Source organism: Vibrio hangzhouensis, assembly GCF_900107935.1.
GTDB classification, from domain to species: domain Bacteria; phylum Pseudomonadota; class Gammaproteobacteria; order Enterobacterales; family Vibrionaceae; genus Vibrio; species Vibrio hangzhouensis.
The window spans coordinates 1-115,343 of sequence record NZ_FNVG01000013.1 but is presented as its reverse complement, the minus strand read 5'-3'; the positions used below and the strand labels follow the sequence as shown (position 1 = coordinate 115,343).

Here is a 115,343-nt window from a genome sequence, read left to right as displayed (position 1 = left end):
CTTCGCTGGTCATGTCAGGTTTTGCGACCTGAGAAATCACTTTGGAAGCCTGAGTCGGCTTATAGCCCAGAGCAAGTAGTGCACTTACCGCTTCTTCTTCCGCATTGTCTGCCGCCATCGCCGACACACTGTCCATAGGCGCAGCATCGGTTGCAGGTGTAAACAGATCGCCAGCGCCCCACCCCTTAAGGCGGTCTTTCATTTCGACCACAAGACGTTCCGCCGTCTTCTTACCAACACCAGGAAGCTTAACCAGAGTAGAAATATCTTCGCGTTCTACACAAGAGACAAACTGACTTGCAGACATACCGGAAAGAATACCCAGGCCCAGTTTTGGACCTACGCCGTTTGCTTTAATCACTTCTCTGAACAGAGCACGTTCGCGGACTGTGTTAAAACCATAAAGCAACTGAGCATCTTCACGCACCACAAAGTGGGTATAGATAATGGCTTCCTGCCCAATTTCTGGTAGTTCGTAGAAACAGCTCATTGGCATCTGAACTTCATAGCCAACGCCACCCACCTCAATCAATAGTTCTGGCGGTTGTTTCTCGATAAGAGTGCCACGTAATCGTCCTATCACAGTTTAATGTCTCATGTTAATTGCAATAGGGGTTAGGATATAGAATAACTGGATGGGTATCCAGTTATTCTCATGAAATTTTAGGCCATCACTGCACGAAGACGTTCGGATAATTCTGTGCCTTCTTTGATCTGCTGGTTAAGTTGGTCACTGATGGTTTGGATGTCTTCTGCTATTGCCTTGCTGCCTACGACCGATTGCGCGACATCACTGCTTGCCTGATCCAACTCTCCAATCGCTTGGTTTTGCTGAGTCACTAACTGGCTGAGATCAGTGATTTCCGACGAGATGGTCTGCACCTGCTCTATCATCTCGCTCAGTTCAGTTACTGTGGTCTGTATTGTCTTCTGGCCAGAATCAATTTCCTGCTGGCTGTGGTTGATCAAGGCGCGGATTTCTTCCACTGAGTTACTGGTTTTCGAAGACAATTCGCGAACCTGATCCGCAACCACGGCAAAACCACGACCATGTTCACCTGCCCTCGCCGCTTCAATTGCCGCATTGAGTGCCAACAGATTGGTCTGTTCCGCCACAGAGGTGATCAATTCGATCACCGACACTACTTTCTGGTTGCTGTTGTCGATGTTGGCGATCGCGTCCGTCGAGGCGTTTAACATATCTGAGCTGCTTTCTGCCTGTTGTTTAATCGCCTCGGTCTGAACAATAACTTGTTCCATAAAGTTCACCGACTCCTGGGTAAACGATGACAACTGTTCGAGCTGCTGACTCATCTCTTCCGCAGCACTGGCCTGAGAAGCACTATTAATTCCCAAAGATTGCACGTTGCTGTCTAACTGAGAGGCCTGCGTATTCACCTGATGGATCACCTCATCCAACTCCCGGACACTGTGATTTACCGCCACCAGCATATTGTCCATTTTCTTTTCGCCCGCTGACGCTTTATCCGCTTGCAGTGCACTCTCCTGCTGAGCTTTTTCTGCGCGGGAGATGGCGCTCTCCTTTTGCTTAGAAGTAAAGTTCTGGGCAAAACAAATTACAAACAGGGGCAGCAACATCCCCGACCAGATTTCAATATTTTGCTTGGACTCGGAAAGTAAAATGGTCGGGAAGTGATATCCCGTGGTGTGCAAATACGTCATTGAAGCCGCGATGACCAATATGACAACGCTCCACGCTAAAGCCATAGCCCGTGAAGCGGAAAGGTAGAAAGCCACAATCAAGAGCGGTGCCCAGAATGACTGGGTAGAATCGACAATACCGCCACTTTGGTAAATGATGTTGATAGCGTGAACCACCATGCCCAAAAAGCCAATATTGAGAGCCAGCGTAATCATTTTGCTGAACCGAAGCGTGGCCAGCGCTAACACTTCAATGACAACAAGAGTTAAAGATGTGAGAAATAACGAAGCGTGCCCGTTTGTCTGCCACTTAATCGCACTGTAGAGTCCGACAATCAGAGCAACGACAGAGAACACTGCAGTGATCTCTGCTTTTCTGAGGGTATTGCGAGAGAGCTGTTGAGAGTTATAAATAAAATGGTGCCACATACCGTTGTTTTCCTTAATTATTCGAGTATTCAGAAAATTGGTCCTTTGACTTCACTCATCGGACCAATTTTAAGAAGTTAACAAATAATTAACAAGAGATATTAGAGGAAAGGCTCTAAAACTGTGGGCTAGCTATCGTTAAAACTATCGCTAACGATAACGGCCTTTTTTAGCGCCAGTTGCTTTACCTGCCAAAGCAACGAGAGTTTTATTGGTGTTGGCATGACAAATCGCCACACCCAGTGCATCGGCCGCATCCGCTTGCGGTTTTGCCGGCAACTTTAACATCGTCATGACCATATGCTGCACTTGTGCTTTGTCTGCGCCACCGGTGCCTACCACAGCTTGTTTGATCAATCGGGCAGCATATTCATAAACCGGAAGATCGGCATTCACTGCGGCGACAATGGCACTTCCGCGAGCCTGACCCAGCTTAAGGGCAGAATCGGCATTTTTAGCCATGAATACCTGTTCAATCGCGAATACATCTGGCTGAAATTGGGTAATGATCTCGCTAACCCCTGCATAGATCTGCTTTAATCGGCCAGGTAACTCCGACTCTGAGGTACGAATACAGCCACTTCCCAAATAATGTAAGTGTCTACCTTGCTGGCGAATAACACCGTACCCCGTAATACGTGAACCGGGATCGATTCCTAATATAATTGACATCTTGTCTCGCCAGTTATTCTAAGGTTGCAGCTACGTCATCAGAAATGTCACCGTTATGGTACACCTCCTGAACGTCATCCAAATCTTCCAGAGCATCGACAAGACGAAGCAGTTTTGGTGCCGTAGTTTTGTCGAGTTCCGCTTTCGTTGATGGTACTAACGTCACTTCAGCGTTATCTGCCTGATAACCAGCAGCATCCAACGCGTCTTTGACCGCGCCAAAATCCGCTGGTGTCGTGTAAACGTCAATCGCACCATCGTCAGCAGTTTCGATATCATCGGCACCCCCTTCTAATGCGGCTTCCATCACTTCGTCTTCATCCAGGCCAGGCGCATAAGAAATGACTCCTTTCTTGTCAAAAAGGTAATTCACGCTGCCGTCTGTGCCCAGATTACCACCCGCTTTAGAAAACGCGTGACGAACACCTGATACCGTTCGGTTGCGGTTGTCAGTCATACACTCAACCATTACTGCCGTGCCCCCCGGACCGTAACCTTCGTAGATGACCGTTTCCATATTGTCATCGCCCTCGCCACCAGCGCCTCGGCTAACAGCTCGATTTACAGTGTCACGGGTCATATTATTGGAAAGCGCTTTATCAATTGCGGCACGCAGTCTCGGGTTATTATCAACTTCTCCACCCCCTTCTTTCGCTGCGACGACGATTTCTCGAATCAACTTGGTGAAGATCTTGCCTCGCTTGGCATCTTGCGCTGCTTTTCGGTGGCGAATGTTCGCCCATTTACTGTGGCCTGCCATGATAAATCCTTTGAGTTCTATGAAATCGGATTACTTTTATGTTGGTATAACTATACAGAATTTAAAAACAAAAACTCCCGCAAATGCGGGAGTTTTCATCAATTGGTTTCGCTCAAGAGGCTAAACGCTGGGTAATTAACCAACCGGTAATTAAGCGTCTTTCTCTTTCGCTGCCGTTACAGCAATCGCTAGCTCTTCAAGTGCAGCTGGATTTGCTACGCTTGGTGCGTCTGTTAGCAGACACGCTGCTGCGGTTGTTTTCGGGAATGCGATAACGTCACGGATGTTCTCTGTCCCACATAACAACATCACTAGACGGTCAAGACCGAATGCCAGACCGGCGTGCGGTGGAGTACCGAACTTAAGCGCGTCTAACAGGAAGCCAAACTTCTCGCGTTGCTCCTGCGCATCGATGCCAAGAATTTCGAATACTGCTGACTGCATTTCAGCATTGTGGATACGAACGCTGCCACCGCCCACTTCATAGCCGTTTAGAACCATGTCGTATGCGTTTGAGTTAGCGGCTGCCGGATTCGCTTTTAGCTCTTCCGCATTTACGCCAAGAGGAGACGTGAATGGGTGGTGCATTGCGTGCAGGTTACCTTCATCATCTTCTTCGAACATTGGGAAGTCAACAACCCAAAGTGGTGCCCACTTAGACTCGTCAGTAAGCTCAAGATCTTTACCCAGCTTAAGACGTAGTGCGCCCATTGCTTCTGCAACCGTATTTGCTTTGTCTGCGCCAAATAGAATGATGTCACCAGACTCTGCATTAGTACGCTCAAGAATGCCGTTGATCACATCTTCGTTCAGGAATTTAGCCACTGGAGATTGGATACCTTCCATGCCCGCTGCACGGTCGTTAACCTTCATCCATGCCAGACCTTTCGCGCCGTAGATACCTACGTACTCAGCATAGCCATCGATTTGCTTACGAGTTAGTGAAGCGCCGCCTGGGACTCGGATAACCGCTACACGACCTTTTTCGTCGTTAGCAGGACCTGAGAATACTTTGAACTCAACGTCTTTTAGAAGATCAGCAACGTCAACAAGCTCTAGTGGGTTACGTAGATCTGGCTTGTCGCTACCGAAACGACGAATCGCTTCAGCAAATGGCATTACCGGGAACTGACCCAGGTCTACGTTCAGTAGCTCTTGCCACATGTCGCGAACCATTTTTTCTGTCACTTCACGTACTTGGTCAGCCGACATGAATGAAGTTTCGATATCGATCTGAGTGAATTCTGGCTGACGGTCAGCACGCAAGTCTTCATCACGGAAGCACTTAACGATTTGATAGTAGCGGTCGAAACCAGACATCATCAGTAGCTGTTTGAATAGCTGTGGAGACTGAGGAAGTGCGTAGAACGAACCTTTGTGAACACGGCTTGGTACCAGATAGTCACGAGCACCTTCTGGCGTTGCTTTTGTCAGTACTGGCGTTTCGATGTCCAGGAAGCCGTTGTCATCCAGGAAGCGACGCACAAAGCTAGATGCTTTTGCACGCAGCTTGATTCGATCACTCATCTCTGGGCGACGCAGGTCGATGTAGCGGTACTTCAGACGCTGTTCTTCAGTGTTAGTTTGGTTGAAGTCTAAAGGCAGTACGTCGCTGCGGTTAATGATTTCAAGACCTTTTGCAATAATCTCAACTTCACCGGTCGCCATGTCTTTGTTGACCTGACTCTCTGGACGCACACGAACTTCACCAGTTAGCTTGATGCAGAATTCGTTACGAAGTTGGTTCGCTACTTCATAAGCATCAGCCATATCTGGATCAACAACAACCTGAACGATACCTTCACGATCTCGCATATCAATAAAGATAAGACCGCCTAAATCACGGCGACGGTTTACCCAGCCGCACAGTTCTACAGTTTGTCCTGCAAGGGACTTGTTCAGGTGACCACAGTAATGGCTACGCATAATGAATTTCCCAATTTCCGATTGTTTATATGAAAACGTTTATATGAAATCTATATTGCGGGTGACGGCGTCAATGTCGCCTACTCAAACACCACCCACAAAATCAAAGGTTCATTTATACTCGGAAAATCGTCTAAAATCGACCTAATTTGACAGAATTGTTGTGTTTAATTGCCTGTTGCCACGCCAGAACACCTGAAACGAATAAAATATCAACAAATCCTGTTGCTATCGCCCTGCGGTAAATGACGGAATGAGACAAAGGAATCAATATGAGCGATCTTAAAATGAGATTGGGTTTGACCATGTGGTCTCACAGCGACTGGCAACATTCTTTCTACGGCAAAGGCACCAAACCAGCAGAGCGTCTCGAGCGCTATGCCTCGGTATTTCATACTGTCGAAGGTAATACCACGTTTTACGCTACCCCTAACGTAAAAACCGTTGCGAGTTGGAATCAGGCAACTTCAGATAAGTTTCGCTTTACCTTCAAACTCCCTAAAGTCATTACCCACGAGCGTATGTTGAACCAGTGCCAGGATGAACTGTTGGCCTTTTTACAGGTGATGGCACCATTGCATCATAAAATTGGCATGTGGACGATTCAATTGCCCAGTAAGTTCTCTCCCGCTGACCTTCCTGCTCTTCAAAACTTCTGTTCCAAGTTTCCTTCAGATATGAAACTTGGAGTCGAAGTTCGTCATTTGGGCTTCTTCAATAAATCTGATGAAGAGCGCGCATTTAACCATTGGCTAATGGAAGAACACATCGACCGAATTATTATGGACTCTCGGCCAGTATTCGCCGCGAAGCCAGATACTGCGGCGGTCATCGACGCACACGAGAAAAAACCTAAAGTCCCAGTGCATGCCATTGCTACTGCTGACCATCCAATGATCCGCTTTATCGGGCACCCAGATATGGAGGCCAACCTGGCTTTCTTTAAGCCATGGCAGAAAAAACTCGCTCAATGGATAGTAGAGGGCAAACAGCCTTATTTAATGATTCACACACCCGATAATGTGGAAGCGCCAGAACTGGCAATGAAGCTCTATAATCAATTCAAAGTGTCTCAGCCTGGAAACCTCGACCTGACTGATCTGCCAACGTTTCCAAGCCTTCGAGATGATCATCAAATTTCAATGTTTTAACGCGAACTGAGCCATAAAAGCCACTTGCTACAGCAGTAATGACATCTCGCCTCAAATGACGTAAAATGCGCGCCTTTTTTATCGCGCCTAATTTTTAGCGAGTTCGTCTACTCTTGATGACAATCATCAAAAGAGTACACGTAAACGGCAATGGGGAACCTTAACATGCAGAATAAAGACAACATTTTCTCTGCTCCTATCGACAAGATTGGTGATTTCACCTTTGATGAGCGAGTAGCGGAAGTCTTTCCGGATATGATCCAGCGTAGTGTACCTGGCTACAGCAACATTATTTCTGCAATTGGTATGCTCGCTGAGCGTTTTGCCAAACCGCATTCCACCATTTACGACTTGGGTTGCTCACTTGGTGCGGCCACATTGTCGATGCGCCGTAATATCAGTCAAGAAGGCTGTCAGATCATCGCGGTAGATAACTCATCTGCGATGGTTGAACGCTGTAAACTGCACGTTAACGCTTATCGCTCAGACACTCCGGTTAGCGTCGTAGAGGCCGATATCCGCAACATCGACATCAAAGACGCCTCTGTCGTTGTGTTGAACTTCACTCTGCAATTCTTATCGCCAGCCGATCGTCAGGCGCTGTTGGAAAAGATCTATGCAGGTCTGCGCCCGGGCGGTATTTTGATTCTTTCTGAGAAGTATGTATTTGAAGATCAGAGTGCGAATGAACTTCTCATCGATTTACATCATGACTTCAAACGAGCCAATGGTTACAGCGAACTGGAAATCAGTCAGAAACGCAGTGCGATTGAGAATGTCATGCGTCCAGATTCCGTCGCTGTTCATAAACAGAGATTTAAAGACATTGGTTTTAGCAGCTATGAAGTGTGGTTCCAGTGTTTCAACTTTGGTTCGATGTTCGCCATCAAGTAACCCCCTGACTTATGACTCCTTGCCAACTAACAACAAGTAGAGAACGCCATGTTTAACTTTGCAAATTTTTACCAGCTTATCGCGCAAGATACACGACTGCAGCCTTGGCTGAATATTCTGCCGCAGCAGTTGACTGACTGGCAAAATGCACAACACGGTGACTTTGACCGCTGGTTGCGCGCGTTGGCAAAAATCGATCTAGGTCAGCCTGACACAATCGATATCAAAGACAGCGTAACCATCAGCCATTCAACGCCAATTTCTGTCGGTGAAAAGAAAAAACTGGAGAGCCTACTGCGTACATTTCACCCATGGCGCAAAGGTCCGTATACCGTCCACGATATTCACATCGATACGGAGTGGCGCTCAGACTGGAAATGGGACCGCGTACTGCCGCACATCTCACCACTGAAAAACCGTTCTGTGTTGGATGTAGGCTGTGGTAACGGCTATCACATGTGGCGCATGCTGGGTGAAGGTGCACGTCTGTGTGTGGGCATCGACCCGTCCCACCTTTTTCTGGTTCAGTTTGAAGCAATTCGCAAACTGATGGGGGGGGACCAACGTGCTCACCTACTCCCACTGGGTATCGAGCAACTGCCTGAATTACAAGCCTTTGACACCGTATTCAGCATGGGTGTTCTGTATCATCGCCGCTCACCGCTAGACCATTTGATTCAGTTGAAAAATCAGTTGCTACCGGGCGGGGAATTGGTGCTGGAAACTCTGGTCATTGAAGGGGATGAGAACGCCGTCTTAGTGCCCGTCGATCGCTATGCGCAGATGCGAAACGTTTACTTCTTCCCATCCGCTCTGGCTTTGAAAGTTTGGCTTGAGAAAGTCGGCTTTGAGAACGTCCGTATTGTTGATGAAAATGTAACAACGACGGACGAGCAACGTACGACTGACTGGATGACTCACAATTCACTTCCTGAATACCTGGACCAGAACGATCCTTCCAAAACAGTCGAGGGCTACCCAGCACCACGCCGTGCAATATTAATTGCTGAAAATCCAAGCAATTAGCGACAAAATAATGCTGATTGTGTCACATCTTTTCAGCATTTGACCTGCCACTTATAACTCTGACGTAGCTCTGACAATAGGGAGTATCCTACTCCCTGTTTGATAAGCTAAAATCCCCGCTAAATTATTCCAGTTCCATAACTTGTTTTAGGGTTTAAGATGTACAAACGCTTGGCACCACTTGTCGCCATCGGTTTACTTTCCGGATGCTCCACAGTCAATCACCAAGAACTGCACCAGAATACGTTAACTGCAATAGAACAATCAGAACAACGCATTGAAAATCGCCTGACCAACCTTGATCTTCAGCTAAGTAACCAGACTGACTATATCGACAGTCTAGAGTCAGAAATTATTGTCCTTACAGAGAAGCTCGAAGCACTGGAAAATCAGCAGATGGATGGCTCTGATAGTGCCGACCAGTCAAAACCTCTTCCTGCCATTATCGCCGTGCCGTCCATTTCCAGCCCGGTTGTCCTGGGCTCTGTTGAAAAAGTGGAAATTGACATGCTAAACCGCTCTTTCGATGCCCGAGTCGACACTGGTGCCGTGACCTCGTCACTGAACGCCGTTGACGTTCAGGCATTTGAGCGTGATGGCAAGCAGTGGGTTAAATTTCATTTAGTCGACGACAAGGCAAAACAGCAAGAAAAACGCTGGATCGAAGCTCCTGTGGTCAGACACGTCAAAATCCGCCAATCCACCAGTGACAAAATGGAGCGCAGAGCTGTCATCGAATTGTGGATCCGTGTAGGAAAAATCCATGAAAAAGCGCAGTTTACACTGGCGGATCGCTCGCAAATGACCCACCCTATACTACTAGGAAGAGAATTTATTAAAGATATTGCTTTAGTGGATGTAAGTCAGCAATATATACTTTCATCTAACAAATAATCCTCTTTTGAATAACACTTTCAGGGAAAGCAATTAGAATAATAAGGTTGTTTATGACGTCACGAATTCCGTTTTATTTGTCAGTCGCGTTACTGATCGCCGCAGGTATTGCGCTCAGTGTCCTCAGACACGAGACATATGGTGTTCCTTGGACCCCTGGCGAGACTCGCCAGGTTTGGGATATCGAAGCCAGAGTGGAGTTTAATGCCATTGGAAAACCAGCAAAAGTCTCTCTAGCCGCCCCTTACACTCAGGAAGGGTTCACGCTGATTGGCGAATCCGCGTCTTCTCCAGGTTACGGCGTCTCTTACGTTGATTCAGACATCGGTCGCCGCGCAGAATGGTCTATCCGACAAGCCCAAGGTCCTCAGACCATTTACTACAAAACCCAGTTCCTTGTAGACGATCAGGCACTGGCAAACTCAACACCCCCTAGCGAAGAAATCATTAAACCTACATTTGATGGCCCAGAAGAAGCCGCCGCTATCGCTCTGGTTGAGCGCGCTAAGTCCCGCTCTTCTGACAACATCACCTTTACTCGTGAACTCATCAAAGCGCTTAACGATGGGGACAGCCAGAACTCTGCACTTATCCTCAACAATATGACTAAGTTGCAAGCGGCTTCTAAGCTTATCTCTTTTGCAGAAGTACCAAGCAAAATCGTAGGGGTTATTGAGCTTGAAGATGGACGTCGTCGCCAATCGAGTCAGCAAATGCTACAGGTGTGGGATGGCCAGAAATGGCAAATATTCTCGCCTCAAGCCTCAGAAGGTAAGAAAAAGCAGAATCTGTTAGTTTGGGATGAATCCAACGTATCTCTGCTTGACGTTGTTGGCGGTAAAGACAGTAAAGTGCACTTTACGATGCTAGCTCAAGAAGTGTCAGCTATTGAGGCCACCAACAATAAGGTGGATGCCGATGGCCTACTCAACTTCTCTATCCACAGTCTGCCACTGGAAGAACAAGCGATGTTTAAAACCATCATGTTGATTCCAATTGGTGCCTTGATTGTGGTGTTCTTACGTATTCTTATAGGTCTGAAAACTTCGGGAACCTTTATGCCGGTGCTGATTGCAGTGGCATTCGTTCAGACTCAGTTAGTCACCGGTATCGTCGGCTTCTTATTGATTGTTGGAACAGGTCTGGTCATTCGAAGCTACCTGTCGAAACTGAACTTATTGTTGGTAGCACGGATTTCCGCGGTCATCATCACGGTAATCCTCATCATCTCTGTGTTTACCGTTGTCGCCTTTAAGATTGGCCTGACCGAAGGTCTGTCCATTACCTTCTTCCCGATGATCATCTTGTCATGGACTATCGAACGTATGTCGATTCTGTGGGAAGAAGAGGGAGCGAAAGAAGTGGTACTACAGGGCGGTGGCTCACTGCTAACTGCAGTGCTGGTCTATCTGGCGATGACCAACCCGTATATTCAGCACCTGACGTTTAACTTTATCGGTCTGCAACTGGTGATCCTTGGCGGTATTCTGATGCTGGGTACGTACACGGGTTACCGATTGACTGAGCTACGCCGCTTTAAACCTCTTACGGAGGACTGATTTATGCTAAGAAAGCTAACAAGTCCTTTTAAGTTGAGAGACCGCGGTATCATGGGAATGAACCAGCGTAACCACAGCTATATTGGACGCTATAATGATCGCTCCAAGTATCCATTGGTGGATGACAAGCTAAAAACCAAGATCATCGCGGAAAAAGCCGGCGCAACCACACCTGCACTGATTGGTGTTATTCGCAGTCAGGTAGAAGTGAAGACAATCCACAATATGGTTAAAGATTGGCCGGGCTTTGTTATCAAACCTGCTCAAGGCAGTGGCGGTAAAGGCATTCTGGTGGTTACTGAGCACAAAGATGGGGTTTACACCAAACCATCGGGTGCAACAATCAATAAAGAAGATGTTGAGCGTCATATCAGTAATGCGCTTGCAGGTCTGTTTTCTCTGGGTGGCAAGAACGATGTGGCTGTAGTCGAAAACTTGATTAAGTTCGATGACTGCTTCGACGGTTTCAGCTACGAAGGGGTTCCGGATGTACGTATTATTGTATTTCAGGGCTATCCTGTGATGGCGATGATGCGACTCTCTACCTCGGCCTCTGATGGTAAAGCCAATCTTCACCAAGGAGCGGTTGGGGTTGGTATTGATATTGCGACAGGCAAAGCTGTGCGCGCAGTACAGTTTGATCAACCAGTTACGCATCACCCTGATACGGGCAAAGAGCTGGCCACGTTGGCCGTCCCTCACTGGGACCGCCTGCTCACGCTAGCGTCAAGTGCCTACGAAATGACGGGGCTGGGCTACATGGGTACCGACATGGTACTGGATAAAGAAGAAGGCCCGATGGTACTAGAGCTTAACGCCCGACCTGGTCTGGCAATCCAGATCGCTAATGGTTGCGGCATTTTGCCTCGTCTACGGCACATTGAATCTCTGGGAGAGCCGAACCCGTTTGATTACCCGTCTCCGGCTGAGCGAGTCGCTTACGCGGCTAAGATGTTCGGTCATGCAAACGGCGACTAATCGCTAAAAGTGCCCTAAAATGACTGGTAAAAGCCAGCTCAAAGCAAACAAAGCCTAAAAAAAAGGGTCATCACAAATGTGATGACCCTTTTTTATCTGGCTGGATCAGGTTTTAAACTGATTCATCAATGACTGCTGCTGCGCAGAAAGCTGATTGATCTCTTTGCCCACCTGTTCAGAGTCCCCTGCCTTATCCAGGATCTGGGCACTCAAGTCACGAATGTTACTCACATTCTGATTCACTTCCGCGGACACGGACTGTTGTTCCTCAGCGGCTCTGACAATTTGCGAGTTCATATCATTAATTGCAGAAATGGACTCAAAGATGCTGCTTAACGCCGCTACCGCTTGCTGAACATGGGTTGCGGTAGAGTCTGCCAATTGAGAGCCTTCCTGAATCGCACCGACCACATCTTTAGTGCCTTTTTGCACTCGCTCAATGACCTGTTGGATCTCCCCAACCGAGTCTTGAGTGCGGCTAGCCAGGCTGCGCACTTCATCTGCAACAACAGCGAAGCCTCTGCCCTGCTCTCCCGCCCTTGCCGCTTCGATCGCCGCGTTCAGCGCCAGTAGATTGGTTTGCTCTGAAATGCCCTCAATGACCGCGAGAATCTCGGTAATGTGAGCATTATTAAGCGCCAACTCTTCCACCACAGGAACCGTGGCTTTCATCTGTTCTACTAAACGAACCATTTCATTTGCTGAAAGCTCAACCACTTCCTGTCCCTGACTCGCAGATTCGTTAGCGGACGCTGCTGCCTGAACCGCGACTTCTGCGTTCTGAACCACCAGCGATGCAGTCTGGGTCATTTCTTCCGATGCTGTCGCGACCAGATCGACTTCCCTGAACTGGGCTTCACTACTTTCACGAGTAGCAACCGCCGTAGCGTTTGCTCGTTCAGCGGTTCCGGCAATGCGTTCTGTGGTTGATGCGACTTGTTGAATGGTCGTTTGCAACTTGGCCAGGAAAGCGTTGAACTGCTCTGCCAACTGGCCTATTTCATCACCAGATTTCACTTCCAAACGCTGCGTCAAGTCGCCTTCGCCGCTGGCGATATCTTCCAGTCTGGTCACAACATCTTTAATAGGTTTAACTAATCGAAGAGACATAAGGGCAATAATGATCAACCCCACAACAACAAAGCTTGCCCCCACCAACACCTCAAATACGATGCCTTCTTCTAACTGAGTTGAGATAATGCTATCCAGTTCAATGGCGTCACGCAAAACACTTTCTCGCGGCATATCAAAGAACACACCCCATGTCTGGTTGGCGATGGTGACAGGGTTAAACACGGTCAGCCACTGTCCATCGGAACTCCACTGCGCACTCACTTCCTCGCCAAACATCAGGTCGGTAACTTGTTCTACTGTCAATACCGGGCTCTGATATGCGGTTCCTGGCTTGATACTGGGATCGTCACTGGCAATCACGCTTTCATCCAGACTGATGATGTTGACATGGCCACTGCCAGAAAACAGACTGGCATCAGACTCAATGACCGTGGTCGCCAGTTCCGTCAATTGCAAGTCGATCCCCAAGAAACCGATCAGTGTGTTATCGACGACAATCGGGATCGACAGCGAGGAGATCAGGTGTTGCTGTTCTCCAACCTGAATGAGCCTTGGCGTACTCACGCACGAGGACTCCGTCGCCAAAGGACAGTAGAAGCGCTCACCATCTTGTAAAGCATCTAACTGGCGCTTACTCAAGACACTACGAGCGGCATTTTCACCAGTTGCGGCTATCTGCCAATAGGTAGCAAACTGCCCCTGTTCATTGGAACCGACATAGTCCGCCCCTTCATAGTTTGCGTCTTCGCCATCCAGAAGGTTGGGTTTAAACACCAGGTATGCACCCTGAATCGAAGGAAACTCAATAACCGCCTGGCGAATCATTTCATCAAGGGCGGTACGCAGATCCTCGCTGGGGACGAAGTTTTCTTCCGCATTATATTTTTGGAATTTGGCGTTCGAGATAAGCATTTCCGCGCGATACACTGCCTCGTTGAAGTAGTCTTTGACTTCCCGGGCATTGATTTCAGCACGCGCTTCCAGAAGTGCCTGTGACTTTTCGACCACAGATTGAGAACTTAAGGTTTGGATCGCCTTCTGGCTGTTTATCGCGTTGTATAGTGAAAAGCCGATTAAAGCCATTGAAGTGAACAGCAGGCAACAACCCGCCAAAACCGTGATTTTCCACTGCACGGAGAGAGTTCGCATAGTACATCCTTTTAGCAAACAGAGAGCACATATTGTTTTTATATCGACCAGAAGTCGTAATTATTGAGCGTTTTATTACATCATTTTTGCATCTTAAGCTCAATACAAGCGTTGTATGTCATTCTCTGTGGATGCTAGTATTTTGCCTCTGAGAAAAATCACAGGATTAGTGAGAAAATGAAAGTCATTAGCTTCAATATCAACGGCCTCCGAGCTCGTCTTCACCAACTGCAAGCATTAATTGATAAACACCAACCTGACGTGATAGGCCTGCAGGAAATCAAAGTCCACGATGAAGCTTTCCCGGTCGAAGCTGTCGAAGCCATGGGTTACAAAGTCTATTTTCATGGCCAGAAAGCACACTATGGCGTCGCTATGCTATGCAAACAGGAACCCGCTTCTGTTCAGAAAGGGTTTCCAACCGATAACGAAGACCACCAAAAGCGCATGATAATGGCAACGTTTGAAGACGCGAAAGGCGATAAGGTAACGGTGTTGAATGGCTATTTCCCACAAGGCGATAACATCAGTCATGAAACTAAATTCCCTTATAAAGAAGCCTTTTATAAGGATCTTATGACATATTTGAATGACCACCATAACAACGATGAAAAACTGATTGTTATGGGGGATATCAACATCAGTCCTATCGATTTGGACATCGGCATTGGCGAGCCTAACCGCAAGCGCTGGCTAAAGACCGGTAAGTGCTCATTCCAGCCGATTGAACGTGAGTGGTTACAAACCCTGCTTGACTGGGGTTTTGTTGACACTTTCCGTCAACTACACCCTGACGTTGACGACCAGTTCTCGTGGTTTGACTACCGCTCAAGAGGATTTGATGACAATCGTGGCCTAAGGATTGATGTCGTACTGGCTACGCCTGGTCTGGCAGAGACGTGTACGGAAGCGGGCATCGATTATGAGTTGCGAGGTATTGAAAAACCTTCAGACCACGCACCTATCTGGTCGGTATTTAACTGACAGATTTTGTAAACAATCCGTCGTGATTCCCGCACCTATTCGGGAATGCTGCCAATACAGGCACACACATCCAACGATACCAGAAATACAAAAATCCCCGAGGCTGGCTTTAACAAACTCGGGGATTTCAAATCTGAACTTGGTTGACTCAGACTGGCGTTATTGAGATTCCAATGGTCTCATGTAAGCCAGGAATCGCTTTTCAGCCTTCTTGAATACCCAGAGGATCATAAAGGTTAGCGCCATATAGAACAGGCCTGCCGTCAAAAACGACTCAAACGGAGCGTAATAACGGGAATTCACCAGACGTGCAGCGCCAGTGAGGTCCATAATGGTCACGATACCGGCTACCGCCGAGCCATGCAGCATGAATATAACTTCATTACTGTAAGCGGGAAGCGCCCTTCTTAAAGCGCTCGGCAATATGATCCGTCGATAGGTTTTCCAGGTACTCATACCGTACGCTTTTGCTGCTTCCACCTCGCCTTTTGGCAAACCATTAATGGCACCGCGAATGATCTCGGCGGTATAAGCGGAAGTGTTGAGGACAAAGGCAACTAATGCACAGAACCAGGCATGTTCCCAAAGTGTGTCTTTGACTGGGAAGAACTGGTCCATACCGTAGTAAATCAGGTAAAGCTGTACCAGGAGAGGTGTACCACGGAAAAAGTATATAAAGCCCCAAGATGGCAAGTTGATCAAGTAATTGGTGCTGTTTCTCGCGACCGCCAGAGGGATCGCAATACAGAGGCCGATAACCAAGGCTAAACCCACTAGCCACATCGTAGTCCAGAGGCCATCAAGGTAAATTGGGAAACTTTCAACAACTAACGAAAAATCCATATCTACCTCACATGAATACTAAACTTGCGCTCGACAAGCTTCAGGAAGCCGGTAGAAACACTGGTGAACAACAAGAATATGATGGATACCGCCATGTAAAAGGTGAACGGCATTTTGGTAGAACCCGCAGCCAGTGAGCTGACACGTACCATATCCTCTAACCCGATGATGGACACCAGGGCCGTCGTTTTCAGCAAAACAAGCCAGTTGTTGCCAAAACCAGGCAATGCATGTCGGATCATTTGTGGTAGCAGAATACGTCGGAATGCCAGCGCTGAACTCATGCCATATGCTTTAGCGGCCTCCATTTCACCTTTATCCACCGCCATAATCGCACCTCGGAAAGTTTCCGCCATATACGCGCCGAAGATAAAGCCAATAGTCAGAATCCCTGCGATAAACGGAGACACGTCAATATAGTCAGGCAGGTACGATGTCCATTCATGATTGGGATCGCTGGAGGCAAACCAATTGTTTAGCCACTCATTAACAGCGTACAAGCTGTTGTTCAGCAGTATTTGTCCGCCGAAGAAAATCAGCATCATTAAGACGAGGTCAGGAATACCCCGAATGATAGTCGTGTAAAGTGTCGCGATCGCTCGCGCCCATTTATAAGGTGCTAATTTTGCAAGCGCACCTAACATACCGAGTACCATAGCAAGAATCAGCGATAGTATCGCGACTTCTATGGTGAGTACGGCCCCTTTGAGTATAGAGGCTTCATATCCTTGTAAATCGAGCATAATTCCTTCCAACAGCACAGCTTATTGTTGGTAAGTTTTACTAAATAACACCTGTGACATGTTTTTTAGTAAAAGGGCCTGAGACCAGCTCAAGCCCTTGTCGTTGTGTTTAATTCAGCGATTAGTCGCCGTAAACATCGTAGTTGAAGTATTTCGCAGCAATCTCTTGGTACTTGCCTTTCTCACGTAGAGATTTGATCGCAGCATCAAGTTGCTCAGTCAGATCTTTGTCCTGCTTACGAACTGCGATGCCCATACCTTCACCGAACCACTTAGGATCTGTCAGAGATGGACCTACGAACTCATAAGCATCGCCGCCATCTTTGTTGATCACGCCTTCTTCCAGAGCAGATGCATCACCTAGTACTGCAACGATACGACCATTGGCTAGATCCAGATAAGCTTCATCAAAAGAGCCATAACGAACGATCTCTACCTGACCACCGTAGTTATCTGTCAGGTACTTGTCGTGCGTTGTTGCACGCTGAACACCGATTTTAGCGCCGCTCAGATTGTCGAAGTCCAGACCTGCGCCCTTCTTGGCAATGAATTTGTTCGGGATTTGAGCGTATTTGCCAGTGAAGTCCACTTTCTTCTTACGCTCTTCAGTGATAGACATCGCTGCGATGATAGCATCGTACTTACGAGCAAGAAGTGAAGGAATGATGCCATCCCAATCTTGCGGTACGATCACACACTTGGCTTTTAGCTCTTCACAAAGTGCATTCGCCATGTCTACGTCAAAACCTTTCAGAGAACCATCTGCTTCAGTCCAGCTAAACGGAGGGTAAGCACCTTCGATACCGAAGCGGACTGTTTTCCATTCCTTAGCTTGAGCCACTCCAGTTGCTGCTGTTGCAGCAAGTGCTGCCACCAATAACCACTTTTTCATTTCCATACTCCTGTGATTGAGATTTTCGTTTTTTGATGTTGTGTTTGTTTTTTTAGGTTTCTAGGTCCTAAGCCCTAGAAAGTCATCCTCTGTATTAGTAGATGGATGAGATAAATTGTTGTAAGCGTTCAGAATCTGGGTTCGTAAACAGTTTAGCTGGATCTCCCTGTTCTTCCACCAGACCTTGGTGAAGGAACATCACGTGGTTTGAAACATCGCGTGCGAACGCCATTTCATGCGTCACAACCAACATAGTTCGGCCTTCCTCCGCAAGATCCTGCATCACGCCAAGCACTTCCCCAACCAATTCTGGGTCAAGCGCCGAGGTGGGTTCATCGAACAACATCACTTCCGGCTCCACCGCAAGGGCGCGAGCAATGGCTGCACGTTGTTGCTGGCCACCTGATAGATGCCCTGGGTAGTAATCACGGCGCTCATAAAGACCAACTTTCTTCAACAGTAACTCCGCGTTTTCGATCGCCTGAGCTTTAGGTACCCCGAGAACATGCACCGGAGCCTCGATGATGTTTTCAAGTACGGTCATGTGAGACCACAAATTGAAGCCCTGAAAAACCATTGCCAGACGTGAACGAATTCTCTGAACTTGTTTTTCATTGGCAGGAAGTGATTCACCTGCGCGGTTTTGCTTCATCTCAATCAATTCGCCATTGACCCAGATTTCACCCGCTGTTGGTGTTTCAAGAAGGTTGATACAACGAAGAAATGTGCTTTTTCCAGAACCAGATGAGCCAATGATCGAGATGACATCACCTTTATGTGCAGAAAGGGAAATCCCCTTTAAAACTTCATTTTGACCAAAGGTCTTGTGCAGTTCTTTTATGTCCAGCGCTGGTACTTCATTCATGCGCTTGTGCTCCCTGTATATTATTGACTGCTATGCCTATTCTAGAGGCTTAAGGTACTCCGACCTTTTATATATTCGGTACAAGCTAGCACCACACCGCATGGTTTGCAACAAACCATTAACCTGAATAAGTCGGTCATACAGGCATTGTATCTGACGAATTATGCAATTTAAAGTATTTAAACCGTCAAAATGTGAATAATCTTTTCTAAATGCTGCACATTCAGTCATTGGTGATTTTTTATCCTACCATGATAAGAATTACATTTTTGTTACGTAGAATGTGACTTTGCTAGCATTTAGTGCTGCTTGGGATTCAATAAGCAGTGCATAAGCCCCGCTAATGACCCATTAGCAAACATTATGAACTAGTTGAGTGTTTTGATAGTTAGATCAATATCTCGCCTCTGAACGTACGGTTCAAATAGCAAATTGAGCGTAAAGCAACGTGAATCGATTCTTCCAACATAGGAACTTGGATAGAACCGGTAAGGTGAGGATTATTGATGAAGTGAATATTGTTCATAAAATTTTCATACTGAAAGTTGTTTACGCTGATTGTTAATAAAGTGCGCTGTTTCAAACAACTGTTGTAGTTTTCTTTCACATTTTTTCTTAAAGTGATCAAGATCAATCAAGGTCTTACTGTTGCTTGTTAGACTCGGCTCCATTGATATAGCACGAATTATTCACCCCATTATTAGGAATCTCGTCTATTCTTAGCACGTCAATGACGTGCAGCTACCTAGCCATTCGGTGTGAAACAGTTCGTTTATCAAGCCAAACGACTAACTTTTATATATATGAGGAATCTATGTCAGACGCAGTTAACAAAGCGCATTCTGATTCGGATATCGAGACCAAGAGCTATCAAGAGCTTCACCGTCCTTCATCTGAGTTTGCCAGCCGCTCTGAATACCTAGACCACGAACTTCAAATCATGAAACCGCGCCGCTTCGGTCTTAACCTGCCGGGTCGCGATTTCCGTTTTGAACTGGAAGATTTAGTACCTGCACTTGCCGGTACCATCGGCATTATCGCGATGTATTCTGCGGTAATGATGTCATGGGCAGACGGTTTAACCGCTGCTTGGGATCACGTAAACCTTGGTAAAGAATTTGCTATCGAGGTTGCACGTGTAGAAATGCTAATTCCTGCACTTTTGTTCTGTGTTCTCGCATCAGGTTTCATTAACCCAAGAGCCAACCTTGCCGGTAACCACGGCCCGATGATTCCACTTATCGGTTCGATTGCCCTTGCCGGTGCTCACCCTCTTGCTCTTGCAATCCTTCTTGGTGTGTTCGGTCTATTGCTAAGCTACTTCAAAGGCGGCTCTAAGCTCGTTAATCTGACCTCTCAGGGTACAGCAGGTGGCTTATTAATCTTCCTGGGCTTCACCGGTACAATGAGTCAAATCGGTTCGATTCAAGACTGGGCAGTGAGTCTACAATCTGCAGATATCGAAGCAGGAAGCATGGGCTATGTGGGTCTGATCGTACTGGGTATCAACATTGCAGTGTACGCTTACCTGGCTAAGATCAACATGCGTTGGTTGGCTATTCCAGTTTGTGCTATCACTGGTCTTCTGCTTGCACTTGGTCTTGGCGCTGGCTTTGACCTGACGTTTGAAACCGAGATGGGTCTTCCGAACCTGAACCCTGTTTACTGGTGGGGCAGCACGGAAGAAGGCTGGATGCTAGGTCTTCCAAACCTTCAGCACTTCATTGCATCTCTTCCATTCGCAATTCTTGCGGTTGCTATGTGGTCACCTGACTTCCTGGGTCACCGCATCTTCCAGGAACTGAACTATCCGAAGAAAACCGAAAAAGTACTGATGGACGTTGATGACACTATGACCATGTGTTCTATCCGTCAAATGGTAGGTACTGCAGTTGGTGGTGGTAACATCACATCATCTTGGGGTACGTACATGATCCCTGCTGCAATTGCTAAGCGTCCAATCCCTGGCGGTGCAATTCTTCTTGGTTTGATTGTAATGACCGTTGCGGTTCTTGGTTTCCCAATGGACGTTGCGGTATGGCCTCCTGTAATGCGTATTGCACTACTAGTGGGTGTATTCCTACCGCTACTCGAAGCGGGTATGCAAATGGTTAAAGAGAGCAAAGACTCACAAGCTGCGGGGATCTGTATCTTTGCATCAGTAGTTGCCAACCCTGTACTGGCTTGGGCTTTAACCATGTTCCTGGATAATAATGGTCTGATTGGTGACAAAGAGCGTGCTTCTCGTCTATCTTTTGTAGATAAGATCATTATTCCGGTAGGCGTATTTGTTATCTGTCTGGTAGCGATGCTAGCTGTAGGTATGCTAGAAGGCCAGTATGGCATCCCAGCTTTCCTATAATATCTAGTTGATTATTTGGGCAGTGACATTCACTGCCCAAATTTTTATCAATCATTTTTAAGATTTATTGATTTAGTTTAAGTTTTACAATTTATTTTTAGTTTACTATTGATTTTGACGCTGAGAGTGACAATATCTATACCCATACTAACCCTAAGTGGTTATACGATATTTTTATTCAAGTGTACTGGCTCACTCTACAGAGCATGCGTATAAAGCGCACAGTACGTGTTTTTTCTACTAAAAAGGTAGGTATGTCATGGCAGAGCAATTTGCTAAAGCTTGGGAAGGTTTTGCTGCAGGTGACTGGCAAAACGAAGTAAACGTACGTGACTTCATTCAGAAGAACTACGCTCCTTATGAAGGCGACGAGTCTTTCCTAGTTTCTGAAGGTACTGAAGCAACTAACAAGCTTTGGGCTAAGGTAATGGAAGGTATCAAGCAGGAAAACAGCACTCACGCTCCTGTTGATTTTGACACTTCTGTTATCTCTACCATCACTTCACATGATGCGGGCTATATCAACAAAGACCTAGAAACTATCGTTGGTCTACAAACTGAAGCGCCTCTTAAGCGTGCAATCATGCCTAACGGCGGCGTGCGCATGATCGAAGGTTCTTGTAAAGCATACGGTCGTACGCTGGACCCACAAGTTTCTAAAATCTACTCAGAGTACCGTAAAACACACAACCAGGGTGTTTTCGATGTTTACTCTCCAGATATCCTAAAATGTCGTAAGTCTGGTGTTCTGACTGGTCTTCCAGATGCATACGGCCGTGGTCGTATCATCGGTGACTATCGTCGTGTAGCACTATACGGTATTGACTTCCTAATGAAGGACAAAGTTGCTCAGTTCCACTCTACTCAAGAGAAACTAGAAGCTGGCGACGATCTACAAATGACTATGCAGCTGCGTGAAGAGCTTCAAGAGCAACACCGCGCACTAGGTCAAATGAAAGAAATGGCAGCGTCTTACGGCTTCGACATTTCTGGTCCTGCGACAACTGCACAAGAAGCAATCCAGTGGACTTACTTCGGTTACCTTGCTGCTGTTAAATCTCAAAACGGCGCGGCAATGTCTCTAGGTCGTACTTCGACTTTCCTAGACGTTTACGTTGAGCGTGACATCGCTGCAGGTCTTATCACTGAAGAACAAGCTCAGGAAATGATCGACCACTTCGTAATGAAACTACGTATGGTTCGCTTCCTACGTACTCCTGAGTACGATGAGCTATTCTCTGGCGACCCAATCTGGGCAACAGAGTCTATGGGTGGTATGGGTGTTGACGGTCGTACGCTTGTTACGCGTACAAACTTCCGTTTCCTAAACACGCTATACACTATGGGTCCTTCTCCAGAGCCAAACATCACTGTACTTTGGTCTGAGCAGCTACCTGACGGCTTCAAGAAGTTCTGTGCGAAGGTATCTATCGATACTTCTTCTATCCAGTACGAGAACGATGACCTAATGCGTCCAGATTTCGACAACGATGACTACGCTATCGCTTGTTGTGTATCACCAATGGTTATCGGTAAGCACATGCAGTTCTTCGGTGCTCGTGCAAACCTGGCTAAGACTCTTCTATACGTTATCAACGGCGGTGTAGACGAGAAGCTGAAAATCCAAGTTGGTCCTAAGACTGAAGCAATGACTGACGAAGTACTAGACTTCGATAAAGTTTGGGCTGGTCTAGACAACTTCATGGATTGGCTAGCTAAGCAGTACGTGACTGCGCTAAACGCAATCCACTACTCACACGACAAGTACAGCTACGAAGCCGCTCTAATGGCACTTCACGATCGTGACGTTCGTCGTACTATGGCATGTGGTATTGCTGGTCTGTCTGTTGCAGCTGACTCTCTATCTGCAATCAAATACGGTCAAGTTAAGCCTATCCGTGACGAAGACGGTATCGCAATCGACTTCGACATCTCTGGCGACTACCCTAAATTTGGTAACAACGACGCACGTGTTGATGACATGGCTTGTGAACTTGTTTCTATCTTCATGGGTAAAATCCGTAAGCTTAAGACTTACCGCGATGCAGTTCCTACACAGTCTATCCTTACTATCACTTCAAACGTGGTATATGGTAAGAAGACAGGTACTACACCAGACGGTCGTAAAGCAGGTGCTCCATTCGCTCCAGGTGCTAACCCAATGCACGGTCGCGATGAGAAAGGTGCTGTAGCTTCTCTTACTTCTGTAGGTAAACTACCGTTTGCTGATGCTAAAGATGGTATCTCTTATACTTTCTCTATCGTTCCAAACGCTCTAGGTAAAGAAGAAGACAGCCAACGCGCTAACCTTGCGGGTCTAATGGATGGTTACTTCCACCACGAAACTGGCATTGAAGGTGGTCAACACCTAAACGTGAACGTTCTTAACCGCGATACTCTAGAAGACGCTGTTAAGCACCCTGAGAAATACCCTCAGCTAACAATCCGTGTATCTGGTTACGCTGTTCGCTTCAACTCTCTAACTGCAGAGCAACAAGCTGACGTAATCGCACGTACGTTCACTGAATCTCTATAATCCAGCATTATACTGATTGAGATAAAAACCTCGCTTCGGCGAGGTTTTTTTATGCCTACCTCTCAATACCTTTTGTTAATTCTCACCGGTTAAGGGTTGGTTACAATTTCGCAAAGTTATTGATTTGTTTTCACTCTCAGATCACTGACGCCAAATTCCTAAACGTGTCACTATCTCTTCAACCAACGCATCTCTACTAGCCGTATTTGAAGAGAATGACCCAAAAATGAAATACATCTCCCTAATGACCGCGCTCATATTCAGTGCTGGTGCACTCTCATCAGAGCGCTCTACGGTCTCTTTCTCCATCGACAACGATGGTATCTTTGGCACCGACGAAGACTATACCAATGGTATTTTTTTGTCCTACACCACAGGCGCCATTAGCCCATATTCGCTATTTCGCCCTTTGAGCCTTTCCTATTGGGGGGCTAACTCGGTGGACAAATTTGAATTTCAGCTGGGGCACAAAATGTGGACCCCTTCTGATATCGAGTCAACAGAACCCATAGCCAATGACCGTCCTTATGCTGGATACTTCCATGCTGAGCTCAACTATATCAGTCTTCACCCACAGCAGGCCCAGCGCTTTAATCTCACGTTAGGAGCGACCGGTGAAAGCTCGTTTGCCGACAAAGCTCAGCAGCTTGTACATTCTCTTGTTGGTTCCAAAGAGCCTAACGGTTGGGCGTATCAAATCGAGGACCAGTTTGCAGGCAGCATTGGCTACCTGACTCACCTCAACTGGAAACGACAACCTGCTTCTGGCAGTACCAGCTGGGAAATATCCAACGTCACAGAAGCGAATTTGGGCAATTTCAGAAGTGATGTCTCTACGGGTGCGATGTTGCGCTGGGGCACCGATTTGGGAGGTAATTTCGGCTCAGCGAATATCAGCACCGAAAACCCATTCAAAGCCGGAATGATAGGCGCTTCTAATAGAGGTTGGTTTAGCTACTTTGGTCTGAAGGCACGCTATCGATTTAATGATGTCACCATTCAGGGCGATCGGCCCGGCATTCCAGAGCCCAGTGAAGCTTATGATGTAACTTTGCAGCCCCTTCAGGCAGAAGCCGTATTGGGTCTGGCCTGGTACAATCAATATGTCGGTATCAATACCTTTATTGCTTCTAAGACTACCGAATATAAAGAAGCCCCGGGCTTAATCAATGGCAATGGTGGTCTCTCATTCTTTGCATTTTTCTGATCCTCACCCGCTCTGGTTATCAAACCAGAGCGAACTCCTACCGTTAAACGTGACTAAGCCGTTTTAAACTTAGAGCACTCTTCAAACAGCTCGGTGGAACGTTTGTCAACCAGGTCACTGGTCTGTTTTAGACTTTGGTTGCCTTGTTCCAGCTCCGCCATGGATTCATTAATCTGGGCCATACTGCTGGCCATGGATTGTGATGTCGTTGCAAGCTCTTTCACTGACGCGAAGATCACCTCGGTTTGCGCACTGGTTTCCTGAGCTTTGCTGAGTATCAGTTCTAAGGCACTCTTAGCTTGACCACCCTGCTCACGTCCAAGCTGCATCGATGAATCAGACCGCTCAATGAACTGAATCACTTGTGCGCTTTCATTCTTCATGGTGTCAATAGTACCGGAGATTTCTTCGACAGCCTGTACCGTTCTGACGGCCAGACTTCTCACTTCATCAGCAACCACTGCGAACCCGCGCCCCTGCTCCCCTGCTCTTGCGGCTTCAATCGCGGCATTAAGGGCAAGTAGGTTGGTTTGCTCTGCAATACCGTTGATGATTTCCATCACCGAATCCACTTTTTGAGATGCTTGCTCAAGCTGTTCGATATGTGACGTTGCATGCTCCAGGATCACCCCAACCTCTTCAAAAGAGGCAATAGTCTCTACGATAATCTCACCGCCCGCCTGTGCAGATTCTGCCGAAGCACGACTGATTGAAGCGACATGTTCCAGAGAGTTGGAAATCTCCTGTGTGGTGACGCTAACTTCTTCGGTAGCAGAAGCAAGTAATTGGGTTTGGTCCATCACTTCACTTTGATGTCGGCCGAGTTGAGTAATACTGGTATCCAACTCTCCAGAGTTACTCGACAGCTTCTGACTATTGGTTTTCACGCCTTCCACCAGCGTACCAAGGTTGGCACAACTGATATTGATAGCCTGTTTAAGCTGATTAAACTCGTCACGTTGATTTTTCGTTACCGAGATTCTGGCAGAAAGATCGCCCTGTTCGACCAGTTTGAGCGTAGCGAGAGTTTGTTTAACCGAACGCGATAGCGACAAATTGGAGGTCAGAAATATCGCGGTAGTAAACAATGCGAGTAGCGAGCAAGCGACCCCCACAGAAATTTGAGTGACGCTCGACACTTCAGCGGCCTGGCTACCAAGCGTCTGGGCCTGGTTATTTAATACCTTGGCACCTGCGGTGAAAGAACTCAGGGTTTCCGCCTGAGCTTGCTCCAGTTTTTGTTCAAGGTTGACCAACGTGCCTGTTAGCTCCACGACACGTTTAAAGCCCAAGTCAAGCGCTTTCACCTCTGCTTCATAAAGCTCAAGCATCGCGTAACTGTTGGACGCATTGACGAAGCCAGCCAAAGCGCGTTTAAATCCTTTTTCGTTCTGCTCCACCGGTTCAATCAGGTACTCTTGCAATGTCGTCACGACTTTTTGAAAGTCGGACGTGAGCGTCACCATCCCCGTTTCTTTAATCGCGGCGTTGATTCTGGCATTGTTCTGCTGAAGCTGACCAAGGAGACCATCATTCACATGAAAGCCCAGTTCGGATTTTAGTGATAGCCAGGGGCTAATGTTGAATATGAACCGTTCTAACGTCCCCTGAATGGCTTCACTTTCAGTAATAAATCCATTTGTCTCCAAGTGACGCCAATCGAGTTCAGCACTTTGCTCTAACTCTTCCAGGCTCAATTCAAAAGCGTCCATTGTGTCAGAGGTGAGCGCTGAGCGCTGATTCACAGTTTCGAGCAACCTAACTTGTGTTGTCGCTAGATGGGCACTGGCTCTCTCCATTTGGCTACTGCTGATAAACTTTCCACTCAATGACGACAGTGAATTAAAAATAAAAAGCACCAAAATGATGAACCCTGACCAAAGTGTGATCATAGATAAGGATGTTTTCTGTTTCTGCGACAATGCCACTTCCATGCGATACTCCATACAGCAACGGCTACAATTAACTGAGCTCCCTGGCCCAGCCATGTTTATTAATAAGTTATGCGAATAAGCAAACTGCGTTCCATTTTATTAATATTTTAATTAACAACGCTATAACATATTAAACCAATGAGCAACAGCAGAGTTTTTTCATCTATCGATACTATGAATGTACTGCCACTTTTCCTGTTGCCGGGCGCGGATTTGTAATAAAATAACGGGTAAAAATAGTTACTAGAGAAGAGCATATGTCAACAACTGGTCGCATTCACTCATTCGAATCTTGTGGTACGGTAGATGGCCCGGGCATCCGTTTCATTGTCTTTTTACAAGGCTGCCTGATGCGTTGTATGTACTGCCACAATCGCGATACCTGGGATACTCATGATGGCAAAGAAGTCACAGTGGATGAGTTGATCAGCGAAGCGAAATCATACCGCCACTTCATGAACGCTTCTGGTGGTGGTATAACATGCTCCGGTGGCGAGGCAATGCTTCAGCCTGAGTTCGTGCGTGATTTTTTCCGTGCCGCTCAAGCAGAAGGTATTCACACTTGTCTGGATACCAATGGCTATATTCGTAAGCATACCGATGTTGTTGATGAAGTTCTGGAAGCCACTGATCTGGTTATGCTTGACCTCAAACACATGAAAGATGAAATCCACCAGGACTTTATCGGTGTTTCTAACCGTCGTGTTCTTGATTTTGCTCGCTACCTGCACAAAATCGGTCAAAAGACCTGGATTCGCTACGTTGTCGTACCTGGCTACACTGATGATGCCGAAGCGGCACATATGCTGGGTGAGTTCATCAAGGACATGGACAATATTGAGAAAGTTGAACTGCTTCCGTACCATAAACTGGGTGCACATAAATGGGAAGCACTGGGTTTCGACTATCCGCTTGAAGGTATTGACCCACCTAAGAAAGAAGTCATGGATACCATCCAAAATATCCTGCTGCAGTACACCGACAACGTGAAGTATTGATCGTTCGCCATGCACGCTCCTTTAACACGAAAAAAACGCGCTAGAAAGCGCGTTTTTTTGTGGCAAATCCGTGTTGAGATCATGTTATAACTGATACAGATACTGTTACTCTGTCACTAATCCTATTTACTTTGTAAACTTAAATAGCTAAGTAAATCTCGCTGAATCCCGTATCTAGAGGTTACTTGGGTATAACAATAAATTGCTAGTGAGGCTTTAAGAAATGGAAATGACAAATGCTCAACGTCTAATCCTGTCCAACCAATACTACCTGATGTCTCAGATGAACCCTGAGAACGCTGCAAAATACCGCCGTTTACAGACCATTGTAGAACGCGGCTACGAATTGCAAATGCGCGAACTGAATAAAGAATTTGGCTGCCTCGTTGAAGATGAATGTCGTGAAGTCATTGATATCATGGAAATGTATCACGCAATGCAAGAGTCCAATAAAATGCTGTCAGAGGACGAACGCAAAAACGTCGATCAGCGCCGCCTTGAATTCTTGGGGTTTGATATCGCAACTGAAGCACAGTTGGTCAACTATGTACGCTTTCTAGTAGATTCAGAAGGTCTGTACCCTCAGTTTGATAAAGGCGACCACCATTTTAATAGCCATGTACCTATGCTGGACAAGTATCGCCGCATGTTAACAACATGGCGAAACTGCCCAAGACAATACCATCTATCTAGCGCTGAATTTACCCAAATTTTCAACGCGTAAGCTATTCAATAGCATTTAAAACCCCATCAAGATCACACCCGCTTTCCGAAGCGGGTGTCATTTATCTGGTAATTTTTCGTACGTTTTCACGGTCTTCTCCCACATAGGCGACACCCGTACTAAAGTTGAGACTAGCGATAATTCGCCCATCACTATTGCTTAGGAATTGTAAATAAATACATAATTGTTAAGCATTAATCTGAAAACCCTACTAGTCTTAAGATTGACACGGAGTCGCATTGTATATCTGTTATTGGTCAGCTTTGCAGGTTTAAGGGGAATCAGCTATGAGTATTTTCGATCATTATCAAGCGCGCTACGAAGCCGCAAAAGATGAAGAGTTATCAATTAAAGAATTCTTAGCTCTATGTAAAGACGACAAAAGTGCTTACGCCAATGCTGCGGAACGTCTCTTGCTCGCTATCGGTGAACCAGAGGTCATCGATACAGCACAAGATCCACGTTTAAGTCGCATTTTCTCTAACCGTATTATCTCTCGATACAAAACATTCGAAGACTTTTACGGCATGGAAGACGCGATTGAGCAAATCGTCTCTTATCTCAAACACGCCGCTCAGGGGTTAGAAGAAAGAAAACAAATTCTCTATCTTTTAGGCCCGGTGGGGGGTGGTAAGTCTTCTCTCGCAGAAAAACTCAAAGCACTGATGCAACAAATGCCTATCTACATGCTGTCAGCAAATGGAGAGCGCAGCCCAGTCAACGACCATCCATTCTGCTTATTTGATGTCAACGAAGATGGTGACCTACTAAAAAGCGAGTTTGGTATCGAGAAACGTTACCTGCGTTCCATCATGTCACCATGGGCAGCGAAGCGCCTGCATGAGTTTGGTGGCGATATCACGAAATTCAAAGTGGTCAAGGTGAGACCTTCTATCCTAGACCAAATCGCCATCGCCAAGACCGAACCCGGCGACGAGAACAACCAGGATATTTCATCACTGGTTGGTAAAGTTGATATCCGTCAGCTTGAGCATTTTTCTCAGGATGATCCTGACGCATATAGCTATTCAGGTGCGTTGTGCCGGGCTAATCAGGGGCTTATGGAGTTTGTGGAGATGTTCAAGGCTCCAATCAAAGTTCTTCACCCACTGTTAACGGCGACACAAGAAGGTAACTACAACGGTACCGAAGGTCTTTCTGCGTTGCCATTCGACGGTATGATTCTGGCTCACTCGAACGAGTCGGAGTGGCAAACGTTCCGAAATAACAAAAATAACGAAGCATTCCTCGACCGCGTATATATTGTGAAAGTCCCATACTGCTTACGCGTTTCCGAAGAAGTTAAAATTTATCAGAAACTGCTCGACCATAGTGAGTTAAGCAAAGCGCCTTGTTCACCGAGTACGCTTGAGCTATTGGCCCAATTCAGTGTTCTATCTCGATTGAAAGAACCTGAGAATTCCTCTCTTTTCTCGAAGATGAGAGTCTACGATGGTGAAACCCTCAAAGACACCGATCCAAAAGCGAAAAGCTATCAGGAATATCGTGATTACGCAGGTGTTGATGAAGGTATGTCCGGTCTTTCTACACGTTTCGCGTTCAAAATCTTGTCTCGAGTGTTCAACTTCGATCAGACTGAAGTCGCGGCAAACCCAGTGCACCTATTCTATGTAGTAGAACAGCAGATTGAACGCGAGCAATTCCCTCAGGAAATGGGCGAGAAATACCTTGAGTTCCTGAAAGGCTACCTAGTACCACGATACGTTGAGTTTATTGGCAAAGAAATCCAGACCGCGTATTTAGAATCCTACTCAGAATACGGACAGAACATCTTTGACCGTTATGTCACCTATGCGGACTTCTGGATTCAGGATCAGGAATACCGTGACCCTGAAACAGGTCAGCTATTTGACCGAGCCTCACTCAACGAAGAGCTTGAAAAAATTGAGAAAACTGCTGGTATCAGTAACCCGAAAGATTTCCGTAACGAAATCGTCAACTTCGTGTTGCGTGCAAGAGCCAACAACAAAGGCTCGAACCCAGTCTGGACCAGTTATGAAAAACTCCGCACTGTGATCGAGAAGAAAATGTTCTCTAATACAGAAGAGCTATTACCTGTCATTTCATTTAATGCGAAAACATCGTCAGAAGATCAACGTAAACACGATGACTTTGTTAACCGTATGATGGAGAAAGGCTACACCGAAAAACAAGTACGATTGCTGTCTGAGTGGTACTTACGAGTTCGCAAATCCTCATAAGTACACCTGACTGTTTAGTTGCAGCCCCGGGCAACGGCTCGGTGGCTGTATGGTGAGGGGGAATACAGGGAGTAACTCATGGCACAATTTATTGATAGACGCTTGAACGGCAAAAATAAGAGTGCCGTCAACAGGCAGCGCTTTTTGCGCAGACATAAGCAGAAAATCAAAGAATCGGTGACGGATGCTGTCAACCGCCGCTCAATCACGAATACTGAAACAGGTGAAGACGTTTCAATTCCTACCAAGGACATCAGTGAGCCTATTTTCCATCAAGGTCAAGGAGGCCTTAAAGAGCGAGTTCATCCCGGTAACGACCAGTTTATTACCGGTGACAAAATTGAAAGGCCGCCTAAAGGTGGACAGGGCGGAGGCTCCGGTCAGGGAGAAGCCAGCCCCGATGGCGAAGGTGAGGACGAATTTGTTTTCCAGATTTCAAAGGACGAGTACCTTGATATTCTGTTTGAAGATCTCGCTCTACCCAACCTGAAGAAAAACCAAATCAACAAAATAAAGGAGTGGAAAACGCACCGCGCCGGTTATCAAACCGCTGGTATGCCGTCAAATATCGCCATTGTACGTTCTTTGCAACAGTCTCTGGCACGTCGCACTGCAATGACCGCTGGCAAACGACGTATGCTGGATGAGTTGTGCCAGCAACTCGATGACATCCAAATGAGCGAACCCGCTCAACCGATGGAAGAAAATCGCCTCAAACAAGAAATCGCAGAGCTTCGCAAAAAGATAGACAGCGTGCCGTTTATCGATACCTTCGACCTGCGTTTCAAAAATTACGAGAAGCGTCCCGTCCCCTCAAGTCAGGCCGTGATGTTCTGTCTCATGGACGTATCCGGCTCCATGGATCAAGCAACTAAAGACATAGCTAAACGCTTCTACGTACTACTCTATTTGTTCCTGACACGAACCTATGAAAACGTCGAAGTCGTCTTTATCCGCCACCACACTCAGGCAAAAGAAGTGGATGAACACGAGTTTTTCTACTCTCAGGAAACGGGCGGAACCATAGTGTCCAGTGCACTGAAACTCATGCAAGAAATTGTTGAGGACCGCTATCCTCTTGATGAGTGGAATATCTACGCTGCCCAAGCTTCGGATGGCGACAACTGGGCGGATGATTCACCTCGCTGCCGTGAGCTGCTCGTGAATAAGTTGTTACCCGCTTGCCAATATTACTCTTACATTGAAATCACCCGCAGAACGCATCAAACGCTCTGGCATGAGTACGAGAAACTCGAAAACGACTTTGACAACTTTGCAATGAAGAACATTCGTTCTGTAGATGACATATTCCCTGTGTTTAGGGAGTTGTTTCATAAAGAGACAGCATAGGGAGACGTGATATGACTACAAAAGCCAAAGCAACCTCTAAGGTATTGCCTGATGGTCCGGACTGGACCTTTGACATGCTGGAACGTTATCACGTCGAAATAAAACGTGTAGCGGAGCACTACAAACTGGATACCTATCCAAACCAAATAGAAGTCATTACCTCTGAGCAGATGATGGACGCCTACTCCAGTATTGGTATGCCTATCAACTATAACCACTGGTCCTTCGGCAAAAAATTTATCCAGACCGAACAAGGCTATAAACATGGCCAAATGGGGCTGGCCTATGAAATTGTTATTAATTCGGATCCCTGTATCGCCTATCTGATGGAGGAGAATTCCGTGACGATGCAAGCACTGGTTATGGCACACGCTTGTTACGGCCACAATTCCTTCTTTAAAGGCAACTACCTGTTTCAGACCTGGACCGATGCCAGTTCAATCATTGACTACCTATTGTTTGCCAAAAACTACATTGCGGATTGCGAGCAGAAATACGGTGTCGAGGAAGTAGAGCAAATTCTCGACTCGTGCCATGCTCTGATGAACTATGGCGTGGATCGCTACAAACGACCGGAAAAGATCTCCATCGCCGAAGAAAAAATTCGTCAGGAACAGCGCGAAGCCTACTTACAGTCTCAGGTAAACGAACTTTGGCGCACCGTGCCTAAGAACCGGACACCTGCAGAAGATCAGAAGGTTCGTTTCCCAACCGAGCCTCAGGAGAACATACTTTACTTTATTGAGAAAAACGCTCCGCTTCTTGAGCCTTGGCAACGGGAAATCGTGCGCATCGTACGCAAGATCAGCCAGTACTTCTATCCTCAAAAACAAACTCAGGTTATGAATGAAGGGTGGGCAACTTTCTGGCACTACACTATTCTCAATCATCTTTATGATGAAGGACTGGTGACAGACAAATTCATCCTTGAGTTTTTGCACAGCCATACCAGTGTTGTCGCCCAACCCCCCTACAACAGCCCATACTTCAGTGGCATCAACCCTTATGCGCTTGGTTTCGCCATGTTCCGAGATATTAAACGCATTTGTGAAGAGCCCACCGACGAGGATAAAGAGTGGTTCCCAGAATTGGCAGGGAGCGATTGGCTCGAAGCTGTGCACTTTGCCATGCACAACTTTAAAGACGAAAGCTTTATCAGTCAGTATTTATCTCCCCACCTAATGCGCGAATTTAAACTGTTTTCTATTGTGGATGATGATAGAAAAAACTTTATTGAAATATCCGCTATTCACGATGAAATGGGATACAGAAAGATTCGCGAGAAACTCGCTGCTCAATATAACCTGAGTAATCTTGAACCAAATATTCAGGTATTCAATGTGGATGTGCGCGGTGATCGTTCATTGACCCTGCAGCATATTCCTCATAATCGTATTCCTCTTGATAAGAGCCATGAAGAGGTTCTCAAACACTTATACCGTCTGTGGGGCTTTGATGTCATTTTGGAGGAAGTGAAAGAGTCTGGCCGACGTGAAATTTTGGCGACATGCCCAAAACGTGAGCCTTACAATTCCAGTATTTAAAGTTCGGGGTTCCCCTTCCCCTTAGGGGTTTCCTGAAGCCCAAGCGGATTGCCTGTCATGGGTAATCCGCTTAATTTCATTGACATTTCTCAGCCATTCCGCCATAAGCTAACGCTACTGAATAGAATGAAGCAACGACATGAAAAAGTTCCTCTACGCCCTATTGATGGTCTTCCTCATCGCAGTCGCGACACTGGCATGGGTATTCATCCCTACCCATGAAAACATCGGCCCACAAACACTCAAAACGCCACTGGATAGTGAATTTACATTGGTTGCTCACAGGGTGTTATCAACCGACCCGGATGCTGGAAGCAAATTCGCTTACTTTGTCGTGTCTCAAACAGGCGATATCAGCGATCTGGAACCATTTCTTGTAACTTCCGATCAATTTGCCCGTATCGAGAAAACGGGTGACAACAGCTTATCATTGACCGTTAATGGCCGAATTTATCTCTATCATAATGATCTTTGGGTCGATAAAACCAACGGTCAACTTCAGCGTTGGTACGTCAGTATCAATGCGCGCTACCTCCGCTAATCCCAATATGAAGCTTTGCCAGGGGAGCACCACTCCCCTGTTTTCCGACCCTCTCCCACTAAGCGCCTCTATTTGTCACATTCTCAGTTTAAGCAGCCCCACTAGCAAATTGGGTTTCAAAATGATAATGGGCAAAAACACTGTTCAGACAACAATGTAACAAACTGTTTTATAAACATATTATTTTAGGCACACCTGTTGCACTGAGTCTACAAAACACACCAGAACCGAGGCTCAGGGATGGCACACTATATTTTAACCGTTCATAAAAAACCGCAGATAAACCGTCTCCAGGAAAAAGACCTCGAACAGATTTTCGATGCCCCCGTGGACGATCATACGATTATTCGTCAAGACAACTTTTCCATTCTGTGCTGGGGCGACCCTGCATGCAGAGATAAGGATCGCCTTATCATTGGTGATGTGTTGGCAGGACAGCACAAAGCGTACTGGGGGCGTAGCTGGTTGGCACTGGATCACCTCAACTCAACAGTGAAAGCTAACACCGATGTACTCGGACTGTTCCCGGTTTGGTTAAAACGTGGGGGTGACACCATCCAAGTCGCCACCAGCCGTCAGACACTTTATGAGTTGTCGCAGGATGAGAAGCTAGATGACACATCGATGCGCATGCTGGTGGCCTTTGGCCAGCTATTCGGTGAATGTACCCTTTGGCAAAATATCCGCTGCCTGTCAGGTCGTACCCGGTTAACAATCAATGCTTTTGCTGACATTGAACTGGAAAGCACCCACTCTCCCGTTCTGTACAACAGTCAAACTCGTTTCGAAGATGCATTGGAAGCCTTTGTTGAAGCAGTCCGAATTGCGTTCTCACAGGGCACCGCACCCTTGGTCTCCCTAAGTGGCGGACTCGATTCAAGGTTGATTCTTTCCGCTGCAATTGCACTGGGAAAGAAACCAGAAACCTTAACTTACGGCCATCCTGAATCGGGTGATTATCAAATTGCCCACGCACTGGCGCAGCAAGCAGGGCTGAAACTCTTTACCGGCCAATCGTCGATAGACCCAACCCAGTATCAAAATATACAAAGAGTGGCTCAACTGGGAGCAGGAGAAGTGCCTTTGCACCACGCCCACTCTGTACTTGACCGTAAACTGCTTTCACTAACCTCAGGACGCACCCTACTTACCGGTACTGGCGCCGAAACCACGCGAGCCTTTTATTATGATCGCGGTTTTCCTGGATACAGTCTGTTTGGTCAGGGTGTTATTGCCCGAGACCAGTTGATGGGGAAAGCGCGCAGTTACATACAGCAGGAGTTTGCTAAGTCTGCTACTCCCTTCTTTGAATATGCCCCTCAATTCAAGCAAGCCATGATGGCAGAGCTGAATAATCGCATTGATGAGCATATTGACTACTTTTCAACGCCCGCTATGTTCCTCGACAATTTCTACGTGCAAAATCGGGTGGCACGCTTTGTGGCAAATGGCCAGCAAATGCTCGATGCGCACTATCTCCGTTGCCATCCTTTTTTGAATCAGGATGCCCTCTACCATATGGCGCACCTGCCCGTTCGTTTTAAACTGAGCAGTACCTTCCATCGTAAAGCCATTGAAATACTGGCACCGAAACTGGCGTCTATTCGCTGGGATAAAACGGATAAACCTCTGAGCAAAGGCCTTCCCCTCAGTTATCGTTATCCTGCACTGGCTAGTCGACTTGGCGTCAACCGCTGGGGCAAACAGACGGCGCCGCTTTTCAGTTATGCATCCCTGTCAGACAACGTCTCAGCAACTCAACTGGAGTCGAGTCTGGATCAAATGCAGTGCCATCTGAACATCAAAGAAGAGCATGACTTGCAACATATTCGTAATCACTTACCGACGCTTGGCTACAGCGCAGTTTGGGCCCACTTCAGAAAACTGGGAGCCCCATCGTCTTCATCACGTAAACACGCCGGACAGGAGTCTGAACTATGAAAACGCTCGGCTACGTATTAAGTGATTTCCCTGTGCTATCAGAGACGTTTGTCGGAACGGAAATGCGAGCAATGATAGCTCAGGGATATCGAGTGCGCCCTTTGGCTTTTAACGTCAACCCCGGAAGTGGTCAACCCGCCGACAGCGCTCTGGTCGATGAAGCAAGAACCATTACTCATGTTTCATTGATTCAGGCACTCTCAAGTTGGTTACGTTCCCCGATACGCAGTTGTAAAGCGATAAGGTTTGTGTTGCAACAAACCGGGCTTCCCAAAAAGTCTCTGATACGCAGCGCTGGCCAGTTGGCTTACATCGCAAGAAAACAGCACTGTGACCATCTGCACGCCCATTTTGCCCTGCACACCACGGCGACGGCCATTACGGCCGCAAAACTCCTCGACTGTCAGGTATCTTTTGTTGGTCACGGCTTTGATGTCTATGCACAACCAGCAGACCTGCCGCTCAAATTGTCTTCATCTTCCTTTGCCATTGCGGTTTGCAAAGATATGCAGCAACGTTTTCGAAACTTATCCCCCACTTCTTTGGTACACCTTGTTGCTTGCGGCATTGAATTACAGCGTTACCCATTTCGCCCTGTCGCCAAGCACAACGGCCGATTGCTGTTTGTGGGTCGCTTAACCGAGAAAAAGGGCTTGTCCGATCTATTTGAAGGCCTTGCTCTGCTTCCCGAGTCCGACAGGCCTCAACTCGATTTGGTTGGAGACGGAGAGCTAAAATCTGACCTGAACACACTGGCCAAAAAGCTGGGAATAGATGAATACATTCATTTTCTTGGAAGCCGGCACGCGGAGTGGATCATTGCGAACGCAGCTCACTACATTGCTCTTTGTACCCCGTTTTGCGAAGCAAAAAACGGTGACAGGGACACGGGCCCTGTCGTGGTAAAAGAAGCGATGGCATTAGGTCTCCCGGTTATTTGCAGCCAATTTATGGGCTGTGAGGAAATGGTGACTGAGGATACGGGTGTGCTGGTGCCTCCTAAAGCACCACCACAATTGGCTACAGCGATCACTGCAATGCGTTCTCTGTCCGAAGTTGAGCGATTGAAACTGGTGCAAAGGGCGCGCAATCGGGTCAGCCATTTTTATAGCGCCACAGTTAGTGGTATCCAACTAGCCAAGGCTATTGAAGGAGCTTGCTAATGCGTAAAGCACTTCAACAGTCTCTTTACTATGCTGCCGGACTGGTTCTGATGAAGGGGGTCTCTTTCCTGATGCTGCCCATCGTTGCCAGCGCTTTGGACACTCATGATTACGGCGCCTTAGACCTGTGGATTTCTGTATTGAACATAGGCGGGATAATCATTGGCTTTGGATTGATAGAAGCGCTTTATCGTTATGCTGGTGACGCAAAGGGCGAGGACTTTAACACCCTGAATAGTACCGCAACACTGCAACAGCTGATCATCGCGTTATGGGCAGTCATTTTGTCCGTGCCAGTCTGTTGGCTGATCCTGACGACATGGCCGTCGATCAGCACTATTGACCTGGTGCTGACACTGAGCACTCTGATCATCAGCGCTGCAATCAATATGCCGCTAACATGGTTAAGACTCATTGATAACGCAAGATTGTTTTTTGTCGTTACCAGCGGTAAAGCCGTACTGCAGGCGCTAATGACCCTATTGTTTCTGAAGTGGAATATGGGAGTTACAGGGGTCTTATTATCGGGCCTTCTATCGTCTACCGCCCTCGCCACTGTGCTCATCATTCATCAATACCGAACGGTTCCGATTGGTTGGGATCCTCAGGTGGCAAAACAACTGCGCCATTACGGCATCCCATTGATCGCCTCAGGCATACTGCTGTTTGCAGCCTCAGGTGCGGAACGCTGGATACTGGCAGCAACACTGGGGCTGGACACTCTGGCTCAGTATGCATTGGCAATGCAATTCGCGCTGATTGTCGCCTTCTTATGTGAACCCTTAACCCTGTGGTGGTTTCCGAAGCGATTCCAGATCCTCAACGAACCCGGCGGCATGAAAAAAACCGCCCGCATTGCGGAAGGCATGTGTCATGCAACCCTCTGGTTTGCGATGGGTATAGCGTGCGTTGCTCCATGGCTCATAGAGCACTGGTTCCCACCCCGATATCACCAGGCCGCAGAATGGATACCCTGGCTTGCTCTCGGTATGGCACTTAAGCAGATATCCCATACGTTGACGACTGGATGCTATGTAGAAAAGCAACCCAGAGTGGTCCTTAAAATCAATGCTGTCATGGCTGTCATCGCCATGGTGACATTTACCATTTCTAGCCTGATTTATGGACTCAGCGGCGTCGTGTTTTGCTTTATCGGCTTATATACCGTGCGTGCTGTCCTGTTCGACCGCGCCAGCCAACAGCGTTTATCGCTGCCCATGTCATATCTGCCAATAGCCCTTCATGTTGCCTGGATTGCTGGCTGGATTGCCGCCAATCCATCCGTGGTGGCTATGTGGTTAGCCATGGTTTTGCAAAGCATAGGGCTCGCAGTCTGGAGTTACTCCCATTGGACAGAATCCTCAGATAAATCGATAGTTTGCCAACAAGGAGCTCAAAAATGATTTCACTTCAGCAACCTTTCATCAGCATTATCATACCCAACTACAACTGTCTGGATTTCTTGCCTGCCTGCCTGAACAGTATCGACGAGCAAGTCGGGGTCGAGAAGGAAGTTATCATCATTGATGATGGTTCGACCGACGGTTCTCTCGAGTATATTCAGGAACTGATGAACACCAGAACAGACCTCATACTCGTCAGGGGTCATCGCGTTGGTCCGGGCGCCGCCCGCAACTTAGGGGTAGAAGTGGCCACGGGAGATTACCTTGCATTCCTTGACGCCGACGATACCTGGACTGCAGACAAATTGTCGAAACAGGTCCGTTTTATGGCTCAGCATCCAGAGGTGTCTCTGAGCTTTACTAACTATGAACACATCAATAGCGCTCAGGAGCTAATCATTCCCTGCTTTGACTATTGGCCAGAGTTTCAACAGTATGTAAAAAACCGAGAAGACAATGGCGAATATCAACGCCTAATAGACGCCACCAGCATACTGTTTAAAGAGAACATTGTCGGAACCTCGTCTGTGATGTGCCGCCGCGACGCCTATCTTGACGTTGGCGGGTTTGACACCACACTACCCAGCGCCAGTGACTGGGATTTATGGCTGAAGCTGAGTGAAGTTGGTGAGGTTGGTTTTACCTCGGCTATCCAAATGTATTATCTGATGCGTGAGGGCAGTGTATCTTCCAATATTCCCAAACGAATTGAGGCGATGAAAATCATCGCAGAACGTCACATGAGCGAGGCCTCCGCTCAGTGTCCTGATGTAAAGCGCTTTGTTGATGGACGACTAATGGATGCGTATTGCGAGTATGCTAACGAGCACAAGAACTACGCACAACGCACCTTCAAGCATCTGGAAACCTTTATCTGTTACCCAAGCATGAAACGATTCAAAGCGATGGTGAAAACAGCAATGGTTATGTAGAAAAAAGCCCCAAGACAGGTCAACTGATATTGGGGCTCTGGATTGATTTGATGGATGTGGGGTTACTTATGACGCTCTTTAAGTTTATTCACAACGTCATTCATCGATAAACCCTGATCCTGTAATAGCACCATCAAGTGATAGATCAGATCGGCTGACTCACACACTAACTCCGCCTTGTCACCCGACGTTGCCGCAAGCGCGACTTCAACCCCTTCTTCGCCCACTTTCTGCGAAATACGTTTGGTGCCGCGAGCGTAGAGGCTCGCTGTGTAAGAAGATTGCGGATCCGCGTCTTTTCGAGCGGCAAGCAGTTTTTCAAGCTGATGAAGCCACACCATCTGTGACTCTTCCTGAGCATCCGCGTCAAAACACGTGGTTGTGCCTGTGTGGCAAGTAGGGCCAATCGGATCCACTTTGACCAGCAAAGTGTCATTGTCACAATCCAGTGCGATATTGCGAAGCTGCAACACGTTGCCTGACGTTTCACCTTTGGTCCACAATCGAGACTTGGTACGAGAGAAAAACGTTACCTGCTCTGTCTCCATTGTTTTATCCAGTGCGTCCGGGTTCATGTACCCCATCATCAATACCTGCCCAGACTGAAAGTCCTGAACAATAGCCGGCACCATACCGTCTACTTTTTCCCAGTCAATGCGCTCTGTGAGCGCCACGGCTGCTTCACTCATAGTCTGATCTCCACACCTTCTTGTTTCAAATACTGCTTTAGTTCACCAATATTGATGATTTGTTTGTGGAATACCGACGCTGCCAGCGCTCCGTCGACATTGGTCTTTTTATAAGCCTCTGCAAAGTGTTCCATTGCGCCCGCACCGCCTGAGGCAATAAGTGGCACCTTACACACTTCACGCACCATGTTGAGCTGCTCAATATCGTAGCCGTTACGAACGCCATCCTGGTTCATCATATTGAGAACGATTTCCCCAGCACCACGTTTTTGAACTTCCTGCACCCAATCACGGGTTTCCCACTTGGTCGCCTTAGTTCGCGCTTCATCACCAGTGAACTGATACACCTGGTATTTCCCGGTCTCTTTATCAAAGTAAGAGTCAATACCAACGACGATACACTGCACCCCAAACTTGTCGGCCAGTTGAGTGATCAGTTCAGGGTTTGCCAATGCTGGCGAGTTGATCGAGACTTTGTCTGCACCAAATTCAAGGATTCTTGCGGCATCTTCAGCTGACTTAATACCGCCAGCAACACAGAACGGAATATCAATCACTTCTGCCACACGCGCAACCCAACTTTTATCCACGACTCGGCCGTCACTGGATGCGGTGATATCGTAAAATACCAACTCATCGGCCCCTTCTTCAGCGTAACGTGCTGCAAGCGGTACAATATCGCCGATGATTTCGTGGTTGCGGAACTGAACACCCTTTACTACCTGACCGTCACGGACGTCCAGGCAAGGAATTATTCGCTTTGCCAGCATTGGAATGCCTCCTCAGCCGTAAATTTACCATCTAACAGAGCGCGACCTACAATGACCCCGGATACGCCCGACCCTTTCAGTGCTTCGATATCCGCCAAACTGCCAATACCCCCTGAAGACTGAAACTGCACCTGAGGGTATTGCTTACACAGGTCAACGTAAAGCTCTACATTGCTTCCTGCCAGCGTGCCATCACGAGAAATATCCGTGCACAGGACGTGCTGAAGTCCTACCGTCAAATAGTCATCAATCAGCGCCTCAATGGTCACACCGGAATCTTCCTGCCAGCCTGAAATGGCGACTTTACGGGTACCAGTTTCATCAATATTGATGTCCAGAGCCAGAACGATCTTCTCTGCCCCGTATTTTTCCATCCAGCCCTTTACCAGTTCTGGCTGTTTCACTGCCGTCGAACCAACAACCACTCGCTGTGCGCCTGCATCAAGCAGATCGACCACATCCTGCTCCGTACGCACACCACCGCCAATTTGAATGTTGGCAGGCGTGCCCGCCAGAAGCTTAGCGATTAAGTCGAGCTGACGTGCAGATGTGTCTTTTGCGCCGGTCAAATCCACCAGATGCAACCAGTTTGCTCCGGCCTGATGATAGAGATTGAATTGCTCGACAGGGTCGACTTTGTACTCAGTCACTTGACCATAGTCGCCCTGATAGAGGCGAACAACTTGTCCTTCAATTAGATCTAATGCTGGGATAATCACATTCTTTTCCTTTAAGCCTCACCACCATGTGAGGCCGCTAAATTCTGCCAGGTAACCTTCGTTACCGTTTTTCTACACCAGTTCCAGGAAGTTCTGGATCAGCTTTGAGCCTGCCTTTGACGAACGCTCAGGGTGGAACTGCACACCATAATAGTTACCACTTTGAATCGCCGCACTGAATGGGACACCGTAGTCACACTCGGCAATGGTGTAGTCACCAACTGGCATTCCAAAGCTATGCACAAAGTAGAAGTACTCGCCTTCTTCAATCCCATTAAACAGCGGATTACCCGGCAATGCTTTCACCGTATTCCAACCCATATGGGGCAACGGCAAGTCGCCGGTTTGTAACAGTTTCACTTCACCGTCACACAACCCCAGACATTCCACCTGCTCATCAGCTTTCTGACCTTTTTCCTGAGACAGTTTGCCAAGCAATTGCATGCCGAGACAGATGCCCAGTAACGGCTTTTCCACTTTCTTGACCAACTCGATAAGGTTGCGTTGCTCCAGGTTCTTCATCGCTTCACTGGCCGTACCAACCCCGGGAAGAAACAATTTATCCGCTGCAAGCACTACTTCAGGATCTTTGGAGATAACCACGTCATAACCAAGACGCTGAATAGCAAACTTGACTGAAGACACATTGGCGCAGCCGGTGTCAATAATGACCACTTTCTGTTTGCTGTCTGCCATTACAACACTCCCTTACTGCTCGGCAATTCGTTACCTTCAACTTTAATTGCCTGACGCAGGGTGCGGCCGAACGCTTTAAATAAGCTTTCGATGATGTGGTGGTCGTTGTCACCCGCTGAAGACAGGTGCAGTGTACAGGCCAGCGTATCAGTCAGTGAACGGAAGAAGTGAACTACCATCTCGGTGGACAGGTCACCCACTTGCTCACGCGAGAATTCCGCTTCGAATTTCAGGTATGGGCGACCGGACAAATCCAGACCACACTGGGCCAGACACTCGTCCATTGGAAGGCTGAAACCAAATCGGCCAATTCCACGTTTATCCCCTAACGCTTCTTTTAATGCTTGTCCAAGCGCTAGTGCGGTGTCTTCTACCGTGTGGTGATCATCAATGTGTAAGTCTCCTTTCACCAGACACTTCATCTGAAAACCACCATGGGTCGCGATCTGGTCCAGCATGTGGTCAAAGAAGCCCATTCCTGTAGAGATCTCGTTGCCACCCGTTTCATCCAGGTTAACAAACACTTTGATGTCGGTTTCTTTGGTTGTTCTGATCACCTCTGCGGTGCGGGCATTGACTGTCAGATCTTTGAGGATCTGTTTCCAGCCCATGGTGTCTGGGTGGTATTGAATGCCACGAATGGCCATATTCTCAGCCAGTTGCAAGTCAGTGGCACGATCGCCAATCACCACGGAGGTTTTGAAATCAACCTTACCGCTTTGCAAATACTCTTTGACCATGCCCAGTTTAGGCTTGCGGCATGTGCAGTTGTCTTCTTCAAAGTGCGGGCAAATCAGTACGTCATCAAATTTAACGCCCTGCGACTCGAAAATTTCCATCATCATATCGTGAGGAGCATCGAAATCTTCCTGCGGGTAGCTATCGGTGCCCAGTCCGTCCTGGTTCGTCACCATTACCAGACGGTAACCTGCATCCTGAAGCGCTAACAGACTCGGAATCACGTACGGCTCTAGTTTCAGTTTATCGAGACGATCTACCTGAAAATCGATCGGTGGCTCAACAATTAGCGTGCCATCGCGGTCTATAAATAATATTTTTTGTTGGTTGCTCACTTTATAAATCCTTTTCTCTTGATGGCAGTTAAGCAGCGGTTTGCTCTAGTTGATTACGAATAAACGACAGTGTTTTTTCACACTCATCTCGATTACCGATACTGATTCGCACACAGTTTTCAATCGGCGAGTTACGCAGAATAATGCCGGTATCCCATGCTGCTTTGAACAGTTCATCGCCGTCAGGGAACTCGACTAATAAATAATTGCCCCACCCTTCAAAGACGGTCACACCCGGCAAGGTTGAGAGTCCGGCTTGTAAATAGGCACGGTTGGCGTTGAGATCCAGCACCTGAAACTTCGCTCTCGCCAGTCCTTGCTCTGAAAGTGCCTGAACGGCAATTTCAGCAACTGGTACAGGAACCGGATACGGTGCGATAACCTTCAGCAACACATTAATTAACTCTTCGTTGGCTAAAGTAAAGCCACAACGAAGACCTGCCAAAGCAAATGCTTTAGACAAAGTACGCAATATTGCCAGATTTGGGTATTGCGCGAGCAAATCCACGGTTGAGGCTTCAGGACAAAAATCAATGTATGCCTCATCCATGACAACAATGGCCTTATCCTTGGTCATCTCAAGCAATGCAACGATATCTTCGCGGTTCACCAAATTGCCCGTAGGGTTATTCGGACTGCACACAAACACCAACTTGACACCATCAAGATTGGCCTCGATGTCTGCCAGGTTCAACTGCCAGTCTGATGTAAGTGGCACTGTCTTGCGCTCAACACCAATGGTTTCCGCACTGATCGCGTACATTCCATAAGTTGGCGGACAATAAAGAATGCTGTCCTGACCCGGTTCGCAGAATGCGCGGATAAGAAGTTCGATTCCCTCGTCGGCACCACGGGAAGTCAGAGTCTGCTCCGGCTTCACCCCCGCATACGCTGCGTACGCTTCAATAAGGGCTTTAGGCTGACACTCGCTGTAGCGATTAAGTCGGGCAAAATCCGTTTTGTATTCGTTATTGAACGGTGACTCGTTGGCGTTTAACCAGACGTCGCCAGTTCCACCGATGCGGCGCGCAGACAAATACGGTGTTAACTGCTGAACTTGTTTTCGGGCGAGCTTTTCCATTATTTCGCCTCCTGCTGCAACTTTTCAACTCGAATGGTTACCGCACGTTTGTGAGCATCAAGGCCTTCTGCTTCCGCCATGGTCACAACTGTCGGAGCCAGTCCTCGTAAGCCATCAGCACTTAGCTCCTGAACCGTCATTCTCTTAGAGAAGTCTGCCAACCCGAGGCTCGAGTAAGTACGTGTATAACCGTATGTCGGTAGTACGTGGTTAGTACCGGAGGCATAATCACCCGCTGACTCCGGAGACCAGTCTCCCAGGAAGATAGATCCCGCGTTATCCAGAAGAGGCAACAGTTCACGTGGGCTCTTGGTCTGTACGATCAGGTGTTCAGGGCCATAATAGTTTGAGATCGACACACACTGAGTCAGTGATTCAGCAATAATTATCAGGCTCGACCCCAGGGCCTTTTCTGCAATAGCTGCGCGCGACAGCAGTTTAAGTTGTGCCTTTACCGCTTCTGTCACCTGATCGGCTATCAATGGTGATGGTGTAACCAGTACCACCTGAGAATCCGGTCCGTGTTCAGCCTGACTCAACAAATCCGCAGCAACAAAGTCCGCATCGGCGGTTTCATCGGCAATCACCAGAACTTCAGATGGACCAGCGGGCATGTCAATGGCGGCTCCACGGAAATCGTTGCTCACCTGACGTTTTGCTTCTGTCACGTAGGCGTTACCAGGGCCAAAAATCTTGTCGACTTTGGCGACCGTTTCCGTACCGTAAGCCATAGCGGCGACGGCCTGACCACCGCCCACATTGTACACTTCATCAATGTTACACAGCTTTGCCACATATAGAATTTCGTCAGCAATAGGCGGTGGTGAGCACAGTACGACTTTACGACAACCGGCAATCTGTGCCGGTACACCCAGCATTAATACCGTTGAAGGGAGCGGTGCACTGCCACCCGGGATATACAGACCGACATTGTTGATTGGTCGTGTGACCTGCTCACAGACAACACCCGGTTGAGTCTCAACGCGCAGTGGCTCTGGGCGCTGAGCTTTGTGAAATTTTGCAATGTTTGAGTACGCTTGTTCAAGCGCCTGCTTCATCGTCTCTGACAGACGCGCAGAAGCCGCATCGATCTCTGCAGCGGAGACTCTGATTGAATCAGGACGAACACCATCAAACTTCTCTGTCAGTTCAAGGAGCGCTTTATCCCCTTCACTACGAACTTGTTGAATCACGGCAGAAACGGCGGCGGTAATATTTGCCCCTTCCGTGATTGCCGGACGCTCAAGAATCGACTCTTGTTGCGACTGACTCAGTGATTGCCAAACTACTGTTCTCATGGCCTTACCCCATCATCTTCTCAATTGGTAGCACCAGAATTGAACTGGCACCCAGCTCTTTCAACTGCTCCATGGTTTCCCAGAATAAGTTTTCCGTACTTACCAAGTGGACCGCTACGCGCTCTTTGTCGGAAGACAGTGGCAAGACAGTTGGATCCTCAGCACCCGGCAGTAGTGATTTGATCTGTTCCAGTTTGGCGACCGGAGCGTGAAGCATGATGTATTTTGATTCTTTTGCCTGTTGCACACCCTGCATACGGGTGAGCAATTTCTCGATCAGAGCCTGCTTGTCAGCGTCAAACTCCCCCATGCGTTGAATCAGTGTCGCTTTAGAACGGAAGATCACCTCCGCTTCCTTCAGGCCATTGGCTTCCAGCGTTGCACCTGTAGACACTAAGTCAGCAATTGCATCAGCAAGACCAGCACGTGGTGCTACTTCAACCGAACCTGTCAGCATACAAGCGCTGAAGTCCACGCCTTGCTCGTCCATATAGGCTTTCAACAGCTGCGGATAGGTCGTTGCAATGCGCTTACCAGCAAGATCCTGTGGTCCGTTATAGGTTTCGTCTTTATCAATGGCAATAGAAAGGCGGCAACCCCCAAAGTCAAGACGACGTAAGGTCACGAACTCATTCGGCTCGCCCAGTGCTTTACGGTCCAGACGTACTTCTTCCAGTTCGTTTTCACCAATAAAGCCCAGGTCAACAACGCCATCCATGATCAGGCCAGGGATATCATCATCACGAACAAGTAGCAGATCGATTGGCATATTTAGTGAGTGAACAACAAGACGCTCACCCATGACATTGAACTTAACACCACACTTTTTAAGCAGGTCTTGGCTCTCTTTACTCAGGCGACCCTTCTTTTGAATCGCGATTCTTAGGCGTTGTGTTTGCATTGCTGTATCCCTGTGCAAGATATTGATTTTTAAAATATAAAACAAAAAAACCCTCGGGAGCTTTGGTCTCCCGAGGGTTTAATTCTTTAATCTTAAATCGAACCTCCGAGAGTTTTACCTATCTCTCGGGTATGCGTTCATCTCCCGAAAGATTAAGCTGGGTGATGGTGGTGATGATGAATGTTCATATCAAAAACTAGCATACTTATTTGAAGTTCCTTTGTGTCTGTACCTTCACACTAACTAAGCTCACTGCGATTTTCAACCACTATTTTACAAATCGGCGGATTTTTTTTTGTACAGAGAATTTCGCGTCTGTTCGAAGCTCAATTTATCGCTATTTCGCAAGGTGAAAACAATAAAAAAGGAGCCTGACTCAGGCTCCTTAATATCCAGATATGCTCGCTAAGCGCTTGCTTCTTTCGCCATTCGGGATCTCGACATTGCCGATAGCACGAAACAGACGATCACAAAGGTAAAACTCGCTGCTGAGAATGAGATAGCAACAGACGATGTCATACCAAGGGTAATGAAGCCTACACATGATACTAACGCCACCGACAGAGCATAAGGCAGCTGAGTCGATACGTGGTCAATGTGATTACAGCGCGCGCCGGTTGAAGACAAAATCGTGGTATCAGAGATTGGTGAACAGTGATCACCAAAAACCGACCCTGCCAGAACAGCACCTAGCATAGGCAACATCATCGCTATGTCCGTAGCACCCGCCATGTCACCAGCAATCGGTAGCATGATGCCAAACGTGCCCCACGAAGTACCCGTAGAAAATGCCATCAGACCTGAAAGCAGGAACAAGATAACTGGCAACCAGTGCACATCAATGTTTCCCTGAACCGTTGATGACAAGTAAGCACCCGTCTTCATATCACCGATGACAGAGCCGATTGACCAGGCAAAAAACAAAATTAGGATCGCGCCAAACATCGACTTCGCGCCAATCCACATTGTGGTTGCGATATCAGAGATCGACAATTTTTGTCTTACTACGGTATATACGGCCGTCAGCAGACCCGCTGAACCACCGTAAATCAATGAAGTACCTACATCAGTATTTTCAAACGCGCCCAAGAAGTTAAACGCAATACCATCTGCGGCCAGCGCCTGGCCACCGGTATAAATCATTGCGATGACCATAGCGGCGATCAGTACAACAATCGGCAGGATAAGATCAGACACAGAACCGAAGTCGCTTTCTTTAATATCCAGCTCTTCGTTAAGTTCATGTGCTTCTTTAGTGTCGTTTTCTTTGTCTTTATCGAAACCCAGACCCTGCTTCGCATTCAGCTCATGCTTGCGCATCGGGCCAACATCGAGCTGGAACCAGGCCACTGCAAATACCATCAGCAGTGCGAACACAGCATAAAAGTTCATCGGAATAAGACGAACGTAGGCACCAATAGCCGAATACTCAGTAATACCGTGGGTAATCAGGATGCCACTAACAATGGTCATAATATACGCACCCCAGCTCGAAGCCGGCATCAGTACACACATAGGTGCCGCAGTCGAATCGAGGATATAAGCCAGCTTAGCACGTGAGACGTAGAAGCGGTCCGTCACGGGACGAGAGATCGCGCCTACCGCGAGACTATTGAAGTAGTCGTCGACAAAAATGAACACACCCAGGAAAGCGGCAAGAAGTTTGGAGCCTCGCTTACTCTTTACACGAGCCTGTGCCCACTCCGCAAAGGCTTTGGTACCACCAGATAGTGTCAACAGTGCGGTCATCATGCCGAGCAGCAATAGGAAGCCGACAATACTCATGTTCCAGGCATTGAGGCCACCGTCTTCAATTACGACACCAGATACCGTATCGAAGATATAACCTGCGGCGCTGCCAGCAGAGTAGTCGTTGAGTAAGAATGCGCCTAAAACAATACCCACACCCAGGGAAAGCAAAACGCGACGTGTGATAATCGCCAGACTCAATGCTACGATCGGCGGCAGCAGTGACAATGGTGACGAAGCAAAATCGATTAAATTCATGATCTTCAAAAACCAGTTTTTATAATGGTCAGAGATCTACTGCAGACATGCGTATAGTAATAAGTCCATACGCAAACGTTGAACTAAGCGAAAGGGAAGTGAACACTTCACCCAACCCTACAGTAGCGCTCCATAGTTTAACAATATAATAGACTATGGCAGTGTTGTTCCTTTCGAATACAACCCCAGCGAGAGTGCTTGATCATCAGCTCTCACTTCGGCGACAGCGCCTTTTGTTGTCGTTCATTGGCATCACCCCAACGACAAGGACTTTTCGCAGTCGCGCCTCTACATCAAAAGCAAAATCATCTACTACTTAGAACATACAAAGTAAAAGAATGTTCTTGCTTTTGCATTAGGTGGCCGCCATTGTACTTATCAAGCTATCAAATGCAACATGAAAGTTGCTACAAAAATGTTAAGAACCTTTAATCTCTTCCTTGCTATAACAAAGTGTAGTTTGAGATGAGCTGAGTCGCGAGTCACTTTGCCACCAGACTGAATAGCATGCGATAAATTGAACCTGTCAACTTGATGGTCAGGATTGGGATATCCCAAATAACTTTGGCTATATTACGATAAAGTAATTCAGCTGCTATATGTGGTACTTATAAAGTTTATGACCGAAACTTGGATAATATAACGCCGACGTTCATGGCTAGCGTGCTAGAACAATATGCAACAACGTCCAAACATTCACTCTTTTCTGCGTAGTGCGTACCAATTTGGGGCAATTAACTCAAATTATTTTTTAACGATAAAATGTTTTTGGTATTTACCTGTCGCCTATTATCAGAATTTTGTAAGAATTATTATTTTTCTGTTCGCTAATCGGAAGAAAATATTGTCAATTGTTTAATTGAAGTTTATTATTAATCGGAACCTAATAAAAATCTCATGGGAATTGTCATGTCTGAATTAACTAAAACTCTGCTTAATATTCGTAGCCTACGTGCATTTGCTCGTGAACTTACACTTGAGCAACTAGAAGAAGCACTAGAAAAACTGACAACTGTCGTTGCTGAGAGACAAGAAGCCGAAGCAGAAGAAAAAGCAGCCAAAGAAGCCCGCGAAGCGAAACTAACCGAGTACGCACAAATGATCGCTCAAGACGGCATTGACGTTGAAGATCTAATTGCAGCTCTATCTGGCGAAACTAAAGGCAAAACAAAAAGCAAACGCGCTCCTCGTCCAGCAAAATATAAGTACGTTGATGCAAGCGGCGAAGAAAAAACCTGGACTGGTCAAGGCCGTACACCATCAGCAATCCAATCAGCTCTTGATGCAGGTAAATCGCTAGAAGATTTTGAAATCTAATATCGTTTTATTCGATATATCTAATTTATAAAAAAAGCGCCTTATCGGCGCTTTTTTATTATCTTTCCCAATACGCCTCTTCCAGGCTGTCTTCTCGCTCTGGCAATCCTCTCGACAATCGAGGTGAATGTTGAACTAATACTTCGTAACTGGCACGGTTTGAATACTTACAGACTTGCGAGAATGAAGAATAGGTCAAGAACTGGTGCTGGTGCTTACTTGAGTTAGGTACATTCTCTTTGTGATACTTGTTCGCAGCCATGTCATGCAGCAGCGCCGACAATGCCGCATCACCCGCACCATTGGTGTTTTTAATCTTTTCAGGCCCACCCATATAAGGTGCAATATGTGAGTATACTTTAACGGGCTCTTCGCACGCTGCTTTAATTGCAGGACGACTGAATTCAAAACGATTAAATTCAGCAATGCACCCTGGTAATAGTGGCAACGATGTTTCTCTTTTCGCCGAGTCTTCAGTATATCCTGCCATATAAAGGCCAATCGGGCCGGCCGTGCAGAGAACCAAATCCACCCAATCCAACGCCTTATCTGATGCTGCCAACGGATCTTTTTCGCCGGTCAGTGCTTCTGCTTCATCTTCATTCATTGCCACGACAGAGACATGTTGTTGCAAAAAGTCTTGCCAATACTCAGGGTCATCCTGAATAACAAAACGTGTTCCCAACGTTAATACAACAGGCACATCATATTTCTTGGCATATTCAATGGCCTGCATTGTTGCTTCTGGCATAGGGTCACCATCTTTACAACGCACTAAATACGCAGTCAAAACCAATGCTGACGCTTTTTTAAAGATCTTTTCAGGAATACTATCTGCGCGAAGTTGGTTCATCTGACCTTCACTAATAGCGAACGTCCTTTCACCATCTTCCGTAATAAGCGTAAAACAACGACCAATTGCACCTTCAACGCCCTGAAGATAGTTCAAATCCATACGACTTGATGTATTACATAGATAGCGGTAGCCGTAGCTGCCAATTCGAATATCAGCGCTCATAACACCTAATAATACCGATTTGTCATCCGCAAGAACTGAAAAGTTATGCAGCGTATTACCAATCGTGCCCCCTGCAAATTCATTGGTGATCAGATCGTTGGATTTTAATTCGCAGTACAAAGCTTCTGCCGCCTGATCGTCAATAACTAATGAATGACCTTTACTCAGGCCAAACTTTTCTATCACACTGCTATCGACTCTGGCCTCAATATCGACCAAGGTCTGGTCAATACCGATAATATGAGTTCGCGACATTTTTTTGCTGGTCTGAGACTGACTGACCAGGAGGTCACGTTCATGAACGGGAAAGTAGTGCTTAGATTTTCTTTGGCCTGGGAATTTCATAAGGTCATCTTCATAAGGGGAATTATGGAGCGGCAATTCTAACTCTGTATAGTTTACCTCGGCAACATAGGCAAACTTAGCAAACGATTACGTATTAATTTTTTTGTCATGACACTTGTTTTTCTACTCTTTAGGACAAAGATAGCCTTGCTGACACAGTGAACTGATACCTAATTGCAAGTTTCAGATTCACTGAAGTAGAAAGTGTGATTTAGTTCGCGGAACTGTATTGCTTGTTTCGTTTCTGCTAGAATCTGCGTCCAATTAACATAGGTGGTATTTAAACATGTCTGATAACAGCCAAAAGAAAGTGATCGTCGGTATGTCCGGCGGTGTAGATTCCTCTGTTTCTGCCTATCTTCTGAAACAGCAAGGCTACCAGGTAGAAGGCCTGTTCATGAAGAACTGGGAAGAAGATGATAACGAGGAATACTGTACTGCAGCGGAAGATCTAGCCGATGCACAAGCCGTTTGTGACAAGCTAGGTATCCATCTACATACGATTAACTTTGCGGCTGAATACTGGGACAACGTTTTTGAATACTTCCTGGCGGAATATAAAGCAGGCCGTACACCAAACCCTGACATCCTTTGTAACAAAGAAATTAAGTTCAAAGCTTTTCTCGAATTTGCGGACGAAGTGCTCGAGGCCGATTACATCGCTATGGGTCATTACGTAAGTCGTACCTTCCCTGAAAATGGTGAAAAGCCGCAGATGTTGCGTGGTCTGGACAGCAACAAAGATCAGAGCTACTTCCTTTATACACTTAGCCATGAGCAAATTGCACGCAGCTTATTTCCTGTAGGCGAACTGGAAAAACCGGAAGTGCGCCGCATTGCTGAAGAGCAAGGTCTGATTACCGCAAAGAAAAAAGACTCGACAGGTATCTGTTTTATCGGTGAGCGCAAATTTACTGACTTCTTGTCTCGCTATTTACCTGCACAACCGGGTAAAATTGAAACGCCGGAAGGGAAAGTAATCGGTGAGCATCAAGGTCTTATGTATCACACTCTGGGCCAACGTAAAGGTCTGCATATCGGTGGTCAAAAAGGCGGTGGCGGCAACGAAGACCCATGGTATGTTGCTGAAAAAGATCTTAAGCGCAATGTACTTATTGCGGTACAAGGCGCTGATCATCCATTACTAAAATCCAACGGCCTGCGTGCATCTCAATTACATTGGGTTAACCGTGAAACTATTACGGAACCAATGCAATGCACGGTGAAAACTCGTTATCGTCAACAGGATATTCCTTGTACTATCATTCCTATGGACGAAAACAATATTAAAGTAATTTTTGATGAGCCTCAGGTAGCCGTAACACCGGGACAATCTGCTGTATTCTACAGTGGAAATGTCTGTCTGGGTGGCGGAATCATCGAAGAACGCATCTAATTACTTCCAGTTTATTATCTTAGGAGAACTACGTGGCTAATACACTTTATGACCGTACTATAGCATTTGCAGGGATTTGTCAGGCCGTTGCACTTGTTCAACGAGTTGCTAAAGATGGTTACTGTGATTCAGACGCGTTCGAAACTTCTATCAAGGCGATTACCAACATGAACCCATCAAGTACTCTTGATGTATTCGGTTCAGAGTCCGATCTGAAAATCGGGCTCGAATGTTTGGTGAAAGGGATTGATAGCACACCAAGCGGTAGCGAAATTACCCGCTATATCATTAGCCTGATGGCGCTTGAGCGTAAGCTAAACAGCCGCAATGACGCGATGGCTCAACTGGGAGACCGACTGCAAATGGTCAGTCGTCAGCTAGAACACTACGAACTGCTCGACGAACAGATGATCAGCAATCTGGCGAGTGTCTATCTGGATGTTATCAGTCCAATTGGTCCTCGTATTCAGGTCACAGGCACCCCTGCGGTTCTTCAACAAACGGCCACGCAACAAAAAGTACGTGCTCTTCTGCTGTCTGGTATTCGCAGTGCGGTGTTGTGGCGTCAGGTCGGCGGCAAGCGACGTCATTTGGTCTTCGGACGCAAGAAAATGATCGAGCAAGCGCAAATCCTATTAGCTCGAATGTAATCCCGGCTCGCGTCTTATCGCGAGCTCATTTTTTATACCAAAACAACTTTAACGCAAACGTTTGCGCAATATTCGTGACAAATGCGATTGTTATTGGTATAAAGCTCACGAAATTTAGAAACTCAATTCAGGAGAACATCATGGAACTGTCAGCATTGACTGCTGTTTCACCAGTAGACGGCCGTTACGGAAGTAAGACAACTGCACTTCGCAGCATCTTTAGTGAGTTTGGCCTACTAAAGTACCGCTCTATCGTTGAAATTCGTTGGTTGCAAAAGCTTGCAGCGACGGATGCAATCAAAGAAGTTCCAGCATTCAGTGCAGAAGCTAACCAGTTTCTTGATGAACTAGCGGCTAACTTCAGCGAAGAAGACGCTGCTCGTATTAAAGAGATCGAGCGTACGACCAACCACGATGTTAAAGCGGTTGAGTACTTCCTAAAAGAGAAAGTGGCAGACGTACCTGAGCTTCACGCTGTCAACGAGTTCATCCACTTCGCTTGTACCTCTGAAGACATCAACAACACGTCTCACGCACTAATGCTTAAAGAAGCGCGTGACACAGTTGTTCTTCCTGAAATCCGTAACATCATTGACGCTATCAGCAAACTAGCTGAAGAGTACCGTGATATTCCACTACTTTCTCGTACGCACGGCCAGCCAGCTTCTCCTACTACAATGGGTAAAGAGATGGCAAACGTTGCTTACCGTATGGAACGTCAATACAAACAAATCGAGTCTGTAGAAATCCTAGGTAAGATCAACGGCGCAGTAGGTAACTACAACGCTCACCTTTCTGCATACCCTGAGCTAGACTGGCACAAGTTCAGCGAAGAGTTCATCACTGAATCTCTTGGCGTAACTTGGAACCCATACACAACACAGATCGAACCGCACGATTACATCGCCGAATTGTTTGACGCTATCGCGCGTTTCAACACCATTCTAATCGATTTCGACCGTGACGTTTGGGGTTACATCGCTCTTGGCCACTTCAAGCAGAAGACAATCGCTGGCGAAATCGGTTCTTCAACCATGCCTCACAAAGTTAACCCAATCGACTTTGAAAACTCAGAAGGTAACCTAGGTCTGGCAAACGCGGTATTTGCACACCTAGCGCAAAAACTGCCTATCTCTCGCTGGCAGCGTGACCTGACTGACTCAACAGTACTACGTAACCTGGGTGTTGGCTGTGGTTATGCAATCATTGCGTACACGTCTACGCTTAAAGGTATCAGCAAGCTAGAAGTAAACCGTGAAGCGCTTCTTGCTGAGTTAGACAAAAACTGGGAAGTATTGGCAGAGCCTGTACAAACAGTCATGCGTCGTTACGGCATCGAGAAGCCATACGAGAAACTGAAAGAGCTAACTCGTGGCAAGCGTGTTGACGGTGAAGCGATGCGTAACTTCATCGACGGCCTAGAGCTTCCAGAAGAAGAGAAAGCACGTCTAAAACAAATGACGCCAGCTAACTACATCGGTCAGGCAATTGAGCTAACTGACAAGCTGTAATTACGGCACAAATTAGAAGGGCTGCCCGTCATGGCAGCCCTTTTTGTATATCGCGATCTACAACCCTAATTACTGCTTTTGAAAAAAGATTGTGATGGTGGCCACCTCAACCCCCAGCTTCTTGATACTGGTAAGGTTAAACAAGTGCCTGTCATCCTGTCTGTAAAGCCAGTCGTCAAAGGCAACCGTGTAGCGGCTACCATCCACCTCTAGCTCGAAATCGTACTGCCACTGAAGTGCGTTACCAACCACGTTACCGGTTGCGACTCCAATGATGTCGTCAGCCACACCCTGATAGGAGCCATCCTCCAATTTCTGTATGGTCCAAATTCTCTGGTCAATTTCACCATCATCAAACAAAAAATCTTCAACCAGCGTCAGCTGCTCATCCTCGACGCTCCCTTTAATTTTGACTTCAAACCGTCGGGTCTGTTTGTTCGAATAATCTTGTACCATGCCCCACGCGACAACTTCTCCGTCGAAGTATTGGTAAAGGTCAAAATCAGGCGTACTGTTTTTGTAGTCTGCCAGATCTGCACTGCACGCTGTTAACCAAATGGCGATACAGGCTACTAACCAGCGAACTGTTCTCATTTATTCATCCCTATCAATTGTGCTCTAAGTTTTGGGTACTGACTGTTGCGTCCAAGCCAGATCGACAAGAATCCGTCGTTCAAAGCTTCATCATCAACACGGCCAACCTGCTTGAGGACATCGTTTCCGCCCTGAAAGTAAAACTGCCCACTCTCACCATCAGTCACGTAGATAAGTTGCTCACCGGGAGCCACACTCGGAAAAATATCATAGAGCTGAGCGATCCAACTGGAACGGGTGGGTCTATCTACCCCCATTTTCTGCCACTGATCTAAGGTAGCTTCTAACAGTTGCTCCCGACTGATGTCTCTCTGGTAGCGAATACGCAAAGCTACCGGGTGCGGTGTAACATCGTCTGACTGGCTGTAGGTACCACTCGGAGCCAAAAGCTCAGATCGGTATATGTCGAAAAACAACCAGGAAAGCTGGGCTTCACCCACCACCTGCCAATGGCCCCAGTTCTCGAGGTTAGCGGGCCGGTCTGAGGTTGCCGCCACACCGGTAGAGAGCAAAGACGCAATAAACGCTGCCAACAATTTTTTAAGGTTCATGACTCACAGTTCTCCTGCTTGGTCTTTCCATGCGCACAACAAGAAGCACAATTAAGACCCACTCGGCACACAAAATTGCCAGAGTCGCAGGTAATGAATATCCCAGAGTTACAGCACCAATTTTGAAACCGGCAAAATAACTGAGAGCACCTGCCACTCCACCAATCACTGATACGAGTAAAACAGGGTAATGAGTCAGAAATTTTGCCAAAAAAAGTGCATACCAGGCAAAAATCCCCCAAAGAGCCAGCAGCCATACTGGTAGAAAAACAACATCAAATATCAGAAGATTAGACGCGACATTCACACTGTCTATGCCTAATCCTATCAGCAGCAAAAGAATTAACTTGGTCATACTGAACGCTAACGGCCGGTAAGTCAGCACAATAGTCGCCAGCGTTATCGAAACAGCAAGCCATTGAAAACGTTCCTGTCCCAATACCGACAACAGCCAGATACATTGAAACCAGGAACTGATGAGTACAAGTTGCCAACCCTTTTTCATAAAACAACTCCCCCACATGCTCTCACTTAATGGTTAGAGGCCACGCTGAAACGTAAGATGAACCGTACTGATACTTTGCGCCCGAAAGCCGCCTTCGCAGTAACAAAAATAGTAGCGCCACATGCGAATGAAACGCTCGTCATAACCCAGCGCCTTTACCTTCTCTAAGGACAATTCGAATCGTTGCCGCCAGTCAACCAGTGTTCTTGCGTAGTCCGCCCCTATGTCGAATAAATCCCTCACCACCAGATCGGTATTTTGGGTAGCATGGGAGGTAAGTGCGGTGATTGATGGTAAGAAACCACCTGGAAAAATGTACTTCTGGATAAAGTCCACGTTATCGGCATAGTAATCGTAGCGTTGGTCAGCGATGGTGATTGCCTGTATGGCCATCAGCCCTCTTGGCTTCAGAAGTGACTGGCATTTTTTGAGGTAAGAGACTAAAAACTGCTTACCCACAGCTTCTATCATTTCTATCGACACCAGTTTGTCATATTGTCCTTCTAATAGGCGATAATCCTGCTTGAGGAGCGTGATCTTATCGGTGAGCCCTGCGCGCTCGACTTGCTCTGCCGCATATTGATATTGTTCGTCAGATATCGTCGTGGTGGTAACATGACACCCATACTGTTTCGCCATGTATATGGCCATTCCACCCCAGCCAGTCCCAATCTCCATTACCTGATCCGTTGACTTGAGCTTAAGCTGTTGACACAAACGTTCCATTTTATTGATTTGCGCTTGTTCTAGCGTATCGGCAGGAGTGGCATAAATGCCTGATGAATAGAGCATTCTTTCATCAAGGAAGGTTTCGTACAGATCATTGCCCAAGTCGTAGTGTGCCTGAATATTTTCTCTGGATTGAGCCAGCGTGTTACGGTTTACCCAATGCCCCAACTTATAGAGAATGCGCGTCAACAAACTGGATTTGTCTTCTATCGAGTCAAGCGCCGCCATGTTAATTGCCATTAGCTCCATCAGAGCCGACAGGTCCGGACTGTCCCACCAGCCATCCATGTAGGCTTCGCCCGCAGCAATGCTGCCGCCCTGCAGTAATCGTCGATAAAACTCAGGGTGTTTGACCTCAATGATGGCACTAGGCTCCCCTTTAGTAGGTTTACCAAACCGTTCTCCAACCTGTTTGCCAACGCCACCACTTTGCGCAAAACTCTCTATAACGGTCAGGCACCCTATCTCCAGCTTGTAAAGGCAGTTGAATGCAATACCCTTTGCGGTTTTTTGTAATCCATTTAAGGATTTGGGCGCCTCAAGAGTTGTTGTATTTAACATGGTGAATTCCCCCTAATGCTTCGACTTTGTATGCTGCGAAAATTCGTTCTGTGAAGTTTTGTCCTCAGGAGGACGATTTTGAAAGTCAGAATTGTTCGGATGGTCATAAACGGGTGTCCCCTTAATCCACAGTTTCAAGGCATGCCAATAGATCCCTATCACCACTTTTATGGTCATTATTGGGGTACGCACTAACTGGGATAACAAATGCTTGGTGGTAAAGGCTTGCGCTTTCATTGAGACGGTAGCGTCAAAGACCTTAGAGCTTGAGTGACATGCTAAATGGACAAAAAAACGCTGACTCAGTGGTTTTAATTTCCACCGATATTCCTGATCCAATGGGTTAAATGGGGAGACATGAAACGCTTTGGCATGCGACCAGTTTTCATTGTTGTTGCCTTGCTCAGCACTCACCGCGTAATAGTGTCGCTCGTTCCAAGGTGTATTACTGACCTCAGCCAAAAGATATCGCCACTGATCATCGCTATCGTATAAATAGTAAAAATTAACCGGACTAAAATAGAGCCCCAGATAACGTAAGTGACATACCGCCACCACTCGACCCTCAATAGTCTCGCCTGTCAGCTCTCGTACCTTTTGCTGGACCGCACATTTCAGACTACCTTCTCCCAGATAATCTTCACGGCGAAATCTGGCCCAATGCCACCAGCGATTGCCAAACCCCCAAACACGCTGTTGCAGCAGTTCCAGCTCATCTAAATCGATAGCTGGCATAAACAGTGGATAAGCTAAATGATGCGTCGTTGGCGAATAACGCCTGTGGTCAACCTGCCCAACCATCAATTGACTATGAGTGACCATCACGCCGCTCCTTTAATCGAGGTAGCTTTAATCGAGGTAGCTTTAATCGAGGTAGCTTTAATCGAGGTAGGTTGTGTGTTGCCAATGGCCTTAATTCCCTTAACCACATCCAGTGCACTTTTCACTCCATCTTCATGGAAACCGTTGTACCAATACGCTCCGCAGAACCAGGTGTTGTTTTTCCCCCACAACTCTTTTCTTCGTGCCTGAGCCTGAATACTCTCTGTTGTGAAAACAGGGTGGCTGTAATTGAACGTTCTCAATACCTTATCTTTCGCTATCTTAGCCGACGAGTTAAGAGAGACACAGAACGTCGTCATAGAGTCGATATGTTGTAGTATGTTCATATCGTAGGTTAACGTAGGCAACCGACTCTGTTCTTCTTCAGTTCCATCAAGCGCATAATTCCAGGAAGCCCAAGCCGCTCTACTTTCTGGTAGCAAAGACTCATCACAATGCAGTACCACTTCATTATCCTGATACTGCATAGCCCCCAACACTTCCCGCTCACAGACCGTCGGCTCATTAAGCATCTGCAACGCCTGGTCGCTGTGGCAGGCAAAAATAACCTGATCAAAGCGTTCACTCTCACCCTTCGACGTTATCATCACGCCTGCAGAGTCTCTCTTGACTGAGGTCACGGGCGAATTGAGTCGGATATTCTGAGCAAAACCCTCAGTAAGCGGTTCGATGTAAGCTCGAGAGCCACCCTCTATGACATACCATTGGGGCCTGTCCACCACATCCAGCAAGCCATGATTCAAGAAAAATCGGAGGAAAAACCGCAAGGGGAAGGCTCGCATGTCAGCCAGTGTTGAAGACCAAATTGCAGCGCCCATAGGCAAGATATAATTTTGAACAAAATAGTCTGAAAACTCATTCTCTGATAAGAAAGCACCCAGAGTCTGGGAATCAAATGTTTGTTGAGCGTGTTGAGCAGCCTGTTTCGCCAGTTTATTAAATCTCAGAATTTCAAATATAAAACGATAGAACTGTGGATTAAGCAGGTTCCGTTTTTGAGCAAACAGAGTGGATATGGTGTGTCCATTGTATTCCAAACCATTTTCCGCATTCTTGACACTAAAGCTCATCTGAGTAGCAATGCCTCTCACCCCCACCTCGTTCATCATTTTGATAAAGTTGGGATAAGTCCTGTCGTTATATACGATAAAGCCCGTATCCACTGAGTAAAGCTTACCCTCAACCTCCACATCCACCGTCGCTGTGTGGCCGCCGATATAGTCATTGGCTTCGAACAGTGTCACATCATGCTCTTTGTGCAGATGATAGCCACAGGTGAGCCCGGATATTCCTGTACCGATGATCGCAATTTTCATTCTTTTCATCCTTTAAATATGACTAATTAGCAATTAAGCGGCTGACCAACCAGGTCTGCCAGCGGAAGGGAAACAACGAAATAATCCGAAACAAGGAGGTGAAGCGTTTCGGAAAATAGATAGAGGATTGCTGTTTATCGATGCCTTTTCTGATAGCTACCGAAGCGTCCTCGGTGGTGACTATCATCGGCATATCAAAGTCGTTCTTATCGGTAAGCGGAGTTTTCACAAATCCCGGGAATACACAAGACACCTTGACACCTCTTGGTTTCCAATCCAGTTGTAACGTGCGTGCCAGATAAGTAATCGCGGCCTTTGATGCACCGTACGCTTCTGCTCTTGGCAGCGCCACCTCTCCCGCAATGGAACTGACAATGACCACATGGTGAGCCTGACCCAGGTGGCTTTGAATCGCTTCAAGCACGTTGGCGGTACCAACAACATTCACCTGCATCACCCGCTCAATCAGCGCTGCATCAATAACACCGTCGTCAATATACTCACAATCGCCAGCATTGATGACCCAGAGAGTGGGCAGCGGAGAGAGGTCCGCTAAGGTGTCACGCACCTGACCCCGCTCTGTTACGTCGAAACTAAGTGGGACAATGTTTTCACTTAAAGTCTGAAGATAAGCCAGTCTCTCTGCTGAGCGCCCACAGGCATACACACGAATACCTTGGGCTGCGTAGTCCAGAGCAAGTTGTCTCCCAATACCCGACGATGCGCCAGTAATCAGAATCGATTGATGACGTGTTTCCATTACTTGCCCAACCTCTGTTTGATGTTTTTGATAACAACACCCAGCAATGGAATGTTCTCGTAAAGCATCTCACCGAGATCAAAGTAGTCACGATGGTAAATGACTTGATGATCGGCAAACTGAATATGACTCACCCCATTGACGCTCACGACCTCCCCACCATTTAATTTGGGGTGCTCCAAAGTCATCGTCCAGGTGAGAAAACCGTTATTTTCTACCTGTTGATGATGACGAATGTCGAATTCACATTTAATGACGTTGCTGTACAGAGCGTCAAAGTAGGCGGACAATTGTTGCCAGCCTTCGAGGCGGTGGGCAGAATCTTCAAACACAACGTCCTCATGGTACAACCCCTCAAGCAGGTGTAGATTGTGCTTGTTGAGCTTTTGATAAACCTCGCTAACCGCTTCAATGTTCATAATAATCCTTATTCAGTTATACAAGATTATAGTCTGTACAGCGTTGTACAAACTGACTGTTGTACAAGATGTACTCAGTAGCATTTTTTGTATAACTATTACGGCAGGAGGATTTGAAAGGATCAAAAAAAAAGCCTGGAAGATTTTCCAGGCTTTTTAATAAGTTCTAGTCGTTAGTATTGTTCGCTACGCAGAGCATTAATGCGTTTTTCTAACGGTGGGTGGCTCATAAGCAACTCAGTCAGAGAGCGCTTTCCATTGATGCCAAATGCCATCATAGAGCCTTCGAGTTGAGATTCCTGACTCATTTTCAGGCGCTCTAAAGCGGCAATCATTTTCTGTTTACCCACTAAACTCGCCGCGCCAGCGTCTGCGTGGAACTCCCGATGACGGCTGTACCACATCGTAATGAAACTTGCCAGGAAGCCAAAGACAAGTTCCAATACCATTGACACACCAAAGTACACCATCATATTAGTACCGCCCTCACCCTCTTCATCAGAGTTGTTGGACGCCACGATGTTTGCAATAAAGCGAGACAGGAAAATTACGAATGTATTCACCACGCCCTGCATTAGTGTCATTGTGACCATGTCACCATTAGCAATATGACTGACCTCATGGGCAAGTACCGCTTCGGCTTCATCACGGGTCATATTGTGAAGCAACCCTGTCGACACCGCGACCAGAGAATCATCACGCTTTGCCCCCGTAGCAAATGCGTTAATATCGGGCGAGTCATAGATAGCCACGGTAGGCATACCGATACCCGCTTGTTGAGACTGACGACTGACGGTCTCCAACAGCCAGTGCTCAGTTTCATTACGAGGGCTTTCAATCACCATCCCACCAACAGAGCGCAACGCCATTTTCTTGGACATCAGCAAAGAGATGAACGCCCCACCAAAACCAAAGACAGCGGCCATAACAAGCAAGCCAGAAAGACTGCCGGGTTGCATGCCCGTCACTGCGTAGACAATGTTAAGGACAACACTTAACACCAGGACCACAGCAAGGTTAGTTGCTAAGAAGAGTAACACTCGCTTCATTCACATTTCTCCAAATTAAGAAGCTTTATTATGACGAAACTGCCGATTGTTTTTTTGATGGCTAAAGTTTGACATTCAAACTTTGAGATCCATGTGGCATTTTTCGATTTCACTATATACATATAGTCTAAGATTTAGAAAACAAGGTTAAGCATTAAATTGAAACAATTAGTTAATATCTTGATTACTTCATAAAGTATAAGCTCATGAAATACAAAACAACTACAAATTACACACCAGGTATGAATAAAAATGCACATTGACAAATCTGAGTCGGGCGATTAAATCTTAAATTCTGGCCTTAGACTTTGGTCGTATTGTGACGGAGAAAGCGACGCGATAAAGTCCAGTGAAGTTAACAAGCCCATGTCGAAAAGGAACATACCATGGTTGAGAACAACAACTTTCAGATGGCAATTGACTTATTATGCTGCCACTTAGGAATCAGCGAAGACGAGGCGCGAGAGCAGTTAGGCATCAGCGACAAGAGTGATGTGGATATCCATATTATGGAAACCCAATCTGCACTCATGGGCCTCAGCGACGATAAATAACGCTCATTCAAGATCAAAAAGGGCTGTCTCTAGACAGCCCTTTGCTTTTATGCCTGAGACAGAAGCTCAACATTAATGTATTTGCCCAGATCTCGCTTCTTACAGCCGGGAACATAAGGAATTTCGCCTACTTTCGGCGCATCAATGTTATTTTCCAGCATTTCAATGATCTCTGCGTAGTGTTCAACGCCAGGATTCACACGGTTTGCCACCCAACCTACCAGCTCCAAACCGTCAGCTTTGATGACCTCAGCCGTCAACATAGCATGACTCAAACAGCCGAGTTTAATTCCGACCACCAGAACGACGGGCAATTTCTCTTGTTTCACCCAGCTAGACAGACAATCATCTTTAGACACAGGAACTCGCCAACCTCCGGCACCCTCAACCAACACAAAATCGCTGTTTTCTTTATGCTGTGCTAATACCGTTGACAACTTGTCGTATTCTACCGTTACATTGTCTGCCAATGCCGCAATGTGAGGAGAGGCTGGAAGTGATAACGCATAAGGGTTCACTAAGTCATAATCAACTTCCTGATTGGCAGCAGCTTGCAAATGCAGTGCATCCGAGTTTCGCCAACCTTGTGCCGTTTTTTCACTACCGGCCGCCACTGGTTTATAACCAATGGTCTTTTTCCCCTGTGCACCAACCGCACTTAATATCGCTTTTGATACAACGGTTTTCCCAACTTCAGTATCCGTACCGGCAATAAATAGTGCTTTCATCATAATGCAACTGACCCTAAACAAATTTGATAACTCGCGGGGAGCAACCCGTCTTGGTTTGCGTATTTTTGATATTCCATTTCAAGCATTCTAAGTGCACGTTTGCCCGTGAACCCCTTAGAACGTCCTTCTACGTGATTGGCTCCAATGCCTTTTAAATCCTTCATCAAACCAAGTGCGGTGCCATACCACATAACAATTTCAGGCAAGTCTAGTTGATGGTTCAGACATCCAGATTGCGCTAACGCAATTTTTACCTGATTGAGCGAGGTAAAGTTGTTTACATGTTGATATGCATCAATTTTACTCCAGGCCTGTTTCAGCTCCCTTAGCGACCCATCCACCAACGACGAGAAGACAATAGCACCGCCCGGCTTGGTCACTCTTTTCATTTCACGCAATGGCACCGCCAAGTCCTCACACCATTGCAAAGCCAGACTTGACACCACATAGTCAAACGCTCTGGAGCCAAAAGGTAAACGTTCGGCATCGGCCAACTGATAACTGACCTTTTCCGTGCCACAACGGCGCCTCGCTACTTGCAGCATGTCAGAAGAAATGTCGGCACATACCACACTCGCTCCTCGCGCCAGAAGTTGCTGTGCACAATAGCCCGTCCCACACCCCAGATCGAGTACAGTCAGACCTGACAGGTTCTGTGGCAGCTTTGCCAGGACTTTATCTGCAACCTTTCGCTGAAGCTCTGCATGCTGATCGTAGCACTCTGCAGCTCTGCCAAAAGCAGCAGAAATCGCCTGCTTACTCACAACGACATCATTCAAGTTCGCTAAGACTTCTGACATTTAGCTTTCCTCCGTGAAACGTTTTAACTGAGAAGCGAGTGCCAACACATCACTCCTTTGGTGAGATGCGGACAGTGTAATGCGCAGTCGTGCGCTACCATCAGGAACCGTTGGGGGGCGGATTGCCGTTGTCCAAATGCCCTTTTGCTTGAGTCGATGACACAGCGCCTGAACTTTGCTCGTCTCCCCCAAGATCCACGGCTTAATAGGCGTCGCAGTTGTTACATGAGCACTCAACGCACCAAGTGACTCATCATAAACTGACGCCAGCTCATTTAATTTGTCACGACGCCAGTGTTGAGTCTTTATCATGTTTAGCGCTTTACTCAATGCGTAAGCATGAGCGGCTGAGAAAGCGGTAGAATAGATATAATGACGAGCAAACTGGGTCAGGTAATTGGCCAAATCTTTAGAGCAAAGTACCGCCGCACCATTAAGACCAAAAGCTTTTCCGAAGGTAACTATCAATATATCGGGTTTATATTGAGATATCCCGGATACGCCAGCGCCATCTTTGCCAATAACGCCGACCCCATGAGCATCATCGATCATTGACATCGTTCCGGATGCACCACAGACAGCAAGAAATTCGTCAACATCTGACTGATCACCATCCATACTGAACACGCTTTCTGTCACCGCCAATACCGGTACATTCGATTTAATCAACGATTGAAGGTGTTTGAGATCATTGTGGCGAAAGCGGCGCATATCCGCATCACACAAACTCCCCGCCTCCATTAACGAAGCGTGATTAAGGCGATCCTGCAATAGCAGATCACCTTTGTGCATCAACGAAAAGAGCACGGCCTGATTGGCGGAGAAGCCCGATGAAAAGAACAGTGCATCTTCAAAACCCAGCCACTCTGTCAGCTCTGACTTTAACGATTCATGCTGCGCGGAATATCCGGTCACCAATGGCGAAGCACCACTGCCCACACCAAAAAGACTGATCCCTGTTTGATAGGCATCTTTCAATTCGTCGCTAGATGCTAAGCCGAGGTAGTCATTGGACGAGAAGTTCACAAACTGCTCCTCGCCTTTTTGAAACGTCGACCGATTTCCATTTTCCAGTATGTGTACAGAACGCAACAATTCGCTTTGTTGTCTCGCCAGCAACGCCGCAGAAACTCGCTCGTTAAACCGTTGCGTCATAGAACAGATCATCTTGGCTTGGTCGAGCGGCTACCCGTGTCGCAACCTGATCAAGTAATTCATTTTCCTGAATTTCATCCGGCTTTTGCGACGTTTCCTCACGGTTGATTCCCAATTTCTTAAACAGTTGCAAATCCGTATCTTCATCCGGATTTGGCGTAGTCAGCAGCTTACAACCATAGAAAATCGAGTTCGCACCTGCCATGAAACAAAGAGCTTGCATCTGTTCATTCATATTCTCACGTCCCGCGGATAAACGAACGGCTGACTCAGGCATCATAATACGCGCAATCGCAATAAGGCGAATAAAGTCGAACGGATCGACGTCATCCACTTCCTCCAGAGGTGTCCCTTTGACCTTGACCAACATATTGATTGGCACGCTTTCAGGCTGAACCGGTAAGTTGGCCAGTTCCATGAGCAACCCAGCGCGGTCATTGGCGCTTTCGCCCATACCAATGATCCCGCCCGAGCAGATTTTCATGCCCGCATCGCGAACATGGCTCAATGTATCAAGTCGATCCTGATAAGTGCGGGTGGTAATAATGTTCCCATAGAACTCAGGAGAGGTATCTAAATTGTGGTTGTAGTAGTCCAAACCGGCTTCCGCAAGATGACTCGCTTGATCCGGCGTTAACATCCCCAAAGTCATGCACGTCTCCAGTCCCATTCCTTTGACACCTTTGATCATGTCGGTGAGCAATGGCATATCACGCTCTTTTGGATTCTTCCAGGCTGCCCCCATACAGAAACGCGTTGAACCAGCATCCTTCGCTTTCTTCGCAGCATCCAACACTCGTTCAACTTCCATCAATCGCTCAGACTCAACATCTGTTTTATAGCGTGCGCTCTGTGGACAGTACTTACAATCTTCAGGGCACGCGCCTGTCTTGATTGAGAGTAACGTGCTTACTTGAACATGGTTGTGTTGCTGATGTTTGCGGTGCACTAGTTGCGCTTCAAACAATAAATCCATGAAGGGTTTGTTCATCAACTCTTGCACTTCGGCATGGGTCCAGTTGTGTCGTACTTCCACTGATTAATCCTTTGCTCACTTTATAATTAGTCTTGGCTAGTGTACCGACAAGCAGTACACTGTCAACACCGACCACAAACACAAGTTTACACTTGGTTATTTTTTAATCAGAGCATCTTCATGGATTTAGAGTTTGATCGAAAACATATCTGGCACCCTTACACCTCGACCATCAACCCACTGCATTGCTATCCGGTGACTGAGGCTAATGGGGTCTATCTTAAACTGAAGGACGGGCCTGAAATTGTTGATGGCATGTCTTCATGGTGGTCGGCGATTCACGGCTACAACCACCCAACACTCAATACCGCTTTACGCGAACAGAGTGAGAAAATGTCCCATGTGATGTTTGGTGGTATTACTCATCAGCCTGCTATTGATGTCTGTAAGCGCCTTTTACAACTTACCCCCAGTAATCTTGAACAGATATTTCTGGCCGACTCAGGCTCCGTTGCTGTTGAGGTCAGTTTAAAAATGGCATTACAGTACTGGCATGCAAAAGGTCAGAGTAGGCCGAAATTTCTTACTCTGCGTCACGGTTATCATGGCGATACGTTTGCCGCCATGTCAGTGACGGATCCGAACAACTCAATGCACAGCCTGTACAAAGGCTTTTTACCCGAGCATATCTTTGCGGACTCCCCAAGCGTGGGCTTCTGGGAACAATGGGATGAGAGTGACGTAGACGATTTCAGTTCGAAAATGGCCCAGCATCACTCAGACATTGCCGCGGTTATTCTGGAGCCGATAGTACAAGGGGCCGGTGGGATGAGGCTATACCATCCGACCTTCCTTAAAAGGGTCAGGGAGCTGTGTGATCACTATGGCGTATTGCTGATCGCAGATGAAATCGCGACTGGTTTCGGACGTACTGGCAAACTATTTGCGTGTGAGCATGCCGATATCCAACCCGACATTATGTGTGTAGGAAAAGCCCTGACTGGGGGGTACATGACTTTGGCAGCCACATTGACCACTAAGCACGTTGCGGATACGGTATGTGGCGGAGAAGCGGGATGCTTTATGCACGGCCCCACCTTTATGGGTAACCCGCTTGCCTGCGCGGTAGCATCGGCAAGTTTGGATCTCATTGCCGATGGTCATTGGCAGCAACAGGTTGCCAATATAGAAATGCTTTTTGCCGAGTTATTGCCGACGTTAGGTGACCACCAGCAAGTAGAAAATGTACGCTGGCTTGGTGCCATTGGTGTGGTTGAAACCAAGACGCCCGTGAACATGGAAGTCATCCAGAAACACTTTGTTGATCATGGCGTGTGGATTCGTCCTTTTGGCAAACTCATCTATATGATGCCACCCTACATTAGCCAACCAGAGCATATACAACAATTGGTCAGCTCGATTTCCAGTGCACTCGACAAACCCGAGTGCTTTGTTAAAAGCTAAAAAAAGGTCCTAGGCCATAGAGCCTAGGACCTGAGTCCTTTCTTACTGGTTACGCTTTAATGCAGCGTATTAACCGATGTGTGTCGCGCCACCCATGTACTTCTGAAGTGCCGTAGGAATTGCGATGCGGCCATCTGCCTCTTGGTTGTTCTCAAGGATGGCAACCATAGTACGGCCAACTGCCAGACCAGAACCGTTTAGAGTATGCACTAGTTCAGGTTTCTTCTCACCTTTACGGCGGAAACGCGCTTGCATACGACGAGCCTGGAAGTCCCACATGTTTGAGCAAGAAGAAATCTCACGGTACGTCTCCTGCGCTGGTACCCAGACTTCAAGATCGTAAGTCTTACGAGCACCAAAGCCCATATCGCCAGTACACAGTACGACTTTACGGTACGGTAGCTCAAGTAGCTGAAGTACTTTTTCAGCGTGACCTGTCAGTTCTTCTAGCGCATCCATTGAATCTTCTGGTTTCGTGATTTGAACCAGTTCCACTTTGTCGAACTGGTGCATACGAATCAGACCGCGAGTATCACGACCATAAGAACCTGCTTCAGAACGGAAACACGGAGTATGCGCTGTCATCTTAAGTGGCAAGTCCGCCTCTTCAGAGATGGTGTCACGCACCAGATTCGTTACCGGCACTTCTGCCGTCGGGATAAGAGACAGTTTACGTGGCTCTTCATCACTGGCTTTTTCCGTCAGAGGTTCAGTATGGAAAAGGTCTTTACCAAACTTCGGTAGCTGACCAGTACCGAACAGGCTATCCGCATTCACCAGATAAGGAACATACATTTCCGTATAGCCATGCTCTTCGGTGTGAAGGTCTAGCATGAACTGAGCAATGGCACGGTGAAGACGAGCAAATTGACCTTTCATTACGATGAAACGCGCACCTGTGATCTTAGTCGCGCTTGCGAAATCAAGACCGTCGCCCATTTCGCCAAGATCCACGTGGTCTTTCACTTCGAAGTTGTAAGACTTAGGCTCACCCCAACGTGAAATTTCAACGTTATCGTTCTCATCTTTACCTTGAGGAACGTCATCCGCAGGCAAGTTAGGAACGGATAGTGTGATATCTTCAAGTTGAGCCATTACCGTCGTTAGCTCTTCTTTCTTCGCTTCAAGATCGCTACCTAGTGTACCGATCTGCTTTTTGATCTCTTCAGCGCCTTCTTTGTCGCCTGCAGCCATCTTTTGGCCGATCTGCTTAGAAATGGAGTTACGCGTGGATTGTAAATTCTCAACTTCTACTTGAATGGACTTACGTTGTTCTTCAAGTTTACGGATAGTTTCTACGTCTAGCTTAAAGCCACGACGCGCTAATTTTTCAGCTGTATCATCCAGCTCTGTACGAAGTAATTTAGAATCCAGCATTGCCAATCCTATGCTTTTTAGTTGTGAATAACTCTACAACTGATTACTTTCCAACCAGTTGTAGATATTGATTTGTTAACCGGATAAAGATAACGAAAAGCCACTACTTTTCATAGCGCTTTTGTGGGCTTTTTGCGTCTAAATCCGCCAGATAATCTAACTTTTCGCCAATTTTGGTTTCAAGCCCGCGATTTGTTGGTTGATAGTAGCGAGTTCCGGCCATCTCAGGGGGCAAATATCGCTCCCCCGCCGCGTACGCACCCGGCTCATCATGGGCATAACGATACTCAGCGCCATATCCCATATCTTTCATCAAAGAAGTCGGAGCATTTCGCAAATGATGCGGCACCTCGTACTCAGGCAAATTGTGTGCATCAGTAAGGGCTTGCTTCCAAGCGGTATACACAGCGTTACTTTTTGGCGCACATGCCAGATAAACGATCGCCTGCGCAATCGCTCGTTCACCTTCTGCAGGACCGACACGGGTAAAGCAGTCCCACGCAGACAAAGCCACCTGCATTGCCCTTGGATCAGCGTTACCAACATCTTCTGACGCTATAGCCAATAAGCGGCGTGCAATATACAGAGGATCGCAACCGGCGGCTATCATACGAGCAGACCAGTACAATGCCGCATCCGGGTTTGAGCCGCGAATCGACTTATGTACTGCCGAGATCAGGTCATACCAAATATCACCCTTGTTATCGAAGCGATTAACCTTCTCACCCGCGACTTCTGCCAACAGCGACAAGGTGATGTCTTTTTCTCCCTGCTCGTTGTCTTCAGCCATATCGTAAAGAAGCTCGAGATAATTAAGTGACATTCGAGCATCACCATTAACGAGTTCAGCCAATCGCTCAAGAACATTGTCGTGGAAACGAGCCGTTAGCAAACCCAAGCCGCGTTGCTGGTCGTTTTTAGCTTGCTCCAGTACTTGGAGGATGTCCGACTTATCAAGCGAGGTCAGTTTGTACACCCTTGCTCTGGATAGCAAAGCATTATTCAGCTCGAACGAAGGGTTTTCAGTCGTCGCTCCAATAAAGGTAACCGTACCATCCTCAATATGAGGCAGGAACGCATCCTGTTGGCTCTTATTGAAACGATGCACCTCATCGACAAATAGAATGGTTCTTTTACCAGCCAGTTTGTTTTCACGTGCTCTTTCAATAGCGGCGCGAATGTCTTTTACCCCGGAAGTCACCGCAGAAACCCGCTCCACTTCGGCATTGGCATAATTCGCTGCCACTTCCGCAAGCGTTGTTTTTCCGGTGCCCGGAGGGCCCCACAAAATCATGGAGTGTAATTGCCCCGCCTCTAGAGCTCGTCTGAGCGGTTTGCCCGGAGCCAGAATATGCTGTTGGCCGATGTACTGCTCAACCGTTTCCGGGCGCATTCTAGCAGCAAGGGGACGAAAATCTTCGTCCCCTGAAAAGTCAAAACTGAAATTACTCACGCAATCTCCTAGTTTCTTTGGTCGTCGATCTCGACACCCTCAGGAATCATAAAGGTGAATCGGTCAGCGCTTGGCTTGCCCACCTTAATATTGTCAAACACAAACGTACCTTTCTGACCATCCTGTTCAATCACATTAAAGCCATGCACAATACCTTTGCTGTCGATATTGATCTGGAACTGACCCTGAGTAGAGTCTACTGCCGTTGGAATCAGAGTGAAGATATCGCCTTGTTGATTCACACTGTAGTTGTCCCAATCACTGGCGCGATTGCGGGTCAGCAACACAAAAGGTGTCTGCTCAGTGGCTTGCTCCTGATAGTAAATACTTACCTGTTCAATGAACGGACTGTAGTACCAAAGGTTTTTACCATCGGATACCAGGACATTTTCATCCGGCATCGTCGTTACCCAGCGAAACATACTTGGGCGCGAAATTTCTACATTGCCCTCGCCTTCCATCACCATATCACCATCAGGACTGGTAACTTCTTGAGTAAAAGTAGCGCTGAAACCATCGTTTAACTGCAGCCTGTCACTCAGCTCTTTCTGTGGCGTTGCTAAAGCGGAACAGCTCAGAAAAGCCAACATCAACCACTTCTTCATACTTTCTCCTCAAGCTTATTAATCTTTAGGGGGAGCCGGCGCAAGAACCTCTCGGTTACCATTATGCCCCGGCGCACTCACAATACCCTGAGCTTCTAATTGCTCAACAATTCGCGCGGCTCGGTTATAACCAATCTTGAAACGCCTCTGAACACCAGAAACGGAGCCTCGACGCGATTGCACGACATGTTCAACGACCTGATCAAACAGCGGATCCATCTCTTCATCCCCTTCCATTTTCTCTCCTGGAAGAAGTGTTTCTGGGGACTGCTCTCCATTGGTGATCTCTTCGATATAATTCGGTTTACCCCGTGCTTTCCAGTTGTTCACCACCGCGTGTACATCATCATCGGAAGCAAACGCACCGTGAACACGAATGGTATGACTTGAACCCGGTGGCAGATATAGCATATCACCCATTCCAAGCAGTGACTCTGCTCCGCCTTGGTCAAGAATTGTTCTCGAGTCTGTTTTGGTGGATACCGTAAACGCCACGCGAGTTGGAATGTTTGCTTTAATCAGACCGGTAATGACGTCCACCGAAGGACGCTGTGTGGCCAGAATAAGGTGAATACCCGCAGCACGAGCTTTCTGAGCAAGACGGGCGATCAGTTCCTCAACTTTCTTACCGACGACCATCATCAGATCAGCAAATTCATCCACCACGACCACAATGTACGGCAATTTCTCCAGTAGTGGCGGTTCGGGATCCATACTGTCCCCTTCCTGCCAAAGCGGATCATGGATGGGATGTCCGGCCTCGGCGGCCATTTTGAGCTTATCGTTAAAGCCCTTAATATTACGCACACCCAGAGCAGACATCAGTTTGTAACGACGCTCCATTTCTCCCACACACCAGCGTAGTGCATTGGAAGCATCCTTCATGTCGGTGACAACTTCAGAAAGCAAATGAGGGATGCCTTCGTAAACAGAAAGCTCCAACATTTTCGGGTCAATCATGATGAAGCGCACGTCTTCTGGCGTCGATTTGTAAAGCATACTCAAAATCATGACGTTGACACCTACCGACTTACCTGAGCCAGTGGTACCCGCTACCAGTACGTGAGGCATTTTTGCCAGATCGGCCACCACCGCATCTCCGGCAATGTCCTGACCCAGAACCACAGTCGTTGGCGACTTGGCATCGACAAACACCTGGCTGCCCACCACATCTGAGAAAAACACGGTTTGGCGAGTCATGTTAGGCAACTCGAGCCCCACATAGGGTTTACCAGGAATCACCTCTACCACACGAACGGCCATTGCCGAAAGTGAACGTGCCAGATCCATCGATAATCCAGAGATACGACTGACTTTGACACCAGGCGCAAGATCGAGTTCAAAACGCGTAATCACTGGCCCAGGGAAAATATCGACCACTTCCGCTTTAATCTTGTAATCAGCAAGTTTGGCTTCTACAAGACGAGCGATGTTTTCCAACGCTTCACGATCAATAAAATTTTCTCGTTTCTCTGGATGATACAGCAGTTCCAACGTCGGCATAGGTTCAGTCGGTTTGGGCAGATTCTGCTCTTGCTGAACCAGGAACGGATTCATTTTCGCCAGCTGTGCTTTTTGCGCATCCGCCACCATAGTCTGAAACGCTTCAACGTCCTCGTCGACAGGCTCTGAATAGGTTGCTTCATGAGTCATCGGTGTCTCGTTGTCGAACGCATCTAAATCGATAGTGGGTTCAATATGAGAGCGAGACAGCTCAACTTCTATGTCATCAAGACTGCCTAGTTCGCTCGAGGAAGACACTGTTGTGTCCGCCTCATTCTGGAGTGAATCTGCGTTAAATGGTTCTGTTGACGGGGTCTCTACTTCTTCCCAAGGCAGTGAGTCCAACGTATTCTGAAGCTCAGGTCCCGTGCCGTGCGACGCTTCAACCGTACTTAAGGTATGAGCAGTTGGCGCAGTAGATGGTATTATCTCTTCTTCACTTTCCTGGCTTGCAAAGTCATTGCTCGATCTTGCCGCCATTTCCAGCTCTTCAATCGTGGCACCAAGTTGACGTGTGCGTTCTGTCTGTGGCTCTTGCGTTGATTCCGTTGACTCGCGCTGGTCGTTGCGCATTTGAAGTGGTTGCGGCGGCTCGGCATAAAACTCAGAAACCGGATCGGCCTGATTCACTGGAGTTTGCTCGGCAGACAGGTCAAAAGTTGGTTCAACTCGATCTTCGGTGACTGGAATTTCCTGAGCAAACAGCGGGTCATAGTTTTGCTCTGATGGCGCTACTGACTCTGCCGCCTTATCTGGTAGATGAATATTGTATTGCTTCTTAACCACTGGTTCCGCTTTCACTGGTGTCGAATCATTCGGGTTGGCTGAGAAGCTAGGCAAATCGTCTGCCGCCTCCTGCTCTCGCTCTGGCTGCGCCAGAACCGGTTCATAGACCTCCTCTTGAGAACCACGCAACTTATTGACCACAGTCGCAGACATCGACAACACACTGTCACCGATCCACTCGACGATGCTAAGCCAGGAAACGCCCGTCAATAAAGTGAAACCGGCTCCCCAGAGGAAAAGTAATACAATGGTCGTTCCCAATACATTCAACGTAGGCAGCGAAAGACTGGTTAGTACATCGCCAATCACTCCGCCGGAGGAAAAATACCAGATATCATCAAAGTTGATGTCTGCCAAACCGCAACTGGTTAAAATCAGGACGGCCAACCCAAGAATACGGGTCCCCCAAATCATCAGATCGATCTCGTCGTCTTCGTCCCGAGAGCGGAAAAACACCCAGGCACTGAAGGCAACAAGAAATGGAATGGGATAGGCCAGAGAGCCAAAAACGAAAAATAGTGTGTCCGCTAACCACGCACCGACAATGCCGCCTGCATTCTGAATGTCTCCACCCCATGAAGTTTGAGACCAGGAAGGATCAGCAGGGTTAAAAGTGAACAGTGCGACAGCCAATAGAATGGACGTGAGTACAGCCAAGATAAAGCAACACTCTCTCAACCGTTGAAATCCGTTTAGGCGAAGCGCTTCTTGCTCTTCGCTCGTCTTAATAATCGTTTCGACTCTTTTCTTGTCCTGTTTGAACATAACCAACATCTAATTATTGAAAACAGCCCGAGCGGCAAAAGCCGCTCGGTGTATTCATTGATTTAACCACATCAAGGATTAAAACCCAATCCAGGTTGTGAATAAAGCATGGATTTTCATAACTTTAGTCAACTTCCTGTAAGACTTACTGTAACAACAGTTTAGCGGGTTTTGATCACAAGCTGGTTGGTTTGCTTCACTTCTTCCATTACTACGTAAGTGCGAGTGTCGTTGACCCCCGGCAGACGAAGTAAGGTATCCCCAAGAAGTTTACGATAAGCACCCATATCCGACACCCTTGTTTTCAAAAGATAGTCGAAATCACCAGAAACGAGATGACACTCTTGAATGTCATCCAGTTTTTGTACCGCAGTGTTGAACTGCTCAAACACATCCGGCGCACCACGGTTCAATGTAATCTCTACGAACACAAGTAGTGACGCATCTAAATATTGAGGATTAAGAAGAGCAGTATAGCCCGTAATATATCCCTGTCTCTCAAGACGACGAACACGCTCTAGACACGGTGTTGGAGATAGTCCTACACGTTTAGAGAGTTCTACGTTTGAGATGCGACCATCTTTCTGCAATTCATTAAGAATATTGCGATCGATTCGGTCTAGTTCCTTGGACGGCTTCTTATAGTTGTCTGCCATTTTTTATTCCACCTTGTTACTTCCTTGCAAAAAAATATACTACAACTCTGTAATATTCAGTATCAAATTTTGTTAATTAGCTTCTATACTAGGACGTAATTCGACAATAACACCCTACAAACAGACAATACAACCACAATATAATGAGGAGTCAGGATGATCATTGGCGTACCTAAGGAAATTAAAAACCACGAATACCGTGTTGGTATGGTTCCAGCAAGCGTTCGAGAGCTAATCTCAAACGGCCATGAAGTTTACGTAGAAACTAACGCTGGCGTTGGTATCGGTTTTTCAGACGATGATTACATCGCTGTAGGCGCATCCATTCTTCCTACCGCTGCTGACGTATTCGCGAAAGCAGAGATGATTGTAAAGGTCAAAGAACCTCAAGCTGTCGAGCGTGCTATGCTACGTGAAGGACAAATTTTATTCACGTATCTACACCTAGCACCAGATTTTCCACAAACTGAAGAGCTAATCAAGAGCAAAGCTGTCTGCATTGCTTATGAGACTGTAACAGATAATATGGGTCGCTTGCCACTATTAGCACCAATGTCTGAAGTCGCTGGGCGAATGTCTATACAAGCTGGTGCACAAACACTCGAAAAGTCCAACGGTGGCCGTGGTCTACTTCTAGGTGGCGTACCTGGCGTAGAACCAGCGAAAGTCGTTGTCATCGGTGGTGGCGTAGTTGGGTCTAACGCAGCTCGCATGGCTGTTGGTATGCGTGCCGACGTCACAATCCTTGACCGCAGTATTGATACATTACGCGTTTTGGATGAAGAATTCCAGGGTCGCGCAAAAGTAGTTTATTCTACAGCAGACGCACTAGAGAAGCATGTTCTAGAAGCAGATCTTGTTATCGGTGCTGTTTTGGTTCCAGGTGCTGCTGCACCTAAGCTGGTCACAAAAGAGCACATTGCGAAAATGAAGCCTGGCGCGGCTGTCGTTGATGTGGCGATTGACCAGGGTGGTTGCTTTGAAACCTCACACGCAACCACACACGCAGATCCGACTTACATCGTCGATGACGTCGTACACTACTGCGTTGCAAACATGCCTGGCGCTGTCGCCCGAACCTCGACGTTTGCGCTGAACAACGCAACCCTGCCATACATCATCAAGCTGGCGAACAAAGGCTATCAGCAGGCTCTGAGCGAAGACAAGGGCTTCATGGATGGTCTGAACGTAATTCACGGTAAGGTTACCTGCAAAGAAGTCGCTGAGAGCTTTGATCTGGAATACGTAGACCCAGCTACTGCGATCGCGATGTTCAACTAAGCATCACGTAAGCATCAATATCAAAGACGCACAGTAAAAAACGGGCATTGAGCCCGTTTTTTTATTGCTTATAGCTGGCGTGAATGAGCAAATTTCTTGGTGTAGTTTGACTATCACAAAATGTCGTCAATCGGACTTGGTAACCTTGCTCCTCCAGGTACAGCACCTTATCCATAGCAAGCCAGACCTCTAACGGTCGGCGAAACACCCCTTGAACCAGGCTCAGTGCTTCCATCTGCCAATACCTTTCATACCCCAAGCGTTCATAGTGATCAAAATTCACATCTGGAAGTGATAGTGACTTATTAGCCGCTGCCCACTCACAGAGGGCCCGAAATCCATCGGACAGTTGTGATTTTTTAAGGCTCGGAACCGGCATATAGCCTTCACAAAGATGGTTTTCCCGACATAAGGCATCGAACCCCAGACGGAACACCATCTCTTGTTCGCGATGACGTCGGACACGCTCTCCTCCCGTCACCGTCTCTTGTAACGGAATACGCAACTCCTGTTTACTGAGAGGGAAATGGGTTGCTCGCGCTGCCTTTGAAAGAGGCTGATACTCATTACCTCGTATCAGGTGATAACAGCAAGGGGACAAGGTCAGCGCCGACAATTGATGCTTGACCGAATATTGAATTAACTCAATATGGAGGTCGCCACAAGCATGAAGCGCAACAGCGTGTTGTCTGCCATTAAAGACGTGATTTGCCTCGTCACTGAACGCATCTCCCTGCACAAAAGTCATTGGTAAAGCACGTTTGTCGGCCTCTATCTGACCCGCTTCACAAAGGGCTTGCTGATATTCAAAACTGGTCACCTTCTGTCCGGACTGAGCGGCTAACAGTCTGCCCAGAAAACCTTTTCCTGAACACCACTCTAACCATTCATTACCGTGGTGGTGGTGCAGGCAGGCGCTGCTCATTTGTTTGATTTGTTCTAGCTTGCGTCCCGGGATCCCGGAATCCAGTCCACGAGGCAAAGCGGTCACATCAGTTTGCTCAACCGTTGCTAGCTGAATGCTTTGATGCAGTGCAATGATGCCGGGAAGAAATGGCTCTAGCTGCGTCACACATTGCGCAAGATTTTCCTTAAGGGAAGCGATGTCTGACGCCGTCAACGTTTGCAGCCATTGATACAGAGCCGGATTTTCCTGACGCCATTGAATTTGCTGAGAGACAACCTGATGAAATGGGTCTTGTCTCCAGTAGTGCTGATATTGCGAAACAATAGATGTAATTTGCGCGAATGACTGGCGCATCAGTTCCCCCTAGTACGATGCTGTACGTTACCGGCACCGATTGTAGGAGGAAGTGACTAACAACGGAAGGGTTTTGTGTCAGCGAACCGGAAGCTCAATGTCTTTAAACATTTCTTCGATCTCTGCGTTCGACTTGAGAGAAATGGCCTGCTCTACAACAGGGCGGGTCAAGTGAGGCGCAAATCGCTCCATAAAATCATACATATACGAGCGCAGGAATGTTCCTTTTCTAAAACCGATACTTGTGGTGCTGGCACCGAAGATATGGCTTGCGTCAATCGCAACTAAATCGGTGTCCTGTGATACGTCCATGGCCATACTTGCAATCACACCAACACCGATCCCCATTCTGACATAGGTTTTAATGACATCCGCGTCGGTTGCGGTAAACACCACTTTCGGCGTAAGCCCCACTTTATTAAACGCAGTGTCTAACTCAGAACGCCCAGTAAAGCCGAACACGTAGGTAACCAGAGAGTAAGCCGCCAGGTCCTCGATAGTTACCCGATCTTTTTGTGCCAACGGATGATCCTTAGGAACAACAATCGAACGATTCCAGTGGTAACAAGGCAGCATGATGGCATCCTGATACAGGTGAAGCGCTTCGGTCGCAATAGCAAAATTGGCGGTGCCTTTGGCGATGGCCTCCGACATTTGCGATGGCGTACCCTGATGCATGTGCAGTGATACTTTCGGGTAACGCGCGGTAAACCCTTTAATGACCTCAGGCAATGCGTAGCGCGCCTGAGTGTGAGTGGTGGAAATGTTGAGTGTGCCCATTTCCGGGTGTGTATGCTCACCCGCCACCGCTTTGATACTCTCAACCCGTGACAGAATCTCTTGAGAGATGCGAATGATGTCTTCCCCTGCCGTCGTCACCTGTGTGAGGTGTTTGCCACTGCGCTCAAAAATTTGAATGCCTAGCTCATCTTCCAGCAAACGAACTTGTTTACTAATACCCGGTTGTGACGTATAAAGACTCTCTGCTGTAGCCGATACGTTCAGGTTATGGTTCAGTACTTCGACAATGTATTTTAACTGCTGTAACTTCATCGGCTTCTCATCATCCCTGTCAAGATTGCGTATGAGCGATTCGCTGCTCAAAACAAGCATATAATTATTAGTTATAACGAATTACTAGAAAGATTAACAGTTTTTTTGACCACTAATTATTTGCAGAACACTCACTAAGACAAAAAATCTTTGCTTTTTCCCAGATTATGACCGATTCGGCAACTTTGCTGTGTTGATGCTTTTCTCTTTGGTGTATCCTGTTTAACGAATTGAAGGGAAACTCATAGTAGATACAAAAAGTTATGAATATTGGTTTGATCATTGCGCTCGTTGCTCTATTACTGGTTTTGATTTTGGGTTACAACATCATGTTGCAGTACAAACTCAAAGCAGAAGCAACCCGACGACAGGAGTCTGCGCGTTACGTAGCGCTTATCGATGCCACTGAAGAACTCATCAGCGGGGCCAGTTATCTGCCATACAGCAAAGAACTGATGCTATGCCTTCACAACCGCATTCTTGACGCCCTGATCAATATGCAGGAGCTTGACCCAAAAAATAAACACCTCTCTCAGCGAATTGAAGCTGCTAAACATCAGATTGAGCAACTTCTTGATAACTATGAGGGAACCGAAGCAACTTCCTTTAAAGTCCCTACCAGCGATAAACAGGCTATTATTATGCTGAAGTTGGTCAAACGCCTGCGTGACACTGTGCGCACCGAGCATAACAAAGGGAAGATGGATACGCAGTCATATATGATCGAGAATGCGCGTCTTGAAACTATCCAAATCCGCATCAATATCGAAAATGTGGTGAAACGCGCCCATGAATCTATGTCAAAGGGGCAACCTGGTACAGCGGCACAACTGCTGAAAAAAGGCATCGACGCACTCAGCACTAAAAACGACAACTATTCGATACACGCCAAAGACAAACTATCAGAAATGCTCGACCAACTGCAAAACTCAAGACAGGCAAAAGCAGAAGAGAAACAGCAGCAAGCCAATAGCGAGCGAGACGACGATATCAACGCTCTGTTTGGTGAAAAGAAAAAGTGGTAACATACCAGTGTTTAAAAAAGGTCGCATCAGCGGCCTTTTTCAATTAGCTCAACGAAAAAATTACAATGATCAGTCCAACGCAAATCGAATCTATTTTATCGCCTATTAACCAGTTTCTTCAGTGCTCAACCCCCGACGAGTGGGTGCAGGAAGCGAAGAAACCGGAAAACTTGCCGACCATTCTCATCGATCACTTATTGTGTGAACTCAAAGCAGGCCAGTCTGCTATGTATCTGATACGCAAATACGCCGTCGATCAAGAGAGTGCAACGGTACTATTTGACTGGTTTAAGCCTTACGAAGACTTCGCATACCGTAGAGTTGGAAATATGGAAACTCTGCGCGGTAAGAGCAATATCTCAAAATCTATCATTGCCAAGTCAGACTCACCTTACAGCCAGGATCTCATCGATAAGATGGTACTGCTCATCAAAGAAGAATTGCATCACTTTTATCAGGTACTGGAGATCATGGAACAGCGCAAGATAGGCTATCACCCGATCCCCGCTGGTCGATACGCAAAAGGCTTGCTATCCCAAATGGCCACTTATGAGCCCAATACTCTGGTTGATAAGCTCATTATCGGTGCTTATATCGAAGCTCGCTCTTGTGAACGTTTTGCCAGGTTAGCGCCGCACATGGACGATGATATCGCCAAATTCTACGTCTCTTTGCTACGCTCTGAGGCACGTCATTATCAGGACTATCTGTCTCTTGCTGAACAAGTTGCAGGGCAGGATATTCGCGAACGCGTGACCTACTTTGGTAAGATTGAAGCTGAGCTCATTTCAACACCAGACAGGGACTTTAAATTCCACAGTGGAATACCAGCTTAGGTCCATTTAGCTAGCGACTTGAAAAAGAGCCAACATCTTATAAAGACATTGGCTCTTTTCGTTTTATTGGCTTAGCGATTTGGTTTAACGCAGAGATGCATTGATGTCTGCCAGAACCTGAGCTGGGTTTTCTGCTTGAGTAATTGGGCGACCAATCACAAGGTAGTCAGAGCCCGCCTGAATCGCCATATCTGGTGTCATGATACGTTTTTGGTCACCCACCGCAGCGCCAGCCGGGCGAATACCCGGAGTCACCAACTTAAACGCCTGACCCAGTTCCGCCTTAAGCATTCCGGACTCTTGAGCCGAACATACCACGCCATCGAGGCCTGCATTTTTTGTCAGATTGGCCAAACGCAGCACATGCTCTTGTGGCTCAACATTGATGCCGATACCCGCCAGATCGGATTGCTCCATACTGGTCAACACCGTCACACCAATAAGCAGTGGTCGATCTTTACCATAGGGCTCAAGGATCTCTCGCGATGCAGTCATCATACGCTCACCACCACTGGCATGAACGTTCACCATCCATACCCCCATTTCCGCTGCTGCGCGAACAGCTTTCGAGCAGGTGTTTGGAATATCGTGAAATTTAAGATCTAGAAACACTGAGAAGCCACGTTTATGCAGCTCTCGAACGAACTCAGGACCAAATAGTGTGAACATCTCTTTGCCCACTTTCAGTCGGCAAGAGCTAGGGTCAATTCTATCGACAAAAGCTAATGCATCGGCTTGGTTATCATAGTCCAGTGCAACAATCACTTTTTGGTCAATCATTTTCGCTCCTTGTTGTAGGTTGGGTTTTACTCAAAAAAAGCAGCACATAAGTGCTGCATTAAATAATTCTAGCTGACTGGCGACTACTCACCGTCCAGTCCTCGGATAGGCTTGATCGTACCCCATCCTTTGCATGAAGGACAATGCCAATATAATGAATGCGTTGAAAAACCACATTTACGACACCGATAGTGTGGCTTGGTTTTAAGCTGTTCACCAACTAATGACTGCAACGTGGTCAAACTTTCTTTCGCACGCCCTTCTTCCGCATTCGCCAAATGGTAATCCATCAAGCGATAAAAGCCTTTCATCGTCGGACTTCTGACCAATTGTCTGGTCAATAATGCCTGTGCGGAATCGGTCCCCTCATGCTGAGCCACAAGCTGAGCAAGCATCAATTCGGCTGACACTCCGGCCCCTTTCTCGATACTGGCGCGCAAAAACTCTACCAGTCCCTGCTCCTGCCCCAGATGATGGTAGCATTCTGCCAGTGTTGGTAATACTTCACTGACAAAATCTTTGTCTTGTTCCAATACCGACTCAAGATACGCAATGGTCTTAGCGTAGTCTTCATTTTCTAAATAAAGTTTACCCAGTGAGATGTTGGCGCGTGCACATTTAGGGTCAACACTCAGTGCTTTTTTGAAGTTCGAGATGGCTTTGTTGGTGTTACCATCCGCTTTTTCGATCATAGCCAGCTCACACCAAAAATGAGCAATATTGCTCTTCACCCGCTTTTTGCCCATCTTCTGCAGTGCAGTGGCGTACTCTATCGCTTTGTGCCACTCGCTCGTTTGCTGATAGATCGCAAGCAATTGGGTGAGTGCACCTTCACGATGCGCAGGCTCATCAACGAGCTGAACAAATATCTTTTCAGCACGATCAAGAAAGCCAGAGACCATATAATCTTTAGCGAGTTGCTGCAGGGCGAGGTTTTTCTGGTCTATTGTTAAGCCGGATCGAGAGATGAGGTTTTGGTGAATTCTGATGGCTCTGTCCACTTCCCCGCGAGAACGAAACAGATTACCCAGAGCCAGATGCGTATCAACGGTTTCGTTGTCCACCTGGAGCAATTCAATGAAGTGATCGACCGCCTTATCAGACTGGTCGGAAAGCAATAGGTTAAGGCCCGTCATATACTGACGAGAGATTTGATGCGATTGCTCTTGTCGATCTTGCTTTGCGCTTCGCTGTCCCATGTACCATCCATAGGCTGCTGCGATGGGCAAAAGCAGGAATAATAGCTCAAGCATTTAGTATGTCGACCTTAACCCTTTCAGACTAGCTATCGGTGCTAGCAACTGCTTTTGAATCCGAAGATGTTTGCTTAGCCAACTGTTTTTTCAGTTTACGTACCGTAAGCTGAGACTTCAGATGTAAGCTACCAAATATAATCCAAGAAATGACAAAGCCAACAACAAAAACACTGCCCAATAGGGTGGAAAGATGGAATTCCCCCTGAGCCAGTAAGTAGTTAAAAGTTACGACTTCTTGGTTTTGAGAACCCAGTGCCAGAGTCACTAGAAAAAGTACTATCAGTAAAACTATTTTTATAATCTTCATGCGTTTTTACCACAGTTATTGGATAGCTACGATTATGCAGTAAATTAGAATCGCGTACCATGCCCTCTAACAATAATCTTGTTAAAGATATCCAAAAATAGAGTATATAGACTACTCTGTACCCGTTTTAGCGCGGAGGTTCTCTTCTGTTGTGCGTATTTCACAGTACAAAACAAAACGGCACACTAATTAGTATGCCGCTTCTTCGATTAACGAGTGACTACATGCTTTCGTTTACGCGCTCGCGTAGCTCTTTGCCAGGTTTAAAGTGAGGGACGTATTTACCGTCTAACTCCACTTTATCACCAGTCTTAGGGTTACGACCAACACGTGGTTCACGGTAATGAAGTGAGAAACTACCAAAACCACGGATCTCAATACGGTCACCACCCTCTAATGTAGAGGCCATATGTTCCAGAATATCTTTTACCGCATCTTCAATTTCCTTTGCGGATAAATGAGTTTGCTCCGCGCAGAGTCTTTCTATCAGTTCAGACTTAGTCATAGGTAGGTACCCTCGTTACTCTTTAGCTTCAGTATCTTTGTTATCAGTTACTAGTTGGTGTTTTTTTCATTTTACAGCAACAGTGCACTAACTGCCTGTATAAATTGATAATAGTCTAAAATTCGCAAAGATAAAAACAAAAAAAAGGAGCCTTACGGCTCCTTTTTCTCTAATGGCGTAAATTATTCGCCTTTAGCAGCTTTGAATGCGTCAGCCATAGCATTACCGAACGCGCCTTCATCTTGCTTGTTCAGTGAAGCCATTGCTTCTTGCTCTTCAGCTTCGTCCTTAGCTTTAACAGATAGGTTGATTACGCGGTTCTTACGGTCAACACCTGTGAACTTCGCTTCAACGCTGTCGCCAACGCTTAGGATTAGAGACGCATCTTCAACGCGGTCACGTGATACTTCAGAAGCACGGATGTAACCTTCTACACCTTCTTCTAGTTCGATAGTAGCACCTTTCGCGTCAACAGCAGTAACAGTACCGTTAACTAGAGTACCTTTCTTAGTGTCTGCAACGTAAGCATTGAATGGGTCATTTTCCATTTGCTTAACGCCTAGAGAGATACGCTCACGCTCAGCGTCTACTGCTAGAACAACTGCAGAGATCTCGTCACCTTTCTTGTACTCACGAACTGCTTCTTCACCAGCAACATTCCAAGAAATGTCAGATAGGTGAACTAGACCGTCGATGCCGCCTTCTAGACCGATGAAGATACCAAAGTCAGTGATAGACTTGATCTTACCAGTAACTTTGTCGCCCTTAGCTTGCATTTCTGCGAATGACTGCCATGGGTTAGCTTTACACTGTTTCAGACCTAGAGAGATACGACGACGTTCTTCGTCGATATCAAGAACCATAACCTCAACTTCGTCGCCAACATTAACAACTTTAGATGGGTGGATGTTCTTGTTAGTCCAATCCATTTCAGAAACGTGTACTAGACCTTCAACGCCTTCTTCGATTTCAACGAAGCAGCCGTAGTCAGTTAGGTTAGTTACGCGACCAGTTAGCTTGTGACCTTCTGGGTAACGCTTAGCGATTGCTACCCATGGATCTTCACCTAGCTGCTTAAGACCTAGTGATACGCGAGTACGCTCACGGTCGAACTTAAGAACTTTAACTAGGATCTCGTCACCAACGTTAACGATCTCAGATGGGTGCTTAACACGCTTCCACGCCATGTCAGTGATGTGTAGAAGACCGTCAACACCGCCAAGGTCAACGAATGCACCGTAGTCAGTAAGGTTCTTAACGATACCTTTAACTTCAGTACCTTCTTGTAGAGTCTCAAGAAGTTCGTCACGCTCAACGCTGTTTTCAGATTCGATAACAGCACGACGAGAAACAACAACGTTGTTACGCTTCTGGTCTAGCTTGATAACTTTGAACTCTAGCTCTTTGTTTTCTAGGTGAGCAGTGTCACGGATTGGACGCACGTCAACAAGAGAACCAGGAAGGAAAGCACGGATACCGTTTAGTTCAACAGTGAAACCGCCTTTAACTTTACCGTTGATGATACCAACAACAGTTTCAGCTTCTTCGTAAGCTTTCTCAAGAACGATCCAAGCTTCGTGACGCTTCGCTTTCTCACGAGAAAGTTGAGTCTCACCGAAACCGTCTTCAACAGCGTCTAGAGCTACGTCTACTTCAGCGCCAACTTCAACTTCAAGTTCGCCAGCAGCGTTCTTGAACTGTTCAGCAGGGATAGCAGATTCAGACTTAAGACCAGCGTCAACAAGAACGAAACCGTTCTCGATAGCTACTACAGTACCTTTAACGATGCTGCCTTGTTGGAATTCTGTTTCGTTTAGAAACTCTTCAAAGAGTTGAGCAAAAGATTCAGTCATTATTTAATCTTCAATTAATTAAACGGCCATGGGTATCCTACCGCATGGGGTTGATAATTTAGTCGGTCATCATCCTTGCGACCAACGGTTCAAAGCCCACCAAGCTGTATCTACTAAAAGCAGTGCCTACTAGAGGCTACTTAGTGAGTTTAGATTCGATATATTGTAGCGCTTTTTCCAACACTTGCTCGATGTTAAGCGAGGTTGAATCAAGCACCAGAGCGTCATCGGCCGGACGAAGAGGGGCAACCGCTCGGTTGCGATCTCGGTAGTCTCGTTCCTCGATCTCGCTCAAAAGGTCGTCAAATCTAACATCTAAACCCTTTAGTTGCAACTGCTTAAAACGCCTTTGCGCTCTTTCTTCAGCACTTGCGTCCAGGAAGATTTTCACCGGCGCTTCAGGGAACACGACCGTCCCCATATCACGACCATCGGCTACTAAGCCTGGTTCGACATTAAATGCACGCTGACGACGTAACAACGCCTCTCTGACTCGAGGCAGTGCGGCAATTTTGGATGCCGCATTTCCGGTTTCTTCTTTACGCAATTCGCCGGACACGTCTTCGCCTTCAAGAACCACTTTGACCAAATCACCTTCGGCGATGAATTGCACATCAAGATGCATCGCCAATGGGACGAGCGCATCTTCTGATTCCAGATCGACACCGTGGTGAATGGCAGCCAATGCTAAAACGCGGTAAATCGCCCCAGAATCCAGTAAGTGATAGCCTAATTTTTCAGCCAGCAACATACACAGCGTGCCTTTGCCAGCACCACTTGGTCCATCCACAGTAATCACTGGTGTGTTTGAGGACATGTTTTACTCCACGTTGTCTTTATGAGCTCAACCACTCAGGTCCAACCCATTTTTGTTCTTAATTTTACGGCGCAGAATTATATACCCATTAGTCACAAGATGCCATTTTCTTTACTGGGTTCCAAACAAAAAAACGCCGACACATTCCTGTGCCGGCGCGCATTCTGTCAACTCAATCAAACAATAGGTCGCTGACCTCTATCGATCAGTTTCATCAGCACATTGTCTGCGGCATCACCAGCGACACCCGCCAGTTTATCGGTGAGTTTTTTCTTCTGTACATAATGGATAGAAAGGACCGTTTTGTCTTTGCAGGCCTCGGTGACAATATCATCCGAAGCTTTGATCTCATCCACCAGCCCCAACTCTTTTGCCTGAGTACCAAACCAGTGTTCACCCGTTGCCACTTTATCAAGATCCAGTTCAGGGCGGTGTTGACGAATGAAGTCTTTGAACAGGCCATGAGTCTCTTCGAGCTCTTGTTTGAATTTCTCTCGGGCTTTGTCTGTGTTTTCACCAAACATGGTCAAAGTACGCTTGTACTCTCCTGCCGTCAGTTGCTCAAATTCAATGTCGTTCTTCTTCAGAAGTTTATTGAAGTTCGGGATCTGAGCGATGACGCCAATCGAGCCCACCACAGCAAACGGTGCCGAAACAATTTTATCGGCAATACAGGCCATCATGTAGCCACCGCTTGCCGCGATTTTGTCAACAGCAATAGTCAGTGGCAGGTTTGCCGCCTTAATTCGGTCAAGCTGAGAAGAGGCCAAACCATAGGCATGAACCATACCACCACCAGATTCAAGACGAACCAACACCTCGTCGCCTTCTCTGGCCACCGCCAGAATCGCCGTCACTTCTTCACGCAGTGATGCGACCTCTTTTGCATCTATACTGCCGTTGAAGTCAAGTACAAACAAATGCGGCTCTCGCTTACTATCAAGCTCACCCTCTTTCGAAGCTTTCTTGATCTCTTTCTCACGCAGTTTGGTCTTTTCTTTTTCCGCTTTCTTCTCAGCTTTATCGCGTGCTTTGATAAACGCATCATCATGCAGATGATGCTCTAACTGTTCCACCGTCTGTTTGTGTTGTTCTGTCAGGTTGGTGATCTCTAATTCACCTTTCGCTCCACCAGAGCGACCACCCACTGATTTTGCAATAACCAACAAAGCAACTATCGCTACGACCACAGTCACGATCTTGGCTAAAAACAATCCGTAATCTAATAAAAATTCCAATGTCTTAATCCCCTGAACAACGAATTAGTGTATTGTAACTAACTTGTCACGATTACCAAGAATTATTCAAAACTAAGGAAGTGTTCAGTGGAATATTCAACCGCTCCTGAGGCGCTACAAGGTAAAGTCATTCTAGTCACAGGCGCTGGTGCCGGTATTGGTCGCCAAGCAGCTTTAAGTTACGCCGAGCATGGTGCGACGGTCATTTTACTTGGCCGTAATGTGAAAAACCTCGAGCTTATCTACGATGAGATTGAGAGCAAAGGCTACCCACTGCCTGCGATCATCCCGCTGGATTTGAAAGGGGCAACCAAACAAAATTATGTCGACATGGCAGAAACCATCGAAGGACAGTTTGGTCGCCTCGACGGCATTCTTCATAACGCCGGTGTTCTCGGCACATTGAGCCCCTTCGACCAAATCGACGAAGAGACGTTCGATGATGTCATGCAAATTAATGTCAAAGCCGAATTTTTGATGACTCAGGCTTTACTGCCAGCACTGAAGAAATCCGATGCTGGTCGGGTGATTTTCACGTCTTCAACCGTCGGTCATTCCGGTCGTGCTTTTTGGGGAACGTATGCGATTTCTAAATTCGCCGTTGAAGGAATGATGCAAATCCTGGCGGATGAACTCAGCGATACCGCTATCCGTGTGAATGCCATTAATCCAGGCGCAACACGCACCCGTATGCGAGAAAAAGCTTACCCGGGCGAAGACGCGAACTCGTTGAAAACACCGAAAGATATTATCCCATTGTACCTACACCTGATGGATCCGAGCGTCACTGAAATAAATGGGCAGTGTATTGATGCTCAGCCTAAACGCATCGTGAAGTAATTTCTCAGGCTTCGATTAAACCGTCGTTGTCTTTAAGACAACGACGGTTTTTTTATGTCACTTAATAAGGTTGTAGTGCTGAGTTAAAAAATCCCCGGCCTTGGCAAAGCCATGCTCATAGTCTTCAAGGATCTGATCTTTCTGGCTCAATAGTCCTTTTGATGACAACTCGTGTTGAGGCTGAATATGCCAAAGATTGACGTCATCCGGCGGAGAAAGAAGAAATTGCTCAACCTCGGCATGATTTGCATAATGTGACACCAACATGTCCAGATGACGTGTCCCGTTTCGGCTAAATGGAATGCGCTTATTCTGAACATCGATCAAATGGGTCAATTTGTCCTTCTCAGAAAGCCAGTTTGACAGGTTAAGCTTTTGTGCTGTGAGTGTTTTATATTGCTCCCGATAAGACTCCAGTCGCGGTCCGGTGAGCCTTTGATAATCCAGTTTCATTGCATTAAGTTTGTCGGAAAACTGCTTTTGAAACTCCACCAGCCTCTCTGTTGTGCCTGATACCTTCAAATGATGGAGGTGCATATCCAATCCCTCCTCGAGCTCTTTTTTCCATTTATCGAGAGACTCTCTGATTGCCGATGAGGCAACGGGCTTCGCTTTCTGCTCCGGAATCGTACTGATCACCACCATGTTATTGATGCCACGACGATACGACTCTTCGACCGGGATAGTGGCAGAAACCCCACCGTCTACCCATTTCTTACCATCAAATTCGATGTCGTGATAATAGAGCATGGGAATGGCACAGGTTGCTTTGAGCACATCAAACCAGTTATCCGCGAAGATAGGGTAGTAATAATCCTTGAGCTCCTCGACATCGGTAATGCAGGCAAGCGCTACTCTGTCCGCCCCCAGGTTGGCTTTACCCTGCGCTATATCTAGCGGAAACTCACCACTGTTCACAAACTCAAAGGCCCAGTCCAAATCCATAGGCTGCTGTTTTTGAATGAACTTATTGAGATCAAAGAAACGCTCACGGGTGGTGTAGTTCAGAATAAAATCGAGCCCGAGCCCTCTTTGTTTCGTCACGAATGATGATACATTCAGAGCACCCGCGGAGGTGCCAATATATAAAGAAAATGGGTCAAACCCCACGTCGATAAACTTATCCAGCACGCCAGCGGCAAACGCCCCTTTCTGGCCTCCGCCCTGTACAATCAACGAGTACTTCTCTTTTTGGTTGAACACGTCCATTCACTCCGGATTTCGTTGCCACTTAATACTTTGAGATTAAGATATTTACTCTAATCTTCAAACTGCTTTGTGTCGCTTTTTTGTTACTACTGAATACAGATCGCCCCTACCGTTCTTAAGACGCTAGCCTCCCTCCACCTTTTAGACAATTCACCATGTAACCCCTTGTTTCTGCTTGCACTCTCATCAACTTGCTCTTTCAAGGCTTGCAGCCGCTAATAATTATTATATACTGTATGTATATACAGGTATTTTACTATGCATGAATTAATTAACGATTTACAACGTAAGCAGCTCATTTGGAAAGGAAATCGAGAGAGTTTGCCCAGCGAATGCCATTCAACAGGATTCCCTGAACTGGACGCACGCCTGGGTGGCGGTTTTCCTACATCAGGTGTCATTGAGATCCAATCTCCACAAGGCATTGGTGAATTAAGACTGCTCATGCCCCATGCTCAGGTTCATGCCAGAGAACGCTTATTGGTGCTGATCAATCCTCCCGGCTATCTCTGTGCTGAATACCTTTACTCACAAGGTATCGCTCCGTCACAAGTGCTGTTGATCTATCCAGATTCCACAAACCACGCACTGTGGGCAGCTGAACAGTGCCTGAAAAGTGGCAGTTGCTGTAGCGTGTGTTTATGGCAGGAAAACCTCGAAATTCATCAGGCCAAGCGACTTCAGGTGGCGAGTGAGACAGGCCATTGTCTCCATTTTTTGTTCAAGTCTGTGAACTCCGACAGTCCGTCTAAAGTGTTTTCTTTACCCGTTTCTCTGAGTTTAACACTTGAGCCTCATGATAGCGGACTGACGGTATCGATCACTAAGCGTAAGGGCGGTTTTTTACGTGACAACTTTGTGGTCAGCATGGCCTCATATTGGCCAGAACTGACCCTGTCGGCTCAATCGACTCATTCTCGTGTGATTCCATTCCCAGTACAAAAGCAGGGTTAATCGAGGCCAACATGTTATTGTGGTTATATTTGCATTTTCCCACGCTGCAACTCGACACTCTGTTTCACTCTGAAAAGACAGACGAGGTTGCCATCGCCATTGTGGATGGCCACCGCCATGAAGTGGTTCAGGTGAGTCCATTCGCGCTGAGCCAGGGTGTTAACGTCGGTATGGGACTGGGCAGCGCCGCCGCACTTTGTCAGGAACTTCAGGTCCATCCTTATGATGAGAAAGTCGAAGTAAACCGTCTGCATGACATCGCACAATGGCTTTACATGGTCACATCCGATATCTGCCTCTGTCCCCCCAATGGATTGCTGCTCAAAGTCACTAACATGCTTTCGCTCTACGATGGCATCGATAACTACTGGTCTGCTCTACACTCCCATTTAGCCTTCCTTGGGATGCAAACCTGCTATTCCACTGGAGTATCACCTTTCAGTGCCATGCTAATGGCAAAACAGGGAAAAAACTGGATAGAACCGGATCTTGCCACACTGAAACAGGCGATGCTCCCCTACTCTCTGGGTTGCACAGAACTGGCGCTAAAACAGGTCGAGAAATTACAACGTGTGGGTATTCAGACCCTCGACGACCTTCTGGCTTTGCCGCTGCCGGAAGTCGCCAAGCGTTTTGATATCGATCTGGTGAACTATGTGGGCCGACTGACTGGTCAGTTCAAACACCCTGTGGAGTTTTACCACCCGCCAGAGCAGTTTCGTCAATATCTGGAGTTGCTGTTTGATATCGAAAACATCGACTGGTTACAAAAGCCACTCACTCGCTTGTTCAGGCAATTGGAACTGTTTCTTAAGCTGCGTGACAAAGTCGCTTTCGAACTGCAACTGACCTTACACCAGCGAGATCACGATGATCAGGCTATCTGCTTTCACTCCGCTCAGGGTGATTATCTGGCGGACAAGTGGCAAACATTGTCGAAACTGACTCTGGAAAATGTACAACTTGACGGCCCTGTTAACGGGTTAACCCTGTGTGTCCTGCGTTCAGCGGAAACTCAGGTGAATGAACACGACTTGTTCAGAGGGGTAAAAGGCCGTCAGAGCGCACTGGATCTCATCTCCACTTTGCAAGCCAAATTGGGCAGTCAGTCGGTTACTTCATTGAAGCTCACCGATGACCCCCGTCCCGAACTGGCCACACAGCCTATGAGGCCAGTCGCTGATGTAGACATTGAAGCCACCCCATCATTATTAAAAAAACTACGTCCGACTTTACTTTACCCTACGCCTCACCCCCTTGAGCAAAAAGTGAGGGTCATACTGGGCCCGGAGCGGATTGTCAGTGGTTGGTGGGATGGGCATCCGGTTAAACGCGACTATTACGTAGCCCGCACCCCTCAGGGTCAATGGCTATGGATATTCCGCACCGAAGAAAAGCAGTGGTTTGTTCACGGACTGTTTAGTTAATCCCGTACAGTAAGATCATCATGAAATACGCAGAGCTCTTTTGTCAAAGCAACTTTTCCTTTTTAACCGGCGCTTCCCATGCTGAAGAGCTGGTGCTTCAGGCAGAGTTTTTACAATACTCAGCCATCGCAATCACCGATGAATGCTCGGTCGCGGGGGTAGTTCGGGCGCATACGGCCATTAAACAACATGACTTGTCGCTCAAACAGATCGTCGGCAGTATGTTTTGGCTTAACGATGAGTGTCAGTTTATTCTCTTGTGTCCATCACGAGCGGCTTATGCCGAACTATGTCGTATCATCACCAATGCACGACGACGCTGTGAAAAAGGCCAATACCAGCTCTCTGAGTGGGATGTGATGTCACTGCGTCACTGCCTGATCCTGTGGCTCCCCACCGGGCAGGATAGTGATAATCGATGGGGACGCTGGCTTGAACAATATCACCAAAAACGACTCTGGATCGGCTTGCAGCGCCACCTGACGTCTAATGAACATCGCTACGTATCTCATTGCGAATCCCTGTCGGCCGAATTGCAGCTCCCGATCACGGCATGTGGGGGGGTGCTGATGCATACTGCAACCCGACTTCCCTTGCAACACACATTAACAGCCATCAAACTCAATACTTCCATTGAAAAGGTATGTGGTCACTTACTTGCCAATAGTGAACGCAGCCTGAGACCGAAAACCAAGCTAGAAAAGCTTTACCGCACAGAATGGATAAATGAAAGTCTCTACATTGCCGGCCTTTGTGAATTTCAACTGAGTGAACTTCGCTACGAATACCCGAGTGAGCTAATTCCAGATGGAAAAACCCCTATCGGCTATCTGAAAGAACTGGTGGAGAATGGTAAGCAGCACCGTTTTCCTGAAGGTGTGCCAGACCATGTCGAGCATACCATCAATAAAGAACTCGCCCTGATTGAAGAATTGGATTATCCGTTTTTCTTTCTGACCATTCATGATGTGGTAATGTTTGCCAAACGGCAAGGTATTCTCTATCAGGGAAGAGGCTCTGCGGCCAACTCTATTGTCTGCTATTGCCTGGAAATTACCTCGGTCGACCCAAGACAGATCTCGGTTTTATTCGAGCGCTTTATCAGCAAAGAACGCAATGAGCCACCTGATATTGATGTGGATTTTGAACACGAGCGCCGTGAAGAAGTCATTCAGTATATCTATCAAAAATATGGCCGGGAACGTGCGGCACTGGCTGCAACCGTCATCTCTTACCGCTTTAAAAGTGCAGTGCGGGATGTAGGGAAAGCACTAGGAATTAATGAGACACAGCTTGATTACTTCATCAAGAACATCAACCGTCGTGACCGCGCCCAAGGCTGGCAGGCTCAACTGGTCGAGCTTGGCTTAAAACCTGACTCTCTGAAAGGACAGCAGTTCATTGCCCTGGTAAATGACATCACTGGCTTCCCTAGACACCTTTCTCAGCATGTCGGTGGTTTCGTGATTTCATCCGGTCCACTGTATGAACTGGTACCGGTAGAAAATGCGGCCATGGCTGAACGTACAGTGATTCAGTGGGATAAAGATGACCTTGAGAGCCTGGGACTACTCAAAGTGGATGTTCTTGCGCTCGGCATGCTGACCGCAATACGCAAATGCTTCCAACTAGTACAACAACATTATGGACACACACTCTCTATCGCCGATATTACGCGCAGGCAGGACGATCCGAATGTGTACGGCATGATTCAGCGCGCAGACACCGTTGGGGTATTCCAAATCGAATCCCGGGCACAAATGAGCATGTTGCCACGACTCAGACCCGCCACCTACTACGATCTGGTGATTCAAATCGCCATCGTTCGCCCTGGACCGATTCAAGGCGACATGGTACATCCTTTTCTCAAACGCAGAAATGGCGAAGAAGCGGTGAGTTACCCTTCGGCAGAAGTCGAATCGGTACTGTCACGTACTCTGGGCGTGCCGATTTTCCAGGAACAAGTGATCAAACTTGCCATGGTCGCTGCTGGGTTCACCGGGGGAGAAGCCGACCAGCTTCGTCGGGCAATGGCAGCCTGGAAAAAGAACGGCGATCTGTTTAAGTTTCGTTCTAAGCTCATCGAAGGGATGCAACATAAAGGCTATGAGACGGCGTTTGCTGAGCGGTTATTCGAACAAATTTGTGGGTTTGGTGAATATGGTTTTCCTGAAAGTCATTCGGCCTCTTTCGCGGTGCTGGCATATTGCAGTGCCTGGCTGAAGTACTATTATCCCGCAGCGTTCTACACATCCTTACTCAATAGCTTGCCGATGGGCTTTTATAGCGCCTCACAACTGATTCAGGATGCACGGCGCCACAATGTCTCTATCGCTCCGGTGTGCATCAACCGCTCTCGGTACCATCACTATCTGCGACCAACCCGGCAAGGTCTCTGTTTACAACTGGGGTTCCGGCAGATCAACGGGTTGAGTGAGACCAGCATACAGCGACTCATGCAGCACAGACCCGATGAGGGATTTACCACGCCGACCCAAGTTAAGCAATTGGGCCTCAATCGCAGAGAGTTGGAGCTGCTTGCATCGGCGAATGCACTCGAGAGCATTTCCGGTAATCGCTATGCCACGCGCTGGGCCATGATGGATACTCTTCAGGACTTACCGCTATTCCAGTCCTATCAGACAAAGTCCACCGATTTACCTCATCAACCCTCTGCAATCGATAATATGCTGGAAGACTTTGGTTCAATGAACCTGTCATTGAACCACCATCCGATAACGCTGTTAGATAAGGCCGGAAAACTGGGCAGCTTCACTCGAATGCGCGATCTCGTTTTAAAGCCTCATAAGTCTCTGGTTACCGTAGTAGGAACAGTAACGGGTAAGCAATCTCCCGGTACCGCTGGGGGGGTAACGTTTTTCACTTTGGAGGACGATACTGGCAATATTAACGTCGTCGTATGGCGGGCTACCGCGCGAGCTCAGAAGAAACAGTACCTCACGGCAAAAATATTAAAAGTCAAAGGGATCCTTGAACGTGAAGGACAGGTAACACACGTTATTGCAGGAAGGCTTATCGACATGACGGAACAGCTCTCTGAACTGAAAGTCCAATCCCGAGAATTTCACTAACCATATATACTCAAGTATACACAAGCAATAAAAAAGGGAGCTCGTGCTCCCCTTTTAAACTCGTTGAATCATAGATCTACATTGACTGTTGCTTCCGTACGTCTTTTTTTCCATTCCTTGAAGATAAGTAAACTTAGTGTCATCAGGACCTTAGAAGTTAACCAAATCATATTGATGGAACAACCTTTAGCTGGTAGTGAATGATTGAGGTATGACTCTAATGACTTTCGTCATTCGTACCGCTAAATTATAACCTATTTTTAACGTATGGCATAACGTTAATTTGCGGCACGAAAAATCAAGCGAGCTGTCGAACCCGATCCTGGACCACTTCCACCAGCAAATCAGGCTGAAACTTAGATATAAAGCGATTACAGCCCACTTTCTCTACCATGGCATCATTAAAACTGCCACTCAACGAGGTATTAAGAGTGACATATAAATCTCTCATTCTGGCATCACTACGCACTTCATGAGTGAGCTTATAGCCATCCATCTCCGGCATTTCCGCATCGGTGATCATCATCAGTAACTCGCGGCAAACATCCATCCCTTCGTCGCACCACTGCTTGAGAAGCCTCAATGCCATCGCGCCATCAAAACACTCTATTATCTCAACACCAAGTTGGTCCAGAGTGCCTTTAATCTGATTACGCGCCGTTGAGGAATCATCAACAATCAGGATCTTCTTATCCTTTAATTGAGGTAACAAACTACGATCCAGGGTGTCCTCAGAGATTGAAACGTCATAATCAATAATCTCTGCCAGTACCTTTTCAACATCGATAATTTCAACCAGATTCACCTGTTGGTTTTCTTCAACCTTAGTGATGGCTGTCAGATAGTTGGAGCGACCAACAGTACGCGGTGGCGGTTGAATTTCCGTCCAGGCAGTATTGACAATATTCTTAACCTCACCAACCAGAAAACCCTGTACCGAACGGTTGTACTCCGTAATGATCAGATTTTGATCGCCACTATCATTTGGAGTGGGAAATCCAATCGCTCTTCGGAGGTCAATCACCGGCACCGACTCCCCGCGCAATGAAGCAACGCCACGTATGCTTGGGTGGGAGCCAGGAAGTTGAGTGAGAGCAGGAAGTTTTAACACCTCCTTTACCTTAAATACGTTGATAGCGAACGTCTGACGGCTGTTAAGGGTAAACATCAACAACTCAAGCCGGTTCTCTCCGACTAATTGAGTACGCTGATCAACGGAACTTAATACGCTCGACATGAAGCTTCCTTGGCAATGACATTGAAAAATACTTATCTCATGTAATCGGCAGGAAGCACAAGAAGTTTACTGACTTTGTAGAGAAAAATATGACAGTTCGCAAAAAGGATAAAAGTCTTTATCCTTCAATTACTTTCATCAAAAGTAAACCGTCATACAGCGCTTGCTTAACCAAGGCAGCGCCGGGCATGGTCGCTTGTTTATAAAAACGAGATTCAACCAGTTGCAAATCTTGGGTATAGACTGGCAGGCTCTGCTCATGAATGCACCGCTCAATAGCCGGATACAGGATTGATTTCGCCTGATTAATCACACCACCAATGAGCACCTTTTCAGGGTTAAACAAGTTAATCACTATCGCGATTGCCGATCCCAGATGCTCACCCAGTTTTTCGATCACATCAATCGCCAGAGCATCTCCCTCGACGGCCGCTTCACATATGGCTTCAACACTGATCTCTTCATAATCAGACAACGAGGACTTCTCACCATTAGCCAGTCGGAGAGTCACTTCGTCTCGAATCGCTTGCGAACTGGCGACGGTTTCCAGACAGCCCCGGTTACCGCAGTGACAAGGCACACCATTACGGTCAATCTGAATATGACCCAGTTCGCCAATATTACCATGCCGCCCCTGAAGCACTCGGCCATCGAGAATAATGCCGGCTCCCAAACCGTGGTGAATGGATATCAATACCGAGTTATCGCAGTCCTGAGAATGACCAAATAGATTCTCTGCCAAAGCCCAGGCTCGGGTATCATTGGCAACAAAAACAGGCAGTCCGGTAACTTTGAAGATCTCTTCACCAATATGAAGATCCTTCACATTGTAATGGGGCATTTGCAGCACTATCCCCTGATCGGAATTCACCAGACCTGGCAGAGTGATTGCAATGCTAGTGACACGATCGAGCTGTTCGTTATAGCTCTCGAAAAACTCTTCAATCTCGTAGAGCAGGCGGGCGAGTACATCCTCCTGATCGACCTCATGAATCTCAATCTTGGTATCGATGAGAACCTCACCACCGAGTTCATGCAGTGCAATGGTCAAATAACCGCGCCCGAGACGCATGGATAGAAATTGCCAGCCTTCATTGTTGGTCTGAAGCCCCACAGCGGGACGGCCTCGACTGGTCGCTTCCTGAACCGTTGTTTCGTGGATGAGGTGTGCGTCAATAAGTTCTCGTGTGATCTTGGTGATACTGGCCGGAGCTAAATCACTCAACTTGGACAAGTCGATTCGCGAAATAGGCCCAAATTGGTCTATCAGTTTATACACACGACCAGCATTGATCTGCTTAATATGATCAATGTGCCCGGGTTGAGCCATGTACATTTTGCACTCCAAAAAACAACAACCTATTAATTTTTTTACTTTGCGAACTAATTGTGAAGCAGTTTTGTGGATTGCCGTGACAAATATCACGCATATAGATAGAACTTTGGGGCTTGAATCACCCTACGTCACTCGTTTATGCAAGAGCCTGGAATGGTTACAGTACAAAATTCAATCAAAGATCGCTTAATACTGTGTTTACAGCTCCAACACTTTTTTTACCATGATTAATAAGACTCGCTAGTTAGCCCGGACTTTGTGGTAACCACCAGTCCTGCTGTGTGGTATTCATTCTGTTAAGAGAGTTAACCAGATTATATCCCTCGACAAACTGCAGACCAGCATCCAACCCTAGTTGATAATCATGAAGAATGTCATCGACATCGCTCAGCAAAGACGCTGTTTTAAGCGGACCGTCCGGCGCAATTTGGACAATGAAACAATCATCCGGCGGGTTGTTTAAAAACTGCTGTGTCAATGAATATGTCTGATAATGAACCATAAGCATATCGGCGAGTCCGGAATCAAATCTCTCACCAAACAAATGACTCAGACGATAGATATCAGCGGCCCCAAATAGCCAGCGACCACCATTGATCAGATTCAGGTGTTGAGCATGCTTCGCTTCCTGAGACTTTAGGATCTGACCATTGAAGAACCCATTCCAATCCCTGGACCATTGATCCACTTTTTCTTGCCACTGAAGTTGCAAACTGTTTAATGACTCGCGAAACCAGGTGGGCGACTCTGTGACTACAGGTTGATCGGGCATAACCAGCGGTTCTTCTGTCACCGCCTCCTCGGTTCGAATAACCACTATGGTGCGACTCCCCTGACGCCAGGCTTCCTGAACAGGGATTGAAGCTGAAACTCCACCATCAATATATTCAGCGCCGTTCACTATCACAGTGCCTTCATACAGGTTTGGGATTGCACTGGTGGCCAGCAAGACCTGATACCAGTCGTGCTGAAACATGGGTAAATAGTGATCTTTTAACGTCAGGGTATCTGTCGTGGCAGCAAAAGCTCGCCGATGGCCTAATATCCGGTGTCCCATATCGATATCAAGCTTGTAAGGGTAATCACAAATACTATCCAGCGCCCATTTAAGATCGAGGTAGCGTTTGCGACGGATGAAATGAAACAAATTAAAGAACTTTGGATCTGTGGTCAGATCCAGTATGAAGGACTTACCCAAACCGGCTTGACGGGACAAATAGGCACACAAATTCAATGCTCCGGCGGAGGTGCCATAAAACTCATCAAATTCGTCAAAATTAGACAATAAAAAGGCGTCCAGCACACCTGCAGTGAAGATGCCACGCTGGCCTCCACCTTGTGCAACTAACGCCGTTTTACCACCGATGAACTTTCCAAGTTGCTCGTCATCTATGACGGTACGGGCATTGGTGACCAGGCCTGTATTCGCCATAATAAGACTAAGCAGAAAGGATTGCGATCAGCCCAAATGCAATGATGGTACTAAACGCGGTGGCCGTGATTGTCAGTGCCAATTTTAAATCGTACTCCATAACACCTCCAAATGTAACAATTCAGTTACTATTGTGACACACCATGGCAATATATAGATAACCAATTTAAAATTATGGCGTTAATGTCACACTATAATAAACCTAGTACAAGATAGACGTTTAAAACAGGGAGTCCGACTATGAAAATCCCATTCTACATGGTGCTAACCACTGCTGCGCTTGCCAGTTACCCAGTCTTCGGAAATGTCATCGTTACTCCTTTTTTAGGCTATTCAATGGGAGGAGCTGCCCAAAATGGTGAAGGACAAACCTACGATATCTCCCCCTCTGCCAATGCGGCCATCGCCATAGAATTTCCATTTAGAAACGGTCGTATGGGGGCATTTTACTCACGCCAGGATTCATCACTCGATACGCTCAATCTGGATACCACTATCCAATACCTGCAATTTCAAAGTAGCGCGGAGTACCAGGTAGCAGAGATGACGTCTGCCTATATTGGTGCGGGTCTGGGCGCTTCTCACACATCGGGTCAGTGGACACAGTCTCATACAGGCTTTGCTGCCAGCATCTTTGGTGGAATGGAATACCACATCACTCAACATCTGGCGCTCAACGGCCAGATACGTTGGCAAGGTACCGTAGTGAGCAATGACACCATATCCATTTGTAACCTTCCTACCGATGATCAAACCTGCGTCATCGGATTCAAAACCAAATGGATGAACCAATTTCAAACTAACTTGGGACTTAGCGTTAGATTTTAAACAACCGTTAACAATCACAACTTAACGGAAACCTTTTGTCGACATTCATGCTACCAATTAGCCGTAACGTTAGTTGAATATACCCACACTTAAAATAAGTGTAATTAACCACAATTTAAATAACGCTTAAAAAAACCTCGCACGGCAGAGGTGAAGTTTAGCGAAATCCAACAATTTGCAACATTATTTGCAGAACATACCACTAGATACAGGACAGCCTTCATACAGGTCGTTCTATTGCCATGCCCGTTGAACAGGGTTAACCTGATTTCATAACGCAGTGATTTATTTCGCATTTCATCAACCTTTTCTTATACAGTTGGAATGTCTAACCAAAATCACTGTGCAAGTCCGACTAACAAACTAAGCAAACACAACTGATCACCTATACTGATTAACCATTCAGCAATCATCAGATCATGCCTCGAGGGTCTAGCTTTAGTTCGGACATTAGCACTCACATTGTCACAGATTTTATTAAAAGGAGTTAACTATGAAGCGTGAGCAGTGGGGATCCCGAGCGGGATTCATTCTCGCGGCTGTCGGTTCCGCCATCGGGTTAGGCAACATCTGGCGCTTTCCATATATGGCCTATGAAAACGGCGGCGGCGCGTTCTTTATTCCGTATCTATTTGCCATGATTACCGCAGGCATCCCTTTCATGATCCTTGAGTTCAGTATGGGACAAAAACATCGCGGGTCAGCCCCCGCAACGCTTGCAAAGATCAACACAAAGTTTGAATGGCTGGGCTGGTTTCAAGTAGGCGTAGCCGCTACGATTGCCGTTTATTATGTTGCGGTAATAGGCTGGGCCATTTCTTACTTTGGCATGTCGTTTACCCAAAGCTGGGGCTCCGATACTAATGCTTTTTTCTTTGGCGAGTACCTACAGTTAGGCGACAACTCTCCTACCAACCTTGGCTCGATTCAATGGAAAATTGCCGCTTCAATGTTGATTGCCTGGGGCATCACCTATGCAGCCATCGCAGGTGGCGTAAAAGCAGGGATTGAACGTGCAGCGAAAATCATGATGCCAGTACTGTTCGTCATGGTTCTCCTTTTGATTGCTCGTATGATCTTCCTACCTGGTGCTCTGGATGGCGTAAACTATATGTTTGAACCAGATTTCAGCAAGATCTGGGATGTTAAGGTTTGGGCTGCCGCCTATGGTCAAATTTTCTTCACCCTGAGTATCGGCTTCGCGATCATGTTGGCCTACTCCAGTTATCTACCAGAGAAGTCCGATATCACCAATAACGCCTTTATGACCGTACTCATAAATTGCGGGTTCTCCATCTTGGCGGGTATCATGATATTCTCCGTGCTCGGTTACATGGCTCAGGAACAAGGCAAACCCCTGACTGAAGTGGTCACTGCAGGTGTTGGTCTTGCCTTTGTTACCCTTCCTGCAGCCATCAATTTGCTGCCTGCACCATACATTCTGGGCCCCCTTTTCTTCTTCGCGCTTGTTATTGCGGGCCTGAGTTCGCACATATCCATCATGGAAGCCGTCACCTCAGCAGTTATAGACAAACTGAAGTGGCGAAGAAATAAAGCCGCAACTATCATTTGTGGCTCCGGACTGATTATCTCGATGGCGTTCGCCACCAATGGTGGGTTACTACTCCTCGATCTTGTGGATCACTTCGCTAACAATATTGGTATCGTCACTAGCTGTTTAATTGAAATTGTCCTGATGGCGTGGTTACTGAAAATAGCGGATGTAAGAGAGTATGTGAACAGCATCTCTGACTTCTCCATTGGTACCTGGTTCGATGTATGCCTTCGCTTCATTACTCCCATCATTCTCGCCATCATAGTTGCAACCAAATTCCAGACACTTCTTACTGAGGGATATGGTGGCTATGCTCAGTCAGAACTGATGCTATTAGGGTGGGGGTTAATGGGCCTTCTCGCCGTCGTTGGCGTTGCCATCAATGTCACAACTAAAAAGGAAGCGTAATCATGACTGCAAGTGCAATATTTATGATGGTTCTTGGACTAGGCATCACCTGGGGCGGTGCGTCTTACTGCATTAAGAAAGCGTTGGACAAATAACCTCACACTAAAAGGGAAAAGCCAGCGTTTAAACGCTGGCTTTTTTATGGTTTCTGCTCGGACATGATTGCGTTTAAAAGCTATAACGCACACCAATACCAGCCCCGATGCCCAACTTCAGGTCGCTCTTATCAAACATCAAATTTGGAGTAAGCTGTGCGTAGGCATCCCAACTTTTTGCAAATGGCAATTCCACACCTAGCGCTACACGAGGTCCAAACTTGTCTGAACGTTGAATTTGGCCACCTACACCGGCATACCAGTTGAAAGGAACATCACCATCAAAACGGCCACGACTAAAAATGTAGTCTGCGGCGATACCATCATTACCAACCGCAAAGTTTACCGTGTTATTGATCTGACCCACGATGCTCAACCCCTGGTCAAGCCCCATACCAATTTTAAATCCTGAGTTACCGCCGCTGCTACGTGATGAACGATTGGATGAATTGGCTGCTGGCTTAGACTGTGTATTACTTGGTTTTGCGGCTGCCTGAGTAGACGCAGGAGCCTGATTCTCTTCTACGATTTGCCACTGCTCTTCACCACCAGCTGTCGCACTGGCAAAGGCACCAAAAGATAGAGTAGACACAACAGCGAATGCCGCTATTGAAGAAATCTTGATTTTCATGTGATTGCTCTCTGATTTTCATGGTTCGCTGCTCTTCTATTTACTCGAGAGCTACTAACAATCGACTTACTGAGTCGAGATAGCGGCATTCTAGTTTGACGAGTGAGCGAATTGTCATCATAAGGCAAAAGGAGGGCAAATTTGCATACAAAGTTGAGAAAACAGCACAAAAAAAGGGAAGCTTGCGCTTCCCTCTTTATTCAACAATGAACGTGTTGATTAGCCGTGGTTACGAATCCACTCATCCATGTCTGTTTTCAGGTTGTCTGACTTAGTACCGAAGATAGCTTGAACACCACCAGATACTACAACCACACCTGCCGCACCAAGTTGCTTAAGCTTGTCTTGGTTAACAAGTTCAGTGTCTGCTACAGCAACACGTAGACGTGTGATACATGCGTCCAGACCTGTGATGTTAGCTTTACCGCCGAACGCTGCAACTAGTTCACCAGCCATTTCGTTACCAGTAACTGCTGCGTCTTCGTCTTCAGTTTCATCTTCGCGGCCAGGAGTCTTAAGATCCATTGCAGTGATAACTGCACGGAATACTACGTAGTAAACTACTGCGTAAGCCAGACCCAAACCAACCATTAGTAGCATGTTTTGCGCGTTACCTGAAAGAACAGTGAAGTCGATTAGGCCGTGCGAGAACGAAGTACCGTGTACAATTCCTAGTGCGTTAGTTAGGAAGAATGCTGAACCTGCTAGTAGAGCGTGAATTCCGTAAAGCACAGGAGCAACGAATAGGAATGAGAATTCGATTGGTTCTGTGATACCCGTTAGGAACGAAGTCAGTGCAGCAGATAACATGATACCCATAACTTTCGCGCGGTTTTCTGGTTTAGCACAGTGTGCGATAGCGATAGCAGCAGCTGGTAGACCGAACATCTTGAACATGTAACCGCCCGCTAGCTGACCGAAGCCGTTGCCTGCAGCACGAGATGCTTCATCAGCAGATAGGTAACAAGTTAGAACGCCGTTCAATGCTTCACCGCTTGCATTCACACAAGAGCCAGCTTCGAAGAAGAATGGTACGTTCCAGATGTGGTGAAGACCGAATGGGATCAATGAACGCTCTACAACACCGTAGATAGCAAATGCTAGTTGTGGGTTTTGATCTGCAGCCCAGTGAGAGAAAGCAGAGATTCCTGCGCCGATTGGTGGCCATACGATAGAAAGTACGATACCTAGACCGATAGCCGCGAAACCAGTGATGATTGGCACTGCACGCTTACCAGCGAAGAAACCAAGATATTCTGGAAGTTGAAGTTTGAAGAAACGGTTGAATGCCCAAGCCGCTACACCACCAACAAGGATACCACCTAGTACACCTGTGTCGATTTTTTCAACGCCCATAACGCCAGCCATAACAGCCAGAGTTGCAGTCATGATGCCGTAACCTACGATAGCCGCAAGACCAGCAACACCATCGTTGTGGGTAAAGCCTAGTGCAACACCTACAGCAAATAGTAGTGCCATTTGGCCGAATACAGAACCACCCGCTTGTTCCATAAGATTAGAAACAATCTCTGGAATGAAGCCAAGGTCGGCAGCACCTACCCCAAGTAGAATACCTGCAACTGGTAGTACCGATACTGGTAGCATCAGTGACTTACCAACTTTTTGCAGGTTAGCAAAAAGGTTCTTAAACATGTTTATGCTCCTGATAAAGTTATTAGTATCATGGGTTCTAACGGCACACCCCCGTAGCCTAAATGTTAGCACCCATAGAAAATGTAACCACGATTTGAATTATATTTTCTGCCTCTAAATATATCTTGATGCCCCTCATAGTTTCTACAAGCTTACGAAATTTAGTTTCAAAACTACGATTGGATCACAGTTCACTACGACCAATGTAATCCTTTACATCAAAGTTATCTTTTTGTTTTTTATGATATTTATATTTACATCAATTAATTTTACGCAGTAAATAAAATAGGTAGCTAAGTTATTTTACGTAACATAATTACAGTTTGTGCAGAGTTGCTACTTTTTTCTCAACATATTTAGTGAACATTAACTTTTTTTGATTAAATCAACTTTTATCAAAAAAAAAGACGCATAATGCGTCTTTATTAACCAATTATAGCCATTGCTTTATTTTCTATCGCAAAAAAAGATCATGGTAATTTTGGGTGGTTTTTTCGCCAACTTCCGCGAGAGATACCCCTTTAAGCTGCGCAATGTAGGCAGCTACTTCAACAACATAAGCAGGTTGGTTCTCTTTTCCACGATGTGGGACGGGTGCCAGATATGGAGAATCCGTTTCGATAAGCAGTCTTTCAAGCGGGATTTGTCTCACTACCTCTTTGAGTTCCTTCGCTTGCCTGAAAGTAACAATGCCAGAGATCGAGATGTAAAAGCCCAAATCCATTGCTGCCTCAGCAAAAGGGAGATCCTCTGTGAAGCAGTGGATCACCCCTCCACAGTTATCCGCGCCACCATTTCTTAGGATCGCTAAAGTGTCTTCACGCGCATTTCTGGTGTGAATAATAAGCGGCTTATTCACTTCAACCGCTACATCCACTTGCTGTTCAAAACGAAGCTTTTGCAGTTCCGCGGTTTCCGGCTGATAATGGTAATCGAGTCCTGTTTCCCCAACCGCTACGACGCGTTCATGAGCCACATATTGTTTAAACTGTGTCAGTGAGAAGTCACTTGCCACATCCAGTGGATGGACTCCACATGACGCCATCACTTCGGGATGAGGCTCAATCATCTTTAACATATTAGGAAACGAGCTTAACGTCACGCCAACTGACAGCAACTTCTCTACATTGGCTGCTTTGGCCTTATTAATAACGTCTTCAATGCCGCCATGTAGTTCGTCAAAATCGAGCTTATCCAAATGGCAATGAGAATCTACAAACATAAAAATCTACTTTATTTAGGAAAGACTCAACAGCACTCTTTGATGCTGCTGATCATTAATTACAGTTAAGTTTAGGCAGGATCGAAACCATATAGCCAGTTAGTAAACAGTAACTCGGTATTCAGGCCTCCAGCACTACGTAGTTGCTCACTCAACTCCTGAAGCGCCTGAGTCTGACGGAACAACAGCTCATAACCATAACGTTGCGTCAACATCTCAGACTCAGGTAACAACGGTTGCATATTGATACCCAATGCCTGCTTTTGAGCTGCACTCAATAACATCCAAAGCCAACTCAACTGACGATCAATATCAGCGCTACTCTTGGTTATTAGTGTCCACAGCTCACCTGTCTCCAAACCATCACTGTTCATAAATTGTGAAAACGCCTCAACCAGTCCATGAAAGTCCGTGTCCCAACCTTTTTCTACGAACTCTAGGGTTGTGACAGGCTCAAACTGGCACAGATAAGCGATGCGTGGAGAAATACTCTGTTCCAGTGTTTGATTCACCCAGTCCAGACAAACTTGCTCAGATGGCTGAGGTACATGCCAAACTTCACAACGGCTGCGAATGGTGGGCAGCAACAATTTGGTATTTTCAGTAGACAACAAAAACAGACAATGGGAAGGCGGCTCTTCCAGTGTTTTCAGTAGTGCATTGGCTGCCGAAGTGTTCATTCGGTCAGCAGTGGGAATCACAATTACGCGGTAACGACCAAACTGTGATGACTCCAACGCCCACTTGTTAGCACCTCGGATTTGGTCTACGGACAGGTGCTTTTTGTCTTTCTCTGGCAGCAAAAAGTGAACGTCTGGATGACTTTCCGACTTAAGCAGGTCACAGCTATGACAAAAACCGCAAGGCTCGGAAGCATCGTTTTGGCACATCAAACCGGAAACATAACTGTTGATTAATGCTTCTGGTGCCAGTCCTTGCTTCGCCTGAATCAACAAAGCTCCCGGTATATGCTGGCGCTCCAGGTTAGCTTTCAGCTTTTTCCAAACGGGCTTTAGCCATGGGTAGATCTGCATAGCGTGATCCTACTGCTCTGCCAACCAAGCACGCACGGCTTGTTTAATGGCTTGTTGGACAGAATTCAAATCCTGGCTCGCATCGATGATAGCGACACTGCTGTCACCTTGCGCCAAATTGAGGTAGCGTTCACGAGTACGCTCAAAGAAGCTGATGTCCATTTTTTCAATACGATCTAATTCACCACGGCCTCGCGCACGCTCTAATCCCAGCTTGGGATCAATATCAAGATAGAGCGTAAAATCTGGTTTGAAGTCGTTCAGGGCGATCTGCTTGAGCGATGACATGACGTTAGCATCAATCTGACGTCCCCCACCCTGGTATGCCTGTGAAGACATATCGTGCCTGTCGCCAATCACCCAAGTCCCCTTAGCCAGAGCTGGCTTAATCACCGTCTCGACTAACTGGATTCGCGCTGCGTACAGTAACAACAGCTCAGAGCGATCTTGCAGCAACTCGCCCTCGTGTTCCTCTTTCACCAGTGCACGCATCTTTTCTGCCAGAGCCGTTCCTCCGGGCTCACGGGTGTTTATGATATCTTGTATGCCCGCGGACTCGAGTTCCGCGCGCAGTGTGTTAATCGCAGTACTTTTGCCCGCGCCTTCTAACCCTTCGATGACAACGAATTTAGCTTGATTCATTTATTACTTCTTAAATGTTTTAGATATTGTTGGACCGCTCGGTTGTGGTCTCGTAAGTTTTTAGAGAAAACGTGACCACCTTTCCCGCTGGCCACAAAGTATAGATAGTTACTGTCTTCAGGGTTCACTGCCGCCAGTATCGACGCCTCACCAGGCATGGCAATAGGCGTTGGTGGTAGCCCGTTGATTACATAGGTATTGTAAGGAGTCGCCTCGCGTAGATCTTTCTTTCTGATGTTACCGTCATAACGATCACCCATACCATAAATCACGGTCGGATCGGTTTGCAATCGCATACGCTTATTGAGTCGATTTACAAACACAGCAGCCACTCGCTCTCGTTCTGATGGAACCGACGTTTCTTTCTCAATAATCGACGCCAGAATCAACGCTTCGTAACTATTTTTCAATGGCAGATTCTGTTGACGTGCCTCCCAGCTATTTTTCAGGATGGCTTCAAGTTTTCTGTTCGCTCTATTCAGGATGTCGAGATCACTGTCCCCAACAGAGTAATGATAGGTTTCTGCAAGGAAGAGCCCTTCCAGTTTCTCACGTTGAATACCTAGCGCAACCGCTATATCAGCTTCACTCATCTGCTCGGTTTTATGTTCCAGGTGCTCAGCGTTGGCAAATAATTCACGCCACTCTTTAAAGGTGGATCCTTCGATAAAGGTGATAGCCAGTTGATACTCTTTGCCGGAAATAATGGTTTCAACAGCCTGAGCAAACGTCATATCAGGCGTGATCTGAAACGTGCCCACTTTTAACTGAGTCAACTCAGGGTGGAAGCGACGAACTAAAGAATCGTACTGTGGGGCGTCAATCCAATCGTTTTCACTAAATGTGGTAATAATGGTATTGAGATTGTTACCTCGCTTTACCGTTACCAATTGTGGTTCGTCTAGCCTCAATGGCTGTTGAACAAACTGTTCAACGTTGTTCTTCACATAGAAAAAACCGCCCATTGCGATTGCTGCTAGCAACAACAACGCCAAAAATAACTTCTTTATCACTGACCTAACTTCTCCTGAATACGTCTCGTAATGGTCCCTGGTGGAAACTGAGCATCCTTAATTTTATTCACAGGTGCAACCCCTAAAATACAATTGCTAACGAATATCTCGTCTGCAGCAAGCACATCCTTCAGGGTAAAAGATGCGATCTCCACAGGGATGTTCATCGCTGACAACAGCTTAATGATCTCCCCTCGCATGACACCAGCGACGCCAGCATAATCGAGACTTGGCGTAAACACCTTGCCATCGGCTATCCAGAATACGTTCGCCATGGTAGTTTCTATCACATTGCCGTTGATATCCAGAACCAACCCATCAGTAAAGGTCGTGCGCTCGACTTCTTCTTTAGCCAGTATTTGTTCGAGTCGATTATTGTGTTTCAAACCAGCAAGCAGCGGATTAAGTCCCAAAGGCGTATCGCACACGGTCAAATCGATACCATTTTCCCGAAATTGTCGATAACTCTGCGGAAATTCAAACCGACTTACCGTCACCTTTGGTCCAGAACTGACTTTCGGACTATAACCTCTTCCGCCTTCTCCCCGACTGACATGAATCTTCAATCCTGCCAAAGGAGCATCGCTGGCGATTGAGTCTAGCTCTCGCTTAAGGCTATTCCAATCAATCTCCCCAATTTTCAGGCGTTGCAGTGCCTCTTGCATTCGGCCGACATGTTGTGACCAAAGCTGTATACTGCCCGATTTGGTTAGCATGGTTGTAAAGCAGCCGTCACCGTATTGAAAACTTCTATCTGTGACGGGAACTCGATTGATTTGGCTGCCATCTCGCCAGAACATAATTATTCCTTTAAAAAACAAAACGGCTTAATGCTAAGCATCAAGCCGTTTGAATACAAGTAACTTATCCGATTACCGCGGTTTACATCTTTTTAAAGATCAAAGAACCGTTTGTACCGCCAAAACCAAATGAGTTACACAATGCGTATTCCATCTCCACTTTACGTGCAGTATGTGGCACTAAATCCACATCACACTCTGGATCCGGGTTGTCGAGGTTAATTGTTGGTGGAACAATTTGATCAACCAGAGACATGATAGTAATGATAGCTTCTGCAGAACCGGCAGCACCAAGTAGGTGACCCGTCATTGATTTCGTTGAAGAAACAAGTACTTGCTTAGCACCCTTTTCACCTAGCGCTCGCTTAATGCCTTTGATTTCAGCAACGTCACCAGCAGGCGTTGAAGTACCATGCGCGTTCACGTAACCAATTTGCTCACCAGTCACGCCAGCATCACGCATAGCAGCTTCCATCGCCAGAGCACCACCAGAGCCATCTTCACTTGGTGAAGTCATGTGGTAAGCATCGCCACTCATACCAAAGCCCACCAGCTCAGCATAAATTTTTGCGCCACGAGCTTTTGCGTGTTCAAACTCTTCCAGCACGATCATGCCTGCACCATCACCAAGAACGAAACCATCACGGTCTACATCCCATGGACGAGATGCCTTCTGCGGTTCGTCATTGCGAGTTGAAAGCGCTTTCGCAGCACCGAAGCCAGCCATGCCTAGCGGCGTAGATGCTTTCTCAGAGCCACCAGCAACCATTGCTTCTGCGTCGCCATAAGCGATCATGCGTGCAGCATGGCCAATATTATGCAGACCCGTTGTACATGCTGTTGAAATAGCAATGTTTGGACCACGCAAACCAGCGAGAATAGAAAGTTGACCAGCAACCATGTTAACGATAGTCGAAGGTACAAAGAAAGGACTTACGCGACGAGGGCCTTTCGATACCAACGCTTGATGTCCCGCTTCAATTAGGTCAAGACCACCAATACCTGAGCCAATAGCGACACCAACACGGTGTTGGTTTTCAGGGGTGATTTCAAGACCTGAGTCTTTGAGGGCGTGCATACCTGCAACGATGCCGTATTGGATAAACAAATCCATTTTTTTAGCATCTTTCTTAGATACGTATTCACTACCGTCAAAGTCTTTTACTAAGCCAGCGAAACGAGTTGAAAAATCGGTTGTATCGAAATGTTCAATATTTACGATACCACTCTTACCCTCTAAAAGGGCTTTCCATGAAGATTCTACGGTGTTGCCTACCGGTGACAACATACCCATGCCAGTGACAACAACACGACGCTTGGACACGATTTTATTCTCCGGGATATATGATTCTATTGAAAGGATAGAAGACGTTTTCTAAAAAAACACAGGCGGCCAGAAGGCCGCCTGGGAGAGATATTACTGAGCGCTGTTTACGTAGTCGATAGCAGCTTGAACAGTAGTGATCTTCTCAGCTTCTTCGTCAGGAATCTCAGTGTCGAATTCCTCTTCTAGAGCCATTACTAGCTCAACAGTATCTAGAGAATCTGCACCTAGATCATCAACGAAAGAAGCTTCGTTTTTAACTTCTGCTTCGTCCACACCTAGCTGTTCAACAATGATTTTCTTTACGCGTTCTTCGATGTTGCTCATTTTTCTTTTCCTTTACAGATTTCGCTTAATGCGATGTTTCCGTAGTTTATTCGAACTATTGAAAGTTGCAAGGGGGTCCTTGCTGGTCAAACCACAATTTTAGTGATTTTAACCGAAATTCAGTACATTTTTGACTTAAATCATGCACAAATGTTGCACAGATCAAACCATGTACATGCCACCATTAACGTGAAGTGTCTCACCTGTGATATATGCAGCTTCTGGAGATGCAAGGAATGCAACAGCAGAAGCAATTTCACGAGGGTCACCTAAACGGCCTGCAGGTACGTTGGCTAGTGTAGCAGCTCGTTGCTCATCATTCAGCGCTTTTGTCATATCAGTTTCAATAAAACCTGGTGCAACTGTGTTCACCGTCACACCACGCGATGCAACTTCACGAGCCATAGACTTAGTAAAGCCAATTACGCCCGCTTTCGCTGCAGCATAGTTAGTTTGACCAGCGTTACCCATAGTGCCCACCACTGAGCCTACGTTAATAATACGACCTTGACGCTTTTTCATCATGCCACGCAGTACCGCTTTAGACAGACGGAAAATAGACGTCAGGTTAGTATCCATGATATCTGTCCACTCATCGTCTTTCATACGCATGAGAAGATTATCACGAGTAATACCTGCATTATTAACTAGAATATCGATCGCACCGAATTCTTCGTTAATTTGCTTTAATACGGCTTCGATTGAGTCAGTATCTGTCACGTTCAGCGCCAGACCTTTACCGTTTTCACCCAGGTATTCACTGATCGCAGCAGCACCATTATCAGAAGTTGCTGTACCAATTACTGTCGCGCCACGCTCGACCAGAAGTTCTGCAATAGAACGACCAATCCCGCGGCTTGCACCTGTTACTAAGGCAATTTTGCCTTCAAGGTTCATCATTATCGCGTTCCTTTTATTTCGCCGCTTCAAGTGATGCAACGTCATTTACCGCTGCAGCACTCAATGTCTTAACGATTCGCTTCGTCAGACCTGTTAATACTTTACCTGGACCCAGTTCAAGAAGCTTCTCAACGCCTTGCTCGCTCATCTTCTCTACACCCTCAGTCCAGCGAACTGGGCTATAAAGTTGACGAACCAATGCGTTTTTGATCTTAGCTGGATCGGTTTCAGCAGCAACATCAACGTTATTGATAACAGAAATTGCTGGTGTGTTAAATTCGATAGACTCTAGTGCTTGCGCCAGTTTGTCTGCTGCAGGCTTCATCAGTGCACAGTGAGATGGCACCGATACAGGGAGAGGAAGTGCACGTTTCGCACCCGCTTCCTTACATAGTGCACCAGCACGCTCAACAGCGGCTTTATTGCCTGCGATAACGACCTGACCAGGTGAGTTGAAGTTTACTGGAGACACCACTTCGCCTTGAGCGGCTTCTTCACAGGCTTTAGCAATTGACGCATCATCCAGACCGATAATTGCGTACATTGCACCAACACCTGCAGGAACCGCTTCTTGCATCAGCTGACCGCGCAGCTGAACAAGCTTAATCGCTTCGTTAAAATCGATTACTCCCGCACATACTAGTGCAGAATACTCACCAAGACTATGACCAGCCAACAGTGCTGGCTGAGCAAGTCCTTGCTCTTGCCATACACGCCAGATAGCAACAGAGGAAGCCAGAAGAGCTGGCTGAGTACGGTGGGTTTGGTTAAGATCTTCAGCTGGACCTTCCTGAACCAATGCCCAAAGATCATAGCCCAGAGCTTCAGAAGCTTCAGCAAACGTTGCCTTAACAACATCAAACTGCTCGCCTAGCTCAGCAAGCATACCTACGGTTTGTGAACCCTGACCCGGGAACACGATTGCAAAATTACTCATCGTTATTTCCTTAAACAACGCAATCTATGACTTTTGATAACTGTTTTAATCACAGAGACTAGAAACGCACCAGCGCCGAGCCCCAAGTAAAACCACCACCAAAAGCTTCTAGTAATAAATTCTGTCCACGTTTAATTCGACCATCGCGAACGGCTTCGTCCAGCGCAGTCGGTACTGTCGCTGCCGAGGTGTTTCCATGACGATCCAGTGTTAACACCACCTGATCCATCGACATTCCCAGTTTTTTCGCAGTCGCTGAGATGATTCGATAGTTGGCCTGATGTGGCACCAGCCAATCAAGATCGGATTTATCCATGCCGTTAGCTGCTAAGGTGTCTTTCACGAGTTTAGACAGTTGTGTTACTGCCACTTTAAATACTTCGTTACCAGACATATTTAGCCACTTATCCAGTTCACCACCGCGAACCGGCATTTCAAGACTTAACAGATCACCAAAACGACCATCCGCATATAGGTGCGTCGAGATAATACCCGGCTCCTCACTGGCGCCAAGTACCACAGCACCAGCTGCGTCACCGAAAAGGATAATGGTTGAGCGATCAATCTCTTCGACAGTCTTTGACAAACAATCTGAGCCAATCACCAATACGTTCTTACACATACCAGAACGAATATGTTGGTCTGCAACAGACAGCGCATAAACGAAACCTGTACATGCTGCCGCCATATCAAATGCAGGGCAACCTTGAATACCAAGTTTTGCCTGAACTTGACACGCCGACGACGGGAACGCGTGGCTGCTACTTGTCGTCGCAACAATGATCAGATCGATATCGTTTTTATCGATACCTGCCATTTCGATGGCTTTCAAAGAGGCTTCGTAACCCATATCTGCAACAGTTTCGTCTTCTGCGGCAATGCGTCGCTCTTTGATACCTGTGCGAGTTACGATCCATTCATCTGTCGTATCTACCATTTTCTCTAAGTCCGCATTCGAACGGATCTGAGATGGCAGGTAGCTGCCTGTACCTAAAATTTTGCTATACATGAAGACTAATATTGCCTCTCGAGTAACACTGCTTCTAGACGATCACTTATTTGATTCGGAACTTGACGTTTTACTTCATGAACCGCTTCGCCTATTGCATGAACAAGTGCTGAAATATCAGCACTTCCGTGGCTTTTTATGACAATGCCGCGCAATCCTAACAAACTTGCTCCGTTATACTGGTCGGGGTTCAGTGTTTTCACCTCAGTTATGAGATCAGAAAACAGTATTCTTGCTATCCATCCTTTCCAGGTTGAAGCCGAAAGTCTTGCCTTAAGCTTATCAACAATAAGTTGAGCCGTGCCTTCGCACGCTTTGAGAGCGGTATTGCCTACAAACCCGTCACAAACAACGACATCTGCAGCATCATGAAGGAGTTCATTGCCTTCGACAAAGCCAATATAGTTGATAGATTGAGTTTGGGTCAGCATTTCAGCGCAACGTTTGACGAGATCGTTGCCTTTTATTTCTTCAGCGCCAATATTGAGAATGGCGACTTTTGGTTTTCGTCCCAAATGCTGTTCGGCAAGTGCGCTGCCCATCACAGCAAACTGAAACAAAGAGTCGGCGTCTACAGAAGCATTGGCACCAAGATCAAGCATCCAGGTTTTCTGGCCAGATACTGTTGGCAGTGCTGTGACCAAGGCTGGTCTGTCAATACCGGGAAGAAGTTTCAGGCGAAAGCGTGATAGTGCCATCAAAGCACCAGTGTTTCCTCCACTGACACAAGCATCTGCCTGCTCCGTTTCCACCAAATCGATGGCAATACGCATGGAAGTATCGTGACTGTTTCTTAACGCGAAGGATGGCTTTTCTGAATTCGAAATGACTCGGTCACTATGTCTCACCTCTAATCGGGCGCTACGTTGGTAACCTAAATGATTGAGTTGTGTATGTATCGACGATTCGTCGCCGACAAGGACCACTTTTAGCTCTGGGAAAAGCGACAGTGCCTGCACGGCGGCAGGCACTGTTACGGAAGGACCGAAATCCCCGCCCATTGCATCAAGTGCAACGGTTATATTATGCAAAGGTCAACCTTACTTGTTGATAACCTTTTTGCCACGGTAGTAACCGTCAGCAGTCACGTTGTGACGTAGGTGAGTTTCACCTGAAGTTGCGTCTACAGATAGTGCAGCTGAAGTTAGCGCATCATGTGAACGACGCATGCCACGCATAGAACGTGACTTCTTGCTTTTTTGTACGGCCATGGACCCTACTCCTATGTTAGTAATTTAAACGTCAGTAACAGTGTTACTCACGCTTTAAGCTCTTTAAAACATCAAATGGATTTGGTTTGTCTTCTGGAACTTCTTCCGGAATGTCGCCAAATACCAAGTTGTTTGAGTCAACGCTACAATCAGCTTCGTCGTGCATTGCAACTTGAGGCAGGTTTAAGATGAACTCGTCTTCAACTAGTTGTATGAGATCGACCTCACCGTACTCATTAAGATCTACCAAATCATAATCTTCAGGTGCGTCCTCTTCACTTTTCTCGCTGTAATAAGGAGTATAAGTGAATTGAACTTCACACAAGTGTGTGAAAATCTCATTACAACGCTGACATTCCAAATCAACTTCGATGTTAGCTTTACCAGAGATAACAACAAGTCGCTGTTCATCATGCCCAAAGGACAATGTCACTTCAGCATCGCGTTTTACGCTACTAACTGACTCGCTCAGACGTTTAAAAAGACTCACTTGGATGATGCCATCAAAGTCCAATCTTTTTTGAGCCGTCTTACCCGGGTCAACTGTTCGCGGTATTTTTACCTTTTGCATAGGGCGCGAATATTATCTTCCAAAACGAATTTAGTCAAAGAAAAAGGCGAAAAAGTTGTACTTTTTTTGCCTACAGATTAAGAATCTAACAATAAGTCTAGAAACTGCAATTATGATATACTCAAGTGACCTCAAGATGAAGGACTCAGAGCTTCATCAAGGTGTTCAGTTCAAGGAAAATAGTTGAAGGAATGGCTATTCCCTTTCGAAGCTATTTGACGCAGAAATGAGCACCTTGATGAGCTCCCAAAGGGCGAGTTTACTTGGCTTATATGCTTTGTTAGCGATTTTCGATTTAGAGCCACTAGATCTTCAAATCACTGCCGCGCCTAGAAGCCAAGTAATTCTCGCTGAACAAGCATCTTGAGGTTACTTGAGTATAAGAAAACAGAAGCCAAAAATGAAATCAATTCGCCTTATTTTAGCCTCCACTTCTCCTTACCGCGCCGAACTGCTGGCCAAA

104 protein-coding genes, 1 riboswitch and 1 other annotated feature (1 of these 106 running past the window's edge) are annotated in these 115,343 nt (G+C 46.8%); of the genes, 36 read left to right on the top strand and 68 right to left on the bottom strand.

Annotated elements, in window-relative coordinates; genetic code table 11:
• The 5 genes from ruvA to aspS form a co-directional block, all read right to left on the bottom strand.
• Window positions 1-583, bottom strand: partial view of a Holliday junction branch migration protein RuvA gene (ruvA, locus tag C4S60_RS14100; protein ID WP_103881002.1) — the 5' portion only. It extends 35 nt beyond the left edge of the window; 583 of the gene's 618 nt are visible here — the first part of the coding sequence; its start codon is at window positions 581-583; the stop codon falls past the left edge of the window.
• 80 nt (window positions 584-663) lie between these two features.
• Window positions 664-2,091, bottom strand: coding sequence for a methyl-accepting chemotaxis protein (locus C4S60_RS14095; RefSeq protein WP_103881001.1), 1,428 nt, complete (start codon window positions 2,089-2,091; stop codon window positions 664-666).
• 150 nt (window positions 2,092-2,241) lie between these two features.
• Window positions 2,242-2,763 carry a crossover junction endodeoxyribonuclease RuvC gene (gene ruvC, locus C4S60_RS14090; RefSeq protein WP_103881000.1) on the bottom strand — a complete coding sequence of 174 codons (522 nt, stop codon included), beginning with the start codon at window positions 2,761-2,763 and terminating at the stop codon, window positions 2,242-2,244.
• 13 nt (window positions 2,764-2,776) lie between these two features.
• The gene (locus C4S60_RS14085) at window positions 2,777-3,523 is read right to left on the bottom strand and encodes a YebC/PmpR family DNA-binding transcriptional regulator (protein WP_103880999.1); all 747 of its coding nucleotides are present in this window, start codon (window positions 3,521-3,523) and stop codon (window positions 2,777-2,779) included.
• A gap of 150 nt (window positions 3,524-3,673) precedes the next feature.
• The gene (aspS, locus tag C4S60_RS14080; RefSeq protein WP_103880998.1) at window positions 3,674-5,449 is read right to left on the bottom strand and encodes an aspartate--tRNA ligase; all 1,776 of its coding nucleotides are present in this window, start codon (window positions 5,447-5,449) and stop codon (window positions 3,674-3,676) included.
• A gap of 272 nt (window positions 5,450-5,721) precedes the next feature.
• Here aspS and C4S60_RS14075 point away from each other — a divergent pair, with 272 nt between their 5' ends.
• The 6 genes from C4S60_RS14075 (at window position 5,722) to C4S60_RS14050 (ending at window position 11,951) form a co-directional block, all read left to right on the top strand.
• A complete protein-coding gene (locus C4S60_RS14075; RefSeq protein ID WP_103880997.1) occupies window positions 5,722-6,600 on the top strand; it encodes a DUF72 domain-containing protein in 879 nt (292 codons plus the stop codon).
• A 165-nt stretch (window positions 6,601-6,765) separates the two neighbouring features.
• Window positions 6,766-7,494: a carboxy-S-adenosyl-L-methionine synthase CmoA gene (gene cmoA / locus C4S60_RS14070; RefSeq protein ID WP_103881029.1), complete on the top strand. Its 729-nt coding sequence runs from the start codon at window positions 6,766-6,768 to the stop codon at window positions 7,492-7,494.
• Window positions 7,495-7,542: 48 nt separating this feature from the next.
• Window positions 7,543-8,520, top strand: coding sequence for a tRNA 5-methoxyuridine(34)/uridine 5-oxyacetic acid(34) synthase CmoB (cmoB, locus tag C4S60_RS14065; protein ID WP_103880996.1), 978 nt, complete (start codon window positions 7,543-7,545; stop codon window positions 8,518-8,520).
• 159 nt (window positions 8,521-8,679) lie between these two features.
• The gene (locus C4S60_RS14060; RefSeq protein ID WP_103880995.1) at window positions 8,680-9,414 is read left to right on the top strand and encodes an ATP-dependent zinc protease family protein; all 735 of its coding nucleotides are present in this window, start codon (window positions 8,680-8,682) and stop codon (window positions 9,412-9,414) included.
• A 53-nt stretch (window positions 9,415-9,467) separates the two neighbouring features.
• Window positions 9,468-10,973 (top strand): inactive transglutaminase family protein, encoded by a 1,506-nt coding sequence (locus tag C4S60_RS14055; protein ID WP_103880994.1) that lies wholly within the window; start codon window positions 9,468-9,470, stop codon window positions 10,971-10,973.
• Between the two features lie 3 nt (window positions 10,974-10,976).
• Window positions 10,977-11,951 (top strand): alpha-L-glutamate ligase-like protein, encoded by a 975-nt coding sequence (locus C4S60_RS14050; RefSeq protein WP_103880993.1) that lies wholly within the window; start codon window positions 10,977-10,979, stop codon window positions 11,949-11,951.
• A gap of 105 nt (window positions 11,952-12,056) precedes the next feature.
• Here the strand turns inward: C4S60_RS14050 and C4S60_RS14045 are convergent, their stop codons facing one another.
• Window positions 12,057-14,174 (bottom strand): methyl-accepting chemotaxis protein, encoded by a 2,118-nt coding sequence (locus C4S60_RS14045; protein ID WP_103880992.1) that lies wholly within the window; start codon window positions 14,172-14,174, stop codon window positions 12,057-12,059.
• 177 nt (window positions 14,175-14,351) lie between these two features.
• Between C4S60_RS14045 and xthA the strand changes: the two genes are divergently transcribed.
• Window positions 14,352-15,158 carry an exodeoxyribonuclease III gene (xthA, locus tag C4S60_RS14040; protein ID WP_103880991.1) on the top strand — a complete coding sequence of 269 codons (807 nt, stop codon included), beginning with the start codon at window positions 14,352-14,354 and terminating at the stop codon, window positions 15,156-15,158.
• A 159-nt stretch (window positions 15,159-15,317) separates the two neighbouring features.
• Here the strand turns inward: xthA and C4S60_RS14035 are convergent, their stop codons facing one another.
• The 4 genes from C4S60_RS14035 to C4S60_RS14020 all read right to left on the bottom strand — a co-directional run bounded on the left by C4S60_RS14035 (window position 15,318) and on the right by C4S60_RS14020 (window position 18,501).
• Window positions 15,318-16,001, bottom strand: a complete 684-nt coding sequence (locus C4S60_RS14035) for an ABC transporter permease (protein ID WP_103880990.1) — start codon at window positions 15,999-16,001, stop codon at window positions 15,318-15,320.
• A 2-nt stretch (window positions 16,002-16,003) separates the two neighbouring features.
• Complete coding sequence (locus C4S60_RS14030; protein WP_103880989.1) at window positions 16,004-16,744, bottom strand: ABC transporter permease; 741 nt, start codon at window positions 16,742-16,744, stop codon at window positions 16,004-16,006.
• Between the two features lie 121 nt (window positions 16,745-16,865).
• Window positions 16,866-17,636, bottom strand: a complete 771-nt coding sequence (locus tag C4S60_RS14025) for an ABC transporter substrate-binding protein (protein WP_103880988.1) — start codon at window positions 17,634-17,636, stop codon at window positions 16,866-16,868.
• Window positions 17,637-17,730: 94 nt separating this feature from the next.
• Entirely contained in the window at window positions 17,731-18,501 is a 771-nt protein-coding gene (locus tag C4S60_RS14020; RefSeq protein WP_103880987.1) for an ABC transporter ATP-binding protein, read from the bottom strand.
• Window positions 18,502-19,315: 814 nt separating this feature from the next.
• On the opposite strand from C4S60_RS14020, the gene C4S60_RS14010 reads away from it, so the two are divergent.
• From C4S60_RS14010 to C4S60_RS14000, 3 genes are all read left to right on the top strand, one after another.
• Window positions 19,316-20,863 carry a DUF3360 family protein gene (locus tag C4S60_RS14010; protein WP_103880985.1) on the top strand — a complete coding sequence of 516 codons (1,548 nt, stop codon included), beginning with the start codon at window positions 19,316-19,318 and terminating at the stop codon, window positions 20,861-20,863.
• 259 nt (window positions 20,864-21,122) lie between these two features.
• Window positions 21,123-23,399 carry a formate C-acetyltransferase gene (pflB, locus tag C4S60_RS14005; RefSeq protein WP_103880984.1) on the top strand — a complete coding sequence of 759 codons (2,277 nt, stop codon included), beginning with the start codon at window positions 21,123-21,125 and terminating at the stop codon, window positions 23,397-23,399.
• A gap of 226 nt (window positions 23,400-23,625) precedes the next feature.
• Window positions 23,626-24,606 carry a lipid A deacylase LpxR family protein gene (locus tag C4S60_RS14000; RefSeq protein ID WP_103880983.1) on the top strand — a complete coding sequence of 327 codons (981 nt, stop codon included), beginning with the start codon at window positions 23,626-23,628 and terminating at the stop codon, window positions 24,604-24,606.
• A gap of 53 nt (window positions 24,607-24,659) precedes the next feature.
• Here C4S60_RS14000 and C4S60_RS13995 read toward each other — a convergent pair whose 3' ends face one another.
• Entirely contained in the window at window positions 24,660-26,540 is a 1,881-nt protein-coding gene (locus C4S60_RS13995; protein WP_103880982.1) for a methyl-accepting chemotaxis protein, read from the bottom strand.
• 257 nt (window positions 26,541-26,797) lie between these two features.
• On the opposite strand from C4S60_RS13995, the gene pflA reads away from it, so the two are divergent.
• The 10 genes from pflA (at window position 26,798) to C4S60_RS13945 (ending at window position 39,358) form a co-directional block, all read left to right on the top strand.
• Window positions 26,798-27,538 carry a pyruvate formate lyase 1-activating protein gene (gene pflA / locus C4S60_RS13990; RefSeq protein WP_103880981.1) on the top strand — a complete coding sequence of 247 codons (741 nt, stop codon included), beginning with the start codon at window positions 26,798-26,800 and terminating at the stop codon, window positions 27,536-27,538.
• A gap of 223 nt (window positions 27,539-27,761) precedes the next feature.
• On the top strand, window positions 27,762-28,262 hold the full coding sequence (locus C4S60_RS13985; protein ID WP_103880980.1) for a YfbU family protein: 501 nt from the start codon (window positions 27,762-27,764) through the stop codon (window positions 28,260-28,262).
• A gap of 287 nt (window positions 28,263-28,549) precedes the next feature.
• Entirely contained in the window at window positions 28,550-30,484 is a 1,935-nt protein-coding gene (locus tag C4S60_RS13980; RefSeq protein WP_103880979.1) for a PrkA family serine protein kinase, read from the top strand.
• A gap of 78 nt (window positions 30,485-30,562) precedes the next feature.
• A complete protein-coding gene (locus C4S60_RS13975; RefSeq protein WP_103880978.1) occupies window positions 30,563-31,834 on the top strand; it encodes a YeaH/YhbH family protein in 1,272 nt (423 codons plus the stop codon).
• 11 nt (window positions 31,835-31,845) lie between these two features.
• Window positions 31,846-33,378: a SpoVR family protein gene (locus C4S60_RS13970; RefSeq protein ID WP_103880977.1), complete on the top strand. Its 1,533-nt coding sequence runs from the start codon at window positions 31,846-31,848 to the stop codon at window positions 33,376-33,378.
• Window positions 33,379-33,517: 139 nt separating this feature from the next.
• Window positions 33,518-33,919, top strand: a complete 402-nt coding sequence (locus C4S60_RS13965) for a hypothetical protein (protein ID WP_103880976.1) — start codon at window positions 33,518-33,520, stop codon at window positions 33,917-33,919.
• Window positions 33,920-34,159: 240 nt separating this feature from the next.
• Window positions 34,160-35,860 (top strand): asparagine synthase-related protein, encoded by a 1,701-nt coding sequence (locus C4S60_RS13960; RefSeq protein WP_103880975.1) that lies wholly within the window; start codon window positions 34,160-34,162, stop codon window positions 35,858-35,860.
• Window positions 35,857-37,023, top strand: coding sequence for a glycosyltransferase (locus C4S60_RS13955; RefSeq protein ID WP_103880974.1), 1,167 nt, complete (start codon window positions 35,857-35,859; stop codon window positions 37,021-37,023). Before C4S60_RS13960 ends, C4S60_RS13955 begins: the two co-directional genes overlap by 4 nt.
• Complete coding sequence (locus C4S60_RS13950; RefSeq protein WP_103880973.1) at window positions 37,023-38,426, top strand: lipopolysaccharide biosynthesis protein; 1,404 nt, start codon at window positions 37,023-37,025, stop codon at window positions 38,424-38,426. The genes C4S60_RS13955 and C4S60_RS13950 overlap by 1 nt, the downstream gene beginning before the upstream one ends.
• The gene (locus C4S60_RS13945) at window positions 38,423-39,358 is read left to right on the top strand and encodes a glycosyltransferase family 2 protein (protein ID WP_103880972.1); all 936 of its coding nucleotides are present in this window, start codon (window positions 38,423-38,425) and stop codon (window positions 39,356-39,358) included. The genes C4S60_RS13950 and C4S60_RS13945 overlap by 4 nt, the downstream gene beginning before the upstream one ends.
• A gap of 62 nt (window positions 39,359-39,420) precedes the next feature.
• On the opposite strand, the gene hisIE is transcribed toward C4S60_RS13945, so the two are convergent.
• The 9 genes from hisIE to C4S60_RS13900 all read right to left on the bottom strand — a co-directional run bounded on the left by hisIE (window position 39,421) and on the right by C4S60_RS13900 (window position 48,592).
• Window positions 39,421-40,047, bottom strand: a complete 627-nt coding sequence (gene hisIE, locus C4S60_RS13940) for a bifunctional phosphoribosyl-AMP cyclohydrolase/phosphoribosyl-ATP diphosphatase HisIE (protein WP_103880971.1) — start codon at window positions 40,045-40,047, stop codon at window positions 39,421-39,423.
• The gene (gene hisF, locus C4S60_RS13935; RefSeq protein WP_103880970.1) at window positions 40,044-40,817 is read right to left on the bottom strand and encodes an imidazole glycerol phosphate synthase subunit HisF; all 774 of its coding nucleotides are present in this window, start codon (window positions 40,815-40,817) and stop codon (window positions 40,044-40,046) included. Before hisF ends, hisIE begins: the two co-directional genes overlap by 4 nt.
• On the bottom strand, window positions 40,799-41,536 hold the full coding sequence (gene hisA, locus C4S60_RS13930; protein ID WP_103880969.1) for a 1-(5-phosphoribosyl)-5-[(5-phosphoribosylamino)methylideneamino]imidazole-4-carboxamide isomerase: 738 nt from the start codon (window positions 41,534-41,536) through the stop codon (window positions 40,799-40,801). Before hisA ends, hisF begins: the two co-directional genes overlap by 19 nt.
• A 72-nt stretch (window positions 41,537-41,608) precedes the next feature.
• Entirely contained in the window at window positions 41,609-42,232 is a 624-nt protein-coding gene (hisH, locus tag C4S60_RS13925; protein ID WP_103880968.1) for an imidazole glycerol phosphate synthase subunit HisH, read from the bottom strand.
• Window positions 42,232-43,305, bottom strand: a complete 1,074-nt coding sequence (hisB, locus tag C4S60_RS13920) for a bifunctional histidinol-phosphatase/imidazoleglycerol-phosphate dehydratase HisB (protein WP_103880967.1) — start codon at window positions 43,303-43,305, stop codon at window positions 42,232-42,234. The genes hisH and hisB overlap by 1 nt, the downstream gene beginning before the upstream one ends.
• 28 nt (window positions 43,306-43,333) lie before the next feature.
• The gene (gene hisC, locus C4S60_RS13915; protein WP_103880966.1) at window positions 43,334-44,386 is read right to left on the bottom strand and encodes a histidinol-phosphate transaminase; all 1,053 of its coding nucleotides are present in this window, start codon (window positions 44,384-44,386) and stop codon (window positions 43,334-43,336) included.
• Window positions 44,386-45,684 carry a histidinol dehydrogenase gene (hisD, locus tag C4S60_RS13910; RefSeq protein WP_103880965.1) on the bottom strand — a complete coding sequence of 433 codons (1,299 nt, stop codon included), beginning with the start codon at window positions 45,682-45,684 and terminating at the stop codon, window positions 44,386-44,388. The genes hisC and hisD overlap by 1 nt, the downstream gene beginning before the upstream one ends.
• 4 nt (window positions 45,685-45,688) lie before the next feature.
• Window positions 45,689-46,585 (bottom strand): ATP phosphoribosyltransferase, encoded by an 897-nt coding sequence (gene hisG / locus C4S60_RS13905; RefSeq protein ID WP_103880964.1) that lies wholly within the window; start codon window positions 46,583-46,585, stop codon window positions 45,689-45,691.
• A gap of 41 nt (window positions 46,586-46,626) precedes the next feature.
• Window positions 46,627-46,762, bottom strand: a sequence feature (His leader region).
• 228 nt (window positions 46,763-46,990) lie between these two features.
• Window positions 46,991-48,592, bottom strand: a complete 1,602-nt coding sequence (locus tag C4S60_RS13900) for a Na+/H+ antiporter NhaC family protein (RefSeq protein ID WP_103880963.1) — start codon at window positions 48,590-48,592, stop codon at window positions 46,991-46,993.
• Window positions 48,593-48,707: 115 nt separating this feature from the next.
• Window positions 48,708-48,891, bottom strand: a riboswitch (Lysine riboswitch).
• A gap of 610 nt (window positions 48,892-49,501) precedes the next feature.
• On the opposite strand from C4S60_RS13900, the gene C4S60_RS13895 reads away from it, so the two are divergent.
• Window positions 49,502-49,909 carry an H-NS family histone-like protein gene (locus C4S60_RS13895; RefSeq protein WP_103880962.1) on the top strand — a complete coding sequence of 136 codons (408 nt, stop codon included), beginning with the start codon at window positions 49,502-49,504 and terminating at the stop codon, window positions 49,907-49,909.
• A 58-nt stretch (window positions 49,910-49,967) separates the two neighbouring features.
• Here the strand turns inward: C4S60_RS13895 and C4S60_RS13890 are convergent, their stop codons facing one another.
• Window positions 49,968-51,272, bottom strand: a complete 1,305-nt coding sequence (locus tag C4S60_RS13890) for an inosine/guanosine kinase (RefSeq protein ID WP_103880961.1) — start codon at window positions 51,270-51,272, stop codon at window positions 49,968-49,970.
• A gap of 286 nt (window positions 51,273-51,558) precedes the next feature.
• Here C4S60_RS13890 and mnmA point away from each other — a divergent pair, with 286 nt between their 5' ends.
• The 3 genes from mnmA to purB all read left to right on the top strand — a co-directional run bounded on the left by mnmA (window position 51,559) and on the right by purB (window position 54,829).
• Window positions 51,559-52,668, top strand: a complete 1,110-nt coding sequence (gene mnmA / locus C4S60_RS13885) for a tRNA 2-thiouridine(34) synthase MnmA (RefSeq protein ID WP_103880960.1) — start codon at window positions 51,559-51,561, stop codon at window positions 52,666-52,668.
• Window positions 52,669-52,700: 32 nt separating this feature from the next.
• Window positions 52,701-53,318: a high frequency lysogenization protein HflD gene (gene hflD / locus C4S60_RS13880; RefSeq protein WP_103880959.1), complete on the top strand. Its 618-nt coding sequence runs from the start codon at window positions 52,701-52,703 to the stop codon at window positions 53,316-53,318.
• A gap of 140 nt (window positions 53,319-53,458) precedes the next feature.
• Entirely contained in the window at window positions 53,459-54,829 is a 1,371-nt protein-coding gene (purB, locus tag C4S60_RS13875) for an adenylosuccinate lyase (protein ID WP_103880958.1), read from the top strand.
• A gap of 69 nt (window positions 54,830-54,898) precedes the next feature.
• On the opposite strand, the gene C4S60_RS13870 is transcribed toward purB, so the two are convergent.
• The 9 genes from C4S60_RS13870 to htpX all read right to left on the bottom strand — a co-directional run bounded on the left by C4S60_RS13870 (window position 54,899) and on the right by htpX (window position 62,156).
• Window positions 54,899-55,423 carry a DUF3833 domain-containing protein gene (locus tag C4S60_RS13870; RefSeq protein ID WP_103880957.1) on the bottom strand — a complete coding sequence of 175 codons (525 nt, stop codon included), beginning with the start codon at window positions 55,421-55,423 and terminating at the stop codon, window positions 54,899-54,901.
• Window positions 55,420-55,935, bottom strand: coding sequence for a chalcone isomerase family protein (locus C4S60_RS13865; protein WP_425275134.1), 516 nt, complete (start codon window positions 55,933-55,935; stop codon window positions 55,420-55,422). The genes C4S60_RS13870 and C4S60_RS13865 overlap by 4 nt, the downstream gene beginning before the upstream one ends.
• A 28-nt stretch (window positions 55,936-55,963) precedes the next feature.
• Window positions 55,964-56,479, bottom strand: coding sequence for a DUF2878 domain-containing protein (locus tag C4S60_RS13860; RefSeq protein ID WP_160111366.1), 516 nt, complete (start codon window positions 56,477-56,479; stop codon window positions 55,964-55,966).
• Window positions 56,480-56,512: 33 nt separating this feature from the next.
• Complete coding sequence (locus C4S60_RS13855; protein WP_103880954.1) at window positions 56,513-57,769, bottom strand: SAM-dependent methyltransferase; 1,257 nt, start codon at window positions 57,767-57,769, stop codon at window positions 56,513-56,515.
• A gap of 12 nt (window positions 57,770-57,781) precedes the next feature.
• Window positions 57,782-58,591, bottom strand: coding sequence for a DUF1365 domain-containing protein (locus C4S60_RS13850; RefSeq protein ID WP_103880953.1), 810 nt, complete (start codon window positions 58,589-58,591; stop codon window positions 57,782-57,784).
• Entirely contained in the window at window positions 58,591-59,928 is a 1,338-nt protein-coding gene (locus tag C4S60_RS13845) for an NAD(P)/FAD-dependent oxidoreductase (protein WP_103880952.1), read from the bottom strand. The genes C4S60_RS13850 and C4S60_RS13845 overlap by 1 nt, the downstream gene beginning before the upstream one ends.
• A gap of 22 nt (window positions 59,929-59,950) precedes the next feature.
• Window positions 59,951-60,688, bottom strand: coding sequence for an SDR family NAD(P)-dependent oxidoreductase (locus C4S60_RS13840; protein WP_103880951.1), 738 nt, complete (start codon window positions 60,686-60,688; stop codon window positions 59,951-59,953).
• Window positions 60,688-61,107, bottom strand: coding sequence for a nuclear transport factor 2 family protein (locus tag C4S60_RS13835; RefSeq protein WP_103880950.1), 420 nt, complete (start codon window positions 61,105-61,107; stop codon window positions 60,688-60,690). Before C4S60_RS13835 ends, C4S60_RS13840 begins: the two co-directional genes overlap by 1 nt.
• A gap of 173 nt (window positions 61,108-61,280) precedes the next feature.
• Window positions 61,281-62,156 (bottom strand): protease HtpX, encoded by an 876-nt coding sequence (gene htpX, locus C4S60_RS13830; protein WP_103880949.1) that lies wholly within the window; start codon window positions 62,154-62,156, stop codon window positions 61,281-61,283.
• Window positions 62,157-62,542: 386 nt separating this feature from the next.
• On the opposite strand from htpX, the gene C4S60_RS23670 reads away from it, so the two are divergent.
• Complete coding sequence (locus C4S60_RS23670; RefSeq protein ID WP_167390985.1) at window positions 62,543-62,710, top strand: hypothetical protein; 168 nt, start codon at window positions 62,543-62,545, stop codon at window positions 62,708-62,710.
• A gap of 47 nt (window positions 62,711-62,757) precedes the next feature.
• Here C4S60_RS23670 and bioD read toward each other — a convergent pair whose 3' ends face one another.
• From bioD to bioB, 4 genes are read right to left on the bottom strand one after another with little or no spacing between them, the layout of a single operon-like run.
• Window positions 62,758-63,441, bottom strand: a complete 684-nt coding sequence (gene bioD / locus C4S60_RS13825) for a dethiobiotin synthase (protein WP_103880948.1) — start codon at window positions 63,439-63,441, stop codon at window positions 62,758-62,760.
• Window positions 63,438-64,241, bottom strand: a complete 804-nt coding sequence (gene bioC / locus C4S60_RS13820) for a malonyl-ACP O-methyltransferase BioC (protein ID WP_103880947.1) — start codon at window positions 64,239-64,241, stop codon at window positions 63,438-63,440. The genes bioD and bioC overlap by 4 nt, the downstream gene beginning before the upstream one ends.
• The gene (locus tag C4S60_RS13815) at window positions 64,242-65,396 is read right to left on the bottom strand and encodes an 8-amino-7-oxononanoate synthase (RefSeq protein WP_103880946.1); all 1,155 of its coding nucleotides are present in this window, start codon (window positions 65,394-65,396) and stop codon (window positions 64,242-64,244) included. It abuts the gene before it with no gap.
• Window positions 65,380-66,432 (bottom strand): biotin synthase BioB, encoded by a 1,053-nt coding sequence (bioB, locus tag C4S60_RS13810; protein WP_103880945.1) that lies wholly within the window; start codon window positions 66,430-66,432, stop codon window positions 65,380-65,382. Before bioB ends, C4S60_RS13815 begins: the two co-directional genes overlap by 17 nt.
• Before the next feature lie 120 nt (window positions 66,433-66,552).
• Between bioB and bioA the strand changes: the two genes are divergently transcribed.
• Window positions 66,553-67,836 (top strand): adenosylmethionine--8-amino-7-oxononanoate transaminase, encoded by a 1,284-nt coding sequence (gene bioA / locus C4S60_RS13805; protein WP_103880944.1) that lies wholly within the window; start codon window positions 66,553-66,555, stop codon window positions 67,834-67,836.
• Between the two features lie 69 nt (window positions 67,837-67,905).
• Here the strand turns inward: bioA and serS are convergent, their stop codons facing one another.
• From serS to lrp, 5 genes are all read right to left on the bottom strand, one after another.
• Window positions 67,906-69,213 carry a serine--tRNA ligase gene (gene serS / locus C4S60_RS13800; RefSeq protein WP_103880943.1) on the bottom strand — a complete coding sequence of 436 codons (1,308 nt, stop codon included), beginning with the start codon at window positions 69,211-69,213 and terminating at the stop codon, window positions 67,906-67,908.
• Window positions 69,214-69,316: 103 nt separating this feature from the next.
• Entirely contained in the window at window positions 69,317-70,666 is a 1,350-nt protein-coding gene (locus tag C4S60_RS13795) for a replication-associated recombination protein A (RefSeq protein WP_103880942.1), read from the bottom strand.
• Window positions 70,667-70,674: 8 nt separating this feature from the next.
• Window positions 70,675-71,271, bottom strand: coding sequence for an outer membrane lipoprotein periplasmic chaperone LolA (lolA, locus tag C4S60_RS13790; protein WP_103880941.1), 597 nt, complete (start codon window positions 71,269-71,271; stop codon window positions 70,675-70,677).
• A gap of 18 nt (window positions 71,272-71,289) precedes the next feature.
• On the bottom strand, window positions 71,290-74,325 hold the full coding sequence (locus C4S60_RS13785; protein WP_103880940.1) for a DNA translocase FtsK 4TM domain-containing protein: 3,036 nt from the start codon (window positions 74,323-74,325) through the stop codon (window positions 71,290-71,292).
• A 161-nt stretch (window positions 74,326-74,486) separates the two neighbouring features.
• A complete protein-coding gene (lrp, locus tag C4S60_RS13780; RefSeq protein ID WP_004734558.1) occupies window positions 74,487-74,981 on the bottom strand; it encodes a leucine-responsive transcriptional regulator Lrp in 495 nt (164 codons plus the stop codon).
• A gap of 156 nt (window positions 74,982-75,137) precedes the next feature.
• On the opposite strand from lrp, the gene ald reads away from it, so the two are divergent.
• Complete coding sequence (ald, locus tag C4S60_RS13775) at window positions 75,138-76,262, top strand: alanine dehydrogenase (RefSeq protein ID WP_103880939.1); 1,125 nt, start codon at window positions 75,138-75,140, stop codon at window positions 76,260-76,262.
• A 61-nt stretch (window positions 76,263-76,323) separates the two neighbouring features.
• Here the strand turns inward: ald and C4S60_RS13770 are convergent, their stop codons facing one another.
• Both C4S60_RS13770 and cysB read right to left on the bottom strand, forming a co-directional pair.
• Entirely contained in the window at window positions 76,324-77,523 is a 1,200-nt protein-coding gene (locus C4S60_RS13770) for a methyltransferase (protein ID WP_103880938.1), read from the bottom strand.
• A gap of 78 nt (window positions 77,524-77,601) precedes the next feature.
• Window positions 77,602-78,576 carry an HTH-type transcriptional regulator CysB gene (gene cysB, locus C4S60_RS13765; protein WP_103880937.1) on the bottom strand — a complete coding sequence of 325 codons (975 nt, stop codon included), beginning with the start codon at window positions 78,574-78,576 and terminating at the stop codon, window positions 77,602-77,604.
• Window positions 78,577-78,839: 263 nt separating this feature from the next.
• Between cysB and C4S60_RS13760 the strand changes: the two genes are divergently transcribed.
• Window positions 78,840-79,601 carry a DNA repair protein gene (locus C4S60_RS13760; RefSeq protein WP_103880936.1) on the top strand — a complete coding sequence of 254 codons (762 nt, stop codon included), beginning with the start codon at window positions 78,840-78,842 and terminating at the stop codon, window positions 79,599-79,601.
• 65 nt (window positions 79,602-79,666) lie between these two features.
• On the top strand, window positions 79,667-80,437 hold the full coding sequence (miaE, locus tag C4S60_RS13755) for a tRNA isopentenyl-2-thiomethyl-A-37 hydroxylase MiaE (RefSeq protein ID WP_103880935.1): 771 nt from the start codon (window positions 79,667-79,669) through the stop codon (window positions 80,435-80,437).
• Between the two features lie 84 nt (window positions 80,438-80,521).
• Here miaE and pyrF read toward each other — a convergent pair whose 3' ends face one another.
• The 7 genes from pyrF to sohB all read right to left on the bottom strand — a co-directional run bounded on the left by pyrF (window position 80,522) and on the right by sohB (window position 87,193).
• Window positions 80,522-81,217 carry an orotidine-5'-phosphate decarboxylase gene (gene pyrF / locus C4S60_RS13750; protein ID WP_103880934.1) on the bottom strand — a complete coding sequence of 232 codons (696 nt, stop codon included), beginning with the start codon at window positions 81,215-81,217 and terminating at the stop codon, window positions 80,522-80,524.
• Window positions 81,218-81,300: 83 nt separating this feature from the next.
• Window positions 81,301-82,470: a lipopolysaccharide assembly protein LapB gene (gene lapB, locus C4S60_RS13745; protein ID WP_103880933.1), complete on the bottom strand. Its 1,170-nt coding sequence runs from the start codon at window positions 82,468-82,470 to the stop codon at window positions 81,301-81,303.
• Between the two features lie 28 nt (window positions 82,471-82,498).
• Entirely contained in the window at window positions 82,499-82,780 is a 282-nt protein-coding gene (locus C4S60_RS13740; protein WP_103880932.1) for a LapA family protein, read from the bottom strand.
• Between the two features lie 220 nt (window positions 82,781-83,000).
• Window positions 83,001-83,285: an integration host factor subunit beta gene (gene ihfB, locus C4S60_RS13735; RefSeq protein ID WP_103880931.1), complete on the bottom strand. Its 285-nt coding sequence runs from the start codon at window positions 83,283-83,285 to the stop codon at window positions 83,001-83,003.
• A gap of 182 nt (window positions 83,286-83,467) precedes the next feature.
• A complete protein-coding gene (gene rpsA / locus C4S60_RS13730) occupies window positions 83,468-85,138 on the bottom strand; it encodes a 30S ribosomal protein S1 (protein ID WP_103880930.1) in 1,671 nt (556 codons plus the stop codon).
• A gap of 136 nt (window positions 85,139-85,274) precedes the next feature.
• Entirely contained in the window at window positions 85,275-85,955 is a 681-nt protein-coding gene (gene cmk / locus C4S60_RS13725; RefSeq protein WP_103880929.1) for a (d)CMP kinase, read from the bottom strand.
• A 176-nt stretch (window positions 85,956-86,131) separates the two neighbouring features.
• Complete coding sequence (sohB, locus tag C4S60_RS13720) at window positions 86,132-87,193, bottom strand: protease SohB (RefSeq protein WP_103880928.1); 1,062 nt, start codon at window positions 87,191-87,193, stop codon at window positions 86,132-86,134.
• Window positions 87,194-87,280: 87 nt separating this feature from the next.
• On the opposite strand from sohB, the gene C4S60_RS13715 reads away from it, so the two are divergent.
• Window positions 87,281-88,033 (top strand): YciK family oxidoreductase, encoded by a 753-nt coding sequence (locus C4S60_RS13715; protein WP_103880927.1) that lies wholly within the window; start codon window positions 87,281-87,283, stop codon window positions 88,031-88,033.
• Between the two features lie 57 nt (window positions 88,034-88,090).
• Here the strand turns inward: C4S60_RS13715 and C4S60_RS13710 are convergent, their stop codons facing one another.
• Window positions 88,091-89,236 (bottom strand): patatin-like phospholipase family protein, encoded by a 1,146-nt coding sequence (locus C4S60_RS13710; protein WP_425275132.1) that lies wholly within the window; start codon window positions 89,234-89,236, stop codon window positions 88,091-88,093.
• 264 nt (window positions 89,237-89,500) lie between these two features.
• Between C4S60_RS13710 and imuA the strand changes: the two genes are divergently transcribed.
• Genes imuA through C4S60_RS13695 form a run of 3 tightly spaced genes read left to right on the top strand, consistent with a single transcriptional unit; the run spans window position 89,501 to window position 94,715 of the window.
• A complete protein-coding gene (gene imuA, locus C4S60_RS13705; RefSeq protein ID WP_103880925.1) occupies window positions 89,501-90,196 on the top strand; it encodes a translesion DNA synthesis-associated protein ImuA in 696 nt (231 codons plus the stop codon).
• 11 nt (window positions 90,197-90,207) lie between these two features.
• Window positions 90,208-91,623: a Y-family DNA polymerase gene (locus C4S60_RS13700; RefSeq protein WP_103880924.1), complete on the top strand. Its 1,416-nt coding sequence runs from the start codon at window positions 90,208-90,210 to the stop codon at window positions 91,621-91,623.
• Between the two features lie 20 nt (window positions 91,624-91,643).
• Complete coding sequence (locus C4S60_RS13695) at window positions 91,644-94,715, top strand: error-prone DNA polymerase (RefSeq protein WP_103880923.1); 3,072 nt, start codon at window positions 91,644-91,646, stop codon at window positions 94,713-94,715.
• A 298-nt stretch (window positions 94,716-95,013) separates the two neighbouring features.
• Here the strand turns inward: C4S60_RS13695 and C4S60_RS13690 are convergent, their stop codons facing one another.
• The 4 genes from C4S60_RS13690 to cydH all read right to left on the bottom strand — a co-directional run bounded on the left by C4S60_RS13690 (window position 95,014) and on the right by cydH (window position 98,820).
• Window positions 95,014-95,952, bottom strand: a complete 939-nt coding sequence (locus C4S60_RS13690; RefSeq protein ID WP_103880922.1) for a chemotaxis protein CheV — start codon at window positions 95,950-95,952, stop codon at window positions 95,014-95,016.
• A 118-nt stretch (window positions 95,953-96,070) separates the two neighbouring features.
• Window positions 96,071-97,288, bottom strand: a complete 1,218-nt coding sequence (gene mlc / locus C4S60_RS13685) for a sugar metabolism global transcriptional regulator Mlc (RefSeq protein ID WP_103880921.1) — start codon at window positions 97,286-97,288, stop codon at window positions 96,071-96,073.
• A 244-nt stretch (window positions 97,289-97,532) separates the two neighbouring features.
• A complete protein-coding gene (locus tag C4S60_RS13680) occupies window positions 97,533-98,720 on the bottom strand; it encodes a patatin-like phospholipase family protein (RefSeq protein ID WP_103880920.1) in 1,188 nt (395 codons plus the stop codon).
• Between the two features lie 7 nt (window positions 98,721-98,727).
• Complete coding sequence (gene cydH, locus C4S60_RS13675; protein WP_103880919.1) at window positions 98,728-98,820, bottom strand: cytochrome bd-I oxidase subunit CydH; 93 nt, start codon at window positions 98,818-98,820, stop codon at window positions 98,728-98,730.
• A 140-nt stretch (window positions 98,821-98,960) separates the two neighbouring features.
• On the opposite strand from cydH, the gene C4S60_RS13670 reads away from it, so the two are divergent.
• The 3 genes from C4S60_RS13670 (at window position 98,961) to C4S60_RS13660 (ending at window position 101,606) form a co-directional block, all read left to right on the top strand.
• Window positions 98,961-99,548, top strand: a complete 588-nt coding sequence (locus C4S60_RS13670; RefSeq protein WP_103880918.1) for an outer membrane protein — start codon at window positions 98,961-98,963, stop codon at window positions 99,546-99,548.
• Between the two features lie 493 nt (window positions 99,549-100,041).
• The gene (locus C4S60_RS13665; RefSeq protein ID WP_103880917.1) at window positions 100,042-101,511 is read left to right on the top strand and encodes a sodium-dependent transporter; all 1,470 of its coding nucleotides are present in this window, start codon (window positions 100,042-100,044) and stop codon (window positions 101,509-101,511) included.
• A gap of 2 nt (window positions 101,512-101,513) precedes the next feature.
• Window positions 101,514-101,606 (top strand): MetS family NSS transporter small subunit, encoded by a 93-nt coding sequence (locus C4S60_RS13660; RefSeq protein ID WP_103880916.1) that lies wholly within the window; start codon window positions 101,514-101,516, stop codon window positions 101,604-101,606.
• 73 nt (window positions 101,607-101,679) lie between these two features.
• Here the strand turns inward: C4S60_RS13660 and C4S60_RS13655 are convergent, their stop codons facing one another.
• The 15 genes from C4S60_RS13655 to yceD form a co-directional block, all read right to left on the bottom strand.
• Entirely contained in the window at window positions 101,680-102,237 is a 558-nt protein-coding gene (locus C4S60_RS13655; RefSeq protein ID WP_103880915.1) for a hypothetical protein, read from the bottom strand.
• 219 nt (window positions 102,238-102,456) lie between these two features.
• Window positions 102,457-103,890, bottom strand: coding sequence for a PTS glucose transporter subunit IIBC (gene ptsG / locus C4S60_RS13650; protein WP_103880914.1), 1,434 nt, complete (start codon window positions 103,888-103,890; stop codon window positions 102,457-102,459).
• 454 nt (window positions 103,891-104,344) lie between these two features.
• Entirely contained in the window at window positions 104,345-105,112 is a 768-nt protein-coding gene (locus C4S60_RS13645; RefSeq protein WP_103880913.1) for a TatD family hydrolase, read from the bottom strand.
• Between the two features lie 71 nt (window positions 105,113-105,183).
• A complete protein-coding gene (holB, locus tag C4S60_RS13640) occupies window positions 105,184-106,146 on the bottom strand; it encodes a DNA polymerase III subunit delta' (RefSeq protein WP_103880912.1) in 963 nt (320 codons plus the stop codon).
• Between the two features lie 9 nt (window positions 106,147-106,155).
• Window positions 106,156-106,788 (bottom strand): dTMP kinase, encoded by a 633-nt coding sequence (tmk, locus tag C4S60_RS13635; RefSeq protein WP_103880911.1) that lies wholly within the window; start codon window positions 106,786-106,788, stop codon window positions 106,156-106,158.
• Complete coding sequence (gene mltG, locus C4S60_RS13630; protein ID WP_103880910.1) at window positions 106,785-107,801, bottom strand: endolytic transglycosylase MltG; 1,017 nt, start codon at window positions 107,799-107,801, stop codon at window positions 106,785-106,787. Before mltG ends, tmk begins: the two co-directional genes overlap by 4 nt.
• Window positions 107,798-108,601 (bottom strand): aminodeoxychorismate lyase, encoded by an 804-nt coding sequence (gene pabC, locus C4S60_RS13625; RefSeq protein WP_103880909.1) that lies wholly within the window; start codon window positions 108,599-108,601, stop codon window positions 107,798-107,800. Before pabC ends, mltG begins: the two co-directional genes overlap by 4 nt.
• Before the next feature lie 82 nt (window positions 108,602-108,683).
• Entirely contained in the window at window positions 108,684-109,925 is a 1,242-nt protein-coding gene (gene fabF, locus C4S60_RS13620) for a beta-ketoacyl-ACP synthase II (protein ID WP_103880908.1), read from the bottom strand.
• A 93-nt stretch (window positions 109,926-110,018) separates the two neighbouring features.
• The gene (gene acpP / locus C4S60_RS13615; protein WP_004406112.1) at window positions 110,019-110,252 is read right to left on the bottom strand and encodes an acyl carrier protein; all 234 of its coding nucleotides are present in this window, start codon (window positions 110,250-110,252) and stop codon (window positions 110,019-110,021) included.
• A 162-nt stretch (window positions 110,253-110,414) separates the two neighbouring features.
• Window positions 110,415-111,149 (bottom strand): 3-oxoacyl-ACP reductase FabG, encoded by a 735-nt coding sequence (gene fabG, locus C4S60_RS13610; protein ID WP_160111368.1) that lies wholly within the window; start codon window positions 111,147-111,149, stop codon window positions 110,415-110,417.
• Window positions 111,150-111,165: 16 nt separating this feature from the next.
• The gene (gene fabD, locus C4S60_RS13605) at window positions 111,166-112,089 is read right to left on the bottom strand and encodes an ACP S-malonyltransferase (protein WP_103880906.1); all 924 of its coding nucleotides are present in this window, start codon (window positions 112,087-112,089) and stop codon (window positions 111,166-111,168) included.
• Between the two features lie 58 nt (window positions 112,090-112,147).
• The gene (locus tag C4S60_RS13600; protein ID WP_103880905.1) at window positions 112,148-113,098 is read right to left on the bottom strand and encodes a beta-ketoacyl-ACP synthase III; all 951 of its coding nucleotides are present in this window, start codon (window positions 113,096-113,098) and stop codon (window positions 112,148-112,150) included.
• A gap of 5 nt (window positions 113,099-113,103) precedes the next feature.
• On the bottom strand, window positions 113,104-114,129 hold the full coding sequence (gene plsX, locus C4S60_RS13595; protein WP_103880904.1) for a phosphate acyltransferase PlsX: 1,026 nt from the start codon (window positions 114,127-114,129) through the stop codon (window positions 113,104-113,106).
• Window positions 114,130-114,138: 9 nt separating this feature from the next.
• Window positions 114,139-114,309, bottom strand: a complete 171-nt coding sequence (gene rpmF, locus C4S60_RS13590; RefSeq protein WP_031493499.1) for a 50S ribosomal protein L32 — start codon at window positions 114,307-114,309, stop codon at window positions 114,139-114,141.
• A gap of 43 nt (window positions 114,310-114,352) precedes the next feature.
• A complete protein-coding gene (gene yceD / locus C4S60_RS13585) occupies window positions 114,353-114,880 on the bottom strand; it encodes a 23S rRNA accumulation protein YceD (protein WP_103880903.1) in 528 nt (175 codons plus the stop codon).
• Window positions 114,881-115,343: the final 463 nt, after the last annotated feature.

Coding starts and splice junctions, on each gene's coding strand:
- rpsA (WP_103880930.1), bottom strand. CDS start 85,138: ATGACTGAATCTTTTGCTCAACTCTTTGAAGAGTTTCTAAACGAAACA.
- C4S60_RS13995 (WP_103880982.1), bottom strand. CDS start 26,540: ATGGAAGTGGCATTGTCGCAGAAACAGAAAACATCCTTATCTATGATC.
- C4S60_RS14085 (WP_103880999.1), bottom strand. CDS start 3,523: ATGGCAGGCCACAGTAAATGGGCGAACATTCGCCACCGAAAAGCAGCG.
- C4S60_RS14000 (WP_103880983.1), top strand. CDS start 23,626: ATGAAATACATCTCCCTAATGACCGCGCTCATATTCAGTGCTGGTGCA.
- C4S60_RS13900 (WP_103880963.1), bottom strand. CDS start 48,592: ATGAATTTAATCGATTTTGCTTCGTCACCATTGTCACTGCTGCCGCCG.
- C4S60_RS13740 (WP_103880932.1), bottom strand. CDS start 82,780: ATGAAGATTATAAAAATAGTTTTACTGATAGTACTTTTTCTAGTGACT.
- C4S60_RS13815 (WP_103880946.1), bottom strand. CDS start 65,396: ATGACGCAACGGTTTAACGAGCGAGTTTCTGCGGCGTTGCTGGCGAGA.
- C4S60_RS13960 (WP_103880975.1), top strand. CDS start 34,160: ATGGCACACTATATTTTAACCGTTCATAAAAAACCGCAGATAAACCGT.
- C4S60_RS13835 (WP_103880950.1), bottom strand. CDS start 61,107: ATGAACATTGAAGCGGTTAGCGAGGTTTATCAAAAGCTCAACAAGCAC.
- pyrF (WP_103880934.1), bottom strand. CDS start 81,217: ATGATTGACCAAAAAGTGATTGTTGCACTGGACTATGATAACCAAGCC.
- C4S60_RS13850 (WP_103880953.1), bottom strand. CDS start 58,591: ATGGTCACTCATAGTCAATTGATGGTTGGGCAGGTTGACCACAGGCGT.
- pabC (WP_103880909.1), bottom strand. CDS start 108,601: ATGTTCTGGCGAGATGGCAGCCAAATCAATCGAGTTCCCGTCACAGAT.
- C4S60_RS13680 (WP_103880920.1), bottom strand. CDS start 98,720: ATGGCGAATACAGGCCTGGTCACCAATGCCCGTACCGTCATAGATGAC.
- C4S60_RS13655 (WP_103880915.1), bottom strand. CDS start 102,237: ATGAAAATCAAGATTTCTTCAATAGCGGCATTCGCTGTTGTGTCTACT.
- C4S60_RS13660 (WP_103880916.1), top strand. CDS start 101,514: ATGACTGCAAGTGCAATATTTATGATGGTTCTTGGACTAGGCATCACC.
- pflA (WP_103880981.1), top strand. CDS start 26,798: ATGTCAACAACTGGTCGCATTCACTCATTCGAATCTTGTGGTACGGTA.
- serS (WP_103880943.1), bottom strand. CDS start 69,213: ATGCTGGATTCTAAATTACTTCGTACAGAGCTGGATGATACAGCTGAA.
- imuA (WP_103880925.1), top strand. CDS start 89,501: ATGCATGAATTAATTAACGATTTACAACGTAAGCAGCTCATTTGGAAA.
- C4S60_RS13670 (WP_103880918.1), top strand. CDS start 98,961: ATGAAAATCCCATTCTACATGGTGCTAACCACTGCTGCGCTTGCCAGT.
- C4S60_RS13860 (WP_160111366.1), bottom strand. CDS start 56,479: ATGAAAAAGGGTTGGCAACTTGTACTCATCAGTTCCTGGTTTCAATGT.
- fabD (WP_103880906.1), bottom strand. CDS start 112,089: ATGAGTAATTTTGCAATCGTGTTCCCGGGTCAGGGTTCACAAACCGTA.
- C4S60_RS13840 (WP_103880951.1), bottom strand. CDS start 60,688: ATGGAAACACGTCATCAATCGATTCTGATTACTGGCGCATCGTCGGGT.
- mlc (WP_103880921.1), bottom strand. CDS start 97,288: ATGTACATGGCTCAACCCGGGCACATTGATCATATTAAGCAGATCAAT.
- C4S60_RS13975 (WP_103880978.1), top strand. CDS start 30,563: ATGGCACAATTTATTGATAGACGCTTGAACGGCAAAAATAAGAGTGCC.
- C4S60_RS14025 (WP_103880988.1), bottom strand. CDS start 17,636: ATGAAAAAGTGGTTATTGGTGGCAGCACTTGCTGCAACAGCAGCAACT.
- bioD (WP_103880948.1), bottom strand. CDS start 63,441: ATGATGAAAGCACTATTTATTGCCGGTACGGATACTGAAGTTGGGAAA.
- rpmF (WP_031493499.1), bottom strand. CDS start 114,309: ATGGCCGTACAAAAAAGCAAGAAGTCACGTTCTATGCGTGGCATGCGT.
- bioA (WP_103880944.1), top strand. CDS start 66,553: ATGGATTTAGAGTTTGATCGAAAACATATCTGGCACCCTTACACCTCG.
- lapB (WP_103880933.1), bottom strand. CDS start 82,470: ATGCTTGAGCTATTATTCCTGCTTTTGCCCATCGCAGCAGCCTATGGA.
- C4S60_RS13760 (WP_103880936.1), top strand. CDS start 78,840: ATGAATATTGGTTTGATCATTGCGCTCGTTGCTCTATTACTGGTTTTG.
- C4S60_RS13770 (WP_103880938.1), bottom strand. CDS start 77,523: ATGCGCCAGTCATTCGCGCAAATTACATCTATTGTTTCGCAATATCAG.
- C4S60_RS14030 (WP_103880989.1), bottom strand. CDS start 16,744: ATGCTCGATTTACAAGGATATGAAGCCTCTATACTCAAAGGGGCCGTA.
- ruvC (WP_103881000.1), bottom strand. CDS start 2,763: ATGTCAATTATATTAGGAATCGATCCCGGTTCACGTATTACGGGGTAC.
- C4S60_RS14035 (WP_103880990.1), bottom strand. CDS start 16,001: ATGGATTTTTCGTTAGTTGTTGAAAGTTTCCCAATTTACCTTGATGGC.
- C4S60_RS13695 (WP_103880923.1), top strand. CDS start 91,644: ATGAAATACGCAGAGCTCTTTTGTCAAAGCAACTTTTCCTTTTTAACC.
- C4S60_RS13950 (WP_103880973.1), top strand. CDS start 37,023: ATGCGTAAAGCACTTCAACAGTCTCTTTACTATGCTGCCGGACTGGTT.
- acpP (WP_004406112.1), bottom strand. CDS start 110,252: ATGAGCAACATCGAAGAACGCGTAAAGAAAATCATTGTTGAACAGCTA.
- C4S60_RS14020 (WP_103880987.1), bottom strand. CDS start 18,501: ATGAATGAAGTACCAGCGCTGGACATAAAAGAACTGCACAAGACCTTT.
- C4S60_RS13700 (WP_103880924.1), top strand. CDS start 90,208: ATGTTATTGTGGTTATATTTGCATTTTCCCACGCTGCAACTCGACACT.
- C4S60_RS13845 (WP_103880952.1), bottom strand. CDS start 59,928: ATGAAAATTGCGATCATCGGTACAGGAATATCCGGGCTCACCTGTGGC.
- C4S60_RS13855 (WP_103880954.1), bottom strand. CDS start 57,769: ATGTTAAATACAACAACTCTTGAGGCGCCCAAATCCTTAAATGGATTA.
- C4S60_RS13890 (WP_103880961.1), bottom strand. CDS start 51,272: ATGAAATTCCCAGGCCAAAGAAAATCTAAGCACTACTTTCCCGTTCAT.
- C4S60_RS13970 (WP_103880977.1), top strand. CDS start 31,846: ATGACTACAAAAGCCAAAGCAACCTCTAAGGTATTGCCTGATGGTCCG.
- cysB (WP_103880937.1), bottom strand. CDS start 78,576: ATGAAGTTACAGCAGTTAAAATACATTGTCGAAGTACTGAACCATAAC.
- C4S60_RS13965 (WP_103880976.1), top strand. CDS start 33,518: ATGAAAAAGTTCCTCTACGCCCTATTGATGGTCTTCCTCATCGCAGTC.
- miaE (WP_103880935.1), top strand. CDS start 79,667: ATGATCAGTCCAACGCAAATCGAATCTATTTTATCGCCTATTAACCAG.
- holB (WP_103880912.1), bottom strand. CDS start 106,146: ATGCAGATCTACCCATGGCTAAAGCCCGTTTGGAAAAAGCTGAAAGCT.
- C4S60_RS14075 (WP_103880997.1), top strand. CDS start 5,722: ATGAGCGATCTTAAAATGAGATTGGGTTTGACCATGTGGTCTCACAGC.
- C4S60_RS14055 (WP_103880994.1), top strand. CDS start 9,468: ATGACGTCACGAATTCCGTTTTATTTGTCAGTCGCGTTACTGATCGCC.
- cmk (WP_103880929.1), bottom strand. CDS start 85,955: ATGTCCTCAAACACACCAGTGATTACTGTGGATGGACCAAGTGGTGCT.
- C4S60_RS13785 (WP_103880940.1), bottom strand. CDS start 74,325: ATGTTCAAACAGGACAAGAAAAGAGTCGAAACGATTATTAAGACGAGC.
- bioC (WP_103880947.1), bottom strand. CDS start 64,241: ATGTCAGAAGTCTTAGCGAACTTGAATGATGTCGTTGTGAGTAAGCAG.
- C4S60_RS14050 (WP_103880993.1), top strand. CDS start 10,977: ATGCTAAGAAAGCTAACAAGTCCTTTTAAGTTGAGAGACCGCGGTATC.
- cmoA (WP_103881029.1), top strand. CDS start 6,766: ATGCAGAATAAAGACAACATTTTCTCTGCTCCTATCGACAAGATTGGT.
- C4S60_RS23670 (WP_167390985.1), top strand. CDS start 62,543: ATGGTTGAGAACAACAACTTTCAGATGGCAATTGACTTATTATGCTGC.
- C4S60_RS14045 (WP_103880992.1), bottom strand. CDS start 14,174: ATGCGAACTCTCTCCGTGCAGTGGAAAATCACGGTTTTGGCGGGTTGT.
- C4S60_RS13665 (WP_103880917.1), top strand. CDS start 100,042: ATGAAGCGTGAGCAGTGGGGATCCCGAGCGGGATTCATTCTCGCGGCT.
- hisIE (WP_103880971.1), bottom strand. CDS start 40,047: ATGAGTGAAGCAGCCGTGGCGCTCACAGAGCGCATTGACTGGGAAAAA.
- C4S60_RS14010 (WP_103880985.1), top strand. CDS start 19,316: ATGTCAGACGCAGTTAACAAAGCGCATTCTGATTCGGATATCGAGACC.
- C4S60_RS13955 (WP_103880974.1), top strand. CDS start 35,857: ATGAAAACGCTCGGCTACGTATTAAGTGATTTCCCTGTGCTATCAGAG.
- lolA (WP_103880941.1), bottom strand. CDS start 71,271: ATGAAGAAGTGGTTGATGTTGGCTTTTCTGAGCTGTTCCGCTTTAGCA.
- ald (WP_103880939.1), top strand. CDS start 75,138: ATGATCATTGGCGTACCTAAGGAAATTAAAAACCACGAATACCGTGTT.
- ihfB (WP_103880931.1), bottom strand. CDS start 83,285: ATGACTAAGTCTGAACTGATAGAAAGACTCTGCGCGGAGCAAACTCAT.
- C4S60_RS13895 (WP_103880962.1), top strand. CDS start 49,502: ATGTCTGAATTAACTAAAACTCTGCTTAATATTCGTAGCCTACGTGCA.
- cmoB (WP_103880996.1), top strand. CDS start 7,543: ATGTTTAACTTTGCAAATTTTTACCAGCTTATCGCGCAAGATACACGA.
- C4S60_RS13600 (WP_103880905.1), bottom strand. CDS start 113,098: ATGTATAGCAAAATTTTAGGTACAGGCAGCTACCTGCCATCTCAGATC.
- purB (WP_103880958.1), top strand. CDS start 53,459: ATGGAACTGTCAGCATTGACTGCTGTTTCACCAGTAGACGGCCGTTAC.
- C4S60_RS13985 (WP_103880980.1), top strand. CDS start 27,762: ATGGAAATGACAAATGCTCAACGTCTAATCCTGTCCAACCAATACTAC.
- ptsG (WP_103880914.1), bottom strand. CDS start 103,890: ATGTTTAAGAACCTTTTTGCTAACCTGCAAAAAGTTGGTAAGTCACTG.
- hisF (WP_103880970.1), bottom strand. CDS start 40,817: ATGCTGGCAAAGCGAATAATTCCTTGCCTGGACGTCCGTGACGGTCAG.
- cydH (WP_103880919.1), bottom strand. CDS start 98,820: ATGGAGTACGATTTAAAATTGGCACTGACAATCACGGCCACCGCGTTT.
- fabG (WP_160111368.1), bottom strand. CDS start 111,149: ATGAACCTTGAAGGCAAAATTGCCTTAGTAACAGGTGCAAGCCGCGGG.
- C4S60_RS14060 (WP_103880995.1), top strand. CDS start 8,680: ATGTACAAACGCTTGGCACCACTTGTCGCCATCGGTTTACTTTCCGGA.
- xthA (WP_103880991.1), top strand. CDS start 14,352: ATGAAAGTCATTAGCTTCAATATCAACGGCCTCCGAGCTCGTCTTCAC.
- pflB (WP_103880984.1), top strand. CDS start 21,123: ATGGCAGAGCAATTTGCTAAAGCTTGGGAAGGTTTTGCTGCAGGTGAC.
- C4S60_RS13870 (WP_103880957.1), bottom strand. CDS start 55,423: ATGAGAACAGTTCGCTGGTTAGTAGCCTGTATCGCCATTTGGTTAACA.
- C4S60_RS14095 (WP_103881001.1), bottom strand. CDS start 2,091: ATGTGGCACCATTTTATTTATAACTCTCAACAGCTCTCTCGCAATACC.
- aspS (WP_103880998.1), bottom strand. CDS start 5,449: ATGCGTAGCCATTACTGTGGTCACCTGAACAAGTCCCTTGCAGGACAA.
- tmk (WP_103880911.1), bottom strand. CDS start 106,788: ATGAATCAAGCTAAATTCGTTGTCATCGAAGGGTTAGAAGGCGCGGGC.
- lrp (WP_004734558.1), bottom strand. CDS start 74,981: ATGGCAGACAACTATAAGAAGCCGTCCAAGGAACTAGACCGAATCGAT.
- C4S60_RS13690 (WP_103880922.1), bottom strand. CDS start 95,952: ATGTCGAGCGTATTAAGTTCCGTTGATCAGCGTACTCAATTAGTCGGA.
- hisC (WP_103880966.1), bottom strand. CDS start 44,386: ATGGAAAAGCTCGCCCGAAAACAAGTTCAGCAGTTAACACCGTATTTG.
- C4S60_RS13980 (WP_103880979.1), top strand. CDS start 28,550: ATGAGTATTTTCGATCATTATCAAGCGCGCTACGAAGCCGCAAAAGAT.
- htpX (WP_103880949.1), bottom strand. CDS start 62,156: ATGAAGCGAGTGTTACTCTTCTTAGCAACTAACCTTGCTGTGGTCCTG.
- hisG (WP_103880964.1), bottom strand. CDS start 46,585: ATGCAAACACAACGCCTAAGAATCGCGATTCAAAAGAAGGGTCGCCTG.
- mnmA (WP_103880960.1), top strand. CDS start 51,559: ATGTCTGATAACAGCCAAAAGAAAGTGATCGTCGGTATGTCCGGCGGT.
- C4S60_RS13645 (WP_103880913.1), bottom strand. CDS start 105,112: ATGTTTGTAGATTCTCATTGCCATTTGGATAAGCTCGATTTTGACGAA.
- hisH (WP_103880968.1), bottom strand. CDS start 42,232: ATGGCAGACAGCAAACAGAAAGTGGTCATTATTGACACCGGCTGCGCC.
- hisD (WP_103880965.1), bottom strand. CDS start 45,684: ATGAGAACAGTAGTTTGGCAATCACTGAGTCAGTCGCAACAAGAGTCG.
- C4S60_RS13945 (WP_103880972.1), top strand. CDS start 38,423: ATGATTTCACTTCAGCAACCTTTCATCAGCATTATCATACCCAACTAC.
- yceD (WP_103880903.1), bottom strand. CDS start 114,880: ATGCAAAAGGTAAAAATACCGCGAACAGTTGACCCGGGTAAGACGGCT.